Annotated in this window: 93 protein-coding genes and 2 pseudogenes (2 of these 95 only partly in view); 51 read left to right on the top strand and 44 right to left on the bottom strand. The window is 64.2% G+C overall.

The window, feature by feature from the left end; genetic code table 11:
- Positions 1-1,096: the 3' portion of an OprD family porin gene (locus ACTJKT_RS02020; RefSeq protein WP_440786001.1), read on the top strand. 248 nt of this gene lie to the left of the window's left edge; only the last 1,096 of its 1,344 coding nucleotides appear in the window; its start codon lies off the left edge, out of view; it ends in the stop codon at positions 1,094-1,096.
- Between the two features lie 203 nt (positions 1,097-1,299).
- A complete protein-coding gene (locus tag ACTJKT_RS02015) occupies positions 1,300-2,556 on the top strand; it encodes a T6SS phospholipase effector Tle1-like catalytic domain-containing protein (protein ID WP_440786000.1) in 1,257 nt (418 codons plus the stop codon).
- A 14-nt stretch (positions 2,557-2,570) separates the two neighbouring features.
- On the opposite strand, the gene ACTJKT_RS02010 is transcribed toward ACTJKT_RS02015, so the two are convergent.
- Genes ACTJKT_RS02010 through ACTJKT_RS01995 form a run of 4 tightly spaced genes read right to left on the bottom strand, consistent with a single transcriptional unit; the run spans position 2,571 to position 7,229 of the window.
- Positions 2,571-3,023 carry a response regulator gene (locus ACTJKT_RS02010; protein ID WP_063431050.1) on the bottom strand — a complete coding sequence of 151 codons (453 nt, stop codon included), beginning with the start codon at positions 3,021-3,023 and terminating at the stop codon, positions 2,571-2,573.
- Positions 3,020-5,377, bottom strand: a complete 2,358-nt coding sequence (locus ACTJKT_RS02005; RefSeq protein WP_440785999.1) for an ATP-binding protein — start codon at positions 5,375-5,377, stop codon at positions 3,020-3,022. The genes ACTJKT_RS02010 and ACTJKT_RS02005 overlap by 4 nt, the downstream gene beginning before the upstream one ends.
- Positions 5,374-6,048: a response regulator gene (locus tag ACTJKT_RS02000; protein WP_097303638.1), complete on the bottom strand. Its 675-nt coding sequence runs from the start codon at positions 6,046-6,048 to the stop codon at positions 5,374-5,376. Before ACTJKT_RS02000 ends, ACTJKT_RS02005 begins: the two co-directional genes overlap by 4 nt.
- Positions 6,045-7,229, bottom strand: coding sequence for a sensor histidine kinase (locus tag ACTJKT_RS01995; protein WP_440785998.1), 1,185 nt, complete (start codon positions 7,227-7,229; stop codon positions 6,045-6,047). Before ACTJKT_RS01995 ends, ACTJKT_RS02000 begins: the two co-directional genes overlap by 4 nt.
- Before the next feature lie 170 nt (positions 7,230-7,399).
- Between ACTJKT_RS01995 and ACTJKT_RS01990 the strand changes: the two genes are divergently transcribed.
- On the top strand, positions 7,400-7,924 hold the full coding sequence (locus tag ACTJKT_RS01990; RefSeq protein ID WP_025808792.1) for an SgcJ/EcaC family oxidoreductase: 525 nt from the start codon (positions 7,400-7,402) through the stop codon (positions 7,922-7,924).
- 119 nt (positions 7,925-8,043) lie between these two features.
- Here the strand turns inward: ACTJKT_RS01990 and ACTJKT_RS01985 are convergent, their stop codons facing one another.
- Positions 8,044-9,048 carry an AraC family transcriptional regulator ligand-binding domain-containing protein gene (locus tag ACTJKT_RS01985; protein WP_440785997.1) on the bottom strand — a complete coding sequence of 335 codons (1,005 nt, stop codon included), beginning with the start codon at positions 9,046-9,048 and terminating at the stop codon, positions 8,044-8,046.
- A 250-nt stretch (positions 9,049-9,298) separates the two neighbouring features.
- Between ACTJKT_RS01985 and ACTJKT_RS01980 the strand changes: the two genes are divergently transcribed.
- Positions 9,299-10,066 carry an EAL domain-containing protein gene (locus tag ACTJKT_RS01980; protein ID WP_440785996.1) on the top strand — a complete coding sequence of 256 codons (768 nt, stop codon included), beginning with the start codon at positions 9,299-9,301 and terminating at the stop codon, positions 10,064-10,066.
- A 195-nt stretch (positions 10,067-10,261) separates the two neighbouring features.
- Here the strand turns inward: ACTJKT_RS01980 and ACTJKT_RS01975 are convergent, their stop codons facing one another.
- The 4 genes from ACTJKT_RS01975 to ACTJKT_RS01960 form a co-directional block, all read right to left on the bottom strand.
- A complete protein-coding gene (locus ACTJKT_RS01975; RefSeq protein ID WP_440786062.1) occupies positions 10,262-10,561 on the bottom strand; it encodes a YceK/YidQ family lipoprotein in 300 nt (99 codons plus the stop codon).
- Between the two features lie 243 nt (positions 10,562-10,804).
- Entirely contained in the window at positions 10,805-12,106 is a 1,302-nt protein-coding gene (locus tag ACTJKT_RS01970) for an NAD(P)/FAD-dependent oxidoreductase (protein WP_440785995.1), read from the bottom strand.
- Positions 12,103-13,191, bottom strand: a complete 1,089-nt coding sequence (locus ACTJKT_RS01965; RefSeq protein WP_440785994.1) for a polyamine ABC transporter substrate-binding protein — start codon at positions 13,189-13,191, stop codon at positions 12,103-12,105. The genes ACTJKT_RS01970 and ACTJKT_RS01965 overlap by 4 nt, the downstream gene beginning before the upstream one ends.
- Before the next feature lie 239 nt (positions 13,192-13,430).
- The gene (locus ACTJKT_RS01960) at positions 13,431-14,789 is read right to left on the bottom strand and encodes a glutamine synthetase family protein (RefSeq protein WP_440785993.1); all 1,359 of its coding nucleotides are present in this window, start codon (positions 14,787-14,789) and stop codon (positions 13,431-13,433) included.
- Between the two features lie 144 nt (positions 14,790-14,933).
- On the opposite strand from ACTJKT_RS01960, the gene ACTJKT_RS01955 reads away from it, so the two are divergent.
- Positions 14,934-15,839, top strand: coding sequence for a helix-turn-helix domain-containing protein (locus ACTJKT_RS01955; RefSeq protein WP_440785992.1), 906 nt, complete (start codon positions 14,934-14,936; stop codon positions 15,837-15,839).
- Positions 15,840-15,884: 45 nt separating this feature from the next.
- On the opposite strand, the gene ACTJKT_RS01950 is transcribed toward ACTJKT_RS01955, so the two are convergent.
- Positions 15,885-18,593, bottom strand: a complete 2,709-nt coding sequence (locus ACTJKT_RS01950; RefSeq protein ID WP_440785991.1) for a hypothetical protein — start codon at positions 18,591-18,593, stop codon at positions 15,885-15,887.
- Between the two features lie 290 nt (positions 18,594-18,883).
- On the opposite strand from ACTJKT_RS01950, the gene ACTJKT_RS01945 reads away from it, so the two are divergent.
- From ACTJKT_RS01945 to ACTJKT_RS01845, 21 genes and pseudogenes are all read left to right on the top strand, one after another.
- Entirely contained in the window at positions 18,884-21,028 is a 2,145-nt protein-coding gene (locus ACTJKT_RS01945; RefSeq protein ID WP_440785990.1) for a phosphocholine-specific phospholipase C, read from the top strand.
- Between the two features lie 227 nt (positions 21,029-21,255).
- Positions 21,256-21,765, top strand: coding sequence for a sigma-70 family RNA polymerase sigma factor (locus ACTJKT_RS01940; RefSeq protein ID WP_097303628.1), 510 nt, complete (start codon positions 21,256-21,258; stop codon positions 21,763-21,765).
- Entirely contained in the window at positions 21,765-22,739 is a 975-nt protein-coding gene (locus ACTJKT_RS01935) for a FecR domain-containing protein (protein WP_440785989.1), read from the top strand. Before ACTJKT_RS01940 ends, ACTJKT_RS01935 begins: the two co-directional genes overlap by 1 nt.
- Positions 22,740-22,807: 68 nt before the next feature.
- Positions 22,808-25,231, top strand: a complete 2,424-nt coding sequence (locus ACTJKT_RS01930; protein ID WP_440785988.1) for a TonB-dependent siderophore receptor — start codon at positions 22,808-22,810, stop codon at positions 25,229-25,231.
- Between the two features lie 363 nt (positions 25,232-25,594).
- The gene (locus tag ACTJKT_RS01925; protein ID WP_440786061.1) at positions 25,595-26,971 is read left to right on the top strand and encodes a diaminobutyrate--2-oxoglutarate transaminase; all 1,377 of its coding nucleotides are present in this window, start codon (positions 25,595-25,597) and stop codon (positions 26,969-26,971) included.
- A gap of 223 nt (positions 26,972-27,194) precedes the next feature.
- Positions 27,195-28,994, top strand: coding sequence for an IucA/IucC family protein (locus tag ACTJKT_RS01920; RefSeq protein ID WP_440785987.1), 1,800 nt, complete (start codon positions 27,195-27,197; stop codon positions 28,992-28,994).
- Positions 28,987-30,207 (top strand): type III PLP-dependent enzyme, encoded by a 1,221-nt coding sequence (locus ACTJKT_RS01915; RefSeq protein WP_440785986.1) that lies wholly within the window; start codon positions 28,987-28,989, stop codon positions 30,205-30,207. Before ACTJKT_RS01920 ends, ACTJKT_RS01915 begins: the two co-directional genes overlap by 8 nt.
- Positions 30,204-31,619, top strand: a complete 1,416-nt coding sequence (locus tag ACTJKT_RS01910) for a DHA2 family efflux MFS transporter permease subunit (protein ID WP_440785985.1) — start codon at positions 30,204-30,206, stop codon at positions 31,617-31,619. Before ACTJKT_RS01915 ends, ACTJKT_RS01910 begins: the two co-directional genes overlap by 4 nt.
- An 18-nt stretch (positions 31,620-31,637) precedes the next feature.
- Complete coding sequence (locus ACTJKT_RS01905) at positions 31,638-33,506, top strand: IucA/IucC family protein (RefSeq protein ID WP_440785984.1); 1,869 nt, start codon at positions 31,638-31,640, stop codon at positions 33,504-33,506.
- On the top strand, positions 33,500-34,273 hold the full coding sequence (locus ACTJKT_RS01900) for an HpcH/HpaI aldolase family protein (protein WP_063431017.1): 774 nt from the start codon (positions 33,500-33,502) through the stop codon (positions 34,271-34,273). Before ACTJKT_RS01905 ends, ACTJKT_RS01900 begins: the two co-directional genes overlap by 7 nt.
- 4 nt (positions 34,274-34,277) lie before the next feature.
- Positions 34,278-36,161 carry an IucA/IucC family protein gene (locus tag ACTJKT_RS01895; protein WP_440785983.1) on the top strand — a complete coding sequence of 628 codons (1,884 nt, stop codon included), beginning with the start codon at positions 34,278-34,280 and terminating at the stop codon, positions 36,159-36,161.
- Positions 36,154-37,047: an ABC transporter substrate-binding protein gene (locus ACTJKT_RS01890; RefSeq protein ID WP_440785982.1), complete on the top strand. Its 894-nt coding sequence runs from the start codon at positions 36,154-36,156 to the stop codon at positions 37,045-37,047. The genes ACTJKT_RS01895 and ACTJKT_RS01890 overlap by 8 nt, the downstream gene beginning before the upstream one ends.
- Complete coding sequence (locus tag ACTJKT_RS01885) at positions 37,044-38,033, top strand: FecCD family ABC transporter permease (RefSeq protein WP_440785981.1); 990 nt, start codon at positions 37,044-37,046, stop codon at positions 38,031-38,033. The genes ACTJKT_RS01890 and ACTJKT_RS01885 overlap by 4 nt, the downstream gene beginning before the upstream one ends.
- The gene (locus ACTJKT_RS01880) at positions 38,026-39,057 is read left to right on the top strand and encodes a FecCD family ABC transporter permease (RefSeq protein ID WP_440785980.1); all 1,032 of its coding nucleotides are present in this window, start codon (positions 38,026-38,028) and stop codon (positions 39,055-39,057) included. The genes ACTJKT_RS01885 and ACTJKT_RS01880 overlap by 8 nt, the downstream gene beginning before the upstream one ends.
- A gap of 10 nt (positions 39,058-39,067) precedes the next feature.
- On the top strand, positions 39,068-39,859 hold the full coding sequence (locus ACTJKT_RS01875) for an ABC transporter ATP-binding protein (RefSeq protein ID WP_440785979.1): 792 nt from the start codon (positions 39,068-39,070) through the stop codon (positions 39,857-39,859).
- A complete protein-coding gene (locus ACTJKT_RS01870) occupies positions 39,856-40,635 on the top strand; it encodes an IucA/IucC family C-terminal-domain containing protein (RefSeq protein WP_440785978.1) in 780 nt (259 codons plus the stop codon). Before ACTJKT_RS01875 ends, ACTJKT_RS01870 begins: the two co-directional genes overlap by 4 nt.
- A complete protein-coding gene (locus tag ACTJKT_RS01865; RefSeq protein WP_440785977.1) occupies positions 40,632-41,246 on the top strand; it encodes an RraA family protein in 615 nt (204 codons plus the stop codon). Before ACTJKT_RS01870 ends, ACTJKT_RS01865 begins: the two co-directional genes overlap by 4 nt.
- 381 nt (positions 41,247-41,627) lie before the next feature.
- Positions 41,628-44,189, top strand: a complete 2,562-nt coding sequence (nirB, locus tag ACTJKT_RS01860) for a nitrite reductase large subunit NirB (protein ID WP_440785976.1) — start codon at positions 41,628-41,630, stop codon at positions 44,187-44,189.
- Positions 44,189-44,578 (top strand): nitrite reductase small subunit NirD, encoded by a 390-nt coding sequence (gene nirD / locus ACTJKT_RS01855; protein WP_440785975.1) that lies wholly within the window; start codon positions 44,189-44,191, stop codon positions 44,576-44,578. Before nirB ends, nirD begins: the two co-directional genes overlap by 1 nt.
- Before the next feature lie 95 nt (positions 44,579-44,673).
- Entirely contained in the window at positions 44,674-45,114 is a 441-nt protein-coding gene (locus tag ACTJKT_RS01850) for a CBS domain-containing protein (RefSeq protein ID WP_440785974.1), read from the top strand.
- A gap of 507 nt (positions 45,115-45,621) precedes the next feature.
- A pseudogene (locus tag ACTJKT_RS01845) lies at positions 45,622-45,861 on the top strand (integrase domain-containing protein); the annotation flags it as partial.
- Between the two features lie 12 nt (positions 45,862-45,873).
- Here the strand turns inward: ACTJKT_RS01845 and ACTJKT_RS01840 are convergent.
- Positions 45,874-46,026 (bottom strand): annotated as a pseudogene (locus ACTJKT_RS01840) (IS5/IS1182 family transposase); the annotation flags it as partial.
- A gap of 456 nt (positions 46,027-46,482) precedes the next feature.
- Here ACTJKT_RS01840 and ACTJKT_RS01835 point away from each other — a divergent pair.
- The 8 genes from ACTJKT_RS01835 to ACTJKT_RS01800 all read left to right on the top strand — a co-directional run bounded on the left by ACTJKT_RS01835 (position 46,483) and on the right by ACTJKT_RS01800 (position 55,445).
- Entirely contained in the window at positions 46,483-46,761 is a 279-nt protein-coding gene (locus ACTJKT_RS01835) for a hypothetical protein (RefSeq protein WP_440785973.1), read from the top strand.
- 127 nt (positions 46,762-46,888) lie between these two features.
- Positions 46,889-47,509: an SLATT domain-containing protein gene (locus tag ACTJKT_RS01830; protein WP_440785972.1), complete on the top strand. Its 621-nt coding sequence runs from the start codon at positions 46,889-46,891 to the stop codon at positions 47,507-47,509.
- Positions 47,502-48,785, top strand: coding sequence for an SMODS domain-containing nucleotidyltransferase (locus ACTJKT_RS01825; RefSeq protein WP_440785971.1), 1,284 nt, complete (start codon positions 47,502-47,504; stop codon positions 48,783-48,785). Before ACTJKT_RS01830 ends, ACTJKT_RS01825 begins: the two co-directional genes overlap by 8 nt.
- Before the next feature lie 143 nt (positions 48,786-48,928).
- The gene (locus tag ACTJKT_RS01820) at positions 48,929-49,750 is read left to right on the top strand and encodes a hypothetical protein (RefSeq protein ID WP_440785970.1); all 822 of its coding nucleotides are present in this window, start codon (positions 48,929-48,931) and stop codon (positions 49,748-49,750) included.
- Positions 49,751-50,347: 597 nt separating this feature from the next.
- Positions 50,348-51,907, top strand: a complete 1,560-nt coding sequence (locus ACTJKT_RS01815; RefSeq protein ID WP_440785969.1) for a carbamoyltransferase C-terminal domain-containing protein — start codon at positions 50,348-50,350, stop codon at positions 51,905-51,907.
- Between the two features lie 102 nt (positions 51,908-52,009).
- Positions 52,010-52,843, top strand: coding sequence for a glycosyltransferase family 32 protein (locus ACTJKT_RS01810; protein ID WP_440785968.1), 834 nt, complete (start codon positions 52,010-52,012; stop codon positions 52,841-52,843).
- Positions 52,844-52,867: 24 nt separating this feature from the next.
- Positions 52,868-54,982, top strand: coding sequence for a family 16 glycosylhydrolase (locus ACTJKT_RS01805; protein WP_440785967.1), 2,115 nt, complete (start codon positions 52,868-52,870; stop codon positions 54,980-54,982).
- A gap of 226 nt (positions 54,983-55,208) precedes the next feature.
- Positions 55,209-55,445 carry a hypothetical protein gene (locus ACTJKT_RS01800; protein WP_440785966.1) on the top strand — a complete coding sequence of 79 codons (237 nt, stop codon included), beginning with the start codon at positions 55,209-55,211 and terminating at the stop codon, positions 55,443-55,445.
- A gap of 53 nt (positions 55,446-55,498) precedes the next feature.
- On the opposite strand, the gene ACTJKT_RS01795 is transcribed toward ACTJKT_RS01800, so the two are convergent.
- Genes ACTJKT_RS01795 through ACTJKT_RS01775 form a run of 5 tightly spaced genes read right to left on the bottom strand, consistent with a single transcriptional unit; the run spans position 55,499 to position 58,859 of the window.
- Entirely contained in the window at positions 55,499-55,972 is a 474-nt protein-coding gene (locus ACTJKT_RS01795) for a DUF6392 family protein (protein WP_440786060.1), read from the bottom strand.
- Positions 55,973-55,997: 25 nt separating this feature from the next.
- Positions 55,998-56,459 (bottom strand): DUF6392 family protein, encoded by a 462-nt coding sequence (locus ACTJKT_RS01790; protein ID WP_440786059.1) that lies wholly within the window; start codon positions 56,457-56,459, stop codon positions 55,998-56,000.
- Between the two features lie 39 nt (positions 56,460-56,498).
- Positions 56,499-56,969 (bottom strand): DUF6392 family protein, encoded by a 471-nt coding sequence (locus ACTJKT_RS01785; RefSeq protein WP_440785965.1) that lies wholly within the window; start codon positions 56,967-56,969, stop codon positions 56,499-56,501.
- Between the two features lie 26 nt (positions 56,970-56,995).
- Positions 56,996-57,469 carry a DUF6392 family protein gene (locus ACTJKT_RS01780; RefSeq protein ID WP_440785964.1) on the bottom strand — a complete coding sequence of 158 codons (474 nt, stop codon included), beginning with the start codon at positions 57,467-57,469 and terminating at the stop codon, positions 56,996-56,998.
- Position 57,470: 1 nt separating this feature from the next.
- Positions 57,471-58,859, bottom strand: a complete 1,389-nt coding sequence (locus tag ACTJKT_RS01775; protein WP_440785963.1) for an S-type pyocin domain-containing protein — start codon at positions 58,857-58,859, stop codon at positions 57,471-57,473.
- A 258-nt stretch (positions 58,860-59,117) separates the two neighbouring features.
- Between ACTJKT_RS01775 and ACTJKT_RS01770 the strand changes: the two genes are divergently transcribed.
- Positions 59,118-59,348, top strand: a complete 231-nt coding sequence (locus ACTJKT_RS01770) for a hypothetical protein (protein WP_097303609.1) — start codon at positions 59,118-59,120, stop codon at positions 59,346-59,348.
- Positions 59,349-59,353: 5 nt separating this feature from the next.
- A complete protein-coding gene (locus ACTJKT_RS01765; protein WP_440785962.1) occupies positions 59,354-60,109 on the top strand; it encodes a phytanoyl-CoA dioxygenase family protein in 756 nt (251 codons plus the stop codon).
- Here the strand turns inward: ACTJKT_RS01765 and ACTJKT_RS01760 are convergent.
- Positions 60,106-61,008 (bottom strand): LysR substrate-binding domain-containing protein, encoded by a 903-nt coding sequence (locus ACTJKT_RS01760; RefSeq protein ID WP_210474234.1) that lies wholly within the window; start codon positions 61,006-61,008, stop codon positions 60,106-60,108. The two genes, ACTJKT_RS01765 and ACTJKT_RS01760, sit on opposite strands and share 4 nt — an antisense overlap.
- 160 nt (positions 61,009-61,168) lie before the next feature.
- On the opposite strand from ACTJKT_RS01760, the gene ydiJ reads away from it, so the two are divergent.
- Positions 61,169-64,213 carry a D-2-hydroxyglutarate dehydrogenase YdiJ gene (gene ydiJ / locus ACTJKT_RS01755; protein WP_440785961.1) on the top strand — a complete coding sequence of 1,015 codons (3,045 nt, stop codon included), beginning with the start codon at positions 61,169-61,171 and terminating at the stop codon, positions 64,211-64,213.
- A 191-nt stretch (positions 64,214-64,404) separates the two neighbouring features.
- Here the strand turns inward: ydiJ and ACTJKT_RS01750 are convergent, their stop codons facing one another.
- From ACTJKT_RS01750 to ACTJKT_RS01735, 4 genes are all read right to left on the bottom strand, one after another.
- Positions 64,405-65,940, bottom strand: coding sequence for an FAD-dependent oxidoreductase (locus ACTJKT_RS01750; RefSeq protein ID WP_440785960.1), 1,536 nt, complete (start codon positions 65,938-65,940; stop codon positions 64,405-64,407).
- Positions 65,941-66,168: 228 nt separating this feature from the next.
- The gene (locus tag ACTJKT_RS01745) at positions 66,169-66,627 is read right to left on the bottom strand and encodes a metallophosphoesterase family protein (protein WP_097303604.1); all 459 of its coding nucleotides are present in this window, start codon (positions 66,625-66,627) and stop codon (positions 66,169-66,171) included.
- A 144-nt stretch (positions 66,628-66,771) separates the two neighbouring features.
- Entirely contained in the window at positions 66,772-66,954 is a 183-nt protein-coding gene (locus tag ACTJKT_RS01740) for a general stress protein (RefSeq protein WP_440785959.1), read from the bottom strand.
- Between the two features lie 245 nt (positions 66,955-67,199).
- On the bottom strand, positions 67,200-67,757 hold the full coding sequence (locus ACTJKT_RS01735; RefSeq protein WP_063430976.1) for an ATP-dependent Clp protease proteolytic subunit: 558 nt from the start codon (positions 67,755-67,757) through the stop codon (positions 67,200-67,202).
- A gap of 209 nt (positions 67,758-67,966) precedes the next feature.
- Between ACTJKT_RS01735 and ACTJKT_RS01730 the strand changes: the two genes are divergently transcribed.
- Entirely contained in the window at positions 67,967-68,164 is a 198-nt protein-coding gene (locus tag ACTJKT_RS01730; protein WP_440785958.1) for a hypothetical protein, read from the top strand.
- Positions 68,165-68,279: 115 nt separating this feature from the next.
- On the opposite strand, the gene ACTJKT_RS01725 is transcribed toward ACTJKT_RS01730, so the two are convergent.
- Positions 68,280-69,671 (bottom strand): aldehyde dehydrogenase family protein, encoded by a 1,392-nt coding sequence (locus tag ACTJKT_RS01725; RefSeq protein WP_440785957.1) that lies wholly within the window; start codon positions 69,669-69,671, stop codon positions 68,280-68,282.
- A 101-nt stretch (positions 69,672-69,772) separates the two neighbouring features.
- Between ACTJKT_RS01725 and ptrR the strand changes: the two genes are divergently transcribed.
- Positions 69,773-70,663, top strand: coding sequence for a putrescine utilization regulator PtrR (ptrR, locus tag ACTJKT_RS01720; RefSeq protein ID WP_440785956.1), 891 nt, complete (start codon positions 69,773-69,775; stop codon positions 70,661-70,663).
- Between the two features lie 43 nt (positions 70,664-70,706).
- On the opposite strand, the gene ACTJKT_RS01715 is transcribed toward ptrR, so the two are convergent.
- From ACTJKT_RS01715 to ACTJKT_RS01705, 3 genes are all read right to left on the bottom strand, one after another.
- A complete protein-coding gene (locus ACTJKT_RS01715; protein WP_440785955.1) occupies positions 70,707-72,230 on the bottom strand; it encodes a sensor domain-containing diguanylate cyclase in 1,524 nt (507 codons plus the stop codon).
- A 112-nt stretch (positions 72,231-72,342) separates the two neighbouring features.
- Positions 72,343-74,757 (bottom strand): DUF3772 domain-containing protein, encoded by a 2,415-nt coding sequence (locus ACTJKT_RS01710; protein WP_440785954.1) that lies wholly within the window; start codon positions 74,755-74,757, stop codon positions 72,343-72,345.
- Positions 74,758-74,934: 177 nt separating this feature from the next.
- Entirely contained in the window at positions 74,935-75,954 is a 1,020-nt protein-coding gene (locus tag ACTJKT_RS01705; protein ID WP_440785953.1) for a helix-turn-helix domain-containing protein, read from the bottom strand.
- A gap of 79 nt (positions 75,955-76,033) precedes the next feature.
- On the opposite strand from ACTJKT_RS01705, the gene ACTJKT_RS01700 reads away from it, so the two are divergent.
- Positions 76,034-76,900, top strand: coding sequence for a phytanoyl-CoA dioxygenase family protein (locus ACTJKT_RS01700; RefSeq protein ID WP_440785952.1), 867 nt, complete (start codon positions 76,034-76,036; stop codon positions 76,898-76,900).
- A gap of 48 nt (positions 76,901-76,948) precedes the next feature.
- Here ACTJKT_RS01700 and ACTJKT_RS01695 read toward each other — a convergent pair whose 3' ends face one another.
- Positions 76,949-78,292 (bottom strand): erythromycin esterase family protein, encoded by a 1,344-nt coding sequence (locus tag ACTJKT_RS01695; protein WP_440785951.1) that lies wholly within the window; start codon positions 78,290-78,292, stop codon positions 76,949-76,951.
- Positions 78,293-78,660: 368 nt separating this feature from the next.
- Here ACTJKT_RS01695 and ACTJKT_RS01690 point away from each other — a divergent pair, with 368 nt between their 5' ends.
- Entirely contained in the window at positions 78,661-79,410 is a 750-nt protein-coding gene (locus tag ACTJKT_RS01690; RefSeq protein ID WP_440785950.1) for an SDR family NAD(P)-dependent oxidoreductase, read from the top strand.
- A gap of 8 nt (positions 79,411-79,418) precedes the next feature.
- Here ACTJKT_RS01690 and ACTJKT_RS01685 read toward each other — a convergent pair whose 3' ends face one another.
- Positions 79,419-80,360: an AraC family transcriptional regulator gene (locus tag ACTJKT_RS01685; protein WP_440785949.1), complete on the bottom strand. Its 942-nt coding sequence runs from the start codon at positions 80,358-80,360 to the stop codon at positions 79,419-79,421.
- An 85-nt stretch (positions 80,361-80,445) separates the two neighbouring features.
- Positions 80,446-81,378 carry a LysR family transcriptional regulator gene (locus ACTJKT_RS01680; RefSeq protein ID WP_440785948.1) on the bottom strand — a complete coding sequence of 311 codons (933 nt, stop codon included), beginning with the start codon at positions 81,376-81,378 and terminating at the stop codon, positions 80,446-80,448.
- Positions 81,379-81,500: 122 nt separating this feature from the next.
- On the opposite strand from ACTJKT_RS01680, the gene ACTJKT_RS01675 reads away from it, so the two are divergent.
- Entirely contained in the window at positions 81,501-81,734 is a 234-nt protein-coding gene (locus tag ACTJKT_RS01675) for a DUF2790 domain-containing protein (RefSeq protein ID WP_440785947.1), read from the top strand.
- Between the two features lie 95 nt (positions 81,735-81,829).
- On the opposite strand, the gene ACTJKT_RS01670 is transcribed toward ACTJKT_RS01675, so the two are convergent.
- The 13 genes from ACTJKT_RS01670 to ACTJKT_RS01610 form a co-directional block, all read right to left on the bottom strand.
- Positions 81,830-83,047 (bottom strand): MFS transporter, encoded by a 1,218-nt coding sequence (locus tag ACTJKT_RS01670; RefSeq protein WP_440785946.1) that lies wholly within the window; start codon positions 83,045-83,047, stop codon positions 81,830-81,832.
- A gap of 177 nt (positions 83,048-83,224) precedes the next feature.
- Positions 83,225-83,938 carry an SGNH/GDSL hydrolase family protein gene (locus tag ACTJKT_RS01665; protein WP_440785945.1) on the bottom strand — a complete coding sequence of 238 codons (714 nt, stop codon included), beginning with the start codon at positions 83,936-83,938 and terminating at the stop codon, positions 83,225-83,227.
- 101 nt (positions 83,939-84,039) lie between these two features.
- Positions 84,040-86,532, bottom strand: coding sequence for a TonB-dependent receptor plug domain-containing protein (locus ACTJKT_RS01660; protein ID WP_440785944.1), 2,493 nt, complete (start codon positions 86,530-86,532; stop codon positions 84,040-84,042).
- 34 nt (positions 86,533-86,566) lie between these two features.
- Positions 86,567-87,070, bottom strand: coding sequence for a RidA family protein (locus ACTJKT_RS01655; protein ID WP_440785943.1), 504 nt, complete (start codon positions 87,068-87,070; stop codon positions 86,567-86,569).
- Positions 87,071-87,107: 37 nt separating this feature from the next.
- The gene (locus ACTJKT_RS01650) at positions 87,108-88,682 is read right to left on the bottom strand and encodes a flavin monoamine oxidase family protein (RefSeq protein WP_440785942.1); all 1,575 of its coding nucleotides are present in this window, start codon (positions 88,680-88,682) and stop codon (positions 87,108-87,110) included.
- A 34-nt stretch (positions 88,683-88,716) separates the two neighbouring features.
- Entirely contained in the window at positions 88,717-88,857 is a 141-nt protein-coding gene (locus ACTJKT_RS01645; protein WP_440786066.1) for a hypothetical protein, read from the bottom strand.
- A gap of 390 nt (positions 88,858-89,247) precedes the next feature.
- Positions 89,248-90,207, bottom strand: a complete 960-nt coding sequence (locus ACTJKT_RS01640; RefSeq protein ID WP_440785941.1) for a D-isomer specific 2-hydroxyacid dehydrogenase family protein — start codon at positions 90,205-90,207, stop codon at positions 89,248-89,250.
- Complete coding sequence (locus ACTJKT_RS01635; RefSeq protein ID WP_440785940.1) at positions 90,204-91,391, bottom strand: acyl-CoA dehydrogenase family protein; 1,188 nt, start codon at positions 91,389-91,391, stop codon at positions 90,204-90,206. The genes ACTJKT_RS01640 and ACTJKT_RS01635 overlap by 4 nt, the downstream gene beginning before the upstream one ends.
- Positions 91,392-91,427: 36 nt before the next feature.
- Positions 91,428-92,423, bottom strand: coding sequence for an ABC transporter substrate-binding protein (locus ACTJKT_RS01630; protein ID WP_440785939.1), 996 nt, complete (start codon positions 92,421-92,423; stop codon positions 91,428-91,430).
- On the bottom strand, positions 92,420-93,772 hold the full coding sequence (locus tag ACTJKT_RS01625; protein WP_440785938.1) for an LLM class flavin-dependent oxidoreductase: 1,353 nt from the start codon (positions 93,770-93,772) through the stop codon (positions 92,420-92,422). The genes ACTJKT_RS01630 and ACTJKT_RS01625 overlap by 4 nt, the downstream gene beginning before the upstream one ends.
- A gap of 27 nt (positions 93,773-93,799) precedes the next feature.
- Positions 93,800-94,771, bottom strand: a complete 972-nt coding sequence (locus ACTJKT_RS01620) for an ABC transporter substrate-binding protein (RefSeq protein ID WP_440785937.1) — start codon at positions 94,769-94,771, stop codon at positions 93,800-93,802.
- A gap of 131 nt (positions 94,772-94,902) precedes the next feature.
- Positions 94,903-96,486, bottom strand: a complete 1,584-nt coding sequence (locus ACTJKT_RS01615) for a rhodanese-related sulfurtransferase (RefSeq protein WP_440785936.1) — start codon at positions 96,484-96,486, stop codon at positions 94,903-94,905.
- The gene (locus tag ACTJKT_RS01610) at positions 96,483-97,091 is read right to left on the bottom strand and encodes a cysteine dioxygenase (protein ID WP_440785935.1); all 609 of its coding nucleotides are present in this window, start codon (positions 97,089-97,091) and stop codon (positions 96,483-96,485) included. Before ACTJKT_RS01610 ends, ACTJKT_RS01615 begins: the two co-directional genes overlap by 4 nt.
- Before the next feature lie 233 nt (positions 97,092-97,324).
- Between ACTJKT_RS01610 and ACTJKT_RS01605 the strand changes: the two genes are divergently transcribed.
- Both ACTJKT_RS01605 and ACTJKT_RS01600 read left to right on the top strand, forming a co-directional pair.
- On the top strand, positions 97,325-98,230 hold the full coding sequence (locus ACTJKT_RS01605; RefSeq protein WP_440785934.1) for a LysR family transcriptional regulator: 906 nt from the start codon (positions 97,325-97,327) through the stop codon (positions 98,228-98,230).
- 129 nt (positions 98,231-98,359) lie between these two features.
- Positions 98,360-99,154 carry a class II aldolase/adducin family protein gene (locus tag ACTJKT_RS01600; protein WP_440785933.1) on the top strand — a complete coding sequence of 265 codons (795 nt, stop codon included), beginning with the start codon at positions 98,360-98,362 and terminating at the stop codon, positions 99,152-99,154.
- Between the two features lie 370 nt (positions 99,155-99,524).
- Here the strand turns inward: ACTJKT_RS01600 and ACTJKT_RS01595 are convergent, their stop codons facing one another.
- Positions 99,525-100,613, bottom strand: a complete 1,089-nt coding sequence (locus tag ACTJKT_RS01595) for an LLM class flavin-dependent oxidoreductase (RefSeq protein ID WP_440785932.1) — start codon at positions 100,611-100,613, stop codon at positions 99,525-99,527.
- 383 nt (positions 100,614-100,996) lie between these two features.
- Here ACTJKT_RS01595 and ACTJKT_RS01590 point away from each other — a divergent pair, with 383 nt between their 5' ends.
- The 5 genes from ACTJKT_RS01590 to ACTJKT_RS01570 all read left to right on the top strand — a co-directional run bounded on the left by ACTJKT_RS01590 (position 100,997) and on the right by ACTJKT_RS01570 (position 105,590).
- Positions 100,997-101,881 carry an ABC transporter permease gene (locus ACTJKT_RS01590; RefSeq protein ID WP_440785931.1) on the top strand — a complete coding sequence of 295 codons (885 nt, stop codon included), beginning with the start codon at positions 100,997-100,999 and terminating at the stop codon, positions 101,879-101,881.
- A 1-nt stretch (position 101,882) separates the two neighbouring features.
- Positions 101,883-102,686, top strand: coding sequence for an ABC transporter ATP-binding protein (locus ACTJKT_RS01585; RefSeq protein ID WP_440785930.1), 804 nt, complete (start codon positions 101,883-101,885; stop codon positions 102,684-102,686).
- The gene (locus ACTJKT_RS01580) at positions 102,679-103,692 is read left to right on the top strand and encodes an ABC transporter substrate-binding protein (protein WP_440785929.1); all 1,014 of its coding nucleotides are present in this window, start codon (positions 102,679-102,681) and stop codon (positions 103,690-103,692) included. Before ACTJKT_RS01585 ends, ACTJKT_RS01580 begins: the two co-directional genes overlap by 8 nt.
- 133 nt (positions 103,693-103,825) lie before the next feature.
- Positions 103,826-104,410, top strand: coding sequence for a TetR/AcrR family transcriptional regulator (locus ACTJKT_RS01575; protein WP_025808864.1), 585 nt, complete (start codon positions 103,826-103,828; stop codon positions 104,408-104,410).
- Positions 104,411-104,552: 142 nt separating this feature from the next.
- Positions 104,553-105,590 (top strand): NADP-dependent oxidoreductase, encoded by a 1,038-nt coding sequence (locus ACTJKT_RS01570; protein WP_440785928.1) that lies wholly within the window; start codon positions 104,553-104,555, stop codon positions 105,588-105,590.
- A gap of 91 nt (positions 105,591-105,681) precedes the next feature.
- Here ACTJKT_RS01570 and ACTJKT_RS01565 read toward each other — a convergent pair whose 3' ends face one another.
- Complete coding sequence (locus tag ACTJKT_RS01565; RefSeq protein ID WP_440785927.1) at positions 105,682-108,300, bottom strand: hypothetical protein; 2,619 nt, start codon at positions 108,298-108,300, stop codon at positions 105,682-105,684.
- A gap of 344 nt (positions 108,301-108,644) precedes the next feature.
- Here ACTJKT_RS01565 and ACTJKT_RS01560 point away from each other — a divergent pair, with 344 nt between their 5' ends.
- Together ACTJKT_RS01560 and ACTJKT_RS01555 are read left to right on the top strand one after the other, a co-directional pair.
- Entirely contained in the window at positions 108,645-111,152 is a 2,508-nt protein-coding gene (locus ACTJKT_RS01560; RefSeq protein ID WP_440785926.1) for a hypothetical protein, read from the top strand.
- Between the two features lie 10 nt (positions 111,153-111,162).
- A complete protein-coding gene (locus tag ACTJKT_RS01555) occupies positions 111,163-113,118 on the top strand; it encodes a GMC family oxidoreductase (protein WP_440785925.1) in 1,956 nt (651 codons plus the stop codon).
- A gap of 48 nt (positions 113,119-113,166) precedes the next feature.
- Here the strand turns inward: ACTJKT_RS01555 and ACTJKT_RS01550 are convergent, their stop codons facing one another.
- Positions 113,167-114,241: the 3' portion of a phospholipase D-like domain-containing protein gene (locus ACTJKT_RS01550; RefSeq protein ID WP_440785924.1), read on the bottom strand. It continues 152 nt past the right edge of the window; 1,075 of the gene's 1,227 nt are visible here — the last part of the coding sequence; its start codon lies off the right edge, out of view; it ends in the stop codon at positions 113,167-113,169.

Genomic DNA, 114,241 nt, shown 5'->3' with positions numbered 1-114,241 from the left:
CTACAGCTCCGGCTTCACCCAGGGCACCCTCGGCTTCGGCCTGGACGCCCATGTCTATTCCGGCTGGAAACTCGACAGCGGCGGTGGCCGGGCCGGCAAGGCGCGGCTGCTGGGGGTGGACAACGATGGCCATCCCAAGGACCAGTTCAGCCGCGGCGGCGCGGTGGCCAAGCTGCGTTTTTCCTCCACCGAGCTGCGCTACGGCGAACAGCGAGTGAAGACCCCGGTGTTCGGTTCCTCCGACAGCCGCCTGCTGCCCGAGACCGCCACCGGCTGGTTCCTCACCAGCCGCGAGCTGAGCGACACCAGCCTGTACGGCGGCCACTTCAACGAAAGCACCGACCGTAACGCCAGCAGCCACGACCAGGGTTTCGTGGTCAATTATTCCAATGGCAAGCAGGGCGACAGCTTCGACCTGATCGGCGTGCGCAATACGTCGATCAAGGGCCTCAACGCCAGCCTGTTCAGTGCGCTGTACCAAGACAGCTGGCGCCAGCAGTACCTCGGCGCGCTCTACAACCTGCCGCTGAGCCAGGACCAGGACCTGAGGTTCGATTTCAACCTGTACCGCACCCAGGACACCGGCAAGGCCCTGTCGGGGCGTATCGATAACACCACCTGGAGCCTGATGTCGACCTACAGGAGCGGTGCCCACAGCTTTGGCCTGGGCTACCAGAAGGTCGATGGCGACACGCCTTACGACTACGTCACCCGCGGCGCGATCCTGCTGAGCAACGCCGTGGCCCTGTCGGACTTCAACGCCCCGCAAGAAGCCTCCTGGCAGGCCCGCTACGACCTCAATATGGCCGGCTACAACATACCCGGCCTGAGCTTCAGCGCCCTGTATGTGCGCGGCAGTGGCATCGACGGCAGCCATATGGACCCGCGCGGCGGCTACGCCTGGCTGGGCTATGGCGAAGGCGGTAAGCACTGGGAGCGCGACCTGCAAGCCAAGTACGTGGTGCAGTCCGGCCCGGCGAAAAACCTCGCCGTCACCCTGCGCCATGCGGTGCATCGCGGTAACAAAGCCCAGGCCGAACTGGATGCCGACCAGCTGCGGCTGGCGATCGAGTATCCGTTGGGCGGCAGGTTCTAGCCTCCAGGCACGGCCCGTCAGCGAGCGCTCCCTTCTGGTGGAGGGATTTTTATGGCCGGGTGCCATTAATGCTGCTATGCCTTGGATAGCCCTTCACGCTTTACCGCAGCAGTTGTCATGACACGGACGTAGGGTGACACCGGTCCTCGCCTGGCCGATTGCCGCGCGGGAACCTCACTTGACTGCCATGGGGTAACCAGGTCGTGGAGAACACAAGGATCAAGGCGCGCCAGCTGATTGTCTGCATCGATGGCACCAACAACCGTTTCAGCGACGAACCGACCAACGTGGTCCGGCTGTTTCGCTCGCTGCCCAAGGACAGCGAAACGCTGCTGGCCTATTACGACCAGGGGGTGGGCACCTTCGGGCTCAGCGAAACCCTGTTCGAATGGCAGAAGGTGCCGTCGCGCATCGCCGGGCTGATGTTCGGCTGGGGCCTCAAGCGCAACGTACTCAATGCCTACCGCTTCCTGATGGAGAACTACAGGGACGGCGACCAGATCTTCCTCTTCGGCTTCTCCCGCGGCTCCTACGCGGTGCGGGTGTTGGCGGCGCTGCTGTATACCATCGGCCTGTTGCCCGCCCATCAGGTCCAACTGATGGACTTTGCCTGGTCGCTGCTGACCACTCGCCAGCGATCCGCTGATAATTCCAAGCCGAATCGCCAACGGGCCATGAGTTACACCTGGTGGCGCATGAGCGCGGACAAAAAACCGGACTTCGATTTGATGGAGGCGTTCAAGGGCAGCTTTGCCCGGCCGGTGAGCATTCACTTTCTCGGGCTGTTCGACACCGTGAGTTCGGTGGGCTGGGTGTATGACCCGCTGATCGTTCCCTACACCCGGAAGAACAAGGACGTGAAGATCATCCGCCATGCGGTGTCCCTGGACGAACGCCGCAGCTTTTTCCGCCAGAACCTCTGGACAGAGGGCGAAGGGGTGAACCTGAAACAGGTCTGGTTCGCTGGCGTGCATGCCGATGTGGGCGGCGGTTACCCGGCCGGCGAGTCGCAACTGGCGCTGATTGCCTTGCGCTGGATGATCGGCGAGTGCCTGGAGGCCGGGTTGAGCATCGATGCCGAAGCCTGTCGCGCGGAACTCTATCCACCCTCTGTGCTACAGGATCCGCTGGCCCAGGCCCACAATTCCCTGACCCGCAACTGGCTGATCGCCGAGTGGGTGCCACGTCTGGTCTGGAACCCGAAGACCCACAAGCGAACCCGTGAGTACGGTTCGATGCCGCCGTTCGGCAAAGCCCGGCCTCGGGTGATTCCCACCCCTGAAAACGGACAAAAAATCCGGGTCCATGCCTCAGTGGCCGCTCGGCAAAATGGGCCGCTGAACAGCGACCAGTCGTGGGGCAGCCAGCTGAGCTACCAGCCGCAAAACCTGCCGGACATCGATTCCGAGTTGATCGAGCAAGTTGGCGACTCGCCGAGGCTGGATGAGTACAACCTCTAGGGTCGCCAGTCCATTCACTGCCGATGCCGGCGCAGCAGCTCGATCTGCTCTGCCGGCACCTGCTGGCGCAGGGCTTTGTACAGGGCGCGGGTTTCCAGCAGGTTCCAGATCCGCAGCAGGGTTTCCAGGGCGTCCAGCGGCTTGCTGATGAAGTCGCGGGCACCCAGGGCCAGGGCGCGCAGGCGGGTGTCGCGGGTGGCGTCGGCGGTCAGCACCAGGATCGGCAGGTAATCGTTGGCCGGGATCCGCCGGTTGAGCTGTTCGAGCACGGCGAAGCCGTCGAACTCGGGCATGTGCAGGTCGAGGATCACCAGGTCCGGCTCGAAGCTGTTGAACAGGTCCAGGGTGCGCAGCGGCTGGGTGCTGCTCAGTACGTTGTGCAGGCCTTCGCGGGCCAGCAGCTGCTCCATCAGGTCGAGGTTGGGGCGTTGGTCGTCGATGATCAGGATGCGCAAATCGTGGTTCATGCGGGCTCCGGTAGATGTTGCTCAAGGTGGGCGAGAAACGCCGGGATATGAATGGGTTTGGTCAGGATCGCCGTGGCCCCGGCCTGCAGCAGGGCGCGGTGGGTCAGGGCGCTGGCATCGGCGGTGATCATCAGCACCGGGGTGCTGGCGGTGATCGGCGATTCCCGCAGCCGGCGCAGCACCTCCAGGCCTGCAAGGTCGGGCAGGCTGACGTCCAGCAGGATCAGTTGCGGTGCATGCTGGCGCGCCAGGTCCAGGCCCATCTGGCCCTGCATGCTCGACAGCAGGCGAATGCCCGGGCGGCGTTGCAGCAGGGTTTCGATCAGCGCCAGGCTCGATAGGTTGTCCTCGATGCACAGCACCTGGCCACGGTATTCCACGGCCTCGACCCGGGCCGGCAGGACCGACACCGGTTGCTCCAGCACCTGCTGCTCCAAGGCCTGCTGTTCCAGGGGCAGGCGCGCACCGGCCGTGGCCACCTGCACAAAGGGCAGTTGCAAGGTAAAGCTGCAACCCTGGCCCGGGGTGCTGTGCACCCGCAGGCTGCCGTCCATCATCTCCAGCAGGCTCTTGCTCAGGGCCAGGCCCAGGCCGGTGCCTTCCACCCGCGGGTCGGCGCCCAGGCGCTCGAAGGGCCGGAACAACTGGTCCAGGCGCTCCAGGGGAATGCCGGCGCCGGTGTCGCTGACCGCCACCTCGACCCGCGTGCCCAGGACCTTGACCGCGATCCGCACCTGGCCCTGGGGCCGGTTGTACTTGATGGCATTGGACAGCAGGTTGAGCAGCACCTGGATCAGCCGCTGGCGGTCGGCGATCACCCCGTTGTGCTCGCTCAGCACGGGCAGGGCGGCCAGCTGGACGCCGGCGTCGGTGGCCATCGGCGAGACCAGGGTCAGGGCCTCGTGCAGCACCGAGGCCAGGGCGATCGGCTCGACATTCAGCGACAGGTGGCCGGCCTCGATGCGGGCGATGTCCAGCACCTCGTTGATCAGGGTCAGCAGATGCTGGCCGGCGCGCAGGATATGGCCGACCTGGGGCCGCTGGCCGCTGGGCGAGTCCATGTCCAGCAACTGGGCGAAACCGAGGATGGCGTTGAGCGGGGTGCGCAGTTCGTGGCTCATGCGCGAGAGGAACTCGCTCTTGGCCCGGCTGGCGCTTTCGGCTTCTTCGCGGGCGGTGCGCAGGGCGATTTCCGCGGCGCGGCGGTCGGTGATATCGCGAGTGATCTTGGAAAATCCGCGCAACGCGCCGCTGGCATCGTACTGCGCGGTGATCACCACGCTGGCCCAGAAGCGGCTGCCGTCCTTGCGGCAGCGCCAGGCTTCTTCCATGTAATGGCCGTGGCGGGTGGCCTCGCGCAGGGCCATGTCCGGGTGCGCCGGGCATTCTTCCGCCAGGTAGAACAGCGAGAAGTGCCGGCCGAGGATTTCCTGTTCGCTGTAGCCCTTGATCCGCTCGGCGCCGGCGTTCCAGGTGGTGACCCGGCCCTGGGTGTCGAGGGCGAAGATCCCGTAGTCCTTGACCCCGTCGATGATCAGTCGCAGGCGTTCTTCGTTGTCGCGCAGGGCCCGTTCGCGTTCGGCCAGCAGTTGCCCGGCCTCCACCAGGCGGGTGCCGAGCTGGCCGATCTCGTCCTGTTCCGGGGCTTGCGGCCGCAACGGTTGGCCGAGGGCCAGGCGCTGGGCATTGCCTTGCACCTGCTGCACTCGGGCGACTATGCCCTTGGACAGGAACAGCACCGCGACAATGGCCCCGAACAAGCCGCAGAGCGCCGCCAGCAGCGTGGCCAGCAGCAGGCGCATGCGGGTCGCCGAGGCCGCGGCGCTGCGCTCGGCGAGCAAGCCGTCTTCGCGAATGCGCATGGCGCTGATCTGCTCGCGCAGCACGTCCAGCACCTGTTTGTTCTCGATCAGGATCGCGGTGATGCTGGCGCTGTCGTCGGGCCGGCCGTTGCGCAGGGCCACCAGGCCGTCGAGCTTGTTGCCGATCAGCGGGGTGATGGCCTTGAGGTGGTCGCGCATGCGCGCGTCGCGAATGTTGCTGTCCAGCCGTTGCAGCGCGGCCTGGATCAGCGGCTGGGCGCGTTCGTAGCTGGGCAGGAAGTCCTCGCGGCGGGTCAGCAGGTAGCCGCGCACGCTGGCCGCCGCTTCGGCGAGCAGGGTGTGCACGGTCTGGATATCGCCCTGCACCAGCAGCACCCGGCGCACGTCTTCCTCGGCGCGGGCGGTCTGGCGTTCGGTGATGTAGATCAGCACCAGCGACAGCAGCAGGATCACCAGCGGCAGGGAAATCACTACCAGCGCCTTGCCGCGCAGGGGCAGGTCGAGCCAGTGCCGGCTGGCCAGGAGCCTCATGGCCATTCTCCCGCGGGCTGCGCCACCAGCCCCAGGGCGATGCCGCGCACCGCGGCCTGGGTGCGGTCCGCCGCGCCGAGCTTGCCGATCACCCGTTCCACATGGGCCTTGGCGGTGCCGGTGGTGATGCCGAGCTTTTCGCCGATCTCGCGGTTGCTGAAGCCGCCGGCCACCAGCCCCAGCACCTGGCGTTCGCGGGCGGTCAGGGCGACAACCTGGGCGCCGCCGCTGCCGCCGGCGTTGCGTTCGGCCATGCGCCGCAGCAGCCGGGCGCTGACCGTGCTGTTGAGGGCTTCCTCGCCCTGGGCCACCCGCTGCAGGGCACCAAGCACTTCGCTGCGGCTGGCGTCCTTGAGCAGGTAGCCGACCGCGCCGGCGGCAATCGCCGCTTCCAGGTGGTCGGGGCTGTCGTCCATGGTGAAGATCACCACCTTGATCGCCGGTTGCCGCTGTTGCAGCAGGCGCGCCGCGCCCAGGCCGTTGAGCAGTGGCATGCGGATGTCGAGAATGGCGATGTCCGGTTGCAGGCGCTCGCACAGGTCGAGGGCTTCCTGGCCATCGCGGGCCTGGCCCACCACTTCGAATTCCGGGTGGCCGGCGAGCAGGGCGACAAAACCGGTGCGGGTGACTTCATGGTCGTCCGCCAGCACCAGGCGCAGGGCAGGGCTCATGGGTGTTCTCCAGCAGTGGGCAGCGGCACCCGGGCTTGCAGGCGGGTGCCATTGCCGGGGGCGCTGTGCCAGGACAGCTCGCCGCCCAGCAGGCTGGCGCGTTCCTGCATCGCCGCCAGGCCCAGGTGCTGGCCGCCGCAGCTGGACAGCGGGGTGTCCAGGGCGAAGCCAATACCGTTGTCTGCCAGCGCCAGCCAGGCCTGGCCGTCCGCCAGTTGCAGGCTCAGCTCGGCACGGCTGGCCCGGGCGTGCTTGAGGATGTTGTTGATGCCTTCCTGGGCGATGCGGAACAGGGCGATCTCGCTGGCACCCGGCAGGCGCGCGCCGGACTGTTGCTGCCAGTGCACTTCGATACCGGCGTCGCGCAGGCGGTCGGCTTCCTTGTCGATGGCCTTGTACAGGCCAAAGTCGTCCAGCACGTTGGGGCGCAGGCCTCCGATCAGTTGCCGGCCCTCGCCGACACAGCCCTGGGCCAAGGTCAGGATGGTCTGCAGTTCGTTGTGCAGCTCCTGCGGCAAGGTCGGGCAGCGCCCGGCAAAACCCTGCAGGCGCTGATGCAGCCCGGCCAGGGTTTGCGCCAGGCCGTCGTGCAGGTCGTAGGCCACGCGCTTGCGCTCGTCTTCCTGGGCGCTGAACAGCCGGTGCACCAGTTCCGACATGGTTCTTTCCCGGGCTTGCAGGGCCTCCAGCAAACGCTGGTTTTCCAAGTGCGCCGCCAGCAGGGTGGCCAGTAGTTGCAGGGATTCCAGGTCCTCGCTGTCGGGCGCGGCCAGGGCCACGCTGTTGGCCAGCAGCAGGGCGCCGAAGGCCTGGCCGTCGGCGCCGGGCAGGGGAATGCGCAGCACCTGGGGCAGGGCGGCATCGCTCTGCGGCAGCCATTCGGGGTGCAGGGTCGCAGACCTGGCCAAGGGGTGCAGGGCGGCCAGGCGTTCGCTGCTGCCATGTTGGGCGCTGGCATGGGGCGGCTGGCCGGCGTGCCATTCCAGCAGCAGGCCATGGTCCATCGCCATAAAGGCGCAGGCCCGTTGCAGGGCGCGCTGGCGCATGGCTGCGGGCGGCAGCTGGGTCAGTTCCTGGCCGGTGTCCACCAGCAGGCGCAGGCGCGCCGCGCGGCTTTGCGACTGGCGATACTGGCTGCGAATGGCCAGGGCGCTGCCGGGGTCGTGGGTCGGGCTTTGCATGAAAATCAGGCTCCAGCGTGAAGGGCGTGCGCTCGCGAGCAGGCATTAGACCCGCTTGCCGGCCGTGGGCCTATCTGCCGAATGGCATAGGCCACAGGCACCGGTTGGCCGATGGCGAGGCTGCGCCGGGTGGGCAAAGTGGGCGCATTGAAACCCACTGGAGCCTTCCGATGAAACTGAAAACCACCGCCATTGCCCTGTTGCTGGCCCTGACCGCGCCCCTGGCTCAGGCCCTGGACGCCACGCCTTATGTGTACCGCACCGTCGCCGCGCAGCCGCAGAGCCAGGGCGACCGGGAGATCGCCGGCCTGTTCGATCGCTGGAACGCGGCCCTGCAAACCGGCAGCGCAAAAAACGTAACCAGTCTTTACGCCGCCGACGCGATCCTCCAGCCGACCGTGTCGAACCAGGTGCGCACCACCCCGGCGCAGATACAGGACTACTTCGAGCATTTCCTCGCGGGCAAGCCGGTGGGCCAGATCAACTTCCGGGAAATCCGCCACCTGGGCCCGGACGCAGCCATGGACAGCGGCGTCTACACCTTCACCCTGCACGAGGCCAACGGCGCGACCCGCCAGGTGCAGGCGCGCTACACCTTCCTCTACGAGCGCATCGACGGCCAGTGGAAGATCCTCAATCACCACTCTTCGGCCATGCCCCAGGCGCAGCCGCAATTGCAGGCCAGCCATCGCTGAATCCCGCATCCCCCTGTAGGAGCGAGCTTGCTCGCGATGAACGTTAACGATTGCGCGTACNTAAGTCCATCGCGAGCAAGCTCGCTCCTACAGGAGATATTTATTCCCGGGCCCGGTGCTCAGCCTTCCTGGCGATAACGCCCCGGGGTCATGCCGAACCAGCGGCGGCAGGCCTTGTGAAAGCTGCTCTGGTCGCGAAAGCCGAGCAGGGCGCCGATGTACTTGACGCTGCGTGCCGAGTTGCGCAGGAAACTGTGGGCCAGCATCAGCCGCGCCTCGTCGAGCAGGGCCGAGAAGTGCATGTCCTCGCTGCCCAGGCGCCGTTGCAGGCTGCGGCTGCTGACCCCCACCAACTGCGCGATATGCCGCAGGTCGCTGGGCCCGCCCTGAGCCAGGCGTTCGGACAAAACCCGCCGCACCCGCGCGGTCATCGAGCCGTCGAGCAGCAGCTTGAGGCGGGTCCGCGCGTATTCCATGTGCAGCACATCCAGGGCCGGGTCGGCGCTGGGCAGGGCGGTCGCGCAATCCCGCGGGCTGAAGCTCAGGCTGTTGTAGGGCGCATCGAACTGCAGGTTGGGGCCCAGCAGACGCTCCAGGGCGCGGGTGTCCGGCGGTCGCGGGTAAGTGAAGCTTGCCGCCAGCGGTTGTGGCTTGTGGCCGGGCAGCAGCCAGTGCACCAGGCCCAGGGTCTGCGCGGCGCCGGCATCGATGAAGGCCCGGGGCACCAGGCCGGGTTCGAGGGCGATGTCGAAGCCGATCAGGGTGACGGCCTGGGGGCTGCGCTCCAGGCACAGGTAAAAGCCGTTGCTGACCAGCGAGTGATAATCCACCAGGCGTTGCAGCGCGGTGTCCAGGGTGGCGCCGGACATCAGCGCATAGCCGAGCACTTCCAGGTTGGCCGGGTGGGCCTTGGTGTACGCCAGCAGGCCGAGGTCCGGGTTGCCGCAGAGGTGCACGGCGTCTTGCAGCAACTCGTAGACCAGCTCCAGCCTGACGCCCGTGGGGTTTTCATGGACCTCCTGGTGGCTGCTGCCGTGGCGCTTGAGCAAGGCCTCGACCTTGACGCCGGCATCGGTCAGGACATCGGCAAGCACCCGGAAACTGGTGCCGGTCATTCTGTGCATAGTACTTCCTGGACTGGTGGCTAATTGATGTCATTGGCGCTGGCGCATGATCGCAATAAACCCCGGGCCACAGTCGAGAAAGGGCGGTGCGGTGTTTCCGAGGACAAACGAAAGGTATCCGGGAACACTTTCGAGGCGCTCGGGCAGGGGGGATCATAAGTGGCAATGAGCCATTATCTCGTCGGGCGCGCCGACGCATCCTGGCCAAGCCCACCCGGCGCGCTGTCGCCGCTTCGACTACGGATCTGTCATGCAAAGCGTCAAAGACTTTTATCGGGAACTGGCGCAGGGGCGACTGGCGCTGGCCTTCCAGCCGGTGGTGTGGCTGCCCGACGCCAGCCGGGTGCTGTATCAGGAAGGCTTGCTGCGCCATGTCGAGCAGCCGGGCAATGGCGTCTACCCCTTCGCCATGCTCGAGCGCCATCAGGTGATGCGCGAGCTGGACCGCAGCGTAGTGGGGTGCGTGATCGAGCGCCTGCTGGAGGACGAGCACCTGCGCCTGGGCTGCAATATCTCGGCGCAGAGCGCGATCATCGATCCGTTCTGGTCCGCCACCCTCGCGCAGTTGCGCGACGCGCCTTCGGTGGCCGCGCGGCTGGTGATCGAAATCACCGAAAGCGCCACGCCGCCAAGCACCGAGGCGGCCATCGAGTTTGTCCTGTGCCTGCGCGAGCTGGGTTGCCGGGTGGCGGTGGACGACTTCGGCGCCGGCCTCGGCACCCTGGAATTCATCCGCCAGACCCGCCCGGACATGGTCAAGATCGACCAGGGTTACCTGCAACGCGCCCGCAGCGAACCCAACAGCGTGCAGACCCTGAAACACCTGGTGCAGTTGTGCAAGACCCTGGCGCCCTGCGTGATCATCGAAGGCATCGAGAGCGAAGCCGACCGCGCCCTGGCCACCGCCTGCGGTGGCGAGTGGGGCCAGGGCTACCTGTTCGGCCGGCCACGGCTCGACCGGTTGGGGAAGCCGTGCCGGTTGCGTGGGGTGGTGGCCGAGCCTGTGGTGGCGGGCTGAGCAACGTCGGTTTGCCAGAGGTGACAGCGGCGCATTCGATGACGCCATCGCCGGCAAGTCGGATCGCCGCCCGCTGGCTCCTACAAAGGCCTGTGCCAGACACCGATGTCATGGGCCTCACGAACCTGTAGGAGCGAAGCTTGCTCGCGATAGCGGTGGGGCAGTCACCCCCGCAGTCGTCGACCGGCCGCGGCCTCAGTAATAAACACCCTTGGCGTCATAAGGCAGCAGCAGGGTATCGACCGTCGCATCCACCGGCAGGCTCACCACCGCCACCAGCGGACAGACGATGGTTATCCAGCAGAACATCGTGTTGTAGCCCTCGTAGCCGCTGGCGCCGCGCATGGTCAGCAGCTGGATATTCTCCTGGGTGCCTTTGTAGAGGTCGTAGGAGCTGTACTGACTGCGGGCTATCAGGGTGCCGCAGCCCGAGAGGGCGAGTGTGCCGAGCAGGACGAGAGCAGTGAGCGCTTTGATGATGCCATTCCTTAGCAAGCCGATTTGCGGCGCGCATCTTCGCATCGGTCGAGGCTTCAGGCCAGCCTGGGGGGGCAATGATCGCAGCGAGCTGCCAGGGATGACGGCGGCGCACTCGATACCGCCATCGCCGGCAAGTCGGATCGCCGCCCGCTGGCTCCTACAGAATCATGGGGATCACCATTCCGCGTCTGGCGCGCTTCTGTAGGAGCGAAGCTTGCTCGCGATAGCGGTAGTCCATTCACCCGCGTAATCGACGTTTCAGCCCAACACCTCACGCAACCGATGCCACAGCATGCCCAGCGCCAGCAGCGGCGCGCGCAGGGCCGGGCCGCCGGGGAAGGTCATGTGCGGCACCGCGCTGAAGATATCCAGGCCCCGGCTGTGGCCGGCGTGGATGGCTTCGGCCAGCAGGCGCGCGGTCCAGTGGCTGACGTTGACCCCATGCCCGGAATAGCCCTGGGCGTAATACACGTTGGGGTACTTGCGCAGGCGCCCGACCTGGGGGAAGCGGTTGGCGGTGATGCCGATCTTGCCGCCCCATTGGTAGTCGATGCCCACGTCCGCCAGCTGCGGGAACACCTTGAGCAGCTTGGGTCGCATATAGGCGCCGATATCCGCCGGGTCGCGCCCGGAGTAATGGCAGGCACCGCCGAACAGCAGACGCCGGTCCGCCGAGAGCCGGTAGTAGTCGAGGCCGACCTTCTGGTCGCACAGCGCCAGGTTCAGCGGGATCAGTTCGGCGGCCAGGGCCGGCGCCAGCGGCTCGGTGGCGATGATGTAGCTGCCCGCCGGCAGCACCTTGCCGCTCAGCCGTGGCTCCAAGTCATCCAGGTGGGCGTTGCAGGCCAGTACCAGGCTGCCGGCGCGCACCGTGCCGCTGGCGCAACGCACCTGCACGCGGTCGCCGTGGATCAGTTCCAGCACCGGGCTCTGCTCGAAGATCCGCACCCCCAGCGACTGGGCCAGGGCGGCTTCGCCGAGCACCAGGTTGAGCGGGTGCAGGTGCCCGGAGCCCATGTCCAGCAGGCCCCCGGCATATAGCGACGAGGCCACCACCTGGGCCATGTCCTGTGGAGCCACCAGGCGGGTTTCATGCACGTAGCCGAGCGCCGCCAGATGCTCCTGCTCGGCCTGGAAGGCGGCGAACTGGGCTGGGGTGTTGGCCAGCTCGCAGAAGCCCCAGCGCAGGTCGCAGTCGATACCGTGTTCGCGCACGCGCTGGCCGACCAGCGCCACCGAGTCGATGCCGGCCTGCTCCAGGTAACGCACGCCTTCGGTGCCGACATAGCGGGCGAAGCCGCTGACGTCGTGGCCGATGCCGCGGATCAGTTGCCCGCCGTTGCGTCCGCTGGCGCCCCAGCCGATGCGCCGGGCTTCCAGGAGAATCACCGACAGGCCGCGCTGGGCCAGCTCGATGGCGGTGTTGACCCCGGTGAAACCGCCGCCGATCACGCAGACATCGGCGTTCAGATCGGCACTCAGGGGCGGATAGTCCGGCAGTGCGTTGGCCGAGGCGGCGTAGTAGGAACGGGTGTGTTGCGCGTGGCTGTGCTGGTTCATTTGTTGGACTTCACTTTGCTCCAGGCGCGAGTCATCAGGCGCATGGTCTGCGGGCTCTGGGTGCTGGAGATATACAGCTTGTCGAGCACCGCCTGGGGTGGGTAGACCTCGGGGTTGTTCACCAGATCGGGGTCCATGAACTGCCGGGACGCCGGGTTGGGATTGGCGTAGCCGACGTTGGCGCTGACCTTGGCGATCACTTGCGGGTCCAGCAGGTCGTTGATGAAGGCATGGGCCTCTTTGGGGTTGCTGGCGTCCGCCGGGATCGCCAGCAGGTCGAACCACAGGTTGCTGCCTTCCTTGGGAATCGAATAGGCGATCTTCACCCCGTTCTTGGCTTCCTTGGCGCGGTTGGCGGCCTGGAACACGTCGCCCGAGTAACCGAAGGCCAGGCAGATATTGCCGTTGGCCAGGTCCGAGACGTACTTGGAGGAGTGGAAGTAGGTGATGTAGGGACGGATCGCCAGCAGCTTGGCCTCGGCTTTCTTGTAGTCCTCGGGGTTTTCGCTGCGCGGGTCCAGGCCCATATAGTTGAGCACCGCCGGGAACACTTCGTCCGGCGAGTCCATCATCGACACGCCGCACTGGCTGAGCTTCTTCAGGTTCTCCGGCTCGAAGAACACCGCCCAGGAATCGATCTTATCGACCCCCAGCACCTGCTTGACTTTATCGAGGTTGTAGCCGATGCCGTTGGTGCCCCACAGGTAAGGCACCGAGTACTGGTTGCCGGGGTCGTTCTGTTCCAGCAGGGTCAGCAGTTTCGGATCGAGGTTCCGCCAGTTCGGCAACTGCGCGCGGTCCAGCTTGAGAAAGGCCCCGGCCTTGACCTGCCGCGCCAGGAAGTGGTTGGACGGCACCACCACGTCATAGCCGGTACGGCCGGCCAGCAGCTTGCCCTCCAGGGTTTCGTTGGAGTCGAAGACGTCGTAGATGACCTTGGTCCCGGTTTTCGCCTGGAAGTCGGCGAGGGTGGTCTCGCCGATATAGTCGGTCCAGTTGTACACGCTGACTGTCGATTCAGCCTGGGCCGTGGCGCCGAACAGCAGCGTCAGGGCCAGCGGAACCACGGATTTCCATAGACGCATAGCGATACCCCTTTTTTGGTTTTTATTGTGTTTGCCAAATTGCGGCCCTGTAGCCCTGTAGCCGCTGCCGAGCCCGCGAGGCTGCGATCGGCGGCGAAGCCGTCGCAAACCCGGCAACCGCGTTGCATCAGGTACACCGCGTGGATGGTCTGGCGATGGCTGCGCCATCGATCGCAGCCTCGCTGGCGCTCGGCAGCGGCTACAAGGGTGCGCGCGGCAACGCGCCAAGCCGCGCAGCCTCAGACGCTGAGCAACAGGAACTCGCGCTCCCAGGAACTGATCACGCGCTTGAAGTTTTCGTGTTCGGCGCGTTTCACCGCCACATAGCCGCGCACGAACTTGCGGCCCAGGTAACGCTCGATGGTCGGGCACTCTTCCATGCGGGTCAGGGCGTCTTCGATGGTGATCGGCAGGCGCAGGTTGCGCCGCTCGTAGGCACGGCCTTCCACCGCGGCGCTCGGTTCGATGCCCTCGACCATGCCCAGGTAGCCGCACAGCAGGCTGGCGGCGATGGCCAGGTAAGGGTTGGCATCGGCGCCGGGCAGGCGGTTTTCCACGCGCATGGCTTCCGGGCTGGAAGTCGGCACGCGCAGGCCGACGGTGCGGTTCTCTTCGCCCCATTCGACGTTGACCGGCGCCGAGGTGTCCGGCAGGAAGCGGCGGAACGAATTGACGTTGGGCGCGAACATCGGCAGCAGATGGGGGATGTACTTCTGCAGGCCGCCGATGTGATGGCGGAACAGCTCGCTCATGCGGCCCTCGGCGTCGGCGAAGATCGGCCTGCCGGTGGCGCTGTCGACCACGCTCTGGTGCAGGTGCATGGCGCTGCCGGGCTCGTCGGCCACCGGCTTGGCCATGAAGGTGGCGGTGACGTCGTGCTTGAGCGCGGCCTCGCGCAGGGTGCGCTTGAACACGGTGATCTGGTCGGCCAGGTCGAGGGCGTCGCCGTGGCGGAAGTTGATTTCCATCTGCGCCGGGCCGTCTTCGTGGATCAGCGTGTCGAGGTCCAGGCCCTGGGCTTCGCACCAGTCGTAGACATCCTCGAACAGCGGATCGAATTCGTTGGCGGCGTCGATGGAGAACGACTGGCGGCCGCTCTCGGCCCGACCGGAGCGGCCCAGTGGCGCCTTCAATGGCAGGTCCGGGTCTTCGCAGCGCTGGGTCAGGTAGAACTCCATCTCCGGCGCGACGATCGGCTGCCAGCCCTTGTCGGCGTAGAGCTTGAGCACCTTCTTCAGCACGTTGCGCGGCGACAGCTCGATCGGGTTGCCCTGCTTGTCGAAGGTGTCGTGGATGACGATGGCGGTCGGCTCGATGGCCCAGGGCACCAGGTAGATGCCCGAAGGGTCGGGGCGGCAGATCATGTCGATGTCTGCCGGGTCCAGCAGGTCGTAGTACACATCGTCGTCGACGAAGTCCCCGGTTACCGTTTGCAACAGCACACTTTCCGGCAGGCGCATGCCTCGCTCATGCAGGAACTTGTTGGTAGGCGCTATCTTGCCGCGGGCGACGCCGGTCAGGTCGCTGACCACGCATTCCACTTCGGTAATCTTGTGTTCTTTCAGCCAGGCAGAAAGCTGATCGAAAGGGGCATTCATAAAGACCTCGTAAATGATTGTCGGTGACGCGCCCGGTCGCTTCCCCTGTGGCGCGTTGACGACTATCTTGAGCAAGCCTTGCGATTCCATCTATCCACTTTAAGCAGCACCAAAGCGCACCAAAAGAGTGCGTAAGGTCCCTTTATGACAGCGTCGACAGCTCTCCAGGTCCAGGCCTTCAACACCTTCGATGTGGCCGATCAGATCCGTGCCACCCCGGGTTGGGTGCAGCATTACCAGCAGATGTCGCCCGGGCATTTCGCCGGGCAGGTGCGTTATCTGGACCTGCAGGGGGTGCAGATCTACGAGGAGTGCATGAACACCCGGGTCGAGCAGAATTTCAGCGCGCCCGAGGGCTCCCTGGCGTTCTGTTTCGATGGCAGCGACAACGCCCTGTACCTGCTCAACGGCGAGAGTCGCAATATCTGGATCACCCCGGAGAACTACCAGGAAATCGCCGTGGTGTTCGGCCCGGAATTCGTCCGTGGCCATGGCCTCGATGCGCAGCGTCTCGACGGCCTGTTCCTGGCGCCGCTCAATTGCAGGCAGAACGCGCTGTTCAGCCGCTGGCTCAGCACCACCCTGACGCGCCTGTCGCAGACCCTCGACCCACCCAGCCGCGAAGCCCTGACCCAGCAGTTGCTCGACGACTGCCTGTTTATCCTCGACAACGCCTGTGTGCGCCTGGACGGCGGCGGCCTGCGCCGGCGCGCCGAGGAGCGGGCGATCATGCAGCGGGTGGCCCAGTGGGCGGCGGACGGCCCGGAAGACAGCCTCAACCTGCTGGAGTTGTCGCAGGTGGCCGGGGTGTCCCTGCGCCAGCTGCAAGGCGCGTTCAGGGCCTTCGCCGGCATGGCGCCGACCCAGTGGCTGCGCCTGCGCCGGCTGAACAGCGCGCACCGCGAACTGCTCAGCCGCGGCCCGGACGAAACCACCGTGGCCGAGGTGGCCATGCGCTGGTCGTTCTGGCACCTCGGGCGGTTTTCCAGCAGCTACCGGGCGCTGTTCAAGGAGCTGCCGAGCGAGACCCTGCGCCGCGGCCAGCGTTGAGGCGGTGCTGTCCGTGCAGCTGCACGGCCAGCGCCATTTCCAGCCTTATGCGGGGGGATTCCTGTCTGCCGAAGGGCGGCGGTGGCCATTGCGGCTCGGCCGCGGCGGCTTGGGCTGTTCGTCCTCGTGCTCATTTCCCGCAGGCTGTTCGCGCAGGTAGCGCCACAGCGCCTGGGCGACGGTATTGCCGTTGAGCCCATTGCCGAAGACCTCCTGGCCGACGCTCAGGCCGAGCTTGCGATAGCTTTCGAACTGGGCTTCGTCGAAGAACTGGTCGGCGGTGGGCTGGTTGGGGAAGGCCTTGTTGGTCAGGGCGTAGTTCTGGACGTCCGGCGATACCGAGGCGATCAACCGCGGCTTGAGCACCAGGATGCGACTGATCAGGGTGTCCGGTTCCAGGCAGGAGTAGACGTCGAGCAGCAGGGCGCAGCGACGGTCCGCCTCTGACGGCGCGGTCTTGAAATGCGCCATGCGCCCGAACACGCTGCCCAGCGCCTCGTCCTCGGTGATTTGCGTGTCTTCCCTGATTTCCAGGCCGTGGTCGATGCGCGCCAGGCGGATGAAATTGCTCAGGTCGTCGAACTGGTAATCGGGATCGCAGCCACAGTCGCACATCACGATCAGCTCGACCTGGCGCTCCTGGCGCAGCAGTTCGTAGGCCGCCGTGTTCTCGAAGTGGCCGCCGTCGGAGAGGTACTGATAGGCGCGCCGATGGCCATGGAAGTGCGCGGTCAATTCGTAGAACAGGTAGGTCTGGGTCGGCAGCCAGCGCGACAGTTTCAGGCCCAGGGATGGTTGGGGCTTTTCCGGTTTGGCGTCGATAAAGCGGCTGGGCCACCAGTTGCCCAGGCGCACGTTGGCCAGGCCCAGCAGCAGCGACATGCCGAGGCTGGTGGCGCGCCCCAGGCCAGTGGTGAAGGCCGCGCCGGAGATGCCTATCCATTGGCCGATGGTCAGCGGGTAGGCGATTTCCGAAGCGGGGACGTTGTCCAGGTCGCGCGGGTAGACCTTGCCATCGAGGATGAAGGTCCCTTCACCCTTGACGCTGCCCGGTGCCAGGCACAGCGGCTTGCCCTTGCGATCGCGCTGCACCAGTTGTTCGGCGGGGTCGACCGTGAGGTTCATGGTCACGTTGATCAGGTGTAGCGGGCCGGCGCTGGGCGTGCCGTAGTAGTGCTCGACACTGATGTCGTCGTTGCTCAGCGGCTCGGCCACGCTCATGTGCTTGCGTCGTTGCTCGGGCGTGCCGTCGAAGCGCTTGCCGTTGGTGGCGCCCATGTAGGCGCGGATCAGGCGGGCGCTGTAGTAGGACTGCAAGGACGAGGTGTTGAGGAAGCCGACGAAGCGGCTGCTGACCCAGGTCAGGGCCGCCGCGACGCCCGCCAGCAGGGCCAGCCGCAGCACATGCTTGTCTTCCAGCAGATTGAAGCTGCCATCGGCGGTGACCCAGACCACGAACAGCATCCACACCAGGCAGACCGCCGCCAGCAACAGCAGGCCGCCCAGCAGGCTCATGACCTCCAGGGGCAGCAGGCGCAGCCAGTCCGGCAGGATCTTCTCGTCCCGCGACAGCGCCAGGCGGCGCACCAGCCAGATCAGCACCGGGAGAATGCCGATGCTGCCCTGGGTCAGGGTCTGCAGGTGCAGGTAGATGGTTTCGGACAGCGACACCAGGAACGCGGCGAACAGCACCGCGCCGAGGGCCATGATGATCTGCGCCAGCACCCGGGTGACCTCGACCCGGTAGTTGCGCACGGTAAAGATTCCGTCTTCGTCGTTGGCCTTGCGGGTCCGGTACTTCAGGCGCCAGATCAGCAGCCAGGTGTAGACAATGCCCAGCAGCGCGATGAGGGCGAAGCCGAAGAACAGGTAGCGTACGTTCGGCCGGTCGTCCGACTGATGCAGCAGCGCCCAGATACCGACGAAGACCAGCGTCATCACCGTGCAGGCCGCGACCGCCAGGTTGCTCAGGGCCGGCGGGTTGCTCAGGCTGTTTTTCGGCAGCACCAGCCAGTAGGCCAGGCAGCAGGGCAGCAGGCCGAGGACAAACACCGCGCCGGGCAGCAGGAACAGATTGGGCAGGTACGTCACCTGCAACAGCATCAGCAACGACAGCAGCAGGACGATCGGCATGCCGATGACGAAGTGCAGCGACAGCCAGTTGCGCCAGGCGATCGCCAGGGCATAGAGCGCGTCCCCCGAGCCGGTCGGGGTCAGGTAGCGGCCGTTCTCCCGGAGCCAGGCGGTGGGGCCCTTGCCGATGTCTTTTTCGCTGGAATAGTCGATGCCGGTGCTGATCCGTCCCGGCGGCTCGTAGCGCAGGACCTCGTAGGCGTTGATCGCGGCGGTCCTGGCCGCTTGCTGGGCGGGCGCCAGGTGCGAGGCTTCGGCGCGCTCCTGGGCTTGCTCGCGGCGCAGGCGATTGGGGATGAACAGGCTGGAGAAGAAACTGCCGATATAACCGCCGCCGCTGACCGTGGAGAGGTAGTCGAAACGCGGCAGCAGGGTGGTGGTGAGGTTGTCTTGCGCGGTTCTCGACTTTCGTGGGTTGGCCTGTTCCGGCGCATTGGCCCGGGCCATCGCCTGCAGCACCCCCAGGCAAAAGGTGGCGCTGCGGATGCCACCGCCGGACAACGCCAGCCCCCAGGTCTTGAGGGGTTGGCCGTCCGGCGCGGGAAGGTATTTGAGACCCAATGCGGTGCGGCGGTTCTCGATACGCTTCCTTTCCCCCTCGTAGTGCTGGGTCGAGTCCATGATTGCTCCTTGCAAACTGAAGTAGTGGCATTGTGCAAATAGGATTAAAGCAGAACAGCGTCACATTTTTCCGAATACAAGGAGCAACTCGGGATGAAGTTCACGAAATATTCTTTATTTAGAAATGTGATTAAAAATCATCGGCTTAGAGAGTTAATGCGGCTTTGTCAGTATCAATGAATGCCTTGACCCCGGCCTGCAACCGCCGTGTAACTTGCTTGTTACTTGAGGTCACTACTTTGCGTGGGTCGCTATTTCCCGCCCTGTAACTTCAAGGAATTCAACCGCGTATGCCTACTCTCACTCGCAGGAAGCTCATGCAGGCCGCCGCCATCGGATCGGCCTTTACCTTACTGCCAGACTCCATCCGCCAGGCCCTGGCGATTCCCGCCAACAACCGTACCGGCACCATCCGCGACGTCGAGCACGTGGTGATCCTGATGCAGGAAAACCGCTCCTTCGACCATTACTTCGGCACCTTGCCCGGGGTCCGCGGTTTCAGCGACCGCTTCACCATCCCGCTGCCTGGCAAGCGTTCGGTGTGGGAGCAGCAGGGCGTCGGGCGAGTGGTGCTGCCGTATCACCTGGACAGCTCGCGGGGCAACGCGCAGCGGGTCAACGGCACGCCGCATTCGTGGATCGACGAGCACGCGGCCTGGGGCAGCGGGCGCATGAGCGCCTGGCCGACCTTCAAGACCAACACCTCCATGGGCTACTACCGCGAGCAGGAGCTGCCGTTCCAGTTCGCCCTGGCCAACACCTTCACCCTGTGCGATGCCTACCACTGTTCGGTGCACGCCGGGACCAACCCCAACCGCCTGTTCCACTGGACCGGCACCAACGGCCCGACCGGGGCCAACGTGGCGGCGGTGGTCAACGAATGGGACGGCCCGGGCGCGGTGGACGTCGGCTACACCTGGAAAACCTACCCCGAGCGCCTGGAAGAGCGGGGCGTCAGCTGGAAGATCTACCAGTACCTGCCGGACAACTTCGGCGACAACCCGCTGGCCGGTTTCCGCCAGTACCGCCGCGCCAGCGTGGCGGCCGGCAACCCGGCGCAGCCGCCGGAAGACTTCACCGCCTTCGTGCCTTACAGCGACGCGCTGAATGCCCGGGTGCCGCTGTACAAGGGCAATGGCAACACCTTGCCGGCCCGCAGCGGCAGCGACCTGGAAGGCATGATCGCCGGGTTTCGCAACGATGTGCAGCAGGGCAAGCTGCCCAAGGTCAGCTGGATCGTCGCCCCGGCCACCTATTCCGAGCACCCGGGGCCGTCGAGCCCGGTGCAGGGCGGCTGGTTCACCCAGGAAATCCTCAAGGCGCTGACCGACAATCCCGAGGTCTGGAGCAAGACCGTGCTGCTGGTCAACTACGACGAGAACGACGGTTTCTTCGACCATCTGCCGTCGCCCTCGGCACCATCGAGGCGCCTGGACGGCAGCTTCGCCGGCAAGTCCACGGTGGATTTCGACAGCGAGGTGTTCACCCACCCGGCGCCGCCGGGGACCACCCAGCAACCGCGTCCGGACGGCGGCATCTACGGCCCGGGCCCACGGGTGCCGATGCTGGTGCTGTCGCCCTGGAGCCGCGGCGGCTGGGTCAACTCCCAGGCGTTCGACCACACCTCGGTCCTGCAATTTCTCGAGAAGCGCTTCGGCGTGCGTGAGCCGAACATCAGCGCCTGGCGCCGCGCGGTGTGCGGCGACCTGACTTCGGCCTTCAACTTCGTCAACCCCAACAGCGAGATCCTCCCGCCGCTGCACACCACCACCCGCCAGGCCGCGGACCTGCTGCGCCAGCGCCAGGAACAACTGGCCCAGGTGCCGCTGCCGGACCCCAGCCGCCAGCAACTGCCGCAGCAGCAGCGCGTGGCCCGGCCGTCGCGGGCCTTGCCGTATCGGCTGAATGTCGAGGCCAAGGCCAAGCGCAAGGCGTTGAGCCTGACTCTGAGCCTGCAGAACACCGGCGAGCAGGGCGCGGTGTTCCATGTCTACGATCGCCTGCACCTGCTGGACATTCCCCGCCGTTATACGGTGGAGGCGGGCAAGCAGCTCAAGGACAGCTGGCAGACCGCCGGGCACTACAAGCTGTGGCTGCTGGGGCCTAACGGTTTCCACCGCAGCTTCCACGGCAACCTGCTGCTGCGCCAGCCCGAGGTGTCGATGTTCAGCCGCGGCAACAACCTGCAACTGACCCTGAGCAACCCGAGCAAGGAGCCGGTGTCGATCACCATCGACCGTTGCCCCTACACCCATCAGGGGCCATGGCGTTTCGACGTGCCCGGGCGCAGCGAGATCCACCAGATGTTCGCCTGCCAGGCCAGCGGCGGCTGGTACGACCTGACTGTGCGCGCCGAGGGCGGCTGGCTGCGGCGCCTGGCCGGGCGCCTGGAAACCGGAGCCCACAGCATCAGCGACCCGTTGATGGGCGTGTAACCGCGCAATAGTGCCCGGCCCGCAAGGGGCCGGGCACCGTTTCAGCCTCCGACCAGGCCTTGCGCCTGGAGCGCTTCATAGCCTTGGGACCATGGTCCCAGGGCGCCCGCCGATTTTCCCCGTCAGACGAAAACTAGAGCCGAATCACACGAAAGGACTTGGTTTGCCTCATGAATATTAATTAGAATCAGTCTCATTTGAATAATCCTTCGCGCAGGGCTCTTGACATGATTGAAGCAGCGACGCCACCGGAGCAAAGCCTACATGCCCTGTACCGCGATCATCGAAGCTGGCTCGAGAGTTGGTTGCGCCAGCGCATGGGCAACGCCTGGGATGCGGCGGACCTGAGCCAGGACACCTTCCTGCGCGTGCTGACCAGCTCCCAGCAACTGGTCGACCTGCGCGAGCCGCGGGCCTACCTGGTGACCGTGGGCAAGCGCCTGCTGAGCAACTTCTATACCCGGCGCAAACTTGAGCAAGCCTACCTGGACGCGCTGGCCAGCCTGCCCGAAGACAGCGTGCCATCCCCGGAACAGCGCTGGGTGCTGCTGGAAACCCTGCAAGCCCTCGACGAACTGCTCGACGGCCTGCCGCCGCTGGTGCGCCGGGCGTTTCTCTGGAGCCAGCTGGAAGGGCTGGGCTACCGCGAGATCGCCGAACGCCTCGACGTCTCGGAGCGCACCGTCAAGCGCTACATGGCCGAGGCCTACGAACACTGCCTGCTGGTGGAGCTGTGATGCGCTCGGCGCCGTCCAGCGAAACCCGCGAAGTGGCCCGCGCGGCGGCCCAGTGGCTGGCGCTGCTGGAATCCGGCGCGGCCAACGCCGACGATCACGCCCGCCTGCAGCACTGGCGCAACAGCAACAGCCAGAACGAAAGCGCCTGGCAGAAGGCGCAGCTGCTGCGCCAGCGTTTCTCCGCGCTGCCGTCGGCCCTGGCGCTGGCCACCCTGGATCGTCCCGACCCGTCGCGGCGCGCGGTACTCAAGCGTGCCCTCGGCGTCGCCGCGCTGGTGCCGACCGCCTGGCTGCTGGGGCGCGAGTTGCCGCTGGACGTGTGGCGCGCCGACCTGCAGACCAGCACCGGCGAACACCGCAAACTGTCCCTGGCCGACGGCAGTTCCTTGCAGTTGAACACCGCCAGTGCGGTCAACGTCGACCTGGGCGCCCGGCAAGTGACCCTGGTGCGCGGGGAAATGGCGCTCAAGGTTCCTGGCAGCGCACCGCTGACCATCCAGGCGCGTTATGGCCGCATCATCGTCAGCCGCAGCGAAGTCTGCGTGCGCCTCAACGAGCACGATTGCCGGGTGTCGGTGGTCAGCGGCTCGGTGCAGCTGCAACCCTTGTTCGGGCCGCAACTGGTGTTGCGCGAAGGCCAGCGGGTCCGGCTGCGGGCGGAGGGCGCCGGCCAGATCGACGCCTTCGACGCTCAGCTGCCGGGCTGGCGCGACGGCGTGCTGATGGCGCAGAACCAGCCGCTGGGGGATTTCCTGCGCGAGCTGAGTCGCTATCGTCCGGGCCTGCTGCGCTGGGAGCCGGAACTGGAAGCCCTGCGCGTCACCGGCAGCTTCCGCCTCGACAACACCGACCGCGTGCTCTCGCTGCTGGCCGCCAGCCTGCCGCTGCAAGTGCATTCGCGCACCCGCTACTGGGTGACTCTGATCCCGCAGAAAAACCAGCCGAAAAACACCCCGCCAAAAAATATTGGCTGAAGCCTGTCCCTTTTTTTCGCCTCGCCGGTCATTCCAGGTAAGTGAACAAAAAACGAGAGCTTCCTCCCATGCCCGCAGTATTGCCTTTCCGTTTGCGCCCGGTTTCGCCGGGCCTGCGTCCGTTGTTGCATTTGGGCCTCATGCTGACCCTGAGTTCCAGTCCGTTGCTTATCCAGGCCAGCTGGGCGGCCGACGCCGCGCGGCGCAGCTACCAGGTGCCGGCCGGCCCGCTGAGCGCCGCGCTGACCCGTTTCGCCGGCCTGGCGGGGGTCAACCTGTCGGTGGACCCGCAATTGGTCAGCGGTCGCAACAGCAGCGGCCTGTCCGGCGAGTATGGGGTGGAAGAGGGCTTTGCCCGCTTGCTGCAAGGTTCCGGCCTGCAACTGCAACCGGTGGGTGAGCAGGCTTATATCCTGACCCCGGCGCCAGAAGGCAGCAGCCTGCAACTGGCGCCGACCTCGATTCTCGGCGCCAGCGGCGCGACCGACAGCGACGTCTTCGCCGGCGGCCAGGTGGCGCGCCGTGGTTCCCAGGGCCTGCTGGGCTCGAAGGACTTCATGGAAACGCCGTTCAGCATGACCACCTACACCAGCGAGGTGGTGAAGAACCAGCAGGCGCGGACCCTCGGCGACCTGATCGCCAGCGACCCCTCGGTGCGCGCCACCAACCCGGCGGGTGGGCGCTACGAGCAGTTCACCATCCGCGGCTTCAGCCTGTTCAACAGCGATGTCGCCTACAACGGCCTGTACGGCGTGCTGCCGACCTACACCATCGACATGGAAATGGCCGACCGGGTGGACATCCTCAAGGGCCCGACCCAGCTGATCAACGGCATCTCGCCGCGGGGCAGCGTCGGCGGCGGGATCAACGTGGTGCCCAAGCGCGCCACCGACAAGCCGATCACTGAATTCACCGGTAGCTACGCCTCCGACAGCCAGGTCGGCGGCGCGGTGGACGTCGGCCGCCGGTTCGGCGAGGACAACAAGTTCGGCGTGCGCCTGAACGCGGTCAAGCAGTCCGGCGACACCAAGTGGGATCACCAGAGCGTCGACCGTGAGATGGCGGTGCTGGGCCTGGACTTCCGTGGCGAGCGCCTGCGCCTGTCGACGGATATCGGCCACACCGAGCGCGATACCGACGCGCCCCAGGAGCGGGTGCAGATAGGCGCCAACGCCAAGGTGCCGGACGCCGACGATGTGCGGCACAACTATGCGCAGTCCTGGAGCAAGGCACGGACCAAGGACACCTTCGGCACGGTGAATGCCGAATATGACGTCAACGACTCGATCATGCTGTACGGCGGCGTCGGTGCGCGCAAAAGCAACCACGACTTCCTGCGTCATGCGGTGTCGGTCACCAACGATGCCGGCGACTTCAGCGTCCAGCCCCGCGACTTCACCCGAGACGAAAACGTGCGCACCACCACGGCGGGCGTGCGCAGCTGGTTCCATACCGGCCCGGTGAGCCATGAGGTCAACCTGGCGGCCAGCTACTTCTACATGGATTTCGAAAACGGCGGCGCGCGCTATGCCTCGTCCCCCAGCAACATCTACAACCCGCGGCCGACGCCGACCCCGTCGCGACCGACGCGCTTCGACCCCAAGGTCTACACCGAGAACCGCTTCAGCGGCGTGGCGCTGTCCGACACCCTGGGCTTCTTCGATGACCGCCTGCTGCTGACCCTCGGCGCGCGCTGGCAGCGGGTCAAGGTCGACGACTGGAGCGACGGCGTCAAAGGCGACACCGCCTACGACGAGGAAAAGGTCTCGCCTTCGGGTGGCCTGTTGTTCAAGGCCACCGACCAGTTGTCGCTGTACGTCAACTACATGGAAGGCCTGAGCCAGGGCAAGATCGCGCCGTCGACCTCGATCAACGAAGACGAAATCTTCCCGCCGTTCATCAGCCGCCAGGTCGAGGCCGGCGCCAAGTACGACGCCGGGGCATTCGCCCTGACCGCCGCGGTGTTCCGCATCAAGCAGCCGGCCTATGAAACCAACGCCACCACCCGGGTCTTCGGCCCGAACGGCAAGCGGCAGAACGACGGTGTGGAATTGAGCGTGTTCGGCGAGCCGCTCAAGGGCTTCCGCCTGCTGGGCGGGGTGATGTACATCGACAGCGAACTGAAGGACACCACCAACGGCACCTTTGACGGCAACCGCGCTCCGGCCACGCCGAAGTACAACGTCAACCTGGGCGCCGAATGGGACGTGCCGAAAGTCCAGGGCCTGACCCTGACCGCGCGCGGCATCTATTCCAGCTCGCAGTACCTGGACCAGGCCAACAGCAAGGAAATCGACTCCTGGGAGCGTTTCGACCTGGGCGCGCGCTACGCATTCAAGCTCGACGACAAGGACATCACCTTGCGGGCCAATGTCGAGAACGTGCTGGACAAGCGTTACTGGAGCTCGGCCGGGGCCTCGGACGACAGCGAGCCGGGCTTGACCCTGGCGACGCCGCGGACCCTGTTGCTCTCGGCAACTGTGGGTTTCTGAGAAAGCGATGCAGGCAGGCGCCACAGGGAAGGGCGCACTGTCTTTTGATCGACCATGACCGGTTCCCCGGTCGAGGAAGGATGTATGCCCGTTATTACATGATGAACTTGCCCGCCTCTTGAATGAGGTATTGGCCATTTAATGGCAACTAATAAAGTTGTCAGAAAGATGGCAATAACATGGCGAACTCATGGCGTCATTAATGACTTTTTCCAGGTTTATCAACTTGGCTCTTGGCGTGCGCGCGATATTTAACTTATATCCGAAAGTCTTATGTAAATATTCCAAATAAGTTTGAATAAGCAGTTGCGCCTTTTTATTAATGATAATAATTTGCATATCGAATTTAACGAGGGTGAACAGATGTTGAATGATGGCATATTGCGCACTAGTCCTCTGCAAAAGACCAATGCCGACTATCTGGCCAGACAAGGCAAGTTCGAATCCAATGTGCGCAGTTATCCGCGCAAGTTGCCGCTGGCCATCGCCAAGGCGCATGGGGTCTGGGTCACCGACGTCGAAGGCAAGACCTACCTGGACTGCCTGGCCGGTGCCGGCACCCTGGCCCTGGGGCACAACCACCCGGCGATCATGGCCAGCCTCGACAGCTTCCTGGCTTCGGGCATGCCGATGCACACCCTGGACCTGACCACAGTGGTCAAGGACGCCTTCTGCGAAACCTTGCTCAGCCTGCTGCCGGGTCAGGGGCGCGACTACTGCCTGCAATTCTGCGGGCCGTCCGGGGCGGACGCGGTGGAAGCGGCGCTGAAACTGGCCAAGACCCACACCGGGCGGCACAACGTCATCAGTTTCTGTGGGGCCTACCACGGCATGACCCACGGCGCCCTGGCGCTGACCGGCAACACCGCGCCGAAGAACGCCATCGCCGGCCTGATGCCGGGGGTGCAGTTCATGCCGTACCCCCACGAATACCGCTGCCCCCTGGGCATCGGCGGCGAGGCCGGGGTCGAGGCGCTGACCCATTACTTCACCCAGTTCATCGAGGACGTGGAAAGCGGCGTGTCCTTGCCGGCGGCGGTGATTCTCGAAGCGGTGCAGGGCGAGGGCGGGGTCAACTGCGCGCCGGCCGGCTGGCTGCAAGCGATCCGCGAAGTGACCCGCAAGCACGGCATTGTGCTGATCCTCGATGAAGTGCAGGCCGGTTTTGCCCGCACCGGCAAGATGTTCGCCTTCGAGCACGCCGGCATCGAGCCGGACATGATCGTCATGTCCAAGGCGGTGGGCGGCGGCCTGCCGATGGCGGTGCTGGGCATCAAGCGCGAGTTCGATGCCTGGGAGCCGGGCAACCACGCCGGCACCTTCCGCGGCAACCAGATGGCCATGGCCGCGGGCCTGGCGACCCTGCAGGTGTTGCGCGAGCAGAACATCGCGGCCCTGGCCGAGCGCCGCGGGCAGTGGCTCAAGGAACAATTGACGGCCTTGCAGCAGGGCTATCCGGCCCTGGGCCAGGTGCGCGGACGCGGCCTGATGCTGGGCATCGAGATCGTCGACGAGCGTCAGCCGGCCGACCGCCATGGGCATTTCCCCTCGGACCCGAGCCTGGCCGTGGCCATCCAGCAGCACTGCTTCAAACAGGGCCTGCTGCTGGAGCGCGGCGGACGCCGGGGCAACGTGATTCGCCTGTTGCCGCCGCTGGTTATCGACGACGAACAGTGCCAGCAAGTTGTCGAGCGTTTTACCCGCGCAGTGGCGGACGCTTTATTGCAGACCCGTTCTTGAAGTGCGGTTCCGGGGATTAACCGGATTCGATAAAAGTGTGTCGTTTTTCACACTTTAAGTTCCTGACAGAAAAACTGTCAGATGAAAAGTTTTTACTTGAAAGTGCAAGCGGACAATTTCGTTCGACGGGTATCTGTCGGCTTTTCAGTGTGGCCGAAGAGCAACTAACCATTTGCCGCGACATTGCGCAGCCAGTGACCGCACGGGCTACTGTGGAGCACCTATGAATTATTCAGATCGCGATGCTTTATCAAAGCATGTTTTATCGAAGATGGTCAGTGAACTGGCGACCACACGCGCCTTGCTCAATTGTCTGATCAAAGAGTTCGCCTTGCCGGAAAACTGCCTCAGTTACAGCTGGCCGACGCAGATGCAGGGCATTGCGCCCGGCAGTTACCTCGACGGCCTGGAATGGAAGGGCATCCCGCTGACCATCGACCTGCCCAACCGGCAGCAGTTCTTTGTCATGGTCGATCGCCGCGACCACCTGGGCAGCCACCGTTACCTGTCGGACGTGTATGCCCGGCGCGAGGGCGAGACCTGGCGTTGCCTGGCCTTTGCCGAGTTCGTCGAGCAGTTGCTCGGCGCCTGCGAACACATGACCCGGGCCAGCAACGACGAGCTGCTGGACCAGGTGCTGCAAAGCCAGCTGCTGACCGCCGCCATCGTCGCCCACAACATGGACGGCCAGGGCCCGGCGCCGCTCAGTGGCTACCTGGCCAGCGAGCAGGGCCTGTGGTTCGGCCATCCCAACCACCCGGCGCCCAAGGCGCGGCTGTGGCCGGCGCACCTGGCCCAGGAAACCTACGCTCCGGAATTCCAGGCCGAGACCGCGCTGCACCTGTTCGAAGTGCCGTGCCAGGGCCTGCGGGTGACCGCCAGCGGCCTCAGCGAGGCGCAGGTCATGGCTGGTTTCGCCGACCAGGGCCGGGCGCGCCCGGGGCACGCGATGATCTGCATGCACCCGGTGCAGGCCGAGCTGTTCATGCAGGACCGCCGGGTGCAGCGCCTGCTGGAGCTGGGCGAGGTGGTCGACCATGGGGCCACCGGGCCGGTGGCCAGCCCGACGGCGTCGATGCGCACCTGGTACATCGAGGACCACGATTTCTTCATCAAGGGTTCGCTGAACGTGCGCATCACCAATTGCGTGCGCAAGAACGCCTGGTACGAGCTGGAAAGCACGCTGATCATCGACCAGCTGTTCCAGCGCCTGCAGCTGACCCAGGCCGAAACCCTCGGCGGGCTGTCGGCGGTGGCCGAGCCGGGCTCCATGAGCTGGGCGCCGCTGCAGGCCAGCGAGGCCGATGCCCACTGGTTCCGCGAACAGACCGGGGCGATCCTGCGGGAGAACTTCTGCCGCCGCGCCGGCGCCGAGCGCAGCGTGATGGCCGGCACCCTGTTTGCCCGCGACATCCATTCGCGGCCGCTGGTGCATGACTTTCTGCAAGGCTTCAACGCCAGCCAACTGGCAGACGAACAGCTGATGGACTGGTTCGACCAGTATCAGGCGCTGCTGCTGCGGCCGGTGCTGGCGCTGTTCTTCAACCACGGCGTGGTGATGGAGCCGCACCTGCAGAACAGCGTGCTGATCCACGACCAGGGCCAGCCGCAACAGCTGCTGCTGCGGGACTTCGAGGGGGTCAAGCTCACCGACGAACTGGGCATGGCGCAGATCGAGGTCGGCCTGCACCCGCGGGTGCGCCAGTCGTTGCTGTATTCCCGCGAGCAGGGCTGGAGCCGCATTACCTACTGCCTGCTGATCAACAACCTGTCGGAAGCGGTGCTGGCCCTGAGCTGGGAACGCCCGCACCTGGCGCCGCTGATGTGGCAACGGGTCGAGCAGCAGTTGCGGCGCATCCGCGACGAGCTGGTACGCCCGGCGCCGGAGCTGGACGCGCTGATCGCCGGCCAGCCGATCGCCTGCAAAACCAACCTCAAGGTGCGCCTGGCCGCCAAGGCCGATCGCCAGGCCGGCTACGTCAACCTGAGTTCGCCGTGGAGCGAGGAGGCCCGTTATGGCTGAGTTGTCCCAGGCAGTCCTGAGCGCCATCGACCAGGCTCGGGCCGGCAGTGCCGACCCGCTGGCGGCCTTCATCTACGATCTGGACGCCCTGCAGGCCCATGTGCGCCAGGTGATGGCGGCGTTGCCGGCCGGGGTCGAGCTGTATTACGCGATCAAGGCCAACAGCGAGGCACCGGTGCTGGCGGCGCTGGCCCCGCTGGTCAGCGGTTTCGAGATTTCCTCGGGCGGCGAGATCGAGCGGGTGGTGGCCTGTCCGACTCGCAAGCCCTATGTGTTTTCCGGCCCCGGCAAGCTCGATTCCGACCTGCGCGCGGCCCTGGCCCATCAGGTGGAAGCCGTGCACCTGGAAAGCCTCAACGAGATCGAGCGCCTGCAATGCCTGGCCGCGGAAGCCGGGCGGGTGCAGTCGGTATTCATCCGGATCAACCCGCAGTTGCCGCAGAACCAGTCGAGCCGGCTGGCCATGGCCGGCACCGCCACGCCGTTCGGCATCGACGAGGCGGAACTGGCCGAGGCGGTGCAGCGGGTCGACCGCGCCAGCCATCTGCGCCTCAAGGGGTTCCATGTGCACGCCATGTCCCACCAGCAGTCGGTGGAGCGCCATGAGCAGTTGCTGGATTTCTATCTGCAACGCTGGTCGCTGTGGAAGGCCCTGGCGGCGCACCCCGAGCAACTGACCCACTTGAATGTCGGCGGCGGTATCGGCGTCGATTACCTCAGCGGCCAGCAATTCGACTGGCAGCGCCTGTGCCGTTACCTGGAACTCCGGCTGGCGGAGCAGGGCAGCGAGGCGCCGATTCTGCGCTTCGAGCCCGGGCGTTTTATCAGCGCCTTCTGCGGTTACTACGTGATCGAGGTGCTGGACACCAAGACCAGCCATGGCGAGCACTTCCTGGTGTGCCGTGGCGGCACCCACCAGTTCCGCCTGCCCGCGGCGCAGAGCCATAACCACCCGCTGATTCACCTGCCGCGCACGCCGCAGCCGGCGCACACCGCGGAGCAGGCCTGGACCGTGGTCGGCCAGCTGTGCACGCCCAAGGATGTGCTGAGCCGGGCCCAGCCGCTCAAGGGCGTCAGCGTCGGCGACCTGCTGGTGCTGCCGATGGCCGGGGCCTATGGCTACAACATTTCCCACGCCGATTTCCTCTGCCATCCACGGCCGGCGCAGCACTTCCTGCGCCAGGGCGAGTTGCTCGAAGGGGCCGGTCTGTGAGTTTCAAGGCACCGCGCAGTTGGGTGGTGGTCAACGTGCTGCTCGGCACCATGACCGTCAGCCTCAACAACAGCTCGTTGAACCCGGCGCTGCCGGCGTTCATGGAAGCCTTCGCCATCGGCCCCCTGATGGCCACCTGGATAGTCGCGGCGTTCATGACCAGCATGGGCATGACCATGCCGCTCACCAGTTTCCTCAGCCAGCGCCTGGGCCGCCGGCGCCTGTACCTGTGGGGCGTGGCGCTGTTCATCGGCGGTTCGCTGCTCGGTGCCCTGGCCGATTCCATCGCCCTGGTGATCGCCGCGCGGGTGGTGCAGGGGATCGCCAGCGGGCTGATGATCCCGCTGTCCCTGGCGATCATCTTCTCGGTGTACGCCAAGGACGAACGCGGCCGGGTCACCGGCCTGTGGGGCGCGGCGGTGATGCTCGCGCCGGCGGTGGGCCCGCTGTGCGGCAGCCTGTTGCTGGAGTGGTTCAGCTGGCGTTCGCTGTTCTTGATGAACGTGCCGATCGGTGTCGTCGCGCTGCTGATGGGCCTGGCGGTACTGCCGGCTTCCGAGCCGGCCGAGCGCAAGCCGTTCGACCTGGCCGGCTACCTGCTGATCGCTTCGGGCATCGGCTTGCTGATGATCGCCATCAGCCGCCTGCGCCATGCCGCCGGGCTGGTAGATCCACTGAACCTGGGGATGCTGCTGGTAGCGGTACTGTGCCTGGTGGCCTTTGTCCGTCTGGAGCTGCGCCGTGAGGCGCCGTTGCTCAACCTGCGGATCTTCGCCCTGCGCGGTTATCGCCTGAGCGTGATCATCGCCGTGGTGCAGTCGGTGGGCATGTTCGAGTGCCTGGTGCTGCTGCCGTTGCTGGTGCAGACGGTGCTCGGCTACAGCGCCATCTGGACCGGCCTGGCGCTGCTGTGCACCGCGGTGTTCGCCAGTCTGTTCGGGCGCATGGGCGGCAGCGCCCTGGATCGCCACGGGCCGCGGCTGGTGGTGTCCATCGGCCTGCTGCTGACCGGCCTGTCGACGCTGGCCCTGGGCCTGCTCCGGGCCGATGCGGCGATCGGCCTGGTGTTCGTGCTGATGATGCTGCGCGGCGCCGGCCTGGGCCTGTCCTACATGCCGGTGACCACCGCCGGGCTGAATGCCTTGCCCGAGCCGATGGTCACCCAGGGCGCGGCGATGAACAACATCTCGCGGCGCCTGGTGTCGTCCCTGGCCATCGTCATCGCCTCGCTGTGGCTGGAGTTCCGTCTGGTCGACGGTGGTTCGCAGGCCCAGGCAGGCATGTCAGGCGCCATCAGCGAAGTGTTCGTAGTCACCGGCCTGCTGATCCTGCTGGCACTGCCCTGTGCCTGGCGTTTCCCCCTTTCCGACGAGACCGCCGAGGCAGTGCCCGGCGCCCTCGAACACCGTTAACCCTTCTTTGCACAAGGTATGAACATGGCGACTGCAATCTCGAAAACCTCAAGCCAGCACTCCGGCCCCGGCGCCTGGCTGGCCGCGGTGGATGGGCGTATCGACGAAAAAGTGCAGCAGCGGGTGGTCGGCCAGCTGTTGCAGACCCTGCTGTATGAAGGCGTGCTGCCGTTCGACAGCCAGCCGCTGGAAGGCGGCCTGCGGCGTTTCGTGGTGCTCGGCGTCGATGGCCAGCAGCAGCGGGTGGAATACCACTGCAACGGCCTGCTCAGCGCCAGCTTCGATTTGATCCGCCTCGATTCCGCCAGCCTGGAACGCCTCGACAGCCGCGGCCAGCGCAGCGTGCCGGACCTGCACCAGGCCCTGGCCGAACTGCTCGGCGACTACCAGGACAGCCCGCACCTGGGGCGCTTTATCCAGGAACTGGAGCAGACCCAGCTCAAGGACCTGCAAGCCCGCAGCCAGGGTTACCAGGCCGCGGGGCCGGCCCACGAGCTGGACGTGGACGCCCTGGAGCAGCACTTCATGGACGCCCACAGCTATCACCCGTGCTACAAGTCGCGCATCGGTTTTTCCCTGGCCGACAACAAGGCCTACGGCCCGGAATTCGCCACGCCGATCGCCGTGGTGTGGCTGGCGGTGGCGCGCAACCGGGCCTCGCTCAACCATTCGCAAAAACTCGATTTCCCGGCCTTTATCCAGCAGGAGCTGGGCGCCGAGCGCTGGCAGCAGGTCGAGCAGCAACTGGCCAGCCAGGGCAGGGCGCTGGACGACTACCAGCTGCTGCCGGTGCACCCGTGGCAGTGGGAAAACCTGATTGTCTCGACCTTCTACCCGGAGCTGCTCAGCGGCGAGCTGATCTACCTCGGCACCTCGGACGACCAGTACAAGGCCCAGCAGTCGATCCGCACCCTGGCCAATGCCACGGTCAAGGAACGGCCCTACGTCAAGCTGGCCATGAGCATGACCAACACCTCCAGCACGCGCATCCTGGCCCGGCACACGGTGATGAACGGGCCGATCATCACCGACTGGCTGCAACAGCTGATCGCCAGCGACAGCACCGCGCGCCAGCTGGATTTCGTGATCCTCGGCGAAGTGGCCGGGGTCAGCTTTGACTACCAGCACCTGCCGCAATCCCGCGGGCCCCAGGCCTACGGCACCCTGGGGGCGATCTGGCGCGAAAGCATCCACCACTACCTGAAGGCCGATGAGCAGGCCGTGCCGTTCAACGGCCTGAGCCATGTGGAGAACCGCTACGCCAGCGGGCCGCAGCAGCCCTTCATCGACGCCTGGATCCGCCAGTACGGCCTGCAGGCCTGGACCCGCCAGCTGCTGCAAGTGACGGTGCCGCCGATCATCCACATGCTCTACGCCGAAGGCATCGGCATGGAATCCCACGGCCAGAACATCGTGCTGATCGTCAAGCAGGGCTGGCCACAGCGCATCGCCCTCAAGGACTTCCACGACGGCGTGCGCTACTCGCCGGCGCACCTGGCGCGCCCCGAGCTGTGCCCGGAGCTGGTGCCGCTGCCGGCCAGCCACGCCAAGCTCAACCGCAACTCCTTCATCCTCACCGATGACGTCAACGCGGTGCGGGATTTCTCCTGCGACTGTTTCTTCTTCATCTGCCTGGCGGAGATGGCGATCTTCCTGCGCCAGCACTACCAGCTCGACGAAGGCCAGTTCTGGCAGATGACCGCCGAGGTGATCCTCGACTACCAGAACGCCCATCCCCAGCACCGCGACCGTTTCGGCCTGTTCGACGTGTTCGCGCCGAGCTACGAGGTGGAAGAGCTGACCAAGCGCCGCCTGCTGGGCGACGCTGAGCGGCGCTTCAAGTCGGTGCCCAATCCACTCCATGCCTACAGGCCGCAAGCATGCTGAGAAGCAACCAGCTGAAACGCAAACTGGCGGCCGGGCAGGCGGTGTACGGGCTGATCAGCTCGATTCCGGCGCCGGCGGCCATCGAGCTGATCGCCGAGGCCGGGTTCGACTTCGTGATCATCGACATGGAGCACGTGCTGATCAATCCGGAAACCGTCGAGCACATGATCCGCACGGCAGAGGCCTACGAGCTGACGCCGCTGGTGCGGGTCGCCGACCTCAATCCGAAGACCCTGCTGCGCCTGCTCGACGGCGGCGCCCAGGGCATAGTGCTGCCAATGATCGAATCCGCCGAACAGTTGCAGGCGGCGATTGCCGCCTGCAAATACCACCCGCTGGGCCAGCGCAGCCTCAACGCCGGGCGCCCCGGCAGTTTCGGCAAGCACAGCCTGGCGCAGTACGTGGAGCAGGCCAACGAACAGATCATGCTGGTGGCGATGATCGAAAGCGCCGCCGGCGTGCGCAACGCCGCGCAGATCGCCGCGGTGCCGGGCCTGGACATGATCCTCGAAGGCGCGGCCGACCTCTCGCAATCCCTGGGCATGCCCTGGCAGATCGACCAGCCGCAGGTCCAGCAGGCGCTGCTCGATGCCTGGCAGGCGGCGGACCATGCCGGCGTGCCGTACTGCGCCATTCCCCGACAGCAGGGCGACCTGGGCCGCTGGCGCGAGCGCGGGGTCCGCGCTTTTGTCCTCGGCGACGAACGCGGTATTGCCTTTCGTGCTCTCCAGGCCAGGTTGGCCACCCTTTCTCTAGAAGGAAAATAATCCGATGAACTTCACAACCATGGCCGCCGAACTGGTGATGCAGGACCTGATCGATTGCCTGCTGGCCGAAGACTTCTTTGGTCGCGAACCCTTGCCGTTGCTGACGGCCAGCCAATGGCGCCAGGCCCATCCTGAAGCCCCGGCCCTCGAAGGCCCAACCCTTGAAGGCACGGATACGCAGCAGCGGATCTGGGAATGGTGCTGCGACGCCCAGGAACAGCGCTTCATCAGCATCGCCCTGCGCCCGGGCATCACCCAGCAGTGGGAAAAGGTCCCGGGCACGCAGGTGCTGGCCCGCCAGGAGCAGCGCTGGACTGCGCTGACTCCGGTGGACTTTATGCGTCGGGTGTTCACCGGCATGGGCCCGCGTTTCCAGGACAATGAAAAGGGCCTGACGCTGTTCCTCGAAGTGCTGCATATCAGCGTCTGGCAGACCGCCCTGTCCCTGGAGCACCGGGTCGACCACCAGGGCCTGATGGCCCAGGACGGCGCCACCTTCTTCCGCACCATGGAGCAGTGGGCTTCGCTGCGCGATCGTCCGTACCACCCGCTGGCCAAGGCCAAGCAGGGTCTGCTGCAGGCCGAATACCAGCAGTACCAGGCCGAGTTCGCCCAGCCGGTGACGCTGAACTGGGTGGCGGTGCACAAGAGCCTGCTGCAATGCGGCGAGGGCGTGGCGGACCTGGAACAGGTCTACCCGGCGCGCTACCTGTTGCCCGAAGCCTTGCAGGTACGGTTGGCCGGCGAGCTGCGCGAGCGCGGCATCGGCGACAGCCATGTGGCCTTGCCGGTGCACCCGTGGCAGTTCGAGCATGTGTTGCAGACGCAACTGGGCGATGCCTTCGCCCGTGGCGACTGCCAGCGCCTGGACTTCAGCGAAGCCACGGTGTTCGCCACCTCGTCGCTGCGTTCGATGACCCCTTGTTTCGCCAGCGCCGACTACCTGAAGTTGCCCATGGCCATCTATTCCCTGGGCGCCTCGCGTTACCTGCCGGCGGTGAAAATGATCAACGGCGGCCTCAGCGAAGCGTTGCTGCATCAGGTGCGGCGCCTCGACCCGGTGCTGGAACAGAGCCTGCACCTGTGCGACGAGAGCAAGTGGTGGGCCTTCATGCCGCCCCAGGCGACTTTGTTCGACGAGGCGCCGCGGCACCTGTCGGCGATGGTCCGCGGTTACCCGCAAGCCTTGCTCGACGACCCGGACTGCCGCCTGCTGCCGATGGCCGCCCTGGGCACGCCATTGCCCGGCAGCAACCGGCACTTCTTCGATGAGTGGCTGCAGTACCGCCAACTGCCGGCGACCCAGGCTTCGGTGCTGACCCTGTTCGGCGAACTGTGCCAGCGCTTCTTCGACGTCAACCTGCGGATGTTCCGCCTCGGCATGCTCGGTGAGGTGCACGGGCAGAACGCGGTGCTGGTGTGGAAGGCCGGCCAGGCCCAGGGCCTGCTGCTGCGCGACCACGATTCGCTGCGAATCTTCGTGCCATGGCTGGAACGCAACGGCATGGCCGACCCGGAATACCGGATCAAGAAAGGCCACGCCAACACCCTCTATCACCAGCGTCCCGAGGACCTGCTGTTCTGGCTGCAGACCCTGGCGATCCAGGTCAACGTGCGGGCGATCATCGACACCCTGGCCCAGGTCTATGCAGTGCCGGTGACTGCACTGTGGAGCGCCTTGCGCCAGGTATTGGACGGGCTGCTGCAGAGCATCGACTTCGACGACGAGGCGCGGGCGATGATCAGGCACCAGCTGTTCGAAGCGCCGCGCTGGCCGCAGAAGCTGCTGCTGACGCCGATGATCGAACGCGCCGGCGGCCCGGGCAGCATGCCGTTCGGCAAGGGCGAAGTGGTCAACCCGTTCCAGCGGTTGGCCGCCGATGCCTGACCCGGTGCTCCATCCTTGCAGGCGCACGCTGTTGCGCCTGTCCCTGGGGCTGCTGGCATTGCCGCAGATTGCCCGCGCCGAACCGCTGCGCCTGGTCACCCTGTTCCAGGGCGCCACCGACAGCGCCGTGGCGCTGGGGGTGACGCCCTGCGGCGTGGTGGAGTCGTCGAGCGAGAAACCGACCTTCCGTTACCTGCGCCCGGCGCTGGCGAATGTCCCCCACGTTGGCCTGGAAACCCAGCCCAGCCTGGAGGACATCGTGCTGCTGGAGCCGGACGTGATAGTCGCCTCGCGCTTTCGCCACCAGCGCATCGCGCCGCTGCTGGAGCGCATGGGCACAGTGCTGATGCTCGAGGAAGTCTTCGAGTTCAAGCGCACCCTGGCGCTGATGGGCGCGGCCCTGAACCGGCAACAGCAGGCCAGCAGCCTGTTGGGGCAATGGCAGCAGCGGGTGGCGAAACTGCGCGAGCAGTTGCAGGCGAAGATGGGCGGGCGCTGGCCGCTGACGGTGTCGGTGCTGGACGTGCGCGAGGACCATATCCGCAGTTTCCTGCCGGGCAGCTTCGCCGGCTCGGTGCTCAGCGAACTGGGCTTCGCCTGGAGCCCGGTCGCCCGTGAAGCCCGGGGCACCTATATGAAACTCACCAGCAAGGAGAACTTGCCCGTGGTCGATGCCGACCTGTTTTTCGTTTTCCAGCGCGCGGACAGCCCGGCGGTACAGCGCAACTATGAGCAACTGGTGCATTACCCGTTCTGGCAACAGCTGCACGCCGTGCAACAGGGCCAGGTGTGGCGGGTCGATGGCATCGCCTGGAGTTTCTCCGGCGGGATCCTCGGCGCCAACCTGATGCTCGATGACATTGCCCGCCTGGTGGCGCCTACATGAGTCGTGGCCTGAAACTCGGTTTGGCGTTTGTCGTCCTGCTGCTGTGCGTTGCCTTGAGCCTGGCGGCCGGGGCGACCTGGATCGAACCCTCGCAACTGCTCCAGGGCCTGTTGCAGCCGGACAGCCTGAGTGCCGGCCAGCAGTTGATCTTCAACAGTCGCTTGGCGCGCACCCTGATGGCCGTCGCCGTGGGCGCGAGCCTGGCGGTGGCGGGGGCGCTGATGCAGGCGCTGACCCGCAACCCGCTGGCATCGCCGGGCTTGTTCGGGGTGAACGCCGGGGCGACCTTCGCGATCATCCTCTGCTCGTCGCTGTTTGCCCTGTCATCCATGAACCAGTGGTTGTGGTGCGCCTTTATCGGCGCCGCGCTGGCCGGCAGCCTGGTGTGGCTGATCGGCAATCGCGGGCAGGGCAGCCTCAATCCGCTGCGCATCGTCCTGGCCGGGGCGGCGATCACCGCGTTGTTTTCCGCCTTCAGCCAGGCGTTGCTGGTGGTCAACGAGGAGGGGCTGGACACCGTGCTGTTCTGGCTCGCCGGGTCGCTGTCCGAGCGCGACCTGGCACTGGCCGCGCCGCTGCTGGTGGGCGTCTCGCTGACCTTGCTGGGGTCGTTGCTGCTGGCTGGGCAGGTCAATGTGCTCAACGCCGGCGAAGCCATCGCCATCGGCCTCGGGCAGCGCACCGGCTTGATCCGCTGGCTGATGAGCGTGCTGATCATCTGCCTGGCGGGCAGTGCGGTGGCGCTGGCGGGCAGCATCGGCTTCATCGGCCTGTTGGTGCCGCACATGGTGCGCAAGAGCCTGTCCATCGACCACCGCTGGTTGCTGCCGGGTTGCGCGGTGCTGGGGGCGATCCTCCTGCTGTTGGCCGACACCCTGGGACGTTTGGTGATCCTGCCGCAGGAGGTGCCGGTGGGGGTGATGACCGCCTTGTTCGGCGCCCCCTTCTTTATTTTCCTGGCGCGCCGTGGAGGTCGTTATGAGTAATACCCTGACCCTGCGCACCGCTGGCTTCTCCCGGCGCATCGACCTGGCGACCCTGGGGCGGCTGTTGCTGGCCGTGCTGGTGACGGCGCTGGTGATGCTCGGCGCCTTGTCCCTGGGCAAGCTCAAGCTGTCGCCGCTGGCTGTGCTGGAGCTGCTGTGGCACGGCGGCGACGAGCGCCTGCTGTTTATCGTCGAGCAACTGCGACTGCCGCGCCTGCTGCTGGCGGCCCTGGTCGGCGCGGCGCTGGCGGTGTCCGGCTTGATTTTGCAGAGCATCATCCGCAACCCGCTGGCGTCCCCCGATCTGCTGGGCATCACCAGCGGCGCCAGTGCCGCGGCGGTGCTGTACCTGTCGTTCTTTTCCCTGCTGCTGGGCCCGCAGTTTTTGCCACTGGCGGCGATGCTCGGCGCCGGGTTGGCGGCCCTGGCGATTTACCTGCTGGCCTGGAAGCAGGGCACGTCGCCGCTGCGCCTGGTGCTGATCGGCGTCGGCGTATCGGCGTTGCTGGCGGCGGTGACCACCTTTGTCCTGGTGTTCAGCCCGCTGACCACCACCTTGTCGGCCTATGTCTGGCTCACCGGCAGCGTCTACGGCGCCAGCTGGCCGGAGCCGCGGGCCCTGGGCGGCTGGCTGCTGGCGATCCTGCCGTTGCTGGTGTGGCTGGCGCGCCAGGTGCGGGTGCAACAATTGGACGATGCCTTGGCCCAGGGCATCGGTGTGCGGGTACAGTGGCTGCGCGCCGGCCTGCTCCTGGTGAGCGTGGCCCTGGCCGGAGCGGCGGTGGCCTGGGGCGGGGCGATCGCCTTTGTCGGCCTGATCGCGCCGCATATCGCCAAGCGCCTGGTAGCCCCGGGGTTTGCCGGGCAGGCGGTGATGGCGGCGCTGGTCGGCGCCAACCTGGTGATACTGGCCGACCTGATCGGGCGCACCCTGTTCCTGCCCCTGGATCTGCCGGCGGGGATCTTTGTCGCGGTGCTGGGCACGCCGTTCTTTCTTTATCTTTTGATCAACCAGCGGCACTAAGGAATTCCCGATGTCCTCGATGGCAACCCATCAACTGACCCTGGGCTATCAGCGCCAAGTGATTATCGACGGGCTGGACCTGCAACTGCCGGCGGGCCAGGTGTCGGTGCTGATCGGCAGCAACGGCTGCGGCAAGAGCACCCTGCTCAAATCCCTGGCGCGGCTGCTCAAGCCGCAGCAGGGCTCGGTGATCCTCAATGGCGAGGATATCCAGCGCAAATCCACCGCGACGGTGGCGCGGGAACTGGCGATCCTGCCGCAGATGCCCAGCGCTCCCGAAGGCATCACCGTGCGCCAGCTGGTGGCCCTGGGGCGTTATCCCTACCAGAACTGGATGCAGCAGTGGTCGGCCCAGGATGAAGCCATGGTCGAGCGCGCGCTGCTGCAAACTGGCGTGCAGGCCCTGGCCGAGCGGCCGGTGGATGCCTTGTCCGGCGGCCAGCGCCAGCGGGTGTGGATCGCCATGACCCTGGCCCAGGACACCGAGATCGTGCTGCTCGACGAGCCCACCACCTTTCTCGACCTGGCGCACCAGATCGAGGTGCTGGACCTGTTGCGCGAGCTCAATCGCCAGGAGAACAAGACCATCGTCATGGTCCTGCACGACCTCAACCTGGCCTGTCGCTACGCCGACCATATGGTGGCGGTGCACCAGCGCACCGCGTTCGCCCAGGGCCGGCCGGCGGATATCCTGACCGAGGAGCTGGTCAAGCAGGTGTTCGACCTCAATTGCCGGATCATCCCCGATCCGTTTTTCGGCACGCCGCTGTGCATTCCCTTTGGCCGGGAACTGCCGCAATGAACCTGCAAGCCGCCTTCAACCCGGCAGACTGGAGCGTGCTGTCCGGCGCGCTGCGGCTGAAACCCATGGCCCAGCGCGACCGGCAGCGCTCCCTGAGCGCCCGGGCCTTGCTCGACGATGAGACCTGCATCGCGCTGCTCGACCAGCTGGGACCAGTGATAGGTTCGCCGACCCGAGGGATCACCGCCTCGCTGCTGGCCAAGCGTTTTTCCTTCCTCGCCACCGGCGCCTGCCTGTACGCCATGTCGGTGTGCGACCAGGGTCTGCTGCTGTCCCTGGACGATTGCGTGATCGAGTACGGCCACGACGACGGGCTCTGGACTTCGTCGATGCCGCTGCCAGACCAGGTTCCCCAGGCTTATGCCGCGGGTGAACGCGAAGCCTGGCGTGCTTCCATCATCGAGTCGTTGTTCGCCGGAGTGCTGGCGCCGCTGTGGCAGACCTTCAACCGGGTCAGCGGCATTTCCCGGCGCATCCTCTGGGAAAACACCGCGGTGCGGGTCTATTCGCTGTACGAAAAACGCATGAGCAAGGTCGAGGACCCGCTGATCCGCCTGCGGCATGAGGCCGACTTCGACTGGCTGCTGCAGGAGGCCGAGCCACAATTGTTCGGCCTGGACTACAACCCGCTGCGGCACTTCCGCCGCCCGCCGACGCAGCTGGAGGAGGGCAAGAGCATCCGCTTTCGCCGCACCTGCTGCTTCTATTACGAGGCCACCGAGCCCGCCGAATACTGCTCCACATGCCCGCTGCTGCGCCCGAGGAAATGCCGATGATCGCTCCGCGCCAACAACCCACCAGCGCTGCCTTGCTCGAGCATTACCGTGGCATCGCGCCTTCGACCCTCGGCCACTTTGGCGACGAGGGTTACCTGCGCGGTATCCGCCCGCTGTTCGACGGGCTGTGGATGCTCGGCAATGTAGTGACGGTCAAGGTCTTCGCCCCGGATGGCGCCATCCTGCGCGACGCGCTGCTGCTCAGCGAACCGGGGGACGTGCTGGTGATCCAGTGTGTGGGCGACCAGGAGTGCGCCTGCTGGGGCGAACTGCGCACCCTGGCCGGACTGATCAAGGGCCTGGCCGGGGTGGTGGTGGAGGGCGCGGTCACCGACGTCGCCGCCTTGCGTGAGCATCGCCTGCCGGTGTTCAGCCGTGGTATCAGCGCCTACACCACCCGGGGCATCGGCGAGCAAGGGGAGGTCAACCAACCGATCGAGGTGGCCGGGGTGCGAGTCAACCCGGGGGATATCGCCATCGGCGACGATGACGGCGTGTTCATTCTCGACGGGCAACGGGCCGAAGCGTTGTTGCCGCAGTTGCTGGCCAAGGAGGAGCAGGACCGCGAGCGGCGCGCGGCGTTCTTGCAGCGCTTGGCTTCTATCGGCTGAGTGGTGGATTTGCACTTTTATAAGGCGTCGCCGACCCGGCCTTGCACCAGGCTAAGGCGATTCAGGGCCCCAGGCAGGGTATCCGGGAGCCTTGCAGAATTACCGCGCAAGCCCGCCAGCACGGCGTTTCAAGACTTGCAACGCAGCCTGGCACAAAGGCTGCAAGACAGCCGATAACGCCCCACCGCGCATGTCGCGGGCGGGCCGCCCCGTCGGTCAACGCAGATCGATCGGCCAACAGGCCATGGGCACTCGGTGAGTCAGGCACAGCAGCCCGATCGCACACCGCAAATAACAGGCAAAGGCGCCTGGAACCGTGAGGTTTCAGGCGCTTTTTTTTGCTTTAAAAAAACCGTGATTGGCTTGGGTCGGGTGCTATTTATGAATGCCATTGTTGCCCCTTTGAACACACACAAAACCCTGATCGTGATCGGCAACGGCATGGTCGGACATCATTGCGTCGAACAGCTGGTGGCGCGCGGCGCCCTTGAGCAGTACCGCCTGCATGTCTTCAGCGAAGAGCCGATGCGCGCCTACGACCGGGTGCACCTGTCCGAGTATTTCACCGGTCGCGACGCCGAATCCCTGGCCCTGGGCGATGCCGCGCTGTACCAGACCCCGGGCCTGACCCTGCACCTGGGCGTGGCGGTGCTGGGCATCGACCGCGCCAACCGCCAGGTGCTCACCGCCGCCGGCCCGGTGCACTACGACAAGCTGGTGCTGGCTACCGGTTCCTATCCTTTCGTGCCGCCGATCGAGGGCGCCGAGGGCGACTCGCGCCTGGTCTATCGCACCCTGGAAGACCTCGATGGCATCCGCGCCGCGGCCGCTAATGCCCGGCGTGGTGTGGTGGTGGGCGGCGGGCTGCTCGGCCTGGAGGCGGCCAACGCCTTGAAGAGCCTGGGCCTGGAAGCCCATGTGGTGGAGTTCGCCCCAAGGCTGATGCCGGTGCAGCTGGACGAGCAGGGCGGTCGTGCGCTGAAGGCGCGGATCGAAGCCCTGGGCGTCGGCGTGCATCTGGGCAAGGGTACCCAATCGATCAGCGCCGGTGAGCAGTACCGCTACCGGATGAACTTCGCTGGCGACGACTTCCTGGAAACCGACCTGATCGTATTCTCCGCGGGTATTCGCGCCCAGGATGCCCTGGCCCGCGACTGCGCCCTGGAGATCGGCCCGCGCGGCGGCGTGGTGGTGGACAACCAGTGCCTGAGTGGCGACCCGCACATCTACGCGATCGGCGAGTGCGCCAGCTGGAACGGCAGCATCTTCGGCCTGGTGGCTCCGGGTTACCAGATGGCCCGCAGCGTCGCCGCCCAACTGTGCGGCGAGCCTTGCGAGCCTTTCATGGGCGCGGACATGTCGACCAAGCTCAAGCTGCTGGGGGTGGATGTCGGCTCCATCGGCGACGCCCAGGGCCTGACCCCGGGCGCGCGCAGCTACCAGTTCATCGACGAAGCCACGGCCAGCTACCGGCGCCTGGTGGTGGACGCCAGCGGCAAGCAGGTACTCGGCGCGGTGCTGGTGGGCGACAACAGCTACTACGACACCCTGCTGCAATATATGCAGAACGGCATCGCCTTGCCCGCCGAACCGGCCGGCCTGATCCTGCCGTCCAGCACCGGCGCGCCGACCCTCGGCCCGGGCGCCTTGCCCGAGTCGGCCACGGTCTGCTCCTGCCATAACGTCACCAAGGGTGCGATCTGCTCGGCCATCGATGGCGGCTGCTCCGACCTCGGCCAGCTCAAGGTGCAGACCAAGGCCTGCACCGGCTGCGGCGGCTGCGCCGGCCTGCTCAAGCAGGTGTTCGAGCACGAGCTGATCGCCCGCGGCGTCAGTGTCGACAAGAGCCTGTGCGAACACTTTGCCTACACCCGCCAGGAGCTGTACGCCCTGGTGCGGGTCGAGGGCATCCTCAGTTTCGACGAGATGCTCGCCAAGCATGGCCGCGGCCATGTCGGCTGCGATATCTGCAAGCCGGCGGTGGGTTCGATCCTCGCCTCGTGCTGGAACCAGCCGATCATGGATCGCTCCCTGGTGCCGCTGCAGGACACCAACGACACCTTCATGGCCAATATGCAGAAGAACGGCACCTACTCGGTGGTGCCAAGGATCGCCGGTGGCGAGATCACCGCCGACAAGCTGATCGTGATTGGCCAGGTGGCGAAGAAATACGACCTCTACACCAAGATCACCGGCGGCCAGCGCATCGACCTGTTCGGCGCCCAGCTGCATCAGCTGCCGGATATCTGGGCCGAGCTGATCGCCGCCGGTTTCGAGACCGGGCATGCCTACGGCAAGTCGACCCGCACCGTGAAGTCCTGCGTCGGCAGCACCTGGTGCCGCTACGGCGTGCAGGACAGCGTGCGCATGGCCCTGGAGATCGAGGACCGCTACAAGGGCCTGCGTTCGCCGCACAAACTGAAGTTCGCGGTATCCGGCTGCACCCGCGAATGCGCCGAGGCGCAGAGCAAGGACGTCGGTGTGATCGCCACCGAGAAGGGCTGGAACCTGTATGTCTGCGGCAACGGCGGCATGCGTCCGCGCCACGCCGAACTGTTCGCCACCGACCTCGACGACCAGACGCTGATCCGCTACATCGACCGCTTCCTGATGTTCTACATCCGCACCGCCGACCGCCTGCAACGCACCTCGGTGTGGCGCGAGAGCCTGGAGGGCGGCCTGGACTACCTCAAGGCGGTGATCATCGACGACAGCCTGGGGCTGGGCGCCGAGCTGGAAGCCCAGATGCAACTGGTGGTGGACCGCTACGAATGCGAATGGGCCAACGCCCTCAAGGACCCGGACAAACTCAAGCGCTTCCGCACCTTCGTCAACGACCAGCGCCCGGACCCGGACATTCATTTTGTCCAGGAACGCGGCCAGCGCCGGCCGATCATGGCCGCCGAACTCAACCTGATCCCTGTCACCGAGGAGGTGCTCTGATGAGCCTGTCGCCAAGCCTGCAACCTATCGAAAGCGGATTCGCCGAGCAGCCCGGCGTGCAGTGGCAGGCGGTGTGCAGCCGCCAGGACCTGGTCAGCCACAGCGGTGTGGTGGTCTGGCACGACGGCGCCCAGGTGGCGCTGATCTACCTGCCGGATGCCGCGCAGCAGACCCTCTACGCCATCGACAACCATGACCCGCAGTCCGGCGCCAACGTGATCGGCCGCGGCCTGGTGGGCTGCATCAAGGACGAACTGGTGATCGCCTCGCCCTTGTACAAGCAGCACTTCCGCCTGGCCGACGGCTCCTGCCTGGAATACCCCGAGCAACGCCTGCGCACATGGCCGGCGCGGCTGCGCGGCGACGTGGTGGAAATCGGCGTGCGCTAAGCCCTGCACGCCTCATGCAATTCAGATCCATGCCTGACTCCGCGCCTTTCGGCGCGGGGCCGGAACCCCTGTTGCTCAAGGTATCGGAGACGCCCATGAAAACCGCTGCTCAGTTGCTCAAGTTGAAGGCCGTGGAAAACCACCAGGTGCACAGCATCGGCCCGGACCAGATGGTGCTCGAAGCGCTGCAGATAATGGCGCAGAAAAATGTCGGCGCGCTGCCGGTGATGGAAGCCGGCCAGGTGGTCGGCGTCATCAGCGAACGCGACTATGCGCGCAAGGTAGTGCTGCAAGGCCGCTCATCAGTAGGCACCCCGGTCCGCGCAATCATGAGCGCACCGGTGGTCACCGCCGACAGCCAGCACAGCATCGAACGCTGCATGGCCGTGATGACCGACAGCCACCTGCGGCACCTGCCTGTATTGGAAGGCGAGCAACTGATTGGCTTGCTGTCGATTGGCGATCTGGTGAAGGAAGCGATTGTCGAGCAGGCGGATCTGATTCGGCAGTTGGAGCACTATATTCGGGGGGATTGAATCGTGAGTAGGGACCCGTCAAGCCAAGGTGGTTCACTAGTAGGAGCGAAGCTTGCTCGCGAGGCGTCCTGGCAGGCACGCCGCGTAGTGTCTATCTCCAGCAAGCGCTCCTAGCACTGCTGCAGCTTTCATCGCATAAATCCCCCCTCATGACAAACGCCGATGTCACCAGCAACAGCGCTGTAGATGATGGTGCCGCAGACCAGGAAATGGACTGCACCTGACTGACAGTCAGGCATGCCCCGGTCATCGCATTGCTGCGTCCACCCGGCTCAGGATCTCGCAGCGCTGGTCTCGTCAGCCAATGCAGCCTCCACCCGCCCACCGGTAACGGTGCTCAGGAAGCCAGATCATCAGATGCCCTTGCTCCCGGTCGTAAGGAGCCGCCAGTCCCGCGTTAGAGGACATCCCCACAGGTGGCAGGGGCCTTGATCCCTGATGACACTCAGCATTCTTGGCGGGATGACGTGGGGCGTGGATTGGAGAGCGGAAGGTGAGGTGACCGACATGGCTCTGGTGGGTAAACGCGATGGCCGCAATTTGGCTACGGCAGGCAATTGAGTTACGCAGGGTCACAGGCGCTGAAAGACATGTTCGGCGGTGGTCACTACGGCACGGTCAAGGCGCACTGTGATCGCTGGCTGGCATTCGTGAGGTGGTGCCGCTCAGAAAAGGGGCCCGGTATCAATGATGCGCGGCAGATTGATCGGAAGGTGTTGGCCGACTATGCGGCGTATCTGCTTGAAGTGGTTACGGCTTGCGACCACCGCCGGCCTTTGGGTAATGCGGCTCGATTAATGCCACCAAACCGCTCCACGGTACGACCTGCTCCATCTCGGCCAGGAAGCGCTCAGGGCGCGTTTGCTTGCGCTTACCGGCGTACTCGAAATCGGAAAAGCTCATCTGACTCATGGGCATGGCTTATTGGGGCGGCTGAACGGAGGGCTATTTCAGCACAGGTCGAGCGACCTGTGCTGACTTGTTCGGAGAATCCTTAGTCAGAACCCTGCCCCAATACGACGGGCCCCAGACGTATTCCTTACTCAAAAACTACCTCCTACGCGGTGTTCGAACGCCAGCGAGAAACTGCTCACGATCCTGTGAGGTAGGTATTCATACCGCAAAAAGAGAACAATCCCAATGGCTCATAAACGGTTGTCCATCTTAAAGAGCCACGCACTCCTGCCAAACAGACACCCAACAAGATCATTCAAGACGTAGTACACATTCAAATGAATACTGTTAATGCCAGTTTATTGACTTAAATCGCGTCAACTTTCTGCCAAAAAATAAATCAGAAAATAAGCCTTGAAATGGCAACTAGTGCCCCGAGATCTGGATCCGCCACCCCACTATATCGGAGCCCCCATGGCAGACGTTTACTACATCAATGGCATCAGACTCGACAAAACTGAAGAGCACATCGAATTTGTTCGAGTTCGTAAAGTAGGCTCAGACGAGCACTTTATCGTGCCGCGCGAATTTGTCGCTCAGCTCATCCAAACCGGCGTGTCATTCAAATCTCGATACCATGACGGCGAGGAGTGGAAAACCGGTGCGGATGTGGAAGTCTTTGAAGACGTCTTCCTTCGGGCAAACCGCAACAGCACCGCTAAAGACAACCTCAGAAATTTGAAACAGGTCTGATCCTTTCGAGGCCCTGAGCGCGAGAGAGCGATTCTGCCCGCTCGCCTGCTCATCTGCCATATGCGTCGGCACACCGCCCATTCGCGGCAGCCAGGCGACCTCATGAGACTCACTGCAGGTACGCTACATGGATCACCAGGTTGCGCTGAAGTTGATCGCCGAAAAGGCCTACGACGTCGGTTACTCCGCCAAGCTTCACTTCTCCACATACGACATTGTGGAGAAAGCCCCAGGGTGGATCGGTTTGGTCTCCCTGGTGATAGGCGTACTAGCGCTCTACATCGATTTTTTGGCGGCAAAACACGTTTCAGCGCTCATCACGGTGATCGGCATTTGCAGCCTTTACATCACCTATTACGCCGACTCCAAAGAACAATATTTTCAGGCCGGCAACAAGCTGACGGAATTGCTTGATCAGCTGAAGGGCATGTCGGCCCGATGCAAATCCAACCAGCAATTTACCGCCGCCGATCAAGCCGAACTGGATCAAATCACCACTCATTTCCGATCGGCCTGCCAGCGGAAGCACATCCTGTTCTCGGGCTGGCTGGCTCACAAAAAATTCTTCTGGGATCACCAGATCGATTGGATCGCTGAGCACCGTGAATTTAGGTTTTTCAGGGACAAGATCCCGTTTTCCGTATACGCCCTGATCGTAGTCATTCTGATCGCTCTTGCCGGCGGGTCATGGCTTGCCGCGCATCCGGAACTTCTCCTCTCCCTGAAGGAAGCCTGCACCCATGAGTAAAGAGCTTTTCGAGCAGTTTCGTAGAAACCTGGCGGTTAAAAATGCCGACGAGATCTCCAAAAGCTACCGGCAGATCACCGAGAAGCTCAACGGAAAATACTACGACAGCACCTCAGAGACACTTCACTGCCGCCAGGTCGGATCGTACGGTCGACATACCGCAGTCCACGGCGTGAGCGATCTGGACATGGCCTTCGTGCTCCCGTGGTCGGTGTACGACCGTTTTCAGCGCTACGAGAACAACAAGCAATCGTCACTCCTCGGTGAGATTCGCCTGGCTCTGAAAGAATGCTTCCCGAACCATGAGGTGAGGGCCCAGCAGCAGGTAGTCTCGATAAATTTCTCGGACTACGTGGTCGAGGTGCTCCCGGCATTCGAGCATGAGGATGGCAGCTACACCTACCCAGATGCGAATGACGGAGGCAGCTGGGAAACCTGTAACCCAGTCGCCGAAATCAATGAGATCAACACGCTGAACCAGGACAAAAACCATAACCTCAAGCGTCTATGCAAAATGGTGCGAGCCTGGAAAAACGACCATGGTGTGCCACTAAAGGGGATGCTGATCGACACCCTGTGCTACCAGTTCCTGAAGGGCACCACGGACTACGACACCAAGTCCTATGCCGCCTACAGCGAAATGACCCGGGACTTCTTCGCCTACCTGGTTGATATCGATGAAGACAAGGAGCAATGGCGTGCGCCCGGCAGTGGCTCCATCGTCACCAAATCAGGCAACTTTCATCCCAAGGCCAAGAAGGCCCTGAGACGCTTACAGGAGGCGCTGGATGATGCCGAGGTTGCCCATGAGCGGTGGAACACTGTGTTCGGCGAGCACTTCCCAGAGTATGTCGAGCAGGAAAAGAAACAGGCAATCGCAGAGAACCGCGTCAAAAACGCCGAGCAGTTCATCGGTCAAAAATTCAGCCTCGATATCCAGTACACCCTGCGCATCGATTGCTCCGTCAAGAACGAAGGTGATCGGCTTCGCAACCTGATGTCTCGCGTCATGACATACCGAATTCCCAAGCAGCGTGAGCTGACATTCTGGGTCGCCGAGATCGATGTACCACCACCGTACAAGATCTATTGGAAGGTGAAGAATGTCGGCCCACAGGCCATCGAACGAGACATGATCCGCGGCGAGATCCGTATCGACAGCGGCCACCGCCAAATCACCGAACACTCAACCTTCCAAGGCGATCATTACGTTGAATGCTACGCGGTGAAAGATAACGTCTGTGTAGCGCGCAGTCGGATCATCGTGCCAATTTGAGTGCGGTATAGAGGTGTACCAGGTAGCAGCCCAAACCTCTAACGACGCCTGCCGCTTTGCAGTATTCAATCTGCGCTATGGCGCACCGAAGCTGCAATCCAGAACTGCTTCACATCCGTAGCCACCGCCACAAGGACAACCGCATGCCCGCAGCAAAAAGGATTCTTTTACCCGACACCAACCAGAGCCCCGAACACATTTTGAAGGGCATCGGCGTTGCTGATCTCCTCTGCGCCACGCTGAACGTCACCGAAGTCATTTTCCTCGTGCCAGTCAAAGCCTCACTCACCTCTGGCTCCCTGCATACCGCGCTTGGTCAAGCTGTCCACGACGCACTCGTCAAAGGTAAACCGGTCAAACTTGAAAGTGGTGCGCAGATGCGCTGCGAGACGATGCAAACACTGCAATGGCTATCGCGTCCGTCCGTGGTGATCGCGGTATATGCCAGTCAAAAGATGATGGACAAGATCGACGCGCTACAGAATGTAGCAGCCGTTGTCGCTATCCCTTGGACGGCAGGTGAGATCGATGATTGGGTGAAGACCTGGTCACCACAAGCCTTGGGCCAACCGAGTCAGCCGGCCCAGTCAGCAGCGAAGCTCATTGCTGACCCGGTCGTTGAACAAGCGATGAAATCGCTGACCAAGATGATCAATAAAGCCCACAACATCTTGCATCCCTCTGACGAGGAACACGCCAAGCGGATCCTTCGAATTCTCCGTTCGCGCGATCATAAAGAACCTGCAGAAAACATCAGGCGTTGGGCAATCAAACATGGCTGGCTGCCAAAGGCGGCTGAACGTTTGGAGGTGCTGGCCCGCGTACAAAGCCAAAGCTCGACAACCCCGACCATGCCGAACAGAGCTACCAACGCTGGGCTGATGGTGCGCAACCATGAAGGCCTTAGCCCGATAGATTGCCTGCAATTGAACGTGCGATGTAAACCAGCCGTGCAACGGGCATGAGAGGTCGGAGTGACCGACCTCTCGCTGTTCGCCTACTTGAACAATGCTGACTTGGTTTCTTGAGCACCGACTAGCTGGGCGATGCGCGGCAACTCGGTACTACTACCTGCTGACGGTGCGGTTGCTAGCTCGTCGTTTAGAAAAGCCGTGGGTTTTCAAGTGCAAAGCGAAGGTCTGATTGAATGTTAAGACCGAGCAAGGGACATGTATGCTGGGTTAGCAGCCCTCCCTTGAAGCATGAAGGCGTCTACAGAAGTAGGGGGACAGATCTGTGCGGCTTAGCTTGCAGAGCGTGTTTCTTTCAGCCTCTTCGGATCTATCCTATCTGACCAAAATCCAGCATCGCCATTCTGTGAGTCATTGGCCTAGGCGAGATGCGGTTCCACTCGCGATGTTAAGCGAACCGGCATAACTAAAATTGTGGTACGGTCCTGCACTGCTGCATAAATGGTGTGTGGAGCGCTCACCCCAGCAGGGGGGAGCGCCATCACGCAAGTGGGTGTTTATGGATGACGGGATTGCCACCGCGTGAAAATTCTCTCGTATAACCCGGGCCACGATGGCGCTATCGCACTACTTCAAGATGGACGTTTAATAATGTCTATCGAAGCGGAAAAAAATTCAAACTATCGATATTCATCACTTGCTATTCCGGATGTTCTGGATGCGATCGGTGAGTTAGAGGATATTCCAGATGTCATTTGTGCTGGAGGATGGTGGCCTCGTGATCACAATGAGTATCTATTTGGCTCGAAAACGAATGTTGGATATCGTGGGTTATCCGATAACGATTTCATCATAAGCCAAAGACGTTTCCTAAAGCGAGATGTGAAGTACTTTTCATCCTCGCACGAACGCGCGCACTTACTTTGTGCCTTTGGCATGTCGACTTTCCCAAAAGGAACCCCGTGCTATGCATTAGTGTGGGAAGGCGGCCTCGGTGCTTTTTACGAGATTGATTCAGAACTGAACATCACACTGGTTGCCGACGTTCTAGATCAGCCGGGAAATCGCTACGGTCTGCTCTATGGATTGGCAGATCCGACCTTTCCAAAAACTGGATCGTATCCCCGGCACTCAGATGCAGGGAAACTCATGGCGCTGGCCTCATATTCGAATCGGAGCACGCCTTCCGCTGAAGAGAAGAAATTGATTAATTTTCTACTGGGTGGCCCGTGCCAGGCACTTAGTTCCTATGAGGCCATTGAGAGCGCGCCTCACTTCAATGTGGGGCTGGAAGACCCTGAGTTTAGAAATTTTGCGGGGATTTATAGCGATGCACTATTCGATATCTTCTATCGGTTCGCAAAAAATCACTTGAAGAAGAAGCTTCCACTGATTATTTCCGGTGGATGTGGGTTGAATTGCGACTGGAACACGAAGTGGATGGAGACTGGTCTTTTTTCGGAGATATTCGTGCCTCCGGTCGCCAACGATTCCGGCGCCGCCATAGGCACGGCCGTCGATGCGCAGTTCCGCTTTACTGGCAATCCGAAGATCGAATGGGATGTCTATGCTGGGTTGGCATTTGGTGCGCTCGGCGCATTCAATGCTGAGAGATATGACATCCAAGATGTCGATTCCGCTGCAATTGCCGATATGCTGGCGAGCGACCTCATCCTCGGATGGGTAAGTGGCCGATACGAAATCGGTCCACGCGCACTTGGCAACAGGTCTATCTTAGCTGCCCCGTTCCGAGATAGCACTCGAATCCGACTGAACGAGATCAAGCAGCGCGAACAGTTCCGTCCGATTGCTCCTGTATGCCTCCAGGCTGATGCAGCGAGATGGTTCGGATGCGCACACGAAAGTCCACACATGCTTTTCACTCATCGTGCAACGACGAACGCCCTAGCAGCCGTCACGCATGTGAACGGGACGGCCCGTATCCAGACCGTCACCTCTAAAACAAACAAAAGACTTTATGACCTGCTTGTCGCGTTTAAAAATCGCACTGGGTACGGGGTGTTGTGTAACACGTCCCTGAATTTCAACGGGAAAGGCTTCATCAACAACATTGCTGATCTCGATGCCTACAGCGTGGAGCACGGATTGGACGGGTTCGTGGTCGAAGGGGGGGCATATCTGCTAAAGGACTCCCAGCGATATCAAACATACAAGGCGGTAGCGGACTCTTCAGCTTTGGCGACCCGCTAACCGGGCAAAGCCTAGCGGTAGTTGCGCCACGCGTCACGCCGGAAGGGGCATCAGTCAGGTGCCCCAATCCGATGTATGACCCTTACTGAGTAAGCAAACATTATGGATTCATACCCACTGGGATTCGAGGAGGACGATCGTCTGCGATCCGCCTTTATCCGAAACCTCACGTTGCATCAACTGGACCGCTCGGCAACTTCGGATGTTGCCGGATCGAACCTGGCTTCGAGTATTCCGAAGACACTCGTACAGTACTGGCACGATCCGGATGATGTGCCGGAAGACGTTCAAGCCTGTATGAACAGTTGGAAGAGGCTTAGCGCGGAGGGCTTTGCGTTCCGGATGTTTAACGACGTATCCGCTGCCGAGTACATTACTGAGTGGTATGGAGAGTCGGAGCAAGAGGCATTCGCGCGATGCCGACATCCGGCAATGCGTTGCGACTATTTGCGGATGTGCGTCTTGGTTGCAGAAGGTGGACTTTATATCGATGCAGACGACGTACTGCTTGGAGACAACTGGAGATACCTTTTCCATGACAGCGCACTTAAGGTGCAGCCGCTTTGCTACGACATCCCATCTTGCGGCATGGTACCAGCGTCAGAGATCTGGCGAAGGGATCTACCGACAGACGAACGCATATTTTATGTCAACAACGATCCAATAGCTGCGCCAGCCCATCACCCCGTACTGAAGCGAGCGCTGTCTCGCTCGACCGAGAAGCTTTTAGGCAAGGGTCGCTTCCCAGAGATCCAAGAGACGACTGGTCCCGGAAATCTCACCGCATCGTTAGCCGCGCACGCACGTGATCTGATGGTTAGGGGGGCTCCTCTCGACTTTGAGTTGTTACATGATTGGGAGGCCATTGCGGAAACACGTTGGGAGCTGTCCTACCGTAATGACGCCCGCAACTGGCGCAACATGGACTCCCACTGAGGCTATCTGGAGTAGGAAGTTTCGATGAATCTTAGGGACGCCTCGGGCATATTGCGTGGGATAGCATTTCGGTTGCTACGTGCCATAGCGAGCATTTTTCCGGGAGGGAAAATCTCGGCCTTTGGCACGGGCGAAGGACTGATCAACTCGATTCTAATCGTCAACCTTGACCGGCAACCGCGTAGATGGCGTCGTGTGCTCCGAGAACTCCGGCGGTTCCGCACGGCCGACGGTGTTTCCCTTGCCTCCATGGCTCGACGATTTGCGGCAGTGGACGCTCGCGACGGCCGCGCCGTCGCCGCAACAGCCGATGTCGACTCGACATACCGCATTGGTGATCAACTCTACGTCCAGCCGGATGCGAGGCTTGAGAAGTGCTTTCCCGTCAACGAGCCTATAACAATGACGCGGCAGGAGATAGCTGTAGCGAGGTCGCACGTGGAGGTTTGGAAGACCATCGCGTGCGGGACAGACAAATATGTGCTGGTGCTCGAGGACGACGTTTGGTTCAAGATAGGCGCAGCGGCAGCAATCTCCTGTGGCTGGCGTGCCGCCATTCAACACTGTTGTGCTGAAGGAGGTCCGCGTTTGTTGTACCTGTCCTATGAAGATGCCGGGGGAACAGCAGAACGTGTTGACCTCTGCGATGCTCTTTTCCGACCGGTGCGGGGACTTTGGTTTCTCTCCGGCTACATCTTGTCGCGTGAGGGGGCGGCGGCACTGCTCCGGGCAATGCCCGTGATTGGCCCTGTGGACATGTGGTTAAACTATCGCTTTGGTGAACTCGGTGCACTCGCCCTCTCCTCGCCGGTGATATTACAGCGACAGGATAGCGGCTCGGACAATTCCTACTCCGTGCTTCCTTACCTAGCGCGAGCGGGGATTATTGATGCAGGCTCGAACCCTATGGCACCCGAACGGGCGGGGGCTGTGTCGGTGTTGGCCTGGACTACCTGCGGCGAGCATGAAGCGCTCGCAATGGCTCTGTCGATGTTGGGGTTGCGAGTGCGGGTGTTCGATGGTGATGAAGACGCAATTCGACCGCAAGACTTGTTGGAGCTTTTCGAGATGTTCGACGCCCTCGTTGACGCTCCACTAACGCCGGATGCGATGGAAGCCGCAACCGCAAGGACTGACGTTAGGTTTCTCATGGAAGCGAAGACAGTGTTTCAGTCCGAGACACGGCAGGGATCTCTACCGCTTTCGCGCACCGCGATTCTGTCGTATGGCGAGTCAGACAATGGATTGTGGGAGCCGATCTGCAGTCTTCTTGGCCTCACTGAGCCCGTGCAGTCTTTCCCTGTTGGAGCACCACGGTGGTTGAGGATGTTTAGAGACGGTAGAGCAGACGGCGCGCACCGGATTGCTCCTTCGCATTCCCAGCAGATTTCTTTGCTAGATGAGTCACCTTGGGTTCTCCCGGCAAAAAATGGGTGGCAGCCGAGAGTACCCTCGAATCGCCCCATACCACCGATGGGGGAACTGCTCGTTTTCTCCGAAATGACTACAGCGACCTCGTCTTTTCCCGCGCTCGTCGAGACTTTCCCGGGGAATTTGGTCTCGTTTTCGCAGGATGCTCTCGTTCATGATAAGGAAGGTGCCCATCTCATCGTCAGCAAGGTTGCCACTGGAACCAGGCAGTACCGTTCGGGAGCCTTCGCGTCAAAACGACTGTTCGGATACGGTCGCTTTGAGGCTAAGATCAAAGCCGCCAGCGGATCCGGCCTTATTACTGGCTTTTTCCTTCACCGAGATGCACCAAGGCAAGAGATTGATGTAGAACTGGCAGGAGATGATCCTCGAAGCATGCTGGTAAACGTCTACTTCAACCCAGGTGACGATGGTGCAGCAATGAACTTTGGCTATAGGGGTTCGCCTTGCCGTATCGACCTCGGCTTCGATGCTACTTCGGACTTCCATGTCTACACGGTTGACTGGCGGCCGGACCGTATCACGTGGTTAGTGGACGGCCACGTCGTGCATGAGCGCGTAGGCTGGGACCCCACCCCAATTCCACATCTTCCAATGCGACTACACGCAAACCTCTGGGCTCCTCGGTCCGAAGAGCTCGCCGGACAGCTCGATCCCCATGTCCTGCCAGCGACAGCGAGCTTCAAAAAGGTATCGGTGTGGGCGTGACTCCAATCGTGGTTACACGGAGATGTGTGCAAAGAGAGGTTAAAGTTCAATCGCTGGAACGGCCTTCAGGCTTGGTTATTCTCTCGATATCCCCTATGCGGCGCTCAAGGCTGGCTTTCGCGCATTTTCTTCAGGGTATGACTCGTTATCTCTAAAATTATCCTCAGCCTATTTCCAGGTGGCGAACCACCGTGAAAAAGCCCTGACAGGATAATGGAAGACGCTGATGAAAATACCCATTGAATTCAGCCAGTTTCGTATTGATACGATTCCTGTCTCCCACATCCAGCACCACTGCATTCAACAGAATAACTTGGTTGTCCCTGAATCCGACAATTTTGCCCGTTTCTTCGATAATTATGCGACCAATATTTCCAGTTGTGTAAAACACCTGTTGGTGGACCGCCGGGGAGATGCATCCCAGAGGCAACCAGTGCGGGATAGGTACGCCCGAGGCTTTTAAGCAAGTCATCGATCATTGCGGCGTTCACATCAACCAGCATTGTCCCTGCAGAGCTAAGCATGTGATCTTTCGTTCAGCTCGAACACTACATCTTCAACCTCCATTTCGGCGTTGTATTTGAAAACCACCTGAGTCTCTTTAGGCATGCTCGAAAAACGATAGGTATCAGACCCACCTGTCATACCTCTAATGGGCATTTTGAAGGGGGCTCGTGATGCAAAAGGCTCTCCGAAACGGGATCGTACCCACTGTTGGCTCATTCGAGTTTCAAGTTTGTAGGGCAGTTCGCCCCCGTAGGTGGATGCTCCCTCGAAGCTTTCGAGCAAGCTGATAAAGAAAATTTCAAACCGTAAATTGCTGGCCCAGAATCCCATTTCAAGACCCGATTCAGGGGCCATCGATAAGGTATCGCTGTCCTCGAAAATACCTGTTGGCGGGCCTCCAGGAAGATGCATTCCGGAGGCAATCATTTCGGGGTAGGTGCGGCCAAGGTTCTTAACCAGCTTATTGATCATGACGGCGTTCATTTCCTCGATCACGGTACCTCCTAAACTACGCGTGTGATTTTTCGTTCAGTCTGAAGACGATTCCTTCCACTTCCATTTCAACGGTGTACTTGAACAACACATGGATGCTCTTGGACATGCCTGGAAAACGATAGCTATCCCAGCCACCTGTCATGCCGGAGATAGGAACTCTATAAGGCGCTCCTGACTCCAGCGGCTCACCATATTGAGATTTAACCCACGTCTGATTCATCTTCGTTTTGAGCTGGTAGGGAAGACTCCCTCGGTATATGGGCTCTCCTTCAAAGCCCTCAAGAAAGGTAATGAACAGGTTTTCAAAACGTTGAGTGCTGGCCCAAAAAACCAATTCGATCCCTGGCTCCGACGACACCGTCACCCTGTCGCTGTCATCAAAGATGCCCTTTGGTGGTCCTCCTGGGAGATACATTCCTGAGGCAATCATTTCGGGGTAAGTGCGCCCGAGGCTTTTGACCAAGTCATCGATCATTGCAGCATTCATATCAATAACAGCCTTGTCCATACAAAACTAAACATTGGGCTTGTTGTTTGACCTGAACACAACTCCTTCAACTTCCATGTTCATGTTGTATTGAAATACCGTTCTAATGTTTTTTGCCGTGCCGGGAAGGTGGTAGGTATCCCAGCCGCCAGTCATTCCAAGTACCGGCATTTTGAAAGGTGCTTTTGACTCCAAAGGCTCTCCGTAATGGGACCTTACCCAAGCTCGGTTCATTCGGCGTTGGAGCTGGTACGGCAATCCATTCTCGTAAACTGAGTCGTCGTCGGAGGTCTTATGCAAGTAGATAGAGAGAGAGTCAAAGTGCTGAGTGCTTGAAAACCCCAACTCTATTCCGGTTGCGGGTGACATGAACGAGGTCTCATCGCCCTCGAGCATACCTTTTGGTTGCTCGCCTGGGAGGTACATTCCGGATGCGATCAACTCGGAATAGGTCCTCCCCATGCTTTTAATCAGGTCATCGATCATTGTGGTGTTCATATTCGAGCCAGCTGTGCCCCGTAAAACTAAGCGTGGGACTTTTCGTTAAGCCTGAACACTATCCCTTCCACTTCCATGTCGACGGTGTACTTGAACCGCACATGGATATGTTTGGGGAAACCTGCAAAGCGATAAGTATCCCAGCCGCCAGTCATACCTAGCACCGGGATTCTATAAGGCGCTCCTGACTCCAGAGGTTCGCCGTGATGGGATCTGACCCATTGCTGGCTCATCTTGATTTCGAGGTGGTAGGGCAGTTTTCCCTTGTAGGTTGATTGTTCTGGGAAGCGCTTTAGCAAGGAGATATATAAGGCCTCAAAGCGCTGGGTGCTGGCCCAAAACTCAAGTTCTATACCTGCCTCCGGTGACATGGCTATGGTATTGCTGTCCTCGAAGATTCCTTTTGGTGGGCCACCCGGGAGATACATTCCGGAGGCATTCATTTCAGGGTAGGTACGGCCGAGGCTCTTAACCAAGTCATCAATCAGTGCAGCGTTCATATCAATACCAGCCTTGTTTCCGATGAAGGTCGTGCAGCTCAGAGCGTGCCGTATCAATTTGTTCTTCGGTGAAGCCCTCTTCCTGCAAGAAGGGCTTGATGGCATCAAGATTAGCGTCTACGGCGGCCCGGAGGTCAGCAGCATCCTTTGCCTGGCGGGCCTTGTTGTTTCGGCCACCGTACGTCTCACTGTAGTTTTGATGTACCGCGCGGGGAATAGCGATACTTGGGGCTTTTCGTAGAGCTTCTTTCATGTGGTCTTCATGTATATCCGGCACGTTGGATTTCAGAAACGTCTCCAACGCCTTCTGCGACGGTATGTGATCAATATCCAGCCCATCCTTCGCACTTCTACTGGAAAGATCATTCGCCGGCCCAACCTCCAGCGGGTTGACCATGGGCTTGGCGAAGACCAGGTACAGCGAGCGGATGCCGCTGTCCGCCGGGAAGGTGATGATGCAGTCTTCGACCTTGAACTCGTCGAGGGGCGCGCCCTGGAGCTGGCTGTCGCCGCCTTCGGCGATGGGGTGGACCATGAGGCGGGCCAGTTCGTCGGTCACGCCCGGGTAGGGTGTCGGGGCGGTGACCACCGGGCCGTTGTGGGGTGTCCAGGTGATGGTGAGCGTGCCGAGGTGGGCCTGCATGGCGTTTTTGTCGGCGTTCCAGTGGGCCTTGATCACCGGGACGCTGTCCTGGCCCGACTGGGCGCTGGTGTGGATGCCATGGATTTGCAGCGCGCCCTGGCTGTCGCGGCGGAACTGGAAGCGCACTCGGGTGGTGGCGGTGCGCAGCTCGCGCAGTTGTTCTTCGCTGTAGAAGGAATCGTCGCCGAGCTGGGTCGGGGTCATGGCCAGGAGCAGGACCTGGCCCGCCGGGCCGCCGAGGGTTCTGGCCGCCGTGCCGGCCATCTGCAGTGACCAGGCGAAACTCCTGAGGATCAGTTCGCCGGCGACCCTGCCGAGTCCGACCTCGGTCGCCGAGGAGGCCATCAGCATGGTCTTGCCGAAATTGCCTGCGGGCTCGCTGGCGGTGCCGGCCTGAGTGGTGCCCCAAGGGGCGCTGCTGATGGACTTGGCGAAGACCAGGTCGGTGCGGGGAGTGGGGTCGGGCCAGGGGTCTTGCTGCAGGTAGACCGGGTCCGGTTCCGGCACGGGGCAGAGCAGGCTGCCGCTCCCGCTTGCGGCATTGTCCGTGACCAGTACCCAGTCGCCATTTCTGACCGCGGCAAGAATGTCCCGGTCGCTATTGAGGGTGTAATGCTCCCGCAACAGCTCATCCAACCCTACAAGGCTTGTCCTGTCGCGTTGCAGGGCCATGCGCACCTGGTTTTCCGCGTCATGCGGGCTTTGCGCATACCGTGCCTCGCGATCGGAGTTTTTCAGTAGACGCATGGGCAGCCTCGCTGTCTGGATCCGCCACCCATGCTAGGGGGCCGGTTCCGCGCGGCGCTTTAGGCCCTTTCTGAAACGCTCGAAAGAAAACTCGCTTGTGGGCCGCGGATAAAACCGGCCGTCCGGAACTGGCGATAAAGCCTGCCGTTCGTCACGGCGCGCCGAGCTGGATTCGACTTTTGCCGAGAATGGATTAATAGCTGTTGTGAGGGCCTCGCCAGGCCCGGCTGGGTTGCCATCCGCCGGAGGTTGCGCCAGATGAACGACTACTTGCTCGACGAAACCCTTGAGGAGCGCCGCCAGCGCCGGGTGGCGCAGGCGCTGAGCCTGAACCCCGACGAGGTGGCCCGCTGGGTCCTGACCATGGAGGAGGACGGCAGCGGCATGGGTTATGTCATCGAGTTTTCCGCCGCGACGCCGGTCGGGGTGCTGGCCAGGGTGCCGGGGCTGGGCAGCGATCGGCTGATCAATATCGGCCCCATCGACTAGCCGCCATGGCCACCGTGTCGATCCCCGAATGCCTGCGGGCGCTACACAGCGAGGGTTTTGTGCTGCTGCCCGGGGTGCTCGACGGGTTGCAGATCGACCTGCTGCGCCGTGCCATCGATGGTCTGAAACCGCAACATTGGGACTACAGCGGCTTGCTCGAACACTACAAATGCGTGTTCAACCGCGACCCGCTGTGGCTGCCGTTTCTCGATCTGCCGGGGGTGATCGAGCTGGCCGAAGCGGCGCTGGGTGCCGACTGCCATGTCATCGGCCAGACCGCCTGGCGCTGCCATCCGGGTTTCCAGGGCATGGGGTTGCACCTGGATTACCTGGTGCTGCAACTGCCCCGCAGTCTGCTCAGCGATCCGGCATTCGAGCTGCCGATGCAGATCTGTACCTGCCACCTGTACCTGGACGATATCGACCAGGACCTGTGCCCGACCCGGGTGGTGCCGGGCAGCCATAGAGCCGGGCGACCGCCACGGGCCGGCGAGGAACATTGGCATGGCCAAACTCCCCAGGCCGTGCTGTGCCAGGCCGGCGACGCGCTGATGTTTCGCAGCGAGCTGTGGCATTCGGGCAGCGAGAACAGCAGCGCCGAGCGCATCCGCTACCTGCTGCAGGTGCACTATGGCCGGCGCATGGTGGCGCAGAAGTTCTCGCCGTACCTGCACTGGTGTTTCAACCCCGAGGTAGTGGCCGCGGCCTCGCCGCGCCAGCGGCGCCTGCTCGGCGAGCATGAAGAAGCCGAATACGACTAACTGTCGGGAAAGGGGATCGACAACAGCCAGCGACTGAACGCCTGCAACGACGGCAGGTGCTGATAGCGGCTCGGGTAGGCCAGGTAGTAGCTGCGACCGCTGTCCACCGGCTCGAACAGCGCCACCAGCTCGCCACTCTGAATCTCGTCCTGCACCAGAATGCGCGGCACCAGGCCGATGCCGATGCCGGCGACCACCGCCTGGATCAGGTGTGCGGTCAGCTCGAACCCCGGTCCCATGCGCATTGCCCGTTGATGCAGGCCGTTCTGCTCGAACCACTCGGGCCAGGCATCGGGGCGCGACACCACGTTCAGCAATAGCTGTTGCGCCACGTCGGCGACGGACATCGAGGCGTATTCGGGCAGGGCCTTGGGGCTGGCCACCACCGTGAGTTTTTCCGACAGCAGCCGATGGGCCTCGTAGCCGGGCCAATGGCCGGTGCCGGCGCAGATGATGGCGTGCATGTCGGCGGTGTCCTTCGACAGGTCGCTGGTGACGATCCGCGAATGGATATGCACCAGGGTGCCCGGATGGCTGGCGTAAAAGTCATGCATGCGCGGCAGCAGCCATTTCGAACCGAAGGTCGGCAGCACCGCGAGGTGCAGCGGGCCGCCGCCGGCCTTGTGGGCGATGGTCTGCAAGGTGGCGTTGCGGATCCGCGCCAGGGCCGCCGCCAGTTCGTGGTGATACAGGGCGCCGGCGGCGGTCAGCTCGATATGCCGGCCGTCGCGGCTGAACAGCGGCACTTCCAGCAGCGACTCCAGGGCCTGGACCTGGCGGCTGACGGCGCTTTGGGTCAGCGCCAGTTCTTCGGCGGCCTTGGTGAAGCTGCCATGCCGCGCCGCGGCCTCGAAAGCCACCAGTACCGACATCGACGGGGTGAGACGTCTGGGGTTCATTCGTAAAACTCATGCAAATGCCGCAGGAAATACATTTGTCCCCAAGGCGCGGGCAGCGGAAAATACGCCTTATTGCCTATTCTGCCGCCCTTGGGTTGCGTGCAAGCATACGTGTTTTGCATGCACCGCTGCGCCTTTTCTCTGTCTGGAAGCCTTTTTGATGATTGCTCTGCTTGCCCCCGAACGCGACCCGCAGGCCCACTACCAGGGCTTCCTCGACGCCCTGGCCGCCGATGGTTTTCGTGGCGAGATTGCCCGTGACCTGGGCCTGCGCACGGTGCTGGCCACCGACAACTCGATCTACCAGAGGCTGCCGCAAGCCGCGGTCTTTCCCCGGGATGTGGCGGACGTCGAGCGGCTGGCCCGGCTGGCGGCGAGCCCGGAACATCGCGCGGTGGTGCTCACCCCCCGTGGCGGCGGCACCGGCACCAATGGCCAGTCGCTGACCGACGGCATAGTGGTCGACCTGTCGCGGCACATGAACCAGATCCTCGAGATCAACGTCGAGGAGCGCTGGGTGCGGGTGCAGAGCGGGGTGGTCAAGGACCAGCTGAACGCCGCCCTCAAGCCCCACGGCCTGTTCTTCGCCCCTGAACTCTCGACCTCCAACCGCGCCACCGTCGGCGGCATGATCAACACCGACGCCAGCGGCCAGGGCAGTTGCACCTACGGCAAGACCCGCGACCACGTACTGGCGTTGAGCACCGTGCTGCTGGGCGGCAGCCGCCTGGACAGCGCGCTCATCGACAACCGGCAGTTGGAGCAGGAAACCGCGCAGCCAGGGCGGATCGGCGAGGTCTACCGCTGCGCCCAGGACATCGCCGACCACCAGGCCGAGCTGATCGAGGCGATCTTTCCCAAGCTCAACCGCTGCCTGACCGGCTATGACCTGGCGCATCTGCGCGAGACCCCGGAGCAATTCAACCTCAACAGCGTGCTCTGCGGTTCCGAGGGCTCCCTGGGCTTTATCGTCGAGGCGCGGCTGAATGTACTGCCGATTCCCCGGCACTCGATCCTGGTCAACGTGCGTTATGCCGGCTTCATGGATGCGCTGCGCGACGCCAAGGCCTTGATGGCGCTGAAACCGCTGTCGATCGAGACGGTGGACTCCAAGGTGCTGATGTTGGCCATGCAGGACATCGTCTGGCACGGCGTGGCCCGTTATTTCCCCGAGCAGGCGGACACCCCGACCCTGGGCATCAACCTGATCGAGTTCAGCGGCGACGACCAGGAGGAGCTGGAACAGCGGGTCGACGCCTTTGTCCGGCACCTGCAGCAGGACAGCTCGGTGGTGCGCCTGGGCCACACCCTGGCCATAGGCGCCCAGGCGGTGAACCAGGTGTACGCCATGCGCAAGCGCGCGGTCGGCCTGCTGGGCAACGTCCAGGGCGAGGCGCGGCCGCAGCCCTTTGTCGAAGACACCGCAGTGCCGCCGGAGAACCTGGCGGACTACATCCTCGAGTTTCGTGCATTGCTCGATGGCTACGGCCTGCAATACGGCATGTTCGGCCATGTCGACGCCGGCGTGCTGCACGTGCGGCCGATCCTCGACATGAAGGACCCCAAGCAGGCGGCCTTGGTCCGGCCGATCTCCGACGCGGTGGCAGCGCTGACCCACAAGCACGGTGGCCTGCTGTGGGGCGAGCATGGCAAGGGCCTGCGCTCGCAGTACGTGCCGGACTATTTCGGCGAACTCTATCCGTCGCTGCAGGCGCTGAAGGCCGCGTTCGACCCGTTCAACCAGCTCAACCCCGGCAAGATCGCCACTCCGGCCTCGGTGCCTGAAGCGCGCCTGACCCGGGTCGACGAAGTGGTGCTGCGCGGCGAACTCGACCGCACCATCGACGAGCGCGTCTGGCAGAGCTATGACAGCGCCCTGCACTGCAACGGCAACGGCGCCTGCTACAACTTTGACCCGGACGACGCCATGTGCCCGTCGTGGAAGGCCACCCGCAACCGCATTCATTCGCCCAAGGGCCGCGCCTCGCTGATCCGCGAGTGGCTGCGCCTGCAAGGCGAGCAGGGGGTGGATGTGCTGAACGGCGGTGGCGCGCGGCTTTCCAACCTGGCCCGGCGCGTCTACAACAGCGCGGCGCGGCTGGCCGGGCGTGAGGACTTTTCCCATGAGGTGTACGACGCCATGGCCGGCTGCCTGGCGTGCAAGTCTTGCGCAGGGCAGTGCCCGGTCAAGGTCAATGTGCCGGAGTTCCGCTCGCGTTTCCTCGAACTGTACCACGGGCGTTACCTGCGGCCGCTGAAGGATTACCTGATCGGCTCCCTGGAGTTCAGCGTTCCTTATCTGGCGCGCCTGCCACGGTTGTACAACGCGCTGATCGGCGCGGCGCCGGTCAGCCGTGCCCTGAAGCACCTGGCGGGCATGGTCGACAGCCCGTTGCTCAGCACCCTGGATTTCCAGGCAGTGTGCCACCGGCGCAATGTGCGCATGGCCAACGCCGCGCAACTGGCGGCGCTGTCCGAAGAGCAGCGCCAGCGCAGCGTGATCCTGGTGCAGGACGCCTTTACCCGGTTCTTCGAGACGCCGCTGGCGGCCGAGTGGCTGGAGCTGATCGAGCGCCTGGGCTTCCAGGTCTACCTCGCGCCTTTCGCGCCGAATGGCAAGCCCCTGCAGGTCCAGGGTTTCCTCGGCGCCTTTGCCCGGGCCGCGCGCTACAACGCGCAGTCGCTGCTGCAACTGCAGGCCAGCGGCGTGCCCCTGGTCGGCCTCGACCCGGCGATGACCCTGGTCTACCGCCAGGAATACCGCAAGACCCTGGGTGCGGCTCAGGCGCCCGAGGTGCTGTTGCCGCAGGAATGGCTGGCCCGGGTGTTGCCTGAGGCATCGGCAGAAGCGAGCCCGAACTCTGAGGCTGAGCTTTATCAGTTCCTCCCACACTGCACCGAAAAGACCAACGAGCCCGCCAGCATCGGCCTCTGGCAGCAGGTGTTCGCCCGTATGGGCCTGAAGTTGCAGGTACTGGCCAGCGGTTGCTGCGGCATGTCCGGGACCTACGGCCACGAGACCCGCAACCTGGCGACTTCGCAGGTGATCTACCAGCAGTCCTGGCAGCCGCTGGTGGCGCGCCATGGCCAGGGCGGACGACTGCTGGCCGACGGTTATTCCTGCCGCAGCCAGGTCAAGCGCCAGGAGGGGCAGGGCCTGCAGCATCCGCTCCAGGCGTTGCTGGAACAACTGCGCAAGGCCTGATCGGATCCATCGGGGCGCCGGTTCCACGAGCGCTACGTCGGAATGCCGCCTCGCCCGATCGCAGCCTGCGGCAGCGGCTACAGCAACCCTGTTGCCGGTGTAGCCGCTGCCGAGCCCGCGAGGCTGCGATCGGTTGCGCAGCAACCGAAAACCCTGAGTCCCGGATCTTCTTGGATGGCCGCTGATCAACGTTATTCCGGCGTCCGCTGGATCAGTTCCAGGGCCTCGCTGCGCGACAGCGGCCGCTGCATGCGTTGCGACAACACTGCCATGGCCCTTGGGTACTCGCAGGCGACCACCGATTCCACCTGTTCGTTGAAACACAGCAAGGCGATAAAACGGTACTGCTCCGGCTCGCCCTCGAAGACGATCTGGTTCCACCGGCGGGCGTGGCCGAGCACCTCGAAGGTCTGGTCGTAGAAGTAGGTCCAGAAGAAGGGCACCACGCTGAAACTCAGCTGTTCGCCAAGCATGTTGCAGGCGGCCAGCCGGCCCTGCTGCTGGGCCACGCGCCAGTGTTCGATGCGCTGGGAGCGGCCGTCGCAGGGATAACTCACGATGTCGCCGGCCGCCCACAGGCCGTCGGCCACGGCCAGGCTGGCATCGGCCTTGAGCGAACCGTCCTCGGCCAGCTCGAGGCCTTCGACGAAGGCCGTGGCAGGGCTGACGCCGGTGCCGAACAGCACCAGGTCGACGGCGATGCGCTGGTCGTTGTCGAGGACAACCTGTTGCACCTGGTCCTCGCCGACCAGGGCCCGGGCTTCGCAACCGGCGTAGTAGATCACCCCGTGCTGTTCGTGCAGGGCGCGCACGGCGCTGCCGATGCGTTCCCCCAACTGGCGTTGCAGCGGCACCTGGTGGCGGCCGATCAGGTGCACCATCAGCCCGCGTTTGCGCAGGGCCGAGGCGGCTTCCAGGCCGATGAAACTGTCGCCGATGATCGCCACCCGTTTACCGGGCCGGGCCTGTTCCAGCAGGCGCGCGGCATCCTCCCGCGTGCGCAGCATGAACACCCCCGGCAGGTCGGCCCCCTCGATGGCCGGCAGGCGCGGTTCGGCGCCGGTGGCCAGGAGCGCGGCGTCGTAGTCCAGGCACTGGCCGTCGGCCAGGAGGATCTGCCGCCGGCCCGGGTCGAGACGCAGGACTTCGGCTTGCAGCAACTGCACATCGGCCTCGCGATAAAACTCCGGTTCGAGCAGGGGCGGAACTTCCGAAGGCGGCATCTCGCCGGCCAGCACGTATTTGCTCAGGGCGGTACGGTCATAGGCCGGCTGCACTTCCTTGTCGATCCAGGTCAGGTTGTTGCCCAGGCCCTCGGCCCGCAGGGTCGCCACCGCCGCAGCACCGGCGGCGCCGGCGCCGATCACCACGAACCGGCGCGGATCGGCCGGGCGTGGCACCACGGGGTCGGCCATGGGCTGGTCGGCAACCCAGACCCGGTCGTCGTGGCGGATGTCCACCCTGTAGCGCTTGAGGCTCGCCAGGGGCGGCGGCTCGCAGAGTTGCCCGCTGTCGCAGGCAAAAGCGCCCTTGTGCCAGGGGCAGATCAGTCGCTCCTGATACACCGCGCCCTGTTCCAGCGGCGCCCCGGCGTGGGGGCAATCGGCCTGGTAGGCCTGGACCTGATTGCCCGTGCGAATCAGCAGCACCGCTTCGGTACCGACCTGGACCCGAGTGCCACGGTCTTCGGGCAACTGGTCGAGGCGGGCCACGACATAAAAGGTCATCGCTTTTCTCCTGCACGTTCCGCGCCCTTGGTCCTCCTTGCGCGTCATCTTTCCTGGTGCAGGGCCGGGATCTTCTGTCAGAGGGCGCAACGCAGCCCGGCCAGGTGGCTTCGCTCGGCTTTTGTCATGAACGCCGGAAGTCGCTGGGTTAAGTGTGGACCCTGGAAAGCCCGGCTGATGGCCGCGCTCCGATAGCCGGTCATGCTCGACCCGACAGGTGGTGGGCCGCTAGACCGCCAGTTCGACCAGGTGACCTTCGACCTGGCCGGCCTCGAGGATCAGGTAACCCAGGCTGACCGGCAGCTTGAAGCGCCTCGGCCCGGCGCTGCCCGGGTTGATATAGAGCACGTCGTCCTGCCAGAACTGCCGCGGCTGATGGGAGTGGCCGGTAACCACCACCCGCACCCCCGGCGGCAGAGGCTTCGGCACCTCGGCCAGGACATGGCAGAGCAGCAGGTCGAGGCCATCGAGCTTCAGGGTGATGTGACGGGGCAGGGCGTGGGCCCAGTCATGGGGCTGATCGACATTGCCGAACACCGCGGTCACCGGCGCCAGGTGCCCGAGGGCGGCGAGTATCTGCGGGTCGCCGATATCGCCGGCATGCAGGATATGCGCGCAGCCTTGCAGCGCCGCCAGCGCGCCGGGGCGGAGCAAGCCGTGGGTGTCGGAGATCAGGCCTATTTTCATCCGCTGCTTTTCATCGAAGTGGTTTTACAGAGGCCTAAGCATAGCCTGTCGCGCGCGACCGGAACCGGCCCGTGCCGGCCGGTGCCGGGGGTTGTGTGTGCAGCAGCCGGAGTGCGTCGGGGGACGACACTCCGGCGCTGTGGGTCAGGCTTTCCGGGTGCCGCCACCGGCGCCTTGGGCGCCGCCTTTTTTGCCTGCGCCAGGGGCTTTTTGCCGATCGGCGGGGATGTTGCCCCCCGAGCCCTGGCCGCCGGATTTCTTGCCGGCTGGGGAAGGTTTTTGCGTGTCCTTGTTGCCCATGAGTGGGTTTTTTCCGCTGGTAGCCATTTTTCAATCCTCGATAGTGAGCGATTTGACACCTCGCAAGATTGGGAAATGAAGCGCAAACGAAAGTTTGAAAAAGTTTCCTGCGGGACGACGAATGGCGGGGATCTATTGCTCGCGGCCGGTTATCCGGCATTAAGCCGGTTTATAGGGCCTGTCGGATCGAGGCCCGAGGTCCTGTCGGTCTGACGGTCGGGCAAACGCCGGCCGCCCTCAACGACGTGCCCTCGGACGCTGGTGTTCCTGCGTCAGCCGCCGGAGACTTTCCAGTGCTTGACGTCGTCGGCGAAGACCACCTGGCGCACCTCGTGGGCGATGCCGTAGGCCAGCGACTCATGGGCGGCGATGACCTTTTCCTCGGCCGACAGGCATTTGAAGATGTCCAGCTGGGTCGCCGCGTCGGCGGTTTCCAGCTCGTAGATTTTCACGTAGCGCGCCAGGTCGTTGTCCAGGCTGGAGAGGTATTCGCGCAGGCGCTGGTGATCCACCGAGTTCTGGCTGAAGTACCAGTTCATCGGGTGGATCAGGAATCGCGAATGCGGCGCGGTGATGCGCCGGTTGGCGGCGAGAAACATGATGATGCCCATGGACTCGATGTTGCCTGCGTTGATCGCGCACAGCGGCACCGGCAGCGATTTGAGAAAGGTGTAGAGGGTGAAGCCGAAATTGGTGCTGCCGCCGGTGGTGGACAGGTTCAGCAGCAGGGAAGTGGCGCCTTGCTCTATGGCTTCCAGGCAACTGTCGCGAAAACGCTCGGTGGTGCCCTGGTCGATCTGGCAGTGAAAATGCACGATGTGCTCGGTCATCGGACGGCCTCCCAGTCTTGGCCACGATGCGTGACCTGGCTCTAGGATTGAGCCCGGGCGGCGGCGAAAGTTTCGCCCAGCGCATGCCTGGCCAGGAGGGCCGGGCGACCGCTCATCCATTGCCTCGCACCCGGTGGCCCGGCCCGGTGCCTAACGGAGTAGGGCCCGGATTCACCGGGCCCGCCGTGAGGTGCACCATGATCCAGTCGATGCATGACCCCAGCGAGCCCCGCACTCCTGAACCCGACCCTCTGCAACCGGCCCGCCGGCACGACCCGGTGATCGATCCCAACGTCAACAGTGATGCCGAACGGGATAAGCGGCGTGACGATGACAGCCGGCGGCCGATGGACCCCGACCTGCCGGCACCGAACGAGCCGACGCCACTGTCCGATGACCGCCGCTGAGATATTGCGCAGGGGGAAGGAACAGGAGATCGACTGTAGGAGCGAGCTTGCTCGCGATGGACGCANTCACGACCATCGCGAGCAAGCTCGCTCCTACAGTGGGAAGGGGGAAGGATCAGTTACGGTCCAGCCACACCGTCTGCGCGTTGCAGAACTCGCGGACGCCGAAGTGCGACAGCTCACGGCCGAAACCGCTTTTCTTCACGCCGCCGAAGGTCACCCGCGGATCGCTGGCGCAGTAGCCGTTGATGAACACGCCGCCGGTTTCCAGCTCGGCGGTCAGGCGTTCGGCCAGGGCCAGGTCCCGGGTGTAGATGGTCGAGGCCAGGCCGAATTCGCTGTCGTTGGCCAGCTCCAGGGCGTGTTGTGCATCCCGGGCGCTGATGATCGAGGCCACTGGTCCGAACAGCTCCTGCTTGAACGAGGTCATCTGGTCGGTGACGCCGGCCAGCACCGTAGGCTGATAGAAGTTGCCCGGGCCTTCGGCCTTGGCGCCGCCCAGCAGCAGGGTCGCGCCTTCGCTCAAGGTGGCCTGTACTTGCTCGTCCAGCTCGTCGCGCAGGTCGAAGCGCGCCATCGGGCCGATGTAGGTGTCGCTGGCCAGCGGGTCGCCCACCAGCAGCTTGCGGGTGGCGGCGACGAACTTCTCGGTAAAGGCCTCCACCACCCCTTGTTCGACGATCAGGCGCTTGGCGGCGGCGCAGACCTGCCCGGTGTTCTGGTAGCGGCCGATCACCGCAGCCTGCACGGCGGCGTCCAGGTCGGCGTCGTTGAGCACGATAAAGGGATCGGAACCGCCGAGTTCAAGCACGCATTTCTTCAGGGCTGCACCGGCCTGGGCACCGATGGCCATGCCGGCGCGCACGCTGCCGGTGAGGGTCACGGCGGCGATGCGTGGGTCGGCGATGGCCCGGGAGACGCCGTCCGGGGTGACGTTGATCACCTCGAACACGCCTTGGGGAAAACCGGCGCGCTGGAAGGCTTCCAGCAGCAGGTAGGCGCTGCCCATGACATTCGGCGCATGCTTGAGCACGTAGGTATTACCGGCGATCAGCGCCGGCACCGCGCCGCGCAATACCTGCCAGATCGGGAAGTTCCACGGCATTACCGCGAGGATCGGACCCAGCGGCCGGTATTCGATGCGCGCCTTGCCGTTCGGCACCGGGGCCGGCTCGGGGGCGAGCATCGCCGGGCCTTCGGTGGCATACCACTCACAGAGTTGGGCGCATTTTTCGATCTCGCCGCGGGCCTGGGCGATCGGCTTGCCCATTTCCAGGGTGATGCTGCGGGCCAGGGTTTCGCCGTTGTCGCGCAGGGCCTTGGCCAGGGCGAGCAGCAGGGCCGAGCGCTGTTCCAGGCTGCTGCGGCGCCACTGGGCTGCGGCAGCCGCGGCGCGGGCCAGGTCGGCGTCCAGCGCCTCGGCAGATTCATAGGGGTAATGGGCGATCTGCTCGCCATTGGCGGGGTTGATCGAAATGGCGTGGGTCTGGCTGGAAACCATGGTCATGGCAGCGTCCTGTGGGCCGGGGAATGGCTGCAGGTTAGGCTGGCAAGAGGCTTATGAAAACTGAATAATAAAGAGCATATCTTTCACGTTTGGAGAATGAGATGGACCTGGTGCAGCTGGAAATCTTCAAGGCGGTGGCCGAAAAGGGCAGCATCAGCGCGGCGGCGCAACTCATCCACCGGGTGCCTTCCAACCTGACCACGCGGATCAAGCAGCTGGAGCAGGACCTGGGGGTGGAGCTGTTTATCCGCGAAAAGAGCCGCCTGCGCCTGTCGCCGGCCGGCTGGAGTTTCCTCGACTACGCCCGGCGGATTCTCGACCTGGTGCAGGAAGCGCGGTTGACGGTGGCCGGGGAAGAACCCCAGGGCCCGTTTTCCCTGGGCTCCCTGGAGAGCACGGCGGCGGTGAGGATTCCGGCATTGCTGGCGGCCTATAACCAGAAGCACGTCAAGGTCGAGCTGGACCTGTCCACCGGCCCCTCCGGGACCATGATCGATGGCGTGCTGTCCGGGCGCCTGGCCGCGGCCTTCGTCGATGGCCCGGTGCTGCACCCGAGTCTGGAAGGGGTGCCGGTGTTCGACGAGGAAATGGTCATCATCGCGCCGCTGGGGCATGCGCCCATCACCCGCGGGCGCGACGTCAACGGCGAGAGCATCTACGCCTTTCGCGCCAACTGCTCCTACCGCCATCACTTCGAGCGCTGGTTCAGCGAGGATGGCGCGGTACCCGGCAAGATCCACGAGATGGAGTCCTACCACGGCATGCTGGCCTGCGTCAGTGCCGGCGCCGGCCTGGCGCTGATGCCCCGCAGCATGCTCGACAGCATGCCGGGCTGCGGCACGGTGAGCATCTGGCAGCTGGCACAGCCGTACCGTTTCCTGCAGACCTGGCTGATCTGGCGCCGCGGCACCGTCTCGCGCAGCCTGACCCACTTCGTGCGCTTGTTGGAGGAGAGGCAGCTGCAAGCGGCAAGCTACAAGCGGCAAGCTTAGAGCTAGAAGAGCTTGCGGCTTAGAGCTTGCAGCTTGCAGCTCCTCACAAGGTCGGTACGGTCTGGTTGCGCCCCGCGCGCTTGGCCATGTACAGCGCCGAGTCGGCCTGCATCAGCAGGCTCTTGAAGTCGGAGGAGGCGGGCACGCAGGTGTAGACGCCGAGGCTGATGGTCACGACGCCGCCGGGGTTGTCGACATGCTCGATCGCCAGTTGCTCTACCGCCAGGCGGATGCTCTCGGCCAGCACGTAGGCGCCGCCGGGCTCGGTGTCCGGCAGCAGGACCGCGAACTCTTCGCCGCCGTAGCGCACCGCCAGGTCCGAGGGCCGGTGCACGCATTGGCTGATGGCCTGGGCGACGGCGCGGATGCAATGGTCGCCCGCCACATGGCCATAGCGGTCGTTGAAGCTCTTGAAGTGGTCGATATCCAGCATGACCAGGCTGATCGACGAGCGTTGCCGCGCCGCCCGGCGCCATTCCAGTTCCAGGTTGCGCTCCAGGTGCCGGCGGTTGGCGAGGCCCGTCAGGCCGTCCTGCAACACCAGGGTCTCCAGCACCGAGCGGGCTTTCTTCAGGTGGCTTTCCACCAACAGGCCCTTGCGCACCTGCTTGAACAGCAGGATGCCGATCAGCAGGTTGATCGCCAGCACCACGGCGATCATCGCGGTCAGCTGGTAGGTGTCGGTGCGCCAGCTGCTGAGAATGGAGTCCTGGGAATTGGCCGCCGCCACCACCAGCGGGTACTTGTACAGCACCCGGTAGCCGAACAGGCGGTCGACGCCGTCGATGATCGACTTGACCATGACCGTATCGGCAGGGGCACGGGGTATATGCACGGAGAAGATTTCGCCCCGGGCCAGGGACGCACCTATGAGCTTTTCGTCGAACGGCCGCCTGGCGATGATCGTACCCTGGGGCAGGGCGAGGAAGATCGCGCCCTTGTCGTCGATGCTGAAGCGATCGAAGAAGGTGTCGAAGTAGTCCATCTTGATGGTCGCCAGCACCACGCCCTTGAAGTTGCCCTGGGCGTCGTTGACCCGGCGCGAGAACGGGATCACCCAGTCGCCGGTGGTCTTGCTTTGCAGGGCCGCCCCGACCCTGGGGGACAGGGTCACATTGTCGCGGTGGAACTTGAAGTAGTCGCGGTCCGAGTTGTTCGCCTTGGGCGGCTTGTAGTCGAACGAGGTGAGCACCCAGTTGCCTTGCCGGTCATAGAAGAACAGGCCGTGCAACTGTTCGGTGGTGAACACGCGTTTTTTCATCAGCTTCTGGGTTTTTTCCAGGGCCTCGGGCGACAGGTCGTCGATGCGCTCGATCAGCTCTTCGAGGATCAGGTTGGCTTCGTCGAAGGTATCGGTCGCCTGTTGCGCGATGGACAAGGCCAGGTTGCCGGAGGTCAGCCGGGCCTGCGCCAGTTCATGGGCCTTGCTGTTGGTGACCTGGATGCCATAGATGCCGAGAATCGAAACCGCGACCACCATCAGGAAGGTGATGGTGACCGCCAGTACGGGAAGTCGTTTCGACTCCAGGGCAACGTCCACGGTGTTGCTGTCGGGGTTTGCGTCCACGATGTTCCTTATCTTGCCTGGGGTGAAACAGGGCTGTCGTCAGGATCCTCGATGACAGCGGCCGCTCGGGTTGAAAAAACTCGCCGGGATATCAGTCACGATAGCCCAGGACTCAAGGATTCGCGGCCGGTGGTTCGCTCGTGGCCTTGTCCTGGCTGTCGCTGATCAGCATCAGGTTCTGCGGCGACGACAGGGCGATGCCCACTTCGCGCAGGCGCCCGAGGATGGTGAACAGCAGGTCGCTGCGGGCGCCGGACACCGAGCGCGGGCTGCCGACGTAGCCGCTGACGCTGATGATCAGGCCATTGCTGGTCAGATCCTTGAACGACACCGAGGTCGCCGGCGCCTTGAGAATCGCCTCATGTTCGGCATAGGCCTGCAGCAACAGCTCGCGCACCTGCAGCACATCGGTCTCCAGCGGCAGGGTCAGGGTGATGCCGACCACGCCCAGGGCGTTGTCCATGGTCACGTTGCGCACGTTCTGCGAGATGAACTGCGAGTTCGGCACTATCACCGTGGAGCGGTCGGACATCTGGATCTCGGTGGCGCGCACGTTGATCCGGCGGATATCGCCCTCGACCCCGGCCAGGCTGACCCAGTCGCCGACCTTCACCGGCCGCTCGGTGAGCAGGATCAGCCCGGAAATGAAGTTCTGCACAATGGCCTGCAGGCCGAAACCTATACCTACCGACAGGGCACTGACCACCCAGGTCAGGTTGGTCAGGTTGATCCGCAGGGTCGACATCACCACGATCGCCAGCAGGACAAAACCTATGTAGCCGACCAGGGTCACCAGCGAGGCGCGCATGCCGGCGTCCATGTTGGTTTCCGGCAGCAGGCGCTCGCTCAGCCAGCGCTTGAGCACCCGCACGGCGAACATGCCGCCGACCAGGAACGCCGCCGCCAGCAGCAGGTCCTCGGGCACGATGTTCAGGTTGCCCAGGGATCGGCCGCTGACATCCAGCTGGGCAAAGCCTTCCAGCAGTTCCCCCGGGCTCGACCCGGACGGCATGAAGGCCAGCAGCGCCGCGGTGAACAGCAGCAGGGTCCGGCCGATGCCCGCGAGCACGGTGGTGGCCTGGGCCTGGTGCCGCGGCGACAGGCCGAGGGCCGCCGACAGCGCCAGGCCGCCAGGCTGCTTGGGTGACAGCAGGGTTTCGCAGAGGTCGCCAAAGCAGGCGATCAGCAGGTAGGCGCTGGTGGTCACCACGCTGATCCACAGCAGCTTGACGGTGAGGAAGTAGGCCAGGCTCAGGTAGCCGCTGAGCAGCGACAGCAGGATCACCGCCACCCACACCGCCACCACGAAGGGCAGCAGCCCGGCGATGCCGGCCGGGCGTTCCAGCTCGAAGCGCCGCCGGGTGCGGCGATGGCGCAGCAGGGCGAAGAAAAAGATCAGTGCGGTGACCAGGGCCGTCAGGCCGTTGACCGCCACGGTCAGGGCCAGGCTGCTGGCGATCACGCTGTTGATCCGTTCTTCGCCGGCGGTGAGCAGCAGCGCCAGGGCCAGGATCAGCGGGAACGGCCCCAGGGCCGTGGCGATCTGGTCGGGGATCGGCGGCAGGCGCCAGGACGGGCGCGACAGCATCAACATGGCCCGGCCGAGGCCGACGATAAAGGAGCAGAAAATCAGCAGGGTCAGCCACTGGCCGATCAGGTTGAGCACATCGGGGCTCAGCGTCGCACTGTTGACCAGCCCCCAGCGCAGCAGCGAGGCGGAGGTATTGATGGTGACGATGGTCGCCAGCCCGATGGTCAGCGCCAGGGCACTGCGGCGCAGGCGGCCTTCGGGCAGCCAGCGGATCATCGACCAGATCGCCAGGCGCTCCAGCAGGCGCCGGCCGACCACCCAGATCAGCGCCGCGATGACCAGGGTGGTGATGAACAGCCCGCGATTGCCGGGGGCCAGCGCCGTCTCGAACGCGGTCCAGACTTCTTCGGACAGGCGATTCAGGCGCCCGAGGTCATCCTCGGTGGGGCGGATCAGGGTGGACCAGAAGGCCGGGCTGAGGGGGCTCGCCGAGCGGGTGCTGATCTGCGAATTGAACAGGCTGCGCCGCAGGTTGATGATCTGGACGGCGAGGTCGCGGCCGGACTGGCTGAGCAGGTTGGCCTGGCGCTCTTCGTCGAGCAGGGCATCCTTCTGCGCGCTCAGCACCTGGCGCTGGCTGGTCAGGCTGGGTGCCTCGTCGGGCAACGGCGGGCCCAGGACCTTGAGCTGGTCGTCCAGGCGCTCGATGTCGGTGGCGCGCACGGCGATCAGGCTGTCGGCCTGCTTCTGCACCTGCAGCGCGGCCTGGCGCAGATCGGAGAGCAGGTCATCGTTGCCGCTGGCCGACACGCTCTGGCGGATCAGTTCGAGGCGGTCGTTGAGCTGATCGAGATCCGCGCCCTCGGCCAGCAGCGGCAGCTGGTTGCGGGCGACGCTCTGCGGCCCGGGCGCCGGGGCCGCGAAGGCCGGCAGCGCAATACACAGCAACAGGGCCAACAGCCCCATCCCCCAGCGGTTCTGTCTCACTCGCCGCATCTTTCATGTCCTCTTTTGCTGTTCACCGGCCCTGACGAGCATAGACCGCGCCATCCCGGCATAAATTCCCCGCTGGGCGGCCTGCTGCCGTGGCGATCAGGGTGGCGCAGCATGCCGGTTTACGTGGCGTTCGAGAACGGGGTGGCGGTGAAAAATCCACCGAGAGGGCGACGCTGCTCAGCGCCGGCTACCGCGATAGGCCCCAGGTGGCAGCCCGGTCCATTGTTTGAATGCCCGCTGGAAGGCGCTGGGTTCCGAGTAGCCCAGGCGTTCCGCCAGCTCGGCGACACTCACCGAGCCGCGGGCGAGCAGGGTGCAGGCCAGGTCGCGGCGCAATTCGTCGCGCACCCCGAGGAAGGTCACGCCCAGGGCGGCCAGGCGGCGGGCCAGGGTCTGGCGGGAAATGCCCAGGGCTTTGGCCGCCTGGATTTCCGACAACCCGGCAAAGGGTTCGGCGGCGCACAGCAGCCCGCGCAAGTGGGCTTCGAAACTGGCCGATGGCCCGGGAGCGATCACCGCCGGCAACAGCTGGCGAGCGAAGCGCGCAACCTCTGCCGGCCGGCGCATCAGCGGCGCTTGCAGATTCGCCGCGGGCAGCTCCAGCCATGCACCCGCGCCAAAGACGGGTTGGCGCCCGAACAGAAAGCGCGTTTGCGCGGTGAAGCCGGTGAGCTGCCGGGGCAGGACGATCCGCCGCAGCGGCAGGGTTTCGCCGGCGAGCCAGCTCCCGGTATGCCAGAGCGACAACAGCAGCATATGCGGCCACAGCACCGAGTCGGTCTGGGCTCCGCTCCGAGGCGTCAGCCGCAGGCGGGCGATCTTGCCCTCGGTTTCCAGGCGCCAGGGCGGCGCATCATCGAACAGTTTGTAGAAGCGCGCGGCTTCGTCGAAGGCATCGGCCAGGGTTGGCAGGTGCACCAGCAGGCGCAGCAGTTGCTCGAAGCTGCCCAGGGGCACTGCGCGGGCGAAAAAACCGAAGGCTTCGTCGGCGCCGAGGCCAACGCTCAGGCGGCTCAAGGCGCGGTAGTTGAGTGGCGCGACACGATAGCCATCACGCAGGGCTTCTATCGGCAAGTCGCAGCGCTCCAGCAGGGCCGCGCGTGCGCCGGCATCGAGGCGCAGTTGCCCCAGCATCTCGCGCACAAAACGCGCGGGAATGGTCGGGGCGACGATCCAGTGCGGGTAGGGGCGGGTCATGTCAGTTGAGACAAAGCGTCATTGGCGGTCGCTCCGGCGTCCTGCAGATTGATACGACCCACTCCCAAGGAGCCAGTCGATGACAACAACAACCTTGCCCGAGCGGCACGACTACATGAGCAACGGATGCGCCAGGACCTATAGGTCGACCGCCGGTACCCAGCCCGCCGTGCCCGCCGCGCAGCTCGATGAACTGATGGGCCAGCTGCAGCGTGACGGCTTCGTGGTGCTCGAACGGCTGTTCGATGACCAGCAGGTTAGCCGCATGCGCGAGGACCTGCTCGAGCGTTTTTCCCACACTGGGCGCAACTCGTTCGAGGGCGCACGCACCCAGCGGCTGTATGCGGTGATTGCGAAAACCCGGGTCTGCGATGCGCTGGTGGAGCACCCGCTGATCCTCGGCCTGCTGGACCGGCTCCTGGCGCCCAACTACCTGCTGTCGCAGCTGCAGGCCATCAATATCCTGCCGGGCGAGTGCGCCCAGCACCTGCATTACGACGACGCCTTTTACCCCATGGCGCGCCCGCGGCCGCCCTATGGAGCGGCGACGATCATGGCCCTGGACGACTTCACCCGCGACAACGGCGCCACTGTGGTGATTCCCGGCAGCCATCTGTGGGACGGGCGCCTGCCCACCGCCGCCGAACGGGCAGCCGTGCAGCCGGTGGTCATGCCCAAAGGCTCGGTGGTGTTTTTCCTCGGCACCCTCTGGCACGGCGGCGGCGCCAACCACAGCGGCGCGCCACGCCTGGCGCTGACCGCGCAATACTGCGAACCCTGGGCGCGCCAGCAGGAGAATTTCATCCTGTCGACCCCGCGCGACGTTGCCCGGCAATGCAGCGAGCATATCCAGCGCATGCTGGGCTACTCGATCCACGCGCCGTTCATGGGCATGGTCAATGGCATGCACCCCAAGCGCATGCTCGAAGAGCCGGAGGGGCATTGAGCACAGTCCTGACTGGCCATGAGGAGGCTTCGTCGCAAAGGCGGAGGCCTAGACTCCGAAAGGAAAGGTGTCCTCTTCATGACTGGGGCCGCTGGCCACCGGCAACGGCGTGAGGGCGCTGGTCGTTTCGAACCAGACCAGCGCATCGAACTGCTCGCCCAGGTCAGCATGGAAATAGTGACTCTGGCGCTCCGTCGCGGGGCGGTAGATGACCCCGATCGCCCGCTCCAGCAGCGGCTCGGACAGCGCCTGGCGCAGGTCTTCGCGTTCGGGCGCGCGCCAGTCGGTCAGCGAGGCGGGGATGCCCGCCTGGAGAAACTCCTGCTCCCAGCTGTCGGCAAGGGAAGGCCGCACCTCCTTGATCCCCATGTCGCCGTCCCAGTCATCGGCGGCCACGACCTGGCCGCGGTCGGTGCTCATGCCGATCAGCACGGCGCTGTCGCCATAGGCCATGCGGCACAGCTGGCCGATGTTGAACTCGCCGCGCCAGCCCATGTAGGTGGCCGCGGCGTTGCCGATGTGCGAGTTATGCGCCCAGACCACAGCCCTGGCGTTGGCACCGCGATGGGCGAGCAAGGCCTGCAAGGTGTCGAACATGTGCTTGTCGCGCAGGTTCCAGGAGGCTGTCGAGCTTCTGAACATGGCTCGGTAGTACTGCTCGGCGGAACGTATGACCCGCGCATTCTGCGTGGCGCTGAACAGCGCTTCAGGGTTTGCGGCCAGGCGTTCGCTCAACAAGGTGTTCAACTGCTGCACCACCGCTTCTTCGCAGGACGCTTCATGGCCGCGCTCGACAGAATGCCCATACAGCGCCGGGTCGTCCTGCCAGGGCGTCAGGCAGCCATAACGCCGGCGCGCTTCACCCGCCAACTGCGGGTCGGTGCTGTCGAGGTAGGCCAAAACTTCGCCGATGGAATTGCGCAAGCTATAGACATCGAGCCCGCGAAACTCGATGCGCTGGTCCGCGGACAGGGACCGGTTGTAGTGGTGCAGCCAACGGGTGAAGTCGCGCACCTCGACGTTGCGCCACATCCAGCTCGGAAAGCGGCTGAATGCCTTTTCCCTCACGGTCGACGGGCCGAGGTCGCGCACGCGCCGGTCGATCTGCCCGGCGTCGGGCCAATCGGCCTCGATAGCGACGATCCTGAAGCCGTGGTGGGTGATCAGGCGTTGGGTGATGGTGGCACGGGCTCGATAGAACTCCCGGGTGCCATGACTGGCTTCGCCGATCAACACCACTTTGGCGTCCGCATAACGGTCGAACAGCGCGCCGAAAGCCGCGGACTCGAGTGGGGGCAGGGGTTCGGCGTAGCGGCGCAGCAAAGTCTGGAGCTTACTGACAGGCTCCTTGCCAGGCCCGGAGATATCCTGCCGGTCTCTCCGTGGGTTCATGGCGCAGCCTCCTTCCAGGTAGAGGATCTGAATTGCCAGGGTCGATACAGAGGAGACGCCGCTGGAGGGCGCATGTTCCCGCCCGGGGACCGAAGGTCAGCCAGCGCCTGGCTGCCACCGGGCAAACACCGGCCACAGCCGTCTGGGGCCAGGATCAATGGGCCTTGGCCACGCCCTGCAGCTTATGAGCGGGCCATCGAAGAAGTGCTGGCGCAAAGGGTCGCCGCGTCTCTGGACGATGGCAAAGCTATTTTGGAGGACCAGCTATTACCCGTCCGGGGCGTGGCTCATAAGCTGGGTTCGTGGATCGGAGGCCGATTGTTCAAGGCCTGGTCCGCGTTTCTGAACCTGGAAGAGAAGCCTACGAAATGAAAAGACTGCACAAGAAAATCGCCCTGGTCACCGGCTCGTCCAAGGGCATCGGTGCCGCCATCGCCAAGCAACTGGCCAAGGACGGCGCCACGGTGATCGTCAACTACAGCCGCGGCCGCGAAGAGGCCGAGCGGGTGGTGGAAGAGATCCTGCAGGCGGGCGGCCGTGCCCATGCCGTCCAGGCGAATGTCGGCGATGCACTGGAAGTGAAGGCGCTGTTCAAGGCCATCGTCCATGAGCATGGCCATCTGGATATCCTGGTGAACAACGCCGGCGTCTACTCCACCGCGCCCCTGGCCGAGATCGAAGAGCAGGAGTTCCACCGCCAGTTCAACCTCAATGTCCTGGGTCTGATCCAGTGCAGCCGCGAAGCGGTCGGCGTGTTCAATCCCGAGGGCGGCAGCATCGTCAATATCAGCTCCAGCGTCACCTCGTTCACCCCGGCCAACTCGACGGTCTACACCGCCTCCAAAGGCGCGGTGGACGCCGTCACCCGGACCCTGGCCAACGAACTGGGGCCGAAGAACATCCGGGTCAACTCGGTCAACCCGGGGCTGGTGGTCACCGAAGGCGTGCACGCCAGCGGCTTCTTCGAAGACGCCTTCCGGCAGAAGATCGAGGCCATCACGCCCCTGGGGCGTATCGGCAAACCCGAGGACATCGCCCCCGCGGTGGCGTTCCTCGCGTCCAGTGACGCCGGGTGGATCACCGGCGAGATCCTGGTGATCGGCGGCGGGTTGCACTAAAGCTTGACCTAAGCCTCGACAGCGGCCGACTGCTCGCGCTGGTACTGGCGTGGCGAGTGCGACATGACCCGCTTGAAGGCGGTGCTGAAGGCGCTCTCGGATTCATAGCCCAGGGAAAAGGCGATGGAGGCCACCGAGTCGCCGGAGTTTCTCAGGCGGTCACCGGCCAGCAGCATGCGCCAGTGGGTCAGGTATTCCATTGGCGCGGCGCCGACTATCTGCTTGAAGCGCAGGGCAAAGGCCGAGCGCGACATGGCCGCCAGCCGCGCCAGTTCCTCGACTGTCCAGCGTCGCGCCGGATTGGCGTGCAGGGCGCTCAGGGCGACGCTGAGGTTGCGGTCCGCCAGGCCGAAGAACCAGCCCATGCCCTCGCTGGCCAGGCTGTCAGGTTCCAGGGCAGCCAGGTGAGCCCGCAGCACCTCGACCAGCATGATGTGCGCCAGGTGCTCGTTCATCAGCGAGCGGCCGGGGCGCTGTTGTTGCAGCTCGGCGCTAAAGCGTTCCAATGCCCAGCGCAGGATCGACGCCTGGGGCGAGTTGCCCTGCACATGCACCAGTGAGGGCAGGGCGCTGAGCAGGAACTGGGTGGGGACGCCGCTGAAATCGAAGCGCCCGCCGACCAGCTGCACATCGTCGCCGCCGTAGTCGAGGGTGATTTCGTCCGGGGCCGGGGTTTGAAACAGCCCTTCGGAATCCATGGCCGGCAGCCCCAGGTCGCTGGACAAGGTAAAGGGCACGCCGCGGGTCATCAGGAAGCAGTCGCCTTGCTGGAGCAGTTGCGGCGTTGGCTCGCCACTGACCTTCACCCAGCAACTGCCCTTGACCACCGCCGTGAACTTGATGCCGGCCCGGCTGGGAAAGTCGAAGGCCCAGTCGCCGCCCAACTTCAAGGCCGCCGAATGGTAGTTACGGATTCTCAGCAGCGACAGGACACCGGAAAGCGGATCCATGGGGGCACCTTTTCTGGACGATCAACAAGATTGAATACACTTTAGCATGTAGATAATCCTGTTCTGCCAGGATCGGTAACGAAGGTCACCTCCAGTACCGGCTGTCATTGACCACACTTTCCTGCTCGGCCAGCAGCTTGGGCAATTCCACTTTGAGAAAGTCGACCCAGGTCTTCACCTTGGCATCCAGGAAGCGCCGGGAAGGGTACAGCGCATAGACATTGCGCTGGCGCAGCCGGTGGTTGCCGAGCAGGCGCACGACGCTGCCTTCGCGCAGAAAACGGGTGACCGCGTAGAACGGCAGCAGGCTGATGCCGAGGCCGGCTTCGGTAGCGTGGGCCATGGATTCGGCGACGTTGCAGCGGAAGGTCTTGCCCGGCTCTACCTGCCAGGTCCCGCTGTCGTCGCTGAAGATCCATTCTTCGCCATAGGGTGGGTCGAGCAGGCGCAGGCAGCGGTGGTCGGGCAACTGTGAGGGGTGGCTCGGCGTGCCCTGTCGCTCCAGGTAATCCTTGGAGGCACAGACAACGCTGTAGATCTGCCCGATGGGCTGGGCGACGAATTGCGAGTCGCCCAGTTCGGCGCCGATGGAAATCACCACGTCCTGGCCTTCTTCCAGCGGGTCGGGGTTGCGTTGTGACAGGGTCAGTTCGAACACCACGTCCGGATAACGCTCGCAGTAGCGGGCGCTCAACGGAGTCATCAGCACCCCGAAACCGTTCAGGCTGTGCACCCGCAGCCGGCCGCTGGGCTCGACATGGGCGCCGCGCGCCTCATGGGTGGCCTCGGCCATGTCGTCGAGCATCTGCCGGGCCCTGGGCAGGAAACGTTCGCCCGCTTCGGTCAGGCTGATGCGCCGGGTGGTGCGTTGCAGCAGGCGCGCCTGCAGATAGTCCTCCAGGTCGCTGACCAGCCGCGACACCTGGGCGGTGGACAGGTCCAGGGCATTGGCCGCGGCGGTGAAGCTGCCGGTCTGGGCGACGCGGACAAAGGTGTTCATGCAGTGATGCAGGTCCATGGGGCTCCCTGGCGTGGTAACTGTTACGTAATGCGCAAGGCTGCATCAGGCAAGGTCCTCTTTATCGCCGCCGGCCTGAGCCTAGAATCAAGCCACGACAGAGAAAAACAGGAGAAACCAAGATGAAAACCTTGCTCGGTATGCTGCTGGCCCTCACCGCCAGCGCCGCGATGGCCGCCAACGAAGCCGCAACGACCTATAGCGGCAACCAGGAGCTGGACATCGCCAAAGTGGTCTCGGTCAGCCCCACTTCAACCGCGTGCGAAGTAGTGCCGGCGACCCTGGTCTACATCGACCACCAGGGCCAGACCCATAGTGTGACCTACCGGGTAATGGGGACCTGCTCGGGCGTGTGAGGCTTCAGTCCCCGTCAGGTTATGGCCGTTGTCGGGCGCCTGATATCCACCTGCTGCAGGTTGTTATCCGTTTTGTGCAGCGCATCCGGAACGACTCAGCGAGCCGCAAAACGAGTACGCCGAGCCAATGCGAACAAGCCCAGGCCAATGACCAGGAACAGCCCCAGCGCAAGGTTGCTGGCGGTGACGATGCCGCAGGCATCCACCAGCAGCCCCAAGGGCACGGGTGTGGCGTTGAACAGGTAGACGGTGGCGTAGAAGTAGGCAATCAATTTGCCGTGGCTGTGCCGGGGCGCCAACTGGTTGACCAGGCGGGCATTGCCGACGAACAGCGCGCCATAGGCATAACCGCCGATCGCCAGGCCCAGCAGGGCCAGGTACAGAGCCTCGCTGTAGCAGGCCAGGAGCAGGATCAGCAACGTCAGGCATTGGCATAGCCAACCGCTGAGCAGCGCTTGGCGGGCGTCCAGGCGCTGGCAGTAGAGCTGGCTCAGGCCGGCGATCAGCAGGTAGGCGCAGATCACATAACCAAAGACCCCGCGGTCCTCCAGGCCAAACACCTGCTGCGCCACCTGCGGGCCGATCACGAACACGCAGGCGGCGAACGACCAGCTGAAGAACACACTCCAGGCGCACAGGTGAAAGGGCAGGCCGATGCCACGCAAGGCTTGCCTGAGGCTGGCCGGGCGGGTGTTCTCCTGAGCGGGCGCCGCCGCATCGCTGGCAGCCCGGGACGGCCAGAGGATCAGGGTCGCGACCGCCGACGCCAGGCCAAGCGCGGCGATCAGCCAGAAGGGCGATGCCAGGGGGCACAGCTCCAGCTGCAACGCCGCGCCGCTGACCAGCGGCCCCAGGGCCAGGCCCGAGACCATCGCCAGGGTCGCCACCAGGGCCGGCAACTTGTCGTTGTGCCCCGGGTTGAAACGCACCAGCGCCACATTCACCGCCGCGGTCATCACCCCCGAGCCGAGGCCGGCCAGCAGCCGCGCCGCGCACAGCGGGCCCAGGGACGTGCCCTGGGCAAAGGCCGCGGCACCGACCAGCACCAGCAGGCTGGCGGGGATGAACAGGCGGCGTAGATCCGTGACACTGCCGGCGATCCGCGCCATGGCCACCAGGGCGATCAGCACACCGATGCCATAGGCGCCGAAAATCAGCGTCAGGTCCAGCGCGCTCAGGTCGAACTGCTCTTGGTAGAAGGGGTAGAGCGGGGTCGGAGCACTGCTGTTCATCAGGGGCACCATCAAGGACAGTGCCAGGCAAAACAAAAAGCTGCTCGAACGCCGTCCACCGGCAAGCGTGGGTGCGGGCATAAGGTATCGGGTCCGTTGGGGATCGAGGTGAACGTCAGGACGCCGGTTCAGCGCTGACAGGCGCCTGCGAACCGGCCAGCCAATGATATCGGGCAGGCTGACCGGCACCATGCGCGAAACCCCGGGGTTTATTGGCCGGCGTCCAGGGCTGGGGCTGGTGTGAGGACAGGGAGTGGCTTAACGACCGTAGCGCTGGCGAATCACCTGCGCCGCTTCATCCGCAAGGATCTGGTAGAGCACCGGGGAGGGATGGAAACCGTCGCCGGCCATCAGGTTGGCGGCCGGCTGGAAGCGGGTCGCCAGCAATGTGCAGTGCTCCAGGCCGTCCAGCAACTCGACCAGCAGGCTGTTGAAGCGCCGGGCCCTGAGGCCCAGGTACCAGCGCAGCGGCTGGGGCAGGGCGGGGAACAGGTGCATGGGCGGCACGGGCAGGAAGAGGATGTGCCTGGCCTCGAAGCGCTCGCTCAAGAGTTCGATCAGGCGCGAGATCCGCGCCTGCCATTCGGCCGCGGCGATGGTGCTGGTGACGTCGTTGACGCCGATGGACACCAGGGCCACATCGAAGGGCTCGGCCGGGCCAGCGTCCAACAGCTGGAACAACTGCTGCGAATCGAGCCCGGACTGTGCCCGCAACTGCCATGACAGCCGGAAGTCGCCGGCCAGTCCGGCCACCAACCGGCCGGCCATCGCCTCGTCCTGGGTACCCGCGCCGACACCCGCCGCCGCGGAATCGCCGAGGATCAACAAGCGCAGGGCCGGCCCGTTGGCGTCGGCATGCCCGCCCTGACGCGGGCCCTCGGCCTCCGGCAATTTGGGCGTGACCCAGCGGGTGTAAAGGCCCTGGGCGAGTAACAGCGGCCCCAGGGCCACCTTGGCGAACACGTCAGTCATGGGCAGCTAAGCTCGCGGTCAAAAAGGGCGACGCCTGGGGGCAGGAGCCCGGCGTCGCATCGAAGCCCGGCGCCCGCGCATTGCCTCTGCCGCGGGGCACCTCAGAAGGCGTATTGCACACGAGTGTAGTAGTAACCGCCGGTGAAGCCGAAGGGCGAATAGCTGCCCCAGTTGTCGCCGAACGACGAGTTGCTGACGCCGATATGGTCGGGGTACTTGTCGAACAGGTTCTGCGCGCCCACCGCCACTGTCAGCTGTTTGTCGAAGGCATAGGCCACGTCCAGGTCGGTGATCCATTTGGCCGAGTACCTGCGGTCCAGGTCCGGGTTGCTCGAACTGTTGACCTCGGTGTAGGTGCCGTAGCGGGTCAGCCGCAGGTTGACGTCGAAGTCGCGGATCGCCCAGTCGGCGGAGAAGATCATCTTGCTGCTGGGGGAAGTCTTGGTCAGCAGCGCCCGCGACTGCCGTCCCAGCAGCTGGAAGTTGCTGCCCAGGGCGCTCAGTTGCGCGGGGGTGTCGCTGACGCTGAGGATTTGCGTGTGGTTGTAGTTCAGCGCCGCGGTCCATTTCACCGAGCCGTAGCTGGCCAGGTTCTGCCGGTAATTGCCCACCACATCGACCCCGGAGGTGCGGGTGTTGGCGCCGTTGGTGAAGTACTGCGCGCCAGCGGTGGCGGGCACGCCGATGCTGTCAAGTAGGGCGGCCACACCGGGGCCCTGGAAGCGTTCGCTGAGCACCAGGCGGTCGCGCAGGTTGATCACGTAGCCGTCCACCGTCAGGCTCAGGTCTTCGCTGGGGGTCAGGGCAAAGCCCAGGCTGAAGTTGGTCGAGCGCTCCGGCTTCAGGGACTGCGCCCCCAGCGCCTGGGCGCCGGCCGAGTCCACCGGCAGGATCACGTAGTTGTAGGACTGGTAGACGCCATTGATGGTGTCGAAGCCGGTCGAACGGGCGGTGAAGATCTGGTTGGCCAGGGACGGCGCGCGAAAGCCGTTGCTGATGGTGCCGCGCAGCGCAAACACCGGGTTGAACTCGTAGCGGGTGCTGAGCTTGCCGCTGCGGGTGGCGCCCACGCCTTCGTTGTAGTGCTCGTAGCGCGCGGCGAGGCCCACATACCACTGCTCCACGGGGTAGAAACCCAGGTCGATGTAGCTGGCGACGCTGTTGCGGCTGATCTTCTGCTCATCCTCGGGGCTGATGCCATTGGTCACCTGGGCCCCCGGGTCGGGGCGTTGCCCGGCGCGCGGGTGGCCGGCGGGAAACACATAGCCGCCATCGATATAGGAGGCTTCGGAGCCGGCGCGGGTCTCGTAGCTTTCGCGCCGGTGCTCGAAGCCGAAGGCCACGTCCAGGGGCTTGGCCAGGCCGATCTCGTAGCTGTGCTTCAGGTCCAGGTTGCTGGTCAACTGGTCGGCGATATAGATGCCGGAAGTGAACTTGTTCGGGGTGTTTTCCCCCAGGGACGGGTTCTGGTTGTCGTAGGTGCGCTGCTTGGCATAGTTGCGCCCGTAGGTGCTGCTCAGGTCCCAGGCCCAGCCACCGAAGTCCCCGCCCTTGGCGCCGAACGCCGACTGGAAGTCGGTTTCGTTGACCAGCCAGTAGGGGCTGTAGCCGTTGGGGTAGCCATTGGGGCCGGTGGTGATGGTGTTGCGGCCGTTGGGCAGGCGGAAGTTCTGGCCGTCGTTGTTCTCCCGGGTGGCCAGGGTGGAGAACGAATACAGGGTGACGGCGTCGTTCAGCGGCAGGTCGAGGTTGTAGCCGACATCGGCCAGCTGGCTGCGGGGCAGGCCGTAGCCCTTGTAGGTGTGGTGGCTGGCATCGGCCTCGCGCGGGTCGGGCGAGCCGTCGGCCAGCGGGTAGTAATGGCTGCTGTAGCCGTTGCTGCCGGCCTTGTTGTCGCGCTCCTGGTAACGGGTGTCCAGCGAGACATTCAGCACCCCGGCCTCGCCGACCTGGAACCCATAGTTGAGCGCCTCCTGGGCGGTGCCGCGCTTGCCGTCGTAGCCCTGGCCGAGGGTGGTGTCGGAACTGCCGCCGGTGGTCTGCTTGAGGATGATGTTGATCACCCCGGAAATCGCGTCCGAACCGTACTGCGCCGCGGCGCCGTCGCGCAGTACCTCGATATGGTCGATGGACGCCACCGGGATCAGGTCGAGGTCACTGGGCGCCGCGCCGCTGTTGATGCCGTTGATGTTCAAGGTGGCGCTGGTGTGCCGGCGCTTGCCGTTGACCAGCACCAGCACATGGGACGCGGTGAGCCCGCGCAGGGTGGCCGAGCGCACCACGCCGCTGGCGTCCCAACCGGCGCGGTCGGGCAGGTTGAAGGACGGGATGAACTTGCTCAGCGCTTCCAGCAGGCTGGGTTTGCCCACCGCGCGCAGTTGTTCGCCGGTGACCACGTCGATCGGCGTCGGGCTGGTGGTCACGGTGCGTTCGGCGGTGCCACGGTTGCCCGTGACCACCACCGTATCGAGGGTCGACGAGGCGCTTTCGGCGGCCACCAGGTTGGGTGAAGCCAGGCCGCAGGCAATCGACAGCGGCAGCAACAACGGGCGATAGACCGCTGCAGTACGTCGGGCAGTTGAGCGCTTGAGCATGAGAGGGGGCTCCTGAATATCGGCTAGGTCCGGGTCACTTCTTGCGAGCGGCGACGGCTTCGATTTCCACCAGGCCGCCGGGCAGCGGTAGGGCGACCACTTGCACCGCGGTGCGCGCCGGTTTGTGCGGCTGTTCGGCGCTGCCGAAGAACGGCGTATAGCCTTGCTGCAACCCGGCGAAATCCAGCTTGCCGCCCTTGGCCGGGTCGCCCACCAGGAACACCCGCAGCTGGATCACGTCTCCCAGGTCCAGGCCCTGGCTGTGCAGCACGCCCTTGAGCTTGTTGAGAATCGAGGTGGTCTGGGTCGCGGTGTCGCCGTAGGCGGCAAAGGACTCCTTCGGCGCTTGCGGGTCGTGCAGGTCGGCGAGCAGGCCGCTGACGAACAGCAGCTCGGTCTGCGCCGGCACCGCCACCGCCAGGGAAATCGGGAAGTTGGAATTGGGCAGGGCGATGCGCTTGATCTCGTCGGCGTGGCTGAGGCTGGTGAAGGCGGTGGCGGTCATGAGCAGTCCTGCGAGCAGTGTGGTGGTTTTCATCGGTCGGTCCTTTTTGCTTGGGAAATCAGTGGGGAAATCAGGCGGCAACGCCCGGTTGCTGGCGTTCGGCATGGCGGCCGATCAGGCTGACGATGCGTCGCGCCGAATCGGCGGCACTGTTCTGCCAGATGCCGACGCCGCCATGGGCCAGGGCGTCGCTGGCCAGGTAGGTGCGGCCCTGGGGCTGGTTGAGGATGTGGTAGGCCTGTTCGCCGACCTCGTCGTTGACGATCCACGGGCCTTTGCTGAAGGGCACCTTGGACCAGTTGATGGCCACCGGTTTTTGCAGCTTGGCGCTGTGCCCGGGGTGCAGCAGTTCGACGGCCTGGCGCGAGGAGGCGAACTGCTCGGCCAGGGATTTCTGGCTGAAGGCCTGGGCCGCCGCGCTGGTGTTGTAGGCGGCGATAAGGATGCCCTGGGCACTGTTCAGCCGGTCGCTGGGGTACCACAGGCCTTTGACCTCGTGGTCCAGGTAGGACAGCCCGCCGAAGATGTTGAAGTCGGTTTCCCAGAAGCGCGGCGACTGCCAGGCCACCTTGTTCGCCTGGTCGCTCTGGGCGCTGAGGATTGCCTGCTTGAACGGCGTGCTGAAGTTGCTCGGCAGCTTGGCCAGCAGCGGCAGCGGTACCGTGACGATGGCGTAGTCGGCGCTCAGGGTCTGGCTCTTGCCGGTCTGGCGGTCCTTGTAGGTGATGCGGCTGCCTTGCTCGGAAGTCTGGATGTCGCTGACTTCGGCGTGGAAACGCACCGCGTCCTTGAGCTTGTCGTAGAACGCCAGGGGAATCCGGTCCATGCCGCCCACCGGCTGGAACATGGTCGAGGAAAACTCGGGGATTTCATCGAACACCAGCGCGCCCCACAGCTTGGGGTTGAGCAGGGTCTGCAATTCCAGCGGCGCGCGGGTGATACCGGTCTGGTCGCCCGCGCCGGGCAGGCGGGTGTAGCCCGAGCGCACTGAACCTGTGTATTTGAAGTCGGCGTTGAGGTCGCCATAGACCTTGAGGAAATTCAGCAGCGCCTGGCGATCGTCGGTGCTCAGGTCCTGGTCCAGGGCCTTGCGGCTGACGCTGCGCGCCAGCAGTTCGGACAGCTGGCCACGGCTGTCGTTGACTGCCTGGCGCAGCTGGAACGCCGGCTGCCGGGCGTCCGGCAAGGCCAGGGCATTGCGGCTGCTGTTGACCAGCACTTGCAGCTCGATGCCCAGTTCGCGGCAATAGCCGAGAAGGGTCTGGTGATGGCTGGGAATACGCGCCGGGCCGGCGTTGAAGAACTGGCCTTCATCGAAGTCCACGGTCTGGCTGACGCCGTCGTCGAACTCCACCTTGCTGCCACGGCGTAGGGTCCAGTTGCGTCCGCCGACCCGCTCGCGGGCTTCGAGGATGGTCACGCTGAAACCGGCTTTGCGCAGTTCATAGGCGCTGACCAGCCCGGAAATGCCGGCGCCGACCACCACCACATGCTTGCCTTTGCCGCTGCTGCCCAGCTGCAGCGGGTCGAAGCTCGCCGCCAGCGCCTTGGGCGCAAGCCCCAGGGCATCGAGGGCGCCGACGGCGGCGGAATAACCACCGACGGCGGCGATACGGGAAATCAGTTGCCTGCGGGTAAAAGCCATAAGGTACTCCTTGGCGTGTTTGCCGATGAGGGGGTCAGAGGTCGTAGCGCACGGACAGCAAGAGGGTTCGCGGGTCGTTGACCGCGTAGTAGCGGGCGCCGCTTGCGGGCACGTAGCCCACCGATTGCGGATAGGCGCGGTCGAGCAGGAGGCTCTGTGCGGTGAAGTGCTGCATGGTGAACCCCGGTGTGTAGGTTGGCGTTGTTATGCTTTTTCGGGCAAAGCTGCGCCGGGGCCATGCTTTGAAAGCCATGGCGGCGGGGGGCTTGGGCCGGTTTCAGGTTCGGGTGGAGCTATTGACCGTGGAGTGGTGTCGGCCGGAAAAAATGCAGTTCCGTGGGCCTCCACCTGGTCGGGTGGTCGGTGCTGGATGTAACAGTATTTGTATAAATACGCGGTGTAAAAGTCTGAATAGTTATAAGTTAATTATAAAAATATGTAATTTAATAAAGATAATAAATGCGTATTTCTGATGTTTATGTTTAGGATTCAGAAACGAAATCGCGGGCAAGCCTCGCTCCTACAGGTNGCTTGCCCGCGATAGCGGTGGAGCGTCTGGCGCTACTTAATAGCCGCGCTCGAGATTGGCCGGATTCTCCAAAGGCTGTCCTGCAAGAAAACGCTCGAGATTGGCCAGGAAGCCGTCGGCGATCTCATGTCGGCTGTTGGTGGAGACCGACGAGGTATGGGGCGACAGCCGCACCCGGGGATGGCTGTACAGCGGGTGGCCGGCCGGCAGGGGTTCGGGTTCGGTGACGTCCAGCGAGGCCAGGCCGATGCGCCCGCTGTCCAGGGCCGCGAGCAGGGCCTCCTGGTCCAGCAGGCCGCCGCGGGCGATGTTGATCAGGTGCAGGCCGGGCCTGGCGCTGGCCAGCACCTCGCGGTCGACGATATTCCGGGTCGCTTCGGTCAGGGGCGCCGCCAGCACCAGATGGTCGCTACGGGCGAACAGCTCATGGATATCCCGCGCCGCCTGCACGCCCTCGACCTCGAACGGCGCCTGGCTCTGGCGTAGGGCGAGCACATTCAGGCCCAGGGCCCGGGCCTTGCTCGCCAGGCTGCGGCCGATGGCGCCAAAGCCGAGAATTCCCAGGGTGCTGCCCTTGAGTGGGGTCAGCGCGGTGAAATTCCAGTGCGGGTCATGCACCCAGATCTGCGGCAGGTGCTTGGCCGCGGCGAAGATCGCGGCCAGGGCGAACTCGGCGATGTTCTCCGCGCCGCTGCCGCGCAGGGTGCTGACCGGCGGGCCGTTGAACAGCCACCTGGGGTAGAAGTCGATGCCGGACGACACCACCTGCACCCACTGCAACGCATATGGCCAGCCCGGAGGCGGCGTCTCCGGCGCCAGGTAACCCCGCACATTGATCGGCCGCGCCAGCAGGATGCTGACCTCGGCCGGCAGGTCGCTGGGCACGCCGACGGGGACGTCGAGCACTTTGGCCCCCGGGTGAGTCAGCGCCAGGCGCTGGCGGATCACAGCGTTGAAGTCGGCATCCAGTTGGCTGGCGATAACGAGCTGGGTCATGGCGTGTCCTTGTTCTGGCGCTGGGCGAATACCGCCTTGCCGACACCTTGCAGCACGGCATCGTTTTGCGGGGTGTGGACACGACCGCAGAGCACATCGCGGTAATGCCGTTGCAGCGGGCTGTGGCGCGACAGGCCGGGGTTGCCGGAGGCCTCGATGGCCAGCTCGACGGCGCGAATCGCGTTGCCGGTCACCAGGTACTTCAACTGCGCGGCGTTGCTCGCCGGCGTGCGGCCTTCGGCGGCGGAATCCAGCAGGCTGCGATTGGCGAACAGCAGGGTATCGATATGGCCAAGGGTTTCCTGGAAGCGCGGCAGGGTCGCCAGCGCCGCGCCGAGGTTGGACGGCTTGCGTTGTTCCAGCCAGCCCACCAGCCAGTCCCGCGCGGCCTGGGCGATGCCGTCGTAGACCGCCGACAGCAGCACCGCCATCCACAGGAACCCGTCGCCATCCAGCTCCGGCTGCGGTGCGCTCCAGGGGCTGACACTGACAGCGTGGTCCAGCGGCACCAGCACGTTGTCGAACAGCACTTCGTGGCTGCAGGTGGCGCGCATGCCCAGGTGGTCCCAGTCCTCGACGATGCTGATGCCGGGGCTGTCCTTGTGCACCAACCAGGCGCCGACCAGCGGGTCTTCGTCGGTGCTGCGGGCCCAGACGCTGAACCAGCTCAGGCCATGGCTGCCGGTGGAGTAGATCTTGCGCCCGCTGATGCGCCAGCCGGCGGCGGTGCGCCGGGCGATGGTCGCCGGCAGGCCGCCACGGGCCGGGGTGCCAAGGTCGGGCTCGACCCGCAGGGCATTGATCAGCGCGCCGTCGCGCACCGCATCGGCGGCCACCCGCAGGCGCAGGGCTTCGGGCCAGCTCTGGCTGTCTTGCAGGCGCGAATGCTGCAGGTACTGCATCACCAGGATCAGTGCGGTGGAGGGTTCGCCCTTGGCCACCGCGCTGATCACCTTGCGCGCCTGGGCCAGGCTGGCGCCGCCACCGCCCAGGTGCTTGGGCACTGTCAGGGCCAGCAGGCCGTGCTGGTGCAGCAGGGCAAAGTTGTCCCGGGGAAAGGCGCCGCTCTGGTCATACAGATGGGCCGTGGCGCCGAGTTGCTGGCCGAGGCGTTGCAGCAAGGCGTCGAAGTCGGCGACCTCGACCGGGTGCAGCAAGGGCGGCAGTGGGGAAGAAAGACTCATGATTACTTCACTCGATCAAGGAGGCTGGGAGCCGGTTCATAGCGGCAGCAAGGCAAAACTTCGGTCCCACAGGGGGCTGACGTCGAGCCGTTCGCTGAGCACGCCGGCATCGAAGAACAGGTCGGCGACGGCCTGCTGCGAGGCGATGGCCTGGTCGTTGACGGCGATGATCTGCGACGGCTGGCTGCGGTTGTTGTACATGTCGAGGAATACCGCCTTGTCGACGCCCAGCAACTGCGCCGACTTGCTCGCCCAGGGCTCGGGGTTGTTATTGATCCATTCCAGGGTGCGCGCCTGGCGCTGGATATAGTCCTGGATCGCCTGCTTGCGCAGCGGCTCTTCCAGGGCCGCGGGTCGCGCGGCGATCAGGTAATTGCCGGACAGGTAGCCCAGGGCGGTCTTCAGCACCCGGGCACCACTGCGGAATTTCGCCAGCTGGATAAACACGCCATAGATCACCCAGGCGTCGAGCTGGCCGCTCTGGAAGGCGCTGAACCCATCCTGGGGCGTGAGCGCCACCGCGGTGATGTCGTTCATGTTCAGGCCCTGTTCCTTCAAGGCCTTGATCAGGAAGTAGTGCGAAGTGGTGGAGCGCACGTAGCCGACCCGCTTGCCGCGCAATTGGCCGACCGACTCGACCTTCGAGTCCTTGGGAATCAGGAACACCTGGTTGTTCACGTCGCCTTGCAGCACCGCGATCAGGCGTGGCTGGCGATGGCTCTGGATCGAGAAGATCGGCGGAATCTCGCTCATCCCGCCGACATCCAGGCTGCCCGAGGCCAGGGCCTCGACTATCAGGTTGCCGCCGGCGAACTCCGAGTATTCGACTTTATAGGGGGTGTTGGCGGTACCGGCGTCCTCGACGAAGTAGGAGTCTTGCCCACGGTAGGTGGCGACCCCCAGGGTCAGGTCGGCCAGGCTGTTGTTTTGGGCGAAGGCGCGCGTGGCAAGGCCTAATGAGGACAAGCCCAGGGCACCGAGGGCCAGCGAGCTGGCGGTGAGGAAGCCGCGACGGTTGAGGTATTGGCTCATGCCACGGCCTCGCTCTGGGCTGCGCTGGCCTGGGAGGTGTTGGCGTAGCGGTTGACCGGCACCGGCAGGCCGAGGTTGTCGCGCAGGGTCTGGCCGCTGTACTCGCCGCGGAACAAGCCACGCTGTTGCAGCACCGGCACCACCCGCTCGGTGAAATACTGCAGGCCGTCTGGCAGCAGGGAGTTGATGATAAAACCGTCGGCCGCGCCGCCTTCGAACCACGTCTGAATGGCATCGGCGACCTGCTCGGGCGTGCCGACGAAGTCGCGCCGTGGCCGGGAGAAGCGCAGGGCCACTTCACGCAAGCTCAGGCCTTCGTCGCGGGCCAGCTGCTTGATCCGCTCCGAGCCGCCTTTCTGGCTGTTGGCGCCGAGGTCGCCGAGTTCGGGGAAGGGTGCGTCCAGCGGGTACTGGCTGAAGTCGTGGTCGTTGAACGGCCGGCCAAGGGCGACTATGGCGTCTTCGATGCTCACCAGCGCTACCGCCTGCTGGTAGCGCTCTTCGACCTCCGCCGCATCGCGGCCAACGATCGGGCGGATGCCGGGCAGGATCGACAGCAGCTGCGGATCGCGGCCAAAGCCGCTGGCACGGCGTTTCAGGTCCTGGTAGTAGGCGCGGGCTTGGTCGAAGCCCTCGGCGTTGACGAAAATCGCATCAGCATTCTCGGCGGCGAAATTGCGCCCGTCCTCCGAGGTGCCGGCCTGGAAAATCACCGGCTGGCCTTGCCGGGAGCGGGCGATGTTCAGCGGGCCTTTCACCGAGAAGAATTCGCCCTTGTGCTCCAGGGCATGCAGCTTGCCGGGGGTGAAGAACTCACCGCTGTGCTTGTCGTAGGCGAAGGCGTCGTCTTCCCAGGAATCCCACAGGCCCTGGACCACCGCCACATGTTCCTGGGCGATGCGGTAGCGCACGGCATGGGGCGGGTGCTCGGCCTTGCCGAAGTTGTCGGCGGTGCCGCTGAGCCAGGAGGTGACCACGTTCCAGCCGGCGCGACCGCCGCTGATATGGTCCAGCGAGGCGAACTGGCGGGCGACCTGGAACGGCTCGGTGTAGCTGACGGTGACCGTCGCCACCAGGCCGATGTGCCGGGTGCTGGCGGCCAGGGCCGAGAGGATGGTCAGCGGCTCGAAGCGGTTGAGGTAGTGCGGGCTGGATTTTTCATGGATGTGCAGGCTGTCGGCGATGAACACGAAGTCGAACTTGGCCGCCTCGGCCAGTTGCGCCTGCTGCTTATAGAAGTCGAAGTTCACGCTGGCGTTGGCCAGGGCCTGCGGGTGGCGCCATTCGCCCCAGCCGTGACCGACGCCATGGACCATGGCGCCGAATTTCAATTGACGTTGTTTGCTCATGGGGGTGCTCCTGAGTCTGTCGCTGGGTCAGCGGGATGCCTGGTTGAGTTGCACGCGCGGGGCGTTGAAGCTCTTGTCGAAGCCTTGGGAAACGTCGATGGGCCGGGTGAGGATGCCTTCCTCGCGGTAGATGTCCGCGGTGGTTTGCAGGCCGCCGATGACCTGGTCGTCGATCGCCACCGGCTGCATGTGCGTGGCCTTGGCCACCGCCAGGTGCACGGCCAGCGGCAGGCCGGTGACCTGGGCCTGGGCGGCGGCGAACTCTTGGGGATGGGCATTGGTCCAGCGGTAGGCGCGATCGACCCGGGCGACGAAGTCTTCGAGCTGCTGGCGTTTGTCGGTGATCGCCTGGCGGGTGGCGGCCAGGTACAGGTGGTTGCTCAGCAGGCTGTCGCCGCTGGCCAGCACCTTGGCCTGGCTCTGGGTGGTGGCGATGGTGGTGTAGGGGTCCCAGGTCGACCAGGCGTCGGCGCTGCCGTTGTCCAGGAGGATGCGCGACTCGCTGGGCAGCAGGTAGATGAACTGCACGTCCTGGGTGCTCAGGCCGACGCTGCGCAGGGCCTTGATCGCCAGGAAGTGGCCGATGGAGCCGCGGGTGGTGACGATGCGCTTGCCCTTGAGGTCGCGGGCGTCGTTCAGCGGCGAATCCCTGGGTGCGAGAATGGCCGTGGTGTAGCGCCCCTCGGCGTGGACGATGCTGACCACCTTGAGCGGCGCGCCGGCGCCGAGGGCGAACACATAGGGCGCATCGCCCAGGGCGCCGATATCCACGGCACCGGCATTCAGCGCCTCGCCCAGGGGCGCGGCGGCGGGGAACTCGGAGAACTGGATCTCATAAGGCACGTCCTTCAGCTCGCCGGAGACTTCCAGCAAGACCTTGATCGTGGACTTCTGATTGGCCACCCGCAGCGGCTGCAGGTCGGCGGCCTGCACAGTGATGGCGAGGCAGAAAGTGGCGGCCAGCAATAGCGGGGTGATGAAGGGCAGGGTAACGCGCATGACGACAGGCTCCAGGCGGGTGTCGGTGGTTTGGGGTCACCTCCGCCTGGAGAAAGGGGTCGGTCCGGGTGTTGCGTCGGGTGGCTTATGGGCCGGTGAAGGCACATAAGCCGGGCTTCAATTCACAGGGTTCAGATCACATAAAAACCATGGGTGCCGTCGCGGGCCAGCTGGTCCACCAGCCCGAATTCCCAGTCCAGGTAGGCTTGCATCGCCTCGCGGGGGTTATCGGTGCCCTCGTAGGGCCGGCGATAACGGTCGATGCGCGGCGAGGCCAGGCGGGTTTCACCCGTCTCCAGCGGTAGCTGCGCGGCGATCCAGCTGGCGGTGCCCTGGTGCAGCAGGAACACCGCCTTGCCGGTCAGGGCCTCGACCTCGGCGACCGCCAGCCGCGCCAGCTGGCTGCTGCCGCAGGTCAGCACATAACGTTCGGCGGGCGGCAGCTTGGCCAGGACCTCCGGCAACTGCGCGCGCAAGGCCCACCAGGCCCCCGGGATATGCCGTTTGACGTAGTTGGCGCTGCTGGTGAAATCCAGTACCACAGTGCCACCTTCGCCCAACCACTGGGCCAGGGTGTCCGGGCTGATTTCCTCGGCCTGGCGCGGCGCAGGCACCGGTGCCTGCCAGGGGCCTTGTTCGCTGAAGTGCGCGGGCTGCAAGTCATCCAGCACGTAGACCTGCCAGCCCAGCTGCGCCAGCCAGGAGGCGGACATATTGGCGCGCACGCCATCGTCGTCCACCAGCACCAGGCGCGCGCCGCGCACGCTGGCGAAGTGATCGGTTTCCTGCACCAACTGTCCGCCAGGGGTGGAGCGGGCGCCGGGCAGGTGGCCGGCCTCGAATTCTTCCGGGGTGCGCACATCGAACAGGTAGGTGCTGCGCTGCGTTTCCTGCTGCCAGCGTTGCAGTTCGCTCAGAGTGGCGCGGCCCACTCGCGCCTTGTCGGCCACCCGCCGGGCGTCTTGGGCGGCGCTGTCTCGATGGGCTTCGCTGGTTGGGGCGAAACGCCGCGACTGGCCATGTTCCAGCGCCTGCCCGGCCAGGGTCCAGCCGATGGTGCCGTTGCGCAGGGCGGCCACCGGGTTGGCGATGCCGGCGTTGATCAGCGACTGGGTGCCGATGATGCTGCGGGTGCGTCCGGCGCAGTTGACGATGATCCGGGTCGCCGGGTCCGGCGCCAGCTCGCGGGCGCGCAGCACCAGCTCCGCCCCCGGCACGCTGATGCCTCGGGGAATGCTCATGGTCTGGTATTCGTCGAAGCGCCGGGCGTCGAGCACCACCACATCGGCCTGACTGTCGAGCAGGGCCTGGACTTCTTCCGCCGCCAGGGACGGCGTATGCCGTTGGCTTTCCACCAGTTCGCCGAAGGCCTTGCTCGGCACATTGACGTCGATGAACAACTCGCCGCCGGCATCGCGCCAGCCTTGCAGGCCGCCTTCGAGCAGGCTGACATTGCTGTAGCCCAAGGCTTGCAGGCGTTGCGCGGCGCTGTCCGCCAGGCCTTCGCCATTGTCATAGAGGGTGACCTGGGTATCGCGCCGGGGAATCCGTGAATACACCTCCAGCTCCAGTTTCGACAGCGGGATATTGGCGGCGAACAGCGGATGTCCCTGGGCGAAAGGCGCCTCTTCGCGCACATCGACGAGGGCCAGCTCTTCACGGTTCAGCAGCGCCTGGCGAATCTCTGGGTAGGAGCGGGTAGGGGCAGTGCTCATAGGGCTTGGCTCTCTTTGGACAGGTCCCAGATATTGGGCAGGAAGGCGTTGGAATAACCGGAAATGAACAGTTTCTCGCTGCCGTCGCTCTGGTACACCGCGCGGCGCACGGCACCGATATTGGCGCCATAGACATGGATGCTGATCGACACCTGGTCGTCGAAGGCATTGCTGACCTGATGGATGTCGCCGATCTTCGGCGACACCGCCTCGACCTGGCCGGGCAGCAGCTGGATCCGCTTGCCTTCGGCCCGCAGGCTGCCGTCGTCGTGACGGGCGAACCCCTGGGAGTACTCCGAGCCGCGCAACATGCCGATCAGCCCCCAGACCCGGTGGTCGTGGATCGGCGTGCGTTGCCCCGGCCCCCAGACAAAACTGACGATGCTGAAGCGCTGCCGGGAATCGGCGTGCAGCAGGTACTGTTGATAGCGTTCCGGGTCTGGCCGGGCGAAATCCTCGGGCAACCAGTCGTCATGGCTGACCAGCTGGGCCAGCAGCTTGCCGCCGCGGTGCAGCAAATCGCCTTCGCGGGGGTTGCTGTCGATCAGCTCCGCCAGGGCGCCGATGAATGCTCTGAGTCTCTCCGGGTGTCGGGCCTGGGTCATGGCGATTCCGTGCTCGTGGTCTAGGTTCGATATCAGGGTTCGTTTTCAGGATTTAAGCATAATGATTTTTCTTAATATGCTATTTTTTTATGATTAGGTTATAGCTGAAAGGAATTTAGAACCCTTGTGAATAGCGTTAGACGTTATCGATAGATGCGCCAGGCTATCCAGCTATCAACATTCAAACTATGCTTTTCGAACATCTTAATGACTGTTCTCTATGTGCGGGCCAAATGAAAATTGATGATATCGACGCCTTTGTCGAAGTGATTCGTTGCCAGTCCATCAGCCATGCCGCCGAGACCTTGCAACTGACGCAACCGGCGATCACCCGGCGGGTGCAGAACTTCGAGCAGGCCTTGGGCGTGGAGCTGTTCGACCGCAATACCAAGCCGCTCAAGCCCACCCTGATAGGTACCCGGGTATATGAGCAGTGCCGGCTGATCCTGCGGGAGATGGATGCCCTGCGCGAGCTGGTGGCCACCGACGCGCCGCCCACCGGGCTGTTGCGCCTGGGCGTGCCGCAGACCATCGGCGATGTGGTGCTGCTCGATGCCCTCAAGCACCTGCGGGTCGAATACCCCGAGTTGCGTGCCCAGGTGGCCACGGGCTGGGGCAGCCAGCTGGTGGGCAAGATCGAGCGCGGCGAGCTGGACGCGGCGGCCGCGCTGTTCCCGGCCGGCAAGATCTTCCCGGACAACATCGTCGGCGAGTCGATCGGCAAGATGGAACTGGTGGTGGTCTGCGCCAAGGAGCAATTGCCCAAGCGCCCGTGCAAGCTTGCCGATATCTACCAGAACGGCTGGATTCTCAATCCGGACGGCTGCGGTTTCCGCGCCGGCCTGCAACGCACCCTGTCGGACCAGGGCCTGGCCCTGCGGGTCAACCTGGAAACCTTCGGCACCGAATTGCAGCTGGGCCTGGTCGCCGATGGCCTGGGTCTTGGCCTGGTGCCGCGGCCGTTGCTGGAGCGCAGCGCCCACCGCGAGCAACTGGCGGTGATGCCGCTCAAGGACTTCAAGCCGGTGATGGACCTGTGGCTGATCTACCCGCATTTTCTCGGCAACCTGCAAGGGCCGGTGGATGCCTTTGGCAAGCTGGTCGCCGGCTCGTTGCAGAAGATCAAGAGTGCTGCATAAGGGAGAGAACGGGGCGATTTAAAATAAAAAATAATGATAATTAGCTTAGATTAAAATGTGCTTTTTATTATTTTTTGCCTTCCCCTAGGCTTGCTGGAGTTCCTTAAAGGCCATCCAGGAAGTTTTGCCATGAGCAGCGTCAGCCCGTTATCCAGCGTCTCGAAAAATGTCCGCCAGCGTGTCAGCCCCGAAGAGTGGGAGGTACGGGTGAAACTCGCCGCGGCCTACCGGCTGGCGGCTTTGTACAAGTGGACCGACCACATCTACACGCACTTCTCCGCGCGGGTGCCGGGGCCCGACGAGCATTTCCTGATCAACGCCTTCGGCCTGCTGTTTGACGAAATCAGTGCCTCCAACCTGGTCAAGGTGGATATCGACGGCACTATCGTCGACGACCCCACGGGCCTGGGCATCAACTACGCCGGTTATGTGATCCACAGCGCGATCCACGGCGCCCGTCCCGACCTGCAGGCGGTCCTGCACACCCACACTCGCGACGGCATCGCGGTGTCCGCCCAGCGCGACGGCCTGTTGCCGATCTCCCAGCACGCCATCGGTTTTTCCGGGCGCGTGGCCTATCACGGTTACGAAGGCATCGCCCTCGACCTCGATGAGCGCGAACGCCTGGTGGCGGACCTGGGGGACAAGAGCGTGCTGATCCTGCGCAACCACGGGTTGCTGACCGCGGGCATCAGCGTCGAACATGCGTTCCAGCAACTGCATTACCTGGAGCGCGCCTGCAATATCCAGATCGCCGCCCAGGCCAGCGGCAATGCCGAACTGATCTACCCACCGGCCGATGTGGTGGCCAAGGTCGAGAAGCAGGCTGAGTCCTTCAAGAGTGGTGATGGGCCGGGTGTCGCCCGGCATTGGAATGCATTGATCCGCCAGTTGGAGCGTAGCGATACGGCCTACAAGGAGTGATGGTCCGGACACGCCAGCACGCTTACGCACTGCCGCTGGCGCAGCCTGCGATCGGCTTGGGCGGCATTCCGACGCAGCAGTCGTGAATCCGCAAGACGCGGCCTGCCTGACAGACCGCACTCTCCGGTTTTGCGTCTGCTGCGCAGCCGATCGCAGCCTTCGGCAGCGGCTACAGGGGCTGTTCAGCGATACGGTTTTGTAGCCGCTGCCGAGCCAAAGCGAGGCTGCGAACGACCGCGTAGCGGTCGCCAAGCCAGGCTCCGCCGCGTGTCAGTGATACCGCGCCGTCAGGTTGGCGGGGCTGTGCCCCGATCGCAGCCTGCGGCAGCGGCTACAGGGCGATCAGGGCTCTATGCGTCGGGGCTCCAGGTCAGGCGACTTTTTCCGCGGCCAGCCGCTCGCGCTCGGCCACCAGCTTGCGGGTCAGCGGGATCAGGCGCTGGCCATAGTCGATGGCATCCTCGAGGGGGTCGAAACCGCGAATGAGGAAGGTGGTGATGCCCAGGTCGTAATAGTCGAGCAGGGCTTCGGCCACTTGCTCCGGGGTGCCGACCAGGGACGTTGAATTGCCTTGGGCGCCGAGCAGCCCGGCGATGCCGGTCCACAGGCGCTTGTCCAGGCGCGTGCCCTGGGCTGCTGCCGCCAGCAGGCGGCGCGAGCCTTCATTGGGTGGTTCGCGGCGGACAAAACCATTCTGCTCGGCCAGGGCCGTGGCCTGCTGCAGGATGCGTTCGGCGCGTGCCCAGGCCTGCTCCTCGGTGTCCGCCAGGATCGGCCGCAACGACAGGCTGAACCTGATGCTGCGGCCATGCTTGGCGGCCTCGGCGCGCACCTGGCTCACCACTTCGCGCACCTGCTCGTAGGTTTCGCCCCACAGCGCATACACGTCGGCATGTTTGCCAGCCACGGCGATGGCCGCCGCCGAGGAACCGCCGAAATACAGCGGGATATGCGGTTGTTGCGGCGACTGCACCGCCGAATGCGCGCCCTCGACCTGGTAATACTGGCCTTGATAGTCGAAGGGCTGGTCGCTGGTCCATTCCTGGCGCAGCACGTCCAGGTATTCGTCGGTGCGGGCGTAGCGCTGGTCCTTGCCGATATAGCTGCCGTCGGCGCGCAGTTCGCGGTCGTCGCCACCGGTGATGATGTGCACCGCGGTGCGCCCGCCATTGAACACGTCCAGGGTGGTGAACTGGCGCGCGGCCAGGGTCGGCGCGGCGAAACCCGGGCGATGGGCGATCAGGAACTTGAGCTTTTTCGTCACGCTGGCGGCGTGCGCGGCAATCAGGGTGCTGTCCGGGCTGTTGGAGTGGAACGCCACCAGGGCACGGTCGAAGCCGGCGTCTTCATGGGCGCGGGCGACTGCCTCCACGTAATCGGGTTGCAGGACGGGGCCGCTGCGCGGGTGGATTTCCGAGGCGTGGTGGCCGCCGATAAAACCGATGAATTCGATACTCATGGTGGATTCCTTGTTTGCTTCCAATAGGCGTGATTCAGCCTCCACCGGGCAAGGGGTCGGTCCGTGGTGTCGAAAGTAGGCGCAGCGCGGCGGGGTGTGAAATGCCGTTTTGTTCTAAGTTAATTATTAAATTAATTGATTATTTAAATGTTCTTGCATCAGCAAAGCGCATTTTATAACGCAGTGCCCGCGCTCTCCGCGAAGGACGCTGGCCGAGCCGCCTTACTATGCAAATAATTTATCTGGTTCATCTTCTATCTGATTTTTAATCATATTAGGTTATTCCCAAAAAGAATTTCACTGCGGTTTTTTATGCGAATAGCATAAATCCGAAGCTGAAACATGGCGCCTCCGGCCATGGGCTTGATGAGGAAGGAAGCCTGATGAGCGACAAGACTTTCGATACACCGGGCGCCAGCAGTTCGTTTTCCGTCGACAAGGCCGTTCGCCGGGGCGGTGCAGGGCAGGGTGGGGCGCGCTGGATTCCGCAGTGGCTGCGCAACTGGCGCCCCCCCGAGGCGCTGCTGCGCCTGATCAGCCCGATCCTGCTGCTGTTGCTGTGGGAGCTGGCCTCGCGCTGGGGGCTGATTCCCCAGCGGGTGATCGCCGCGCCGTCGCAGATCGGCGGCACGCTCTGGGCCATGATCGCCTCCGGTGAGCTGGGCAAGCACCTGCTGGTGTCGCTGCAACGGGCGCTGGTGGGCTTGAGCATCGGCGTCAGCATCGGGGTGGTCGCAGCGCTGATCAGCGGCCTGTCGAAACGCGGCGAGGTGGTGCTGGATTCGCCGATGCAGATGCTGCGCACTATTCCCTCCCTGGCCCTGGTGCCGCTGTTCATTCTCTGGTTCGGCATCGGCGAGTTCACCAAGATCGCCCTGATCGTCACCGGCACCACCTTCCCGGTGTACCTGAACCTGTTCGCCGGCATCCGCAATATCGACCCCAAGCTGATCGAGGCCGCCAACACCCTGGGCGTGAGCCGGCGCGAGCTGATCTGGCACGTGATCCTGCCGGGCGCCTTGCCCTCGTTTTTCGTCGGCCTGCGCTATTCCCTGGGGATTTCCTGGCTGGCCCTGGTGTTCGTCGAGCAGATCAACACCACCGCCGGCATCGGTTATCTGGCCAGTGATGCGCGGGACTTCATGCGCACCGACGTGATCGTCATCTGCCTGCTGATCTACAGCGTCCTCGGCCTGCTGATCGACGGCCTGATCCGCACCCTGGAACGTTTTGCCCTGGCCTGGCGCCCAACTTTCGTGAGGAATTGATATGTCGAGCATCGATCTTGTGGACACGGCCAAAGCCGCCCACCCGGTACAACTGCGCAATGTGGTGCGCCAGTTCGGCGAGCAACGGGTCATCGACGGCCTGGACCTGGACATCGCCCCGGGGGAATTCGTCGCGCTGCTGGGCGCCAGCGGTTCGGGCAAGACCACCTTGCTGCGCAGCCTGGCCGGGCTCGACAGCATCGACAGCGGCCAGCTGCGGGTGCCCAAGGCACGGGCGGCGGTGTTCCAGGAGCCGCGCCTTATGCCCTGGAAGCGCGCCTGGAAGAACGTGATCCTCGGCCTGCGCATTCCCAATGCCAAGGCCCGCGCGGTGCAGGCCCTGACCGAAGTCGGCCTGGCCCATCGGCTGGAAGCCTACCCGGCGACGCTCTCCGGCGGCGAAGCCCAGCGCGTGGCCCTGGCCCGCGGCCTGGTGCGCGAGCCCAAGCTGCTGTTGCTCGACGAACCCTTCGCCGCGCTGGATGCGCTGACCCGGATCCGCATGCACCGGCTGATCATCGACCTCTGGCGCAAGCACACGCCGGCGGTGCTGCTGGTGACCCACGACGTCGACGAAGCCATCCTCCTGGCCGATCGGGTGATAGTGCTGGCCAACGGCAAGATCGCCGAGCAACTGAACATCGACCTGCCACGGGCGCGGGACACCGGCCAGGAGGGTTTCCAGGAAATCCGCGCGCGTTTGCTGGGCCTGTTGGGGGTGGAAGCGGTGGAACCTGCGCCGCAAGCAGCCGGGACCGCGCGTCAGTCTTCCAACAACAGCATCCGGCGGTTTGCCCATGGCTGAGTTTTTGATAAGCCAAGGCACGCGTTTCTGGAAAACCACGGCCCTGCTGCTGTCGGGCGCCATGCTGTTGCTTGGCGGTTGCGGTGAAAGCAGCAAGACAGAATCCACCTCGACGAAACACTCGGACCTGTCCGGCGTCACCCTGATCCTCGGTGACCAGGCCAAGGGCCTGCGCACGGTGGTGGAGGCGGCGAACGCCCTGGAGGGCATCGAGTACAAGGTGCAGTGGGCGAACTTCCAGGGCGCCGCGCCGCTGTTCGAAGCCTTGCGCGCCGGTGCCGTCGACCTGGCGCCGGCCGGCGACACCCCGGTGCTGGCGGCGGCCACCGGTGGCGCGCCGTTGCGCATCGTCGCGGTGCGCCGCGGCCAGGCGCGCGGCATCGCGATCCTGGTGCCGGCGGATTCGCCGATCCGCAGCGTCGCCGACCTCAAGGGGCGCAATGTGGTGGTGTCGTCGGCCCGCGGCAGCATTGCCCAGTACCTGCTGATTCGTGCCCTGGCCAACGCCGGGGTCGACGAGAAGGACGTCAAGGTCGGCTTCGTGCTGCCGACCGACGCCTTGCCGGCCTTCAATGCCGGGCAAATCGAAGCCTGGGCCACCTTCGGCGTGTATCAGGCTTTCGCCGAGCAGCAGGGCGCCCGGGTGCTGATCAGCGGCGAGGGCATCAATACCGGGCTGAACTTCATCACCGCCTCGGACGAGGTGCTCAGCGACCCACTGAAGCGCCAGGCCCTGAGCGACGTCCTGCAACGTTTTTCCAAGGCCCTGGAGTGGGGCCAGCAGAACCCGGACGAATACGCCCGGGTCTTCGCCAGGGTCAATGACATTCCACTGGAGGTGTCGCAGACCCTGCGCCGCTGGGGCGACGAGTCGCTGCTGCCGGTGCAGGCCCAGGATGTTCAGGCCTTGCAGGAAGTCGACGACCTGTTCGTGGCCAAGAAGATCTTTCCCCATCGAGTCGATGTCCGGACACTGACAGATACCGGGGTGTTTGCCACGCCTTAGGTGGCGGTTGGCAGAGAGGAGGGGGCAGGGCACAGCGTCACGCCAATAACGGATTTGCGGCGTGGCGCGCTTATAATCGCAGGCCGCTGAAACTTTCTAGACGACTGGTCTAATCAAGGATATCCTCCGCGTCATGAAACCCACCTACGACGACACCCGCCAACACTTGCTCGACACTGGCCACCGGATGATGGCCGGCAAGGGCTTCACCTGTGTCGGCCTCAACGAGATCCTGCAGACGGCCGGCGTGCCCAAGGGCTCGTTCTATCACTACTTCAAATCCAAGGAGCAGTACGGCCAGACCTTGCTGGAGGACTACTTCCGACATTACCTGGCGAGCATGGACCAAGGTTTCTCCACCCCTGGCCAGAGTGCCCGCGAGCGCTTGATGAGCTATTGGCAGGGTTGGCTGGACAACTACTGCGTGCCTGGCGACGAGCAGAAATGCCTGGTGGTCAAGCTGAGCGCGGAAGTGGCGGACCTCTCCGAGATGATGCGCATCACTTTGCGCGACGGCGCCGAGCAGATCATCGACCGCCTGGCCGCCTGCATCGAGCAGGGCCACCTCGACGGTTCCCTGCCGGCCAGCGCCGCCCGCCAGACCGCCACCGGCCTGTATCAGCTGTGGCTGGGGGCGAGCCTGATGTGCAAGCTGCACCGTGATGTCCGGCCCCTGGAAGACGCCATGATCACTACCCGGGCGATGCTGGAAAGCTGAATTAAACAGATCCTTTGATACCCGCTGCTAACCAGCGGGTATTTTTGGCCTGACAACTAGACGACTGGTCTAATAAGTGCCGAACCTGGCGACCCGTCGAACGCTTTTTGAAACGCGTCTCTGCCTGTAAAGGAGTTTGCATATGCCTCAGTCGAACCAGATCAATCGCAGCATCGTCCTGGCCTCGCGCCCCCATGGCGCCCCGAGCGAAGCCAACTTCCGCCTCGAATACCAGCCGGTTCCCCGACCCGGCGCCGGGCAGGTGCTGCTGCGCAGCGTCTACCTGTCCCTCGATCCTTACATGCGTGGGCGCATGAGCGACGCACCTTCCTACGCGCCACCTGTGGGGTTGGGCGAGGTGATGGTCGGCGCCACCGTGAGCCGGGTCGTAGTGTCCAATCATCCGGATTACGCCGTGGGCGACTGGGTGCTGGCCTACAGCGGCTGGCAGGACTATGGGCTGTCCGACGGCACGGGCCTGACCCGGTTGGGCGCGGCGCCGGAGCATCCTTCCTATGCCCTGGGTGTGCTGGGCATGCCCGGGTTCACCGCCTACATGGGGCTGCTGGATATCGGTCGGCCCCAGGTCGGGGAAACCCTGGTGGTGGCCGCCGCGACCGGCCCGGTGGGGGCGACCGTGGGCCAGATCGGCAAGCTCAAGGGCTGCCATGTGGTGGGCGTGGCCGGCGGCGCGGAGAAATGCCGCTACGCGGTGGAGGTACTGGGTTTCGACAGCTGCGTCGATCACCAGGCCGCGGACTTCGCCGAGCAACTGGCCAAGGCCTGCCCCAAGGGCATCGACATCTATTACGAGAACGTCGGCGGCAAGGTCTTCGACGCGGTGCTGCCGCTGCTCAACACCTCGGCGCGGGTGCCGGTGTGCGGGGTGATCGCCCATTACAACGACACTGACCTGCCAGAGGGCAAGGACCGTCTTTCGCTGCTGATGAGCCTGGTGCTGCGCAAGCGCATCAAGATCCAGGGCTTCATCATTTTCGACGACTACGGTTCGCGCTACGACGAGTTCTACCGCGACATGTCGCAGTGGTTCACCGAAGGGCGCATCAAATACCGCGAGGAAGTGGTGGATGAACTGGAAAGCGCGCCCCAGGCCCTGGTCGGCCTGCTGCAGGGGAAAAACTTCGGCAAGCTGGTGATTCGCGTCGGCGCCGACGACTGAGCCCCTGGCCAGTCGTTCATGGATGGCTGGCCAGCCTCCCTTGCCGAGCCCGGATTGCAAACGAAGGTGCCGCCTCCTGGAGGCGGGCGTTCTACAGGTAGCTCCACAAGGCCTGGGAAACCGGGGTCGGCTGGCCGCTGCCGAACAGCGTCTGGCCGATCTGCAGGCCCAGTTGCCGGTAGCTTTCGAACTGCGCTTCGTCGAAGAACTGGTTGGCGGTGCTTTCGTTAGGGAAGGTCGGGTGGGCGTTGGCGTAATTGAGCACGTCCACTGGCACCCCGGCGATCAGGCGTGGCTTGAGCAACAGGATCCGCGCGGTGCGCTGGCCCTGGCGATCGAGCACGTTGAACAGCATCGCGCAGCGCAGGCTGTCGTCGGGGCCCGGGTGGCTGAAGTTGCGGGTATGGCCGAAGTAGGGCGCCAGTAATGGCACCCTATGCACGTCCAGGTCTTCCACGATCTCCAGGGCCTGGTCGATCCGCGCCAGGCGGATCAGATTGGCCAGGTCGTCGAACTGGTAGGTCGGGTCGGCGCCGCAATCGCACAAGACAATCAGCTCGATCTTGCGCCCCTCGCGGATCAGCTCGTAGGTGGCGGTGTTCTCGAAATGGCCGCCGTCGGACAGGTACTGATAGTTGCGATTCAGGCCGTGGAAACTCGCACTCAACTCATAGAACAGGTAAGTCTGGGTCGGAAACACCGTGCCCCATAACTTGTCCCGCGAACGCCGGGGCCTGTCGGACTTTTTGTCGCCTTCAAGAAAATTGCTCGGCCACCAGGTGCCCAGGCGCAGGTTGGTCAGGCCGAACGACAGCGAAGTACCCAGTGTCGTGGCTCGGCCAAGGCCGGTGGAGATCGCCGCGCCGGAGGTCGCTGCCCAATCGGCCAGCCCTCGTGGCTGGTAGATCTCGCTGAACCGTTTGTTCTTGATCGAGCGTTTGCGCGGTTTGCCGTCGAGGATGTAGCTGACGCTGTCGGGTGCCTCCGCGCCATTGGGTGCCAGGCACAACGGCTTGCCCTTGCGGTCTCGTTGCACCAGCTGCTCGGCCGGGTCGACGGTGAGGTTCAGGGTGACGTTGATCAGGTGCACCGGCGCGCAGGTGGTGACGCCGTAGTACTGCTCGATCGGCACATCGTCGCCGGGTAGGGCTTCAGCGACGCTCAGGTGCTGCTTGCGGATCTTGGCCGTGCTGCCGGCGAAGCGCAGGCCGTTGGAGGCGCCCAGATACGCCCGGGTCAGCCGGCTGCGATAGAAGGATTGCAACGAGGACAGGTTGAGAAAGCCAATGAAGTTTCCCGCCCCCAGGCTCAGGATCAACGCCAGCCCAGCCAGGCCGCACAGGCGCGCCACGGTGTCGGCATCCAGCCCCTGATAGCGCACGAACTGCACCAGAAGCCCCCAGAGCAGGGCCACCAGCAGGAAGATAGCGATGCCCGCGACACCGGCGATCAGGCTCAGGGGTAGGCGGCTCACCCAGCCGGGCAGGGCCTTGTCGTCGAGCAGGAGGGAGAGGGCGCGGATCGCGCCGATCAACAGCGGCAGGGCGACGGTGGGCGACATCAGTTGCGCGCGTTGCTCGCTGGTGTAGATCCACTGGGCCAGCCAGGGTACGAGGGCGAAGAAGCCCAACACCAGGGTGAAGATCAGGACCTGGGCCAGGTAGCGGGTGACCAGCACCCGGTAGGTGCGCACGCAGTTGTTGCGCGCCAGAGCGTCGTCCTTGTCGCGCTTGAAACGCAGGCGCAGGGCCACGCCGATGCAGGCCAGCACCCCGAGCCAGCTGACCACCCCGCAGACGATCAGCAGTGTGCGCAGTTCAACGTCCAGTCCCCTGGGCGTTAAGGCCAGGGCGATGAACAGGGCGCCAGCCGCGCTGTACAGCAGGGTCGCCCAGTTGAGCAGGCGCACCGCGTCGTCCTGGTTCTTGCGGAAATACACCATCCAGAACGCCAGCATCAGCGGTATCACCCCGAACACTGTCGCCCCTCCCGGCAGCCACCAGAGCGAACCGCACAAGGGGTTGATCAGGCCCATGGGCAGCAGGGCAGTGATCGGTGAACACAGGTCGCTACCGGCGATGCTCACTTGCAGCAACGTGGCCAGGGCCAGGGTGCACAACAGCGGCATGCCGATCACGACATGCAGCGCCAGCAGGTTGCGCAACGACAGGCCCAGGACATAGAACAGGTCGCCCGAACCTCCCGGGGTCAGGTAGCGACCGTTCTCCCGCAGCCAGGCCAGCGGCGCTTCGCCCACCGGGGCCTTGGCGTAGTCGATATGGGTGTGGATGCGCCCCGGGGGTTCGAAGTCGAGCACCTCATAGGCATCTTCCGCGGCCTGCACTTCAGGGCTGGCCGCCACCTGGGCGTTTTCCCGCCCACGCAGGCGCCCGGGCAGGAACAGGCTGCCGAAAAACGAACCCAGGTAACCGCCGCCGCTGACGGTGGACAGGTAGTCGAACTGCGCCAGCAGGCGCTTGCCGATGCCCGGTTCTTCGCCCACGGCATCCGGCGCCCTGGCCCGGGCCATGGCCTGCAATACCCCGAGGCAGAAGGTGGCGCTGCGAATGCCGCCACCGGACAGGGCGACGGCCCAGTGGCCGGCGCTTTTACGCGCCAGGCCCAGCAGATCCCGACGTTGGTCGATACGGGCATGTTCGGCGTGAAACTGAGCATCCTGAGCCGAAGAAGCGGGCTTGTTCCTGTCCATGTGCAGCCCTCGCGAAAGGGAGGGGGATCCGTCCCTCACGAGTAAGTTAAAGCAGGAAAACAGCAGGTTGCCAGCAGCCTTTGCGACGGCCGGAACGCCACGCCAGAACCCCGATAGCCAATCGAAATTACCCCTGGCTTTTCATCGCCAAATGGACGTATTGACCCGCTCGCCATGGCCTAGTATGGCGGCTGTAGGGCGTTGTAAGGCGACTGGCGTACCGAGGTTAACCGGCCCGGTGCGCAGGCAGTCGGTTGTTCGGCCATCAGAAAAAGAACCGGTCGCGACACAGGTGTCCCCCAAGGACAGAGGGGCCGGTCTGCAGCACGTGCAAGGAGCAGCGCATGACACCCGTGAAGCTGATGTTGAGCATTTTCCTTCCTTTGGTGCTGTTACAGGGCTGTAGCAGCGATATGAAAAACCCCTGCGGCGACAAACCCGGCGAGCGACTCGACGAAGCCAAGTGCGTCGGCCGCGATGCCAACAGCCTCAGAGGCGCCGACGAGGACTACTACGCCGACATGGACTACGGCGTGTCCAAGCAACCGCAGCTGCTGGTCGAGAGACTGTCGCCCTTCATCCCCGGCATTACCGAACAGCAGGCGCTCCAGGCCTTCGCCCGCGGGCGCAACAACTGGATCGTCTGGACCGCCGGCAACGACGCGCTGTGGGACAAGCTCTCGCGCGACAGCGTCGGCAACCTCGACCTGCTCAAGACCATCTCCAACCACCCGAGCCTGAAATACAACCGCGATAAACGCTGGCAAGTGCTGGGGGTGGTCAACGAACCCTGCTACGTCAAGGGCGAGGGGCCGCGCGACGACCGCTACGGCCTGTGGCTGGACAAGCGCGACCCGTCCTGCACCGCCGACCCCTTCGAGAACGAAACCAAGTACCCCGGCGTGAAGATCGGCGCCCGCGGCAAGAACCTGCCGGTGGGTTCCTATTACGGCTACGGCACCGGGATCGTCGGCCTGCGGCTGTTCCCCAACCCGGACTTCGACGAGCACGCGCAGAAGAAGTGGGACGCCAAGCGCTATTACGAAGACCCCGCCTACTACAACGACAGCAAGCTGGTGAAACCTTACCGGGTCGGCATGTCCTGCGGCTTCTGCCATGTCGGGCCGAACCCGACCAACCCGCCGGCCAACCCTGAACATCCGGCCTGGTCCAACCTCAACTCCAACCCCGGCGCGCAGTACTTCTGGGTCGACCGGATCTTCATGTGGAACCAGGACCCGAGCAGCTTCCCGTACCAGCTGTTCCACACCTCGAAACCGGGGGCGCTGGACACCTCGTTCGTCTCCACCGACTACATCAACAACCCGCGGACCATGAACGCGGTCTACAATCTCAAGGCGCGCATCGAGCTGGCCTCCAACCTGGGCAAGGAAAAACTCGCCGGTGGCGGACTGAACAACCGCCAGTTCAACGAGGTGCCCGGCGTACCGCCGGACAGCCCGCTGGCGCAGTTCTACAAAAAGCCTGACACCGTGTTCACCCCGCGGGTGCTCAAGGACGGCGCCGACTCGGTGGGCGCGCTTGGGGCATTGAACCGGGTGTTCATCAATATCGGCCTGTACAGCGAGGAGTGGACCACCCACTTCCGGCCGCTGATCGGCGGCAAGCCGATCACCCCGTTCCGTATCGAAGTGGCACGCAAGAACTCCTCCTACTGGAACGCCAACGAGGCACAGACCCCGGACCTGGCGCTGTTCTTCCTGGCCTCGGCGACCCCGGACTACCTGAAGAACGCCCCCGGCGGTGCGGCGCACCTGAGCGAACCGGCGGCGGTGCTGGAGCGCGGCAAGGAAGTCTTCGCCGACACCTGCGCCCGTTGCCACTCCAGCAAGCTGCCGGAAAAGGCCTGGACCTTCTTTCCCGACCATGGCTGCGTGAACGACGGCTACCTCAAGTGCTGGAACAACTACTGGACCTGGAGCAAGACGCCGGAGTTCAAGACCGCGATGCGCGCCATCGTCAAGGATGAGAAGTTCCTCACCGACAACTTCCTCTCCACCGAACTGCGGGTGCCGGTGACCCTGACGGAAACCAACGCCTGCAGCCCGCTGGCGACCAACGCCCTGGGCGGCAATATCTGGGACAACTTCTCGTCGGAGTCGTACAAGCAGTTGCCGGCGGTAGGCTCGGTCCTGGTGCAGAACCCCTACACCGGCGAACCCTCGGAATACGCGATGCCGGCCGGCGGACGGGGTTACACACGGCCAGCCTCGCTGGTCAGTGTGTGGTCCACCGCGCCGCTGCTGCTGAACAACCGTTTGGGTCAATTCCACTGGAAGGGCGGGGTGGAGGACCGCATGGCGTCCTTCGACAGCGCGATCCAGATGCTGCTGTGGCCGGAAAACCGCACCGGCGACTTCCAGGTCATGACCCGCTCCGGCAAGACCCACATGGGCACCGTCGACGTCACCAGTGAAACCAGCTACCTGCGAGTCAGCAGTGGCTACCTGCCGACCTTCCTGCAAAACCTCGAAGGCCTGCTCAGCCGCTTGCTGCCGTGGCTGTTCGGCGAGGACGGCATCCAGCTCGGGCCTATCCCGCAAGGTACGCCGGTGAGCCTGCTGTCCAACATCGACCTGGAAAAACGCGACCAGGTGCTGGACCTGCTGCTGAAGATCAAGCACGACCTCAAGCAACTGCCGCCCGGTGCCTCCGACGAGGAAGCGCGCAAGGTCTTCGCCGGCCTGGTCAAGCCGCTGTTGAAGGTGAGCAAGTGCCCGGACTTCGTGGTGGACAAGGGGCATTACTTCGGCACCAGTTTCCTCAAGGAGGAAGCGCCCCTGAGTGATGCAGACAAACGGGCATTGATCGCCCTGCTGAAAACTTTCTAGGTGGCCAGCGATGAACAACGAAACGGATTACGAGTACATCGTGGTCGGGTCCGGGGCAGGGGGCGGCACCGTCGCCGCCCGCCTGGCCGAACAGGGACGCAAAGTATTGGTGCTGGAGTCGGGCAGCGACCCGGTGGCCACGGGCAATGCCCCGCGGCTGCCGGAGGAGTACCAGGTGCCGGCGTTCCACCCGCGCTCCACCGAGAACGATGCAATGCGCTGGGACTTCTTCGTGCGCCATTACAGCAACGACGCCCGCCAGCTGCAGGACCCCAAGTTCACCCGGATCTACCAGGGCGAAAACGTCGAGGGGGTGCTGTACCCGCGGGCCAGTTGCCTGGGCGGCTGCACCGCGCACAACGCGATGATCACCGTCTACCCGCACAACCAGGACTGGGACCATATCGCGCAGATCACCGGCGACCCGTCGTGGAAAGCCAGCGCCATGCGCGAGCACTTCCAGAACCTGGAGAACTGCCATCACCGGCCGTTCCAGCGGTTTCTCTCCTGGTTCGGCATCAACCCGTCGCGCCATGGTTTCAAGGGCTGGCTGCACGTGGAGAAGGCGATTCCGGAGGCGGCGTTCGACGACCAGTCGCTGGTGCGTTCGATCGTCGACGCCGCCGAGCAGGCGTTCAAGGCCCTGGGCGAAACCCTCAAGCGCATCGGCTGGCAGTTGCAGGGCGTGGGTGACCCCAACGACTGGCGGCTGGTGCGCGAGGAAGCCATCGGCCTGCGCTATCCGCCGCTGGCCACCCGGCACCATCATCGCAACGGCACCCGCGAACGCCTGCTGGATGTGCAAAAGCGCCACCCGGACAACCTGCACATCGAGCTGGATGCGCTGGTGACCCGGGTGTTGCTCGATGATCAGCAGCGCGCCTATGGCGTGGAGTACATCAAGGGCGCGCGGCTGTATCGGGCCTGTACCTTGCCGCGCAATGCCACCGGTGAACTGCGCCAGGTGCACGCCAGCCGCGAAGTGATACTCGCCGGCGGCGCCTTCAACACCCCGCAGCTGCTGATGCTCTCGGGGATAGGCCCGCGGGAAACCCTGGAGACCATGGAGATCCCGGTGCGGGTCGAGTTGCCGGGCGTAGGGCGCAACCTGCAGGACCGCTACGAGGTCGGGGTGGTCAACCGGATGAACTTCGAGAATTGGCAAGTGCTCAAGGGCGCGCGCTACGCCAAGGGCGATCCGCAGTACGAGGAATGGGCCAAGGGCAAGGTCGGGGTCTACAGCACCAATGGCGCGGTGCTGGCGATCATCAAGAAATCCCTGAAGCAACGGCCGCTGCCGGACCTGTTCTGCTTCTCCGTGCTGGCGCTGTTTCGCGGTTATTTCCCCGGCTACTCGAAGCTGATCGTCGAGCACCTGAACTACCTGACCTGGGCCATCCTCAAGGCCCATACCATCAACAACGCCGGCTACGTCACCCTGCGCTCCAACGACCCGGCCGACACCCCGCTGATCAACTTCCATTACTTCGAGGAGGGCAGCGACACCCAGGGTGAAGACCTGCAGTCGGTGGTGGAGGGCATCAAGTTCGTGCGCAACCTGACCCAGCCGCTGAAAGACGCCGGGCTGATCGCCAGCGAAGAACTGCCCGGCGATGAAGTGCAGACCGACGAGCAGCTCAAGACCTTCGTCATGAACCAGGCCTGGGGCCACCACGCCTCCTGCACCTGCCCGATCGGCGCCGACGACGACCCGATGGCCGTACTCGACAGCGCCTTCCGCGTGCGCGGTGTAGGCAACCTGCGGGTGGTGGACGCCTCGATCTTCCCGAAAATCCCGGGATTCTTCATCGTCACCTCGATCTATGTCGCGGCGGAGAAGGCGGCGCAGGTGATCCTGCAGGATGCGGTTGCGGTACGGGCGCAGGTGGCGCGAGGGGCAGGGCAGGCTACGGCCAGTGCGGACAGAGCGACCACGGTGGAGGCGATGGTCGCGTCAAAACGCTGAACCATGGACAAAGGCCGAGCCGTCGAGAGGCTCGGCCTTCTTTTTTCTTCACGGCGTGCCCGGATGCGGCTCCGGATACTCTCCCATCAGCTCAAGCGGCTTGGCATAAGGCCCGTCCCACAACTGAGCGTGCAGTTCGCCGATGCGCTTGGCCATCGCGCTGTCGTGCATCACCACTTCCAGGTTGCGCGAATTGTCCAGGTAGCCGCCGAGCCAGTTGCTGGTGCCGACCCAGGCCACCTGCCCATCGATGTCCATGGTCTTGCTGTGAATCACCCGTGCATAGGGAATGAACCCTTGGGACGCCTGGGGCAGGGTGACGATCCTGACCTGGACATTGGGCAGCACCGCCAGGCTTTTCAGGTAGGGCAGCTCCAGTTTGTCGGTGTTCCAGTTGGACACCAGCAACTTGATCGACACACCCCGCGCCGCGGCGGCCCGCACGGCATTGTCGATCACCGCGTAATAGGGCCGGGTCCGCTCAGGTCCGTAGGACAGCGGCGCATAGTCCAGCAACTGCACCCGCACTTCGTTCTGCGCTTCGGCCAGCAGCCGCGGCAACTCCAGTTGCGAGTCGCCCACGCCGGGCGGGTTGTAGCGTTGCGGGCTGGCCACCAGGTAATTGCCGCGGCGTAGCGGCTGCTGGCCGGCGGCGGGCAAGGGCACCGGCTGGTTTGCCGCCAGGGCCGCCTGGGCCTGCCAATCCTGCTCGAAGATCGCCTGCACCTGGGCCACGGTGGCTTCATCGCTGATGCGCAAGCCGGTTTCGTGGATGTGCTCCAGCGAGCGCCAGTCGAAGTTCTGGCTGCCAATGAACGCCTGCTTGCCGTCCACCACCATGTACTTGGCGTGGATGATCCCGCCGCTCACCCGGGCATAGGGCAGCACCCGGAAAGTCAGGTTGGGAATCGCCCGCAAGCGCTCCAGGGTGGCGGGCTCCGACAGCTTCAGGCCCTTTTCCTCGAGCAGGAAGCGGATCTTCACTCCGCGTTTGCCGGCTGCCTCAAGGTGTTCGATCACCTTGCCCAGCATCGAACCTGGATGATCCGCCGCATAAAACTGGCCGATATCGATCTGGCTTTTTGCGCCATCGAACAGCTCGATCCACACCGGGCCGGGTTGC

This window comes from Pseudomonas sp. 22526 (genome assembly GCF_052044735.1).
GTDB lineage: Bacteria > Pseudomonadota > Gammaproteobacteria > Pseudomonadales > Pseudomonadaceae > Aquipseudomonas > Aquipseudomonas piscium.
Note: the sequence above shows the minus strand (reverse complement) of the source record. Positions and strands in the feature narration are given on the sequence as shown.

Excerpts from the sequence above, each read along its gene's own strand:
- ACTJKT_RS01750 (WP_440785960.1), bottom strand. The coding sequence starts at position 65,940 with ATGACCTTTTATGTCGTGGCCCGCCTCGACCAGTTGCCCGAAGACCGT.
- ACTJKT_RS01695 (WP_440785951.1), bottom strand. The coding sequence starts at position 78,292 with ATGAACCCACGGAGAGACCGGCAGGATATCTCCGGGCCTGGCAAGGAG.
- ACTJKT_RS01805 (WP_440785967.1), top strand. The coding sequence starts at position 52,868 with ATGAATCTTAGGGACGCCTCGGGCATATTGCGTGGGATAGCATTTCGG.
- ACTJKT_RS01665 (WP_440785945.1), bottom strand. The coding sequence starts at position 83,938 with ATGACTGACGTGTTCGCCAAGGTGGCCCTGGGGCCGCTGTTACTCGCC.
- ACTJKT_RS02000 (WP_097303638.1), bottom strand. The coding sequence starts at position 6,048 with ATGAGCCCTGCCCTGCGCCTGGTGCTGGCGGACGACCATGAAGTCACC.
- ACTJKT_RS01870 (WP_440785978.1), top strand. The coding sequence starts at position 39,856 with ATGAACCTGCAAGCCGCCTTCAACCCGGCAGACTGGAGCGTGCTGTCC.
- ACTJKT_RS01565 (WP_440785927.1), bottom strand. The coding sequence starts at position 108,300 with ATGGACAGGAACAAGCCCGCTTCTTCGGCTCAGGATGCTCAGTTTCAC.
- ACTJKT_RS01915 (WP_440785986.1), top strand. The coding sequence starts at position 28,987 with ATGGCTGAGTTGTCCCAGGCAGTCCTGAGCGCCATCGACCAGGCTCGG.
- ACTJKT_RS01625 (WP_440785938.1), bottom strand. The coding sequence starts at position 93,772 with ATGAGCAAACAACGTCAATTGAAATTCGGCGCCATGGTCCATGGCGTC.
- ACTJKT_RS01935 (WP_440785989.1), top strand. The coding sequence starts at position 21,765 with ATGCGCTCGGCGCCGTCCAGCGAAACCCGCGAAGTGGCCCGCGCGGCG.
- ACTJKT_RS01970 (WP_440785995.1), bottom strand. The coding sequence starts at position 12,106 with ATGAACCAGCACAGCCACGCGCAACACACCCGTTCCTACTACGCCGCC.
- ACTJKT_RS01835 (WP_440785973.1), top strand. The coding sequence starts at position 46,483 with ATGGCAGACGTTTACTACATCAATGGCATCAGACTCGACAAAACTGAA.
- ACTJKT_RS01890 (WP_440785982.1), top strand. The coding sequence starts at position 36,154 with ATGCCTGACCCGGTGCTCCATCCTTGCAGGCGCACGCTGTTGCGCCTG.
- ACTJKT_RS01575 (WP_025808864.1), top strand. The coding sequence starts at position 103,826 with ATGAAACCCACCTACGACGACACCCGCCAACACTTGCTCGACACTGGC.
- ACTJKT_RS01930 (WP_440785988.1), top strand. The coding sequence starts at position 22,808 with ATGCCCGCAGTATTGCCTTTCCGTTTGCGCCCGGTTTCGCCGGGCCTG.
- ACTJKT_RS01825 (WP_440785971.1), top strand. The coding sequence starts at position 47,502 with ATGAGTAAAGAGCTTTTCGAGCAGTTTCGTAGAAACCTGGCGGTTAAA.
- ACTJKT_RS01950 (WP_440785991.1), bottom strand. The coding sequence starts at position 18,593 with ATGGACTCGACCCAGCACTACGAGGGGGAAAGGAAGCGTATCGAGAAC.
- ACTJKT_RS01790 (WP_440786059.1), bottom strand. The coding sequence starts at position 56,459 with ATGATCGATGACTTGGTCAAAAGCCTCGGGCGCACTTACCCCGAAATG.
- ACTJKT_RS01585 (WP_440785930.1), top strand. The coding sequence starts at position 101,883 with ATGTCGAGCATCGATCTTGTGGACACGGCCAAAGCCGCCCACCCGGTA.
- ACTJKT_RS01760 (WP_210474234.1), bottom strand. The coding sequence starts at position 61,008 with ATGAACCCCAGACGTCTCACCCCGTCGATGTCGGTACTGGTGGCTTTC.
- ACTJKT_RS01940 (WP_097303628.1), top strand. The coding sequence starts at position 21,256 with ATGATTGAAGCAGCGACGCCACCGGAGCAAAGCCTACATGCCCTGTAC.
- ACTJKT_RS01685 (WP_440785949.1), bottom strand. The coding sequence starts at position 80,360 with ATGGATCCGCTTTCCGGTGTCCTGTCGCTGCTGAGAATCCGTAACTAC.
- ACTJKT_RS01555 (WP_440785925.1), top strand. The coding sequence starts at position 111,163 with ATGAACAACGAAACGGATTACGAGTACATCGTGGTCGGGTCCGGGGCA.
- ACTJKT_RS01995 (WP_440785998.1), bottom strand. The coding sequence starts at position 7,229 with ATGCAAAGCCCGACCCACGACCCCGGCAGCGCCCTGGCCATTCGCAGC.
- nirD (WP_440785975.1), top strand. The coding sequence starts at position 44,189 with ATGAGCCTGTCGCCAAGCCTGCAACCTATCGAAAGCGGATTCGCCGAG.
- ACTJKT_RS01800 (WP_440785966.1), top strand. The coding sequence starts at position 55,209 with ATGAAAATACCCATTGAATTCAGCCAGTTTCGTATTGATACGATTCCT.
- ACTJKT_RS01735 (WP_063430976.1), bottom strand. The coding sequence starts at position 67,757 with ATGACCGAGCACATCGTGCATTTTCACTGCCAGATCGACCAGGGCACC.
- ACTJKT_RS01900 (WP_063431017.1), top strand. The coding sequence starts at position 33,500 with ATGCTGAGAAGCAACCAGCTGAAACGCAAACTGGCGGCCGGGCAGGCG.
- ACTJKT_RS01590 (WP_440785931.1), top strand. The coding sequence starts at position 100,997 with ATGAGCGACAAGACTTTCGATACACCGGGCGCCAGCAGTTCGTTTTCC.
- ACTJKT_RS01570 (WP_440785928.1), top strand. The coding sequence starts at position 104,553 with ATGCCTCAGTCGAACCAGATCAATCGCAGCATCGTCCTGGCCTCGCGC.
- ACTJKT_RS01635 (WP_440785940.1), bottom strand. The coding sequence starts at position 91,391 with ATGAGTCTTTCTTCCCCACTGCCGCCCTTGCTGCACCCGGTCGAGGTC.
- ydiJ (WP_440785961.1), top strand. The coding sequence starts at position 61,169 with ATGATTGCTCTGCTTGCCCCCGAACGCGACCCGCAGGCCCACTACCAG.
- ACTJKT_RS01655 (WP_440785943.1), bottom strand. The coding sequence starts at position 87,070 with ATGAAAACCACCACACTGCTCGCAGGACTGCTCATGACCGCCACCGCC.
- ACTJKT_RS01795 (WP_440786060.1), bottom strand. The coding sequence starts at position 55,972 with ATGAACGCCGTCATGATCAATAAGCTGGTTAAGAACCTTGGCCGCACC.
- ptrR (WP_440785956.1), top strand. The coding sequence starts at position 69,773 with ATGGACCTGGTGCAGCTGGAAATCTTCAAGGCGGTGGCCGAAAAGGGC.
- ACTJKT_RS01740 (WP_440785959.1), bottom strand. The coding sequence starts at position 66,954 with ATGGCTACCAGCGGAAAAAACCCACTCATGGGCAACAAGGACACGCAA.
- ACTJKT_RS01960 (WP_440785993.1), bottom strand. The coding sequence starts at position 14,789 with ATGAATGCCCCTTTCGATCAGCTTTCTGCCTGGCTGAAAGAACACAAG.
- ACTJKT_RS01600 (WP_440785933.1), top strand. The coding sequence starts at position 98,360 with ATGAGCAGCGTCAGCCCGTTATCCAGCGTCTCGAAAAATGTCCGCCAG.
- ACTJKT_RS01700 (WP_440785952.1), top strand. The coding sequence starts at position 76,034 with ATGACAACAACAACCTTGCCCGAGCGGCACGACTACATGAGCAACGGA.
- ACTJKT_RS01630 (WP_440785939.1), bottom strand. The coding sequence starts at position 92,423 with ATGAGCCAATACCTCAACCGTCGCGGCTTCCTCACCGCCAGCTCGCTG.
- ACTJKT_RS01920 (WP_440785987.1), top strand. The coding sequence starts at position 27,195 with ATGAATTATTCAGATCGCGATGCTTTATCAAAGCATGTTTTATCGAAG.
- ACTJKT_RS01605 (WP_440785934.1), top strand. The coding sequence starts at position 97,325 with ATGAAAATTGATGATATCGACGCCTTTGTCGAAGTGATTCGTTGCCAG.
- ACTJKT_RS01680 (WP_440785948.1), bottom strand. The coding sequence starts at position 81,378 with ATGGACCTGCATCACTGCATGAACACCTTTGTCCGCGTCGCCCAGACC.
- ACTJKT_RS01745 (WP_097303604.1), bottom strand. The coding sequence starts at position 66,627 with ATGAAAATAGGCCTGATCTCCGACACCCACGGCTTGCTCCGCCCCGGC.
- ACTJKT_RS01895 (WP_440785983.1), top strand. The coding sequence starts at position 34,278 with ATGAACTTCACAACCATGGCCGCCGAACTGGTGATGCAGGACCTGATC.
- ACTJKT_RS01620 (WP_440785937.1), bottom strand. The coding sequence starts at position 94,771 with ATGCGCGTTACCCTGCCCTTCATCACCCCGCTATTGCTGGCCGCCACT.
- ACTJKT_RS01955 (WP_440785992.1), top strand. The coding sequence starts at position 14,934 with ATGACAGCGTCGACAGCTCTCCAGGTCCAGGCCTTCAACACCTTCGAT.
- ACTJKT_RS01705 (WP_440785953.1), bottom strand. The coding sequence starts at position 75,954 with ATGACCCGCCCCTACCCGCACTGGATCGTCGCCCCGACCATTCCCGCG.
- ACTJKT_RS01880 (WP_440785980.1), top strand. The coding sequence starts at position 38,026 with ATGAGTAATACCCTGACCCTGCGCACCGCTGGCTTCTCCCGGCGCATC.
- ACTJKT_RS01595 (WP_440785932.1), bottom strand. The coding sequence starts at position 100,613 with ATGAGTATCGAATTCATCGGTTTTATCGGCGGCCACCACGCCTCGGAA.
- ACTJKT_RS01640 (WP_440785941.1), bottom strand. The coding sequence starts at position 90,207 with ATGACCCAGCTCGTTATCGCCAGCCAACTGGATGCCGACTTCAACGCT.
- ACTJKT_RS01965 (WP_440785994.1), bottom strand. The coding sequence starts at position 13,191 with ATGCGTCTATGGAAATCCGTGGTTCCGCTGGCCCTGACGCTGCTGTTC.
- ACTJKT_RS01815 (WP_440785969.1), top strand. The coding sequence starts at position 50,348 with ATGTCTATCGAAGCGGAAAAAAATTCAAACTATCGATATTCATCACTT.
- ACTJKT_RS01710 (WP_440785954.1), bottom strand. The coding sequence starts at position 74,757 with ATGCGGCGAGTGAGACAGAACCGCTGGGGGATGGGGCTGTTGGCCCTG.
- ACTJKT_RS01820 (WP_440785970.1), top strand. The coding sequence starts at position 48,929 with ATGCCCGCAGCAAAAAGGATTCTTTTACCCGACACCAACCAGAGCCCC.
- ACTJKT_RS01875 (WP_440785979.1), top strand. The coding sequence starts at position 39,068 with ATGTCCTCGATGGCAACCCATCAACTGACCCTGGGCTATCAGCGCCAA.
- ACTJKT_RS02010 (WP_063431050.1), bottom strand. The coding sequence starts at position 3,023 with ATGAACCACGATTTGCGCATCCTGATCATCGACGACCAACGCCCCAAC.
- ACTJKT_RS01785 (WP_440785965.1), bottom strand. The coding sequence starts at position 56,969 with ATGAACACCACAATGATCGATGACCTGATTAAAAGCATGGGGAGGACC.
- ACTJKT_RS01885 (WP_440785981.1), top strand. The coding sequence starts at position 37,044 with ATGAGTCGTGGCCTGAAACTCGGTTTGGCGTTTGTCGTCCTGCTGCTG.
- ACTJKT_RS01850 (WP_440785974.1), top strand. The coding sequence starts at position 44,674 with ATGAAAACCGCTGCTCAGTTGCTCAAGTTGAAGGCCGTGGAAAACCAC.
- ACTJKT_RS01560 (WP_440785926.1), top strand. The coding sequence starts at position 108,645 with ATGACACCCGTGAAGCTGATGTTGAGCATTTTCCTTCCTTTGGTGCTG.
- ACTJKT_RS01650 (WP_440785942.1), bottom strand. The coding sequence starts at position 88,682 with ATGGCTTTTACCCGCAGGCAACTGATTTCCCGTATCGCCGCCGTCGGT.
- nirB (WP_440785976.1), top strand. The coding sequence starts at position 41,628 with ATGAATGCCATTGTTGCCCCTTTGAACACACACAAAACCCTGATCGTG.
- ACTJKT_RS01580 (WP_440785929.1), top strand. The coding sequence starts at position 102,679 with ATGGCTGAGTTTTTGATAAGCCAAGGCACGCGTTTCTGGAAAACCACG.
- ACTJKT_RS01615 (WP_440785936.1), bottom strand. The coding sequence starts at position 96,486 with ATGAGCACTGCCCCTACCCGCTCCTACCCAGAGATTCGCCAGGCGCTG.
- ACTJKT_RS01675 (WP_440785947.1), top strand. The coding sequence starts at position 81,501 with ATGAAAACCTTGCTCGGTATGCTGCTGGCCCTCACCGCCAGCGCCGCG.
- ACTJKT_RS01980 (WP_440785996.1), top strand. The coding sequence starts at position 9,299 with ATGCAAAGCGTCAAAGACTTTTATCGGGAACTGGCGCAGGGGCGACTG.
- ACTJKT_RS01730 (WP_440785958.1), top strand. The coding sequence starts at position 67,967 with ATGCATGACCCCAGCGAGCCCCGCACTCCTGAACCCGACCCTCTGCAA.
- ACTJKT_RS01780 (WP_440785964.1), bottom strand. The coding sequence starts at position 57,469 with ATGAACGCTGCACTGATTGATGACTTGGTTAAGAGCCTCGGCCGTACC.
- ACTJKT_RS01775 (WP_440785963.1), bottom strand. The coding sequence starts at position 58,859 with ATGCGTCTACTGAAAAACTCCGATCGCGAGGCACGGTATGCGCAAAGC.
- ACTJKT_RS01645 (WP_440786066.1), bottom strand. The coding sequence starts at position 88,857 with ATGCAGCACTTCACCGCACAGAGCCTCCTGCTCGACCGCGCCTATCCG.
- ACTJKT_RS01765 (WP_440785962.1), top strand. The coding sequence starts at position 59,354 with ATGGCCACCGTGTCGATCCCCGAATGCCTGCGGGCGCTACACAGCGAG.
- ACTJKT_RS01830 (WP_440785972.1), top strand. The coding sequence starts at position 46,889 with ATGGATCACCAGGTTGCGCTGAAGTTGATCGCCGAAAAGGCCTACGAC.
- ACTJKT_RS01905 (WP_440785984.1), top strand. The coding sequence starts at position 31,638 with ATGAACATGGCGACTGCAATCTCGAAAACCTCAAGCCAGCACTCCGGC.
- ACTJKT_RS01865 (WP_440785977.1), top strand. The coding sequence starts at position 40,632 with ATGATCGCTCCGCGCCAACAACCCACCAGCGCTGCCTTGCTCGAGCAT.
- ACTJKT_RS01725 (WP_440785957.1), bottom strand. The coding sequence starts at position 69,671 with ATGACCATGGTTTCCAGCCAGACCCACGCCATTTCGATCAACCCCGCC.
- ACTJKT_RS01990 (WP_025808792.1), top strand. The coding sequence starts at position 7,400 with ATGAAACTGAAAACCACCGCCATTGCCCTGTTGCTGGCCCTGACCGCG.
- ACTJKT_RS01660 (WP_440785944.1), bottom strand. The coding sequence starts at position 86,532 with ATGCTCAAGCGCTCAACTGCCCGACGTACTGCAGCGGTCTATCGCCCG.
- ACTJKT_RS01985 (WP_440785997.1), bottom strand. The coding sequence starts at position 9,048 with ATGCACAGAATGACCGGCACCAGTTTCCGGGTGCTTGCCGATGTCCTG.
- ACTJKT_RS01945 (WP_440785990.1), top strand. The coding sequence starts at position 18,884 with ATGCCTACTCTCACTCGCAGGAAGCTCATGCAGGCCGCCGCCATCGGA.
- ACTJKT_RS01770 (WP_097303609.1), top strand. The coding sequence starts at position 59,118 with ATGAACGACTACTTGCTCGACGAAACCCTTGAGGAGCGCCGCCAGCGC.
- ACTJKT_RS01610 (WP_440785935.1), bottom strand. The coding sequence starts at position 97,091 with ATGACCCAGGCCCGACACCCGGAGAGACTCAGAGCATTCATCGGCGCC.
- ACTJKT_RS01810 (WP_440785968.1), top strand. The coding sequence starts at position 52,010 with ATGGATTCATACCCACTGGGATTCGAGGAGGACGATCGTCTGCGATCC.
- ACTJKT_RS01690 (WP_440785950.1), top strand. The coding sequence starts at position 78,661 with ATGAAAAGACTGCACAAGAAAATCGCCCTGGTCACCGGCTCGTCCAAG.
- ACTJKT_RS02005 (WP_440785999.1), bottom strand. The coding sequence starts at position 5,377 with ATGAGGCTCCTGGCCAGCCGGCACTGGCTCGACCTGCCCCTGCGCGGC.
- ACTJKT_RS01670 (WP_440785946.1), bottom strand. The coding sequence starts at position 83,047 with ATGCCCGCACCCACGCTTGCCGGTGGACGGCGTTCGAGCAGCTTTTTG.
- ACTJKT_RS01925 (WP_440786061.1), top strand. The coding sequence starts at position 25,595 with ATGTTGAATGATGGCATATTGCGCACTAGTCCTCTGCAAAAGACCAAT.